Source organism: Microbacterium sp. ProA8, from assembly GCF_039905635.1.
In the GTDB taxonomy this organism is placed as follows: domain Bacteria; phylum Actinomycetota; class Actinomycetes; order Actinomycetales; family Microbacteriaceae; genus Microbacterium; species Microbacterium chionoecetis.
Window position 1 is genome coordinate 4,286,997 of record NZ_CP157000.1, and the last position, 86,780, is coordinate 4,373,776.

Here is an 86,780-nt window from a genome sequence, read left to right on the forward strand (position 1 = left end):
CGGCGGCGAGCGGCACCTGCACGGCGGTGGCGCCGGCCACGACCGCGAGCCACGGATAGGCCTCGAAGGAGCGCCAGGCGTAGATGACCTCATCGCCCGGGCCGGACGTCGCCAGCACGAGCTGGGCCAGGATCGAGACGCTTCCGGCACCGATATGGATGCCGTCGGCCCCGACTCCGAATCGCTCGGCCAGACGCTCCCGCAGGCGTGCGGCGCTGGCGTCGGGGTACCTGTTCAGCGCGGTCGCCGCCTGCACGCGCTCGAGGACGCCGGGCAGCGGGTCGAACGGGTTCTCGTTGCTCGACAGCTTGAACGCCTCTGCGCCGGCCTGCCGGCCCTGCTTGTACGGCGGCAGCGCGGCGACTTCAGGGCGCACGCGGACGGGGATCTCGGGAGCGTCGGTCACGGTCCCGAGTCTACGAGCGGGGGATCAGATGCGCTTCCCACGCCGCAGCGGACGCCTCGAGGCTGACGCGCCCTTCGGCCACACCCACGACCAGATCGAAGCCCTCATCGGCCGTCATGTCGTGCCGGAACCCGTTGATCCACGAGAACGTCACGGCCAGCGTCCATCCGCTGCGTTTGTTGCCGTCGACGAACGGATGATTCCGCACCACACTCTCGAGCAACGCTGCCGCCTTGAGAGACAGCGCCGGATAGGCGTCGTCACCGAGAAGAGTCGTCGCCGGCCGGGCGATGGCGGATGCGAGCAAGCCGGCATCGCGGATATGGAATCCGAGTCGTGTGGCGATGTGGAGTGCGTCGTCGAGGCCGAGGAATCGGGTCATGCGTCTTCGAGCCGCCGCAGCAGCTCGGCATCGTGGCTCAGTACGAAGTCGATGGCGTCGTCCACGTCGACGCGACGCGCTCGACGCGCCACGATGAGCTCGACCCCCTGCAGAACGAGCGCGTGCTTCGAAACGTGTTCGGCCTCAGCGATCGCGTCGAGGGCCCGATCGAGTTCTTCTGGAAGTCGAATCGTCATCGCCATCTCCAAAGGGTAAGTCGATACCATTTCGGTATCAAGGTTGGTCGGTGCGAACCGTTGGACGCTGCCCCCCGCCATGGAAGACTGGGCGGACTATGGGCTTCCTCATCCGCGTCGTCATCAACGCGTTCGCCATCTGGGTCGTCACCCTGATCCCGGTGCTCCAGGTCTTCGTCGTCCCCTTCCCTCCGGGGGAGACGCTCCAGATGGTGCTGACGCTGCTCATCGTGGCGGCGATCTTCGCACTGGTGAACACGATCATCGGCACCGTCATCAAGGTGCTGGCGTTCCCGCTCTACATCCTCACCCTGGGTCTCATCGGCCTGCTCATCAACGCGTTCCTGCTGTGGCTGACGGCCTGGCTCACGCACTGGTGGAACTGGGGCCTGCGCGTCGAGGACTTCTGGTGGGGCGTCGTGGCCGCGGTCATCATCACCGTCATCAACTGGGTCTTCGGCATCTTCCTGCGCCCTCGCAAGGACTGACTCAGCCGTCGCCGCGGGTCGCCGCGTACTCGGTGACCACGACGGACTCCGCTCCGGCCAGTTCGTCGAGGACGCCGCGGAGGCCGTCCACCCGCGGATCGGCCGACCCGTCGACGAGCGCCGCGGTCTCGGCGTACGCGGTCAGGCGGTGTGCCGGCAGCCTCGTGTCGTCGAGCGCGACCTGAGGGTCCGCCACCCGTTCCACGACGAAGCTGCCGGACGCGCCGACCGGCTCCGGGTGCCCGCCGCCGGCGAGCGCGACGACGGGATCGTCGGTGTGGCGCACCGACACGCTCAGCGTGCCGGGTCCCACGTCCGCGTCGACGGGTGAGCCGAGCGACACGAGCGTCTGCGTGTCGTACGGGCCTTCCAGCGCGAGGTGCGCTCCGATCATCGCGCCCTGGGAGAAGCCGAACACGTGGACCGCGTCACCCGGTCGCGCGCCGGCCGCGGCGAGCGCCGCCTCGGTCGCGGCGTAGGAGTCCGACATCCGTCCCGCGTACAGGTCGAGGTTCGAGGCGTTGTCCCACGGGTCGTCGCCGCCCATCGCGCCCGATTGCATGCCGGCGATGTACACGGCGTACCGCGGGGACCCGTCCGCCATCGCGTAGCGCTCGACCCGCACCCGTGCGTCGCCGTCGCTCGGAATGCGCGCGGTCGCCGCGGCCAGGCTCTGCGGAGCCACCGACGACGGCGCCCGTGACGGCAGCGTGACCGGCGTGCTGCCGGGTCCGGCGGGCGGCGGCGCGACGACCGGTCCGGCGCTGCCGGGTGCCGCCGGTGCGACGGGCGTCACTGTCACCGGACCCGCCGCACCCCAGAGCCGCGCCTCGCGCGAGAGCCTTCCCGTGCCGGAGAGACCGGCCGCGACGGCGCCGCCGAGCGTGAGCAGACCGGCACCGGCGCCCGCCGCGATGGCACCGGCGTCGTGGACCTCGCTGCCCACGCCGACGCCCCACTGCGTCGCCTGCCGCACGAGCTCCGAGGGCCACGCGACGGCGTACCCCGACTCCGCGCCGAGCGCCGTCCGCCAGGCGTCGGGATGCTGCTCGACCAAAGCGCTCAGCCGCGCGTCGAGGCGCTGCGCGCGAGCGCCGTCGCCGGCGAGCACGGCGGCCCGGTGCGCGGCCTGGATCTCGACCATCTCGTAGGCGTACGCCGCCTCGCGGAGCGCCCGCGCGATCTCCTCCGCCTCCGCCTGCACGGTCTCCAGCTGCGCCGCCAGCACGGATGCCGACGCCCGGGCATCGTCGGCGTGCACCGGCTGCATCCGCAGCTCGCACTGCAGCGCCCGCACGCTTCCGGCGACCTCGGCGAGCGCCTCTCGGGCGGCGTCGAAGCGCACGGCGGCCGCCGACAGCGTCGCCGTGTCGACGGCCACGGCACCACCGCTGCGGATCTGCACGCCGTCGTCGACGCGGGGCCAGTGATCGGCGAACAGGCCGATGATCCCCTCGTTCGGCCCGAGCCGGCCTGCTTGCTGGCTGAGGTCGGGAGCCAGGGGTCCGGGTGCGGGCGAGGTGCCGTCCCCGGCGAGCCCCGGTGAGAGCGGGTCGTCGCCCGCCCGCGTCTCGCTCATCGAGCGGCTCCCGGAAGCAGTCCGGTGAGGGACTCCGCGAACGCGGCGCGATCACGGGCGCGTGCGGCGTCGTACCGAGCCGTCTCGGCGAGGCACGACAGGCCCGACACGTCGCCCGCCCACGCCGCGGCGCGCTCGTGGAAGGCGCTCGCGGCCTTCGCCTGCCAGTCGACGGCGTCGGCGAGACCCCGGGCGACGTGCGCGGCATCCGTGATCCGCCAGAGGAGTCGTGAGAGCTCGCGCTCGATCTGGGACAGCTGGTGAGCCGCCGAGTCGGCGGGCGGGAAAGCGAACGTCACCCGTCGATCGTCGTCCTCGGCAGAGTGCGGTCGAGCGCGTCGGCGGGAGTCCGTGGAGAGTGCGCCCGCCCGGCCGGCTGTGGAGGAGGCGCTTGAAGGAGGTGGCGCTGCGACGGAGGAGCGCCGTTCCGCGTGTGGAACGACGCTCCTCGAGGCAGCCGGCTCGCGGTCGGCTACTTGCCGACGACCACCTCTGCGCTGTCCGTCGCGGTGTTGCCCGCGGCATCCGTCGCCGTCCAGGTGAAGCGATAGACCGCACCCTTCACGGCCAGCACCCGGAAGGTGTCGTCGTCGATCTGCTCCCAGCGCGCCTTCGACGAGCCCGCGACACCGACCCCGTCGAACTCCACCGTGACGTCGCCGCGGTCATCGGCGGCGTCGATCGTGAATTCCACCGTGCGGAGCTTGTTGTTCGGCGGGAACACGGTCGACGGGTCGGCGGTCACCTCGATGGTGGGGTCCGTCGTGTCCGGCGTGAGGTTCAGCCCCACGATCACCGGGTCGTGGTCGCTCGACCGGTAGGGATCGGGTGCCCACAGCGCGTCCTGCGCCGCCTGCTTGAACGACATGTCGTAGTCGATGAGGCTCGGCTCGTCGGCGTTGATATGCCACGCCGCCGCACCCGACACATCGGCGCGCAGCGCCGGCTGCGCGAGGGCGTAGTCGAGGTAGCCGATCTGCCCGTCGAACACGTACGAGTACGCGTGCTCGCCGTTGAACTTCTTCTCGAGGTCGGTGAAGCCGCCCGCCACGAAGGCGTCGATCGCGTCCTCGTGGTCGTACGCGTTCAGGTCGCCGATCACGATCGCGCGGCCGTCGGTCGCCACCTGGGTGTTCAGCCACGTGGTAAGCGCCTTCGCAGCGGCCGTGCGAGCCGCGCTGCAGTTGCCCTGACCGTCGCCGAGGTCGGGACTCTCAGAGCACGCCGAGCCCTTCGACTTCAGGTGGTTGACCGACACCACGAACTCGTCACCCGACTCGGTCGACACGAACCGCTGCGTGAGCCCGGGCCGGTGGCGTGCGTCCGACCAGGCCGGGTCGATCGCGCTCGTCATGAGCTGGAAGGCGCCGACCGGGGTGACGGTCGACGGCTTGTAGATGATCGCCGTGGTGATCGCATCGGTCCCGATCTTGCCGGTCATGACGGGAACGTACGTGCCAGGGCCGACGAGCGCGTTGAGCGCGTCGGCGAGCGCCTGCACCGCCGTGCCGTTGTTCTCGATCTCGAGGAGGCCGAACACGTCGGCGTCGATCTCGGCGAGCGCGGCGACGATCTTGTCCTGCTGGCGCTGGAACTCCAGGGCCGTGTCGGCACCCCGGTGGTAGTCGTCGTCGTCGTCATTCGTGGGGGTCGGGTCGAGCGACGTGAAGTAGTTCAGCACGTTGAAGCTCGAGATCTTCAGGTCGCCCCCGACGTCGGGCAGCTCCGGCCGCGCGTTCGCGACGGTGAAGTCGGCGCCGTCGGTGGGCTGCACGCCCCACGTCGAGAAGCGGTAGTCCAGGACGCCGATCGCGTTCTGCACCAGGTCGCCGCTTCGGAACGAGTGCGCGAGCGTGAACACCTCTCCGTCCGGGTGGATCGCCGGGTCGGGGTTCTGGGTGCCGCGCCCGTCGTCGAGCGTGATGCTGTTCTCGAGGTTCGCCGCGGCGAGGGCGTTCGCCGGTGCGCCCGGCTCGACGACCGCGGTCGGCGTGTCGAGGCGCCCGTTCGTCAGGGTGATCGTGCCGAAGCGGCCGTACTCGAACGTCTCGCCGATCGCGAGGTTCTGGGGAAGCGTGACGTACATGCCCTCCAGCGCCTCGCGCTGCGTCTCGGTCGCGGGCAGGGTCAGCGGCACGGCCGGCGGCAGCGGCTGCGCCGTCGCGCACACCTCGAGGTCGAGCGCCTTGAGCTCGGTCAGGCCGAAGAACTCGTCGACCTCGCCTGCCACGTTCACCACGTCGCCCACCGCGACGTCGGGCCCCGCCGGGTAGTGCACGAAGATGCCATCGGAGGTCGCCGCGACGCCGTCGCCGGCATCCTGGATGTAGAAGCCCTCGTATCCGCCGGTCTGGAAGTCGCCCACCACGGTGCCCTCGAGCCGCAGGAATTCGCCGTCGCGCGGAGATGCCGCACCCGACCCCTGCACCGAGCTGATGGAGGCGACATCGAGGTCGCAGCCCGCCTCGATCGGCGGGGGCGGCGGGACGGCGCCGTTGACGGCGCCCGGCGTGTTGAACGCCTCGCCGTAGGCCGGCGTACCGGCGGTGCCGTTGTAGCCGGCGAGGTCGAAGTCGTTGCGCACCCAGTCGGTCGCGGCGTTCGTGTCGGCGCCGTCCGGGATGCGGGAGGCGCCGCCCGGATCGAACGGGAGCCCGTCATACGACACGCCCAGGACGACGCCGCCGTAGGCGAGATCCGTCGCACCGCCGTCGCTGACGGCGACCGCATCCACCACGGTGAAGCCGAGACCGTCGTCGATGACGCCGTCGTCGTTCGTGTCGATGTCCGTGCCGAGGGAAGGCGCGGTGCCGGTCACCAGGAGGAGGCTGACGGTGCCGTTCTCGAGCGCGCCGTTGGCGAGCGTCGCGAGGCTGCGACCCGACGCGTCAGCCGCGCCGAACGAGATGACCTCGTCCACGGTGCCGGTGACGGTGCCGTTGAAATCGCCCTCGATCTCGAGCACGCGGTAGGCGGAGAGGTCGGTGGTGGCAGGGTTGGCGAGCAGCTCGACGTACTCGACGTCGGCCGTGCCGACCGTGTCGGCCGAGAACTCGTTGATGACGACGCGCGGCGCGGGCGGCTCGCCGCCGCAGTTGGCGGTGTGGGTGCCGAGGCCGTCGAAGGTGTTGGTGGCATAGCCGACCCAGCCGACCGTCGGGTCGAACGCGTCCGTGCCGTTCTCGTCGCCGACGCACGTGTCCGCGGCGCGGCGGAGCGTGTTGTCCTGCGTGGAGTTGATCCCGGTGCCCCACTCGGCGCCCGGGTCGTTGCCGATCTGCCCGAAGACGTCGACGATGACGCCGTTCTTCACCAGTGCGATCGTGTCGTCGCCGTTGAACAGCGACGCCGTGGTCGTCTGGTCTGCGACCGCTCCGATCGCGGGGTCGACCGGGTTCGAGGCGGTCGGGCCCTGCGCGAAGACGAAGACGTCGTTCGCCGCCACCGTCCCGGTCAGCGGAAACGACGTCGGCGTCGTGGACGGTGCGAAGTACACCTGCAGCGCGTACCCGGCGGCGGCCAGGTCGACGGTGGTCGCACTCGGGTTGTAGATCTCGATCGCCTTGTTGAACGAGCTGCCTTCGACGTACTCGCTGATGAGCAGATCTCCGGATGCCGCGGCGGCGGGTGCGGCGAACGCCGCCGCGCCGGTGGCGGCCAGCGCGGCGGCCGCCAGGGCGGCGATCAGTCTGCGGGGGGAATGGGACACGGAACCTCCACGTGGGATGCGCGGATGGTGTGCCGCGCATGCGAAGGGCAGGCCGGTCGCCTCCCCGTGAGAGCAAAGCTAGGCGAGCGGCATCCGTTCACGGAAGAGTCCAGGCGGAGAGATCCTTAACGTTCGGTGTCGGCTCAGGCCAGAATGGACCCCATGACCGCGAGCGACGTGGCGCCCTTCCGCGTCGTGTTCGTGTGCACGGGGAACATCTGCCGCTCTCCGATGGCGGAAGTGGTGTTCCGGGAGTTCGCGGATGCCTCGGGCCTGGGCGCCCGCGTGGCGTCGACGAGCGCCGGCACCGGCGACTGGCACGTGGGCGAGCAGGCGGATCTGCGCACCATCGCGGCGCTCGAGCGCGCCGGGTATGACGGAGCCCACCACCGGGCGCGCCAGTTCACGCACGCCGACTTCGCCCACAGCGACCTCGTGGTGGCGCTGGACCGCAGCCACGAGCGGATCCTGCGCGGGTGGGCGCGCACCGAGGGCGACGCCGACAAGATCGCCCTGCTGCTGTCGTTCGATCCATCGGCCCACACGCTCGACGTGCCCGACCCGTACTATGCCGGGCCCGGAATGTTCGACGAGGTGCTCGGTATGATCGAGAGCGCGAGCCGGGCGCTCTTCCGGCAGCTCGAACCCGCCATCCGCCCGGCGCCATGACCTCTGCCGTCATGCCGCCGACCGACGGTCGCCCCTGATCGCCGCCCCTCCGAGACCGACGGGAGTCACCGTGACCGCTCCTTCCCCTGCTGACCTGCCCTGGCAGCCCCTGAGCCCCCTCGACGGGCGCTATCGCGCCGCCGTGGGCGAGCTGGGCGCGTACCTCTCGGAGGCCGGCCTCAACCGGGCTCGCGTCGAGGTCGAGGTGGAGTGGCTCATCGCCCTCACCGACCGCTCGCTGTTCGGCACCGCGCCGCTGCAGGACGCCGACAAGGCCCGCCTGCGCGCGTTGTACCTCGAGTTCGGCCAGGCCGAGATCGACTGGCTCGCCGAGAAGGAGGCGGTCACCCGCCACGACGTCAAGGCCGTCGAGTACCTGGTGCGCGACCGGCTGTCGGCGCTCGGCCTCGACGCCATCGCCGAGCTGACCCACTTCGCCTGCACCAGCGAGGACATCAACTCGACGTCGTACGCCCTCACCGTGCAGCGCGCGGTGCAGCGCATCTGGCTGCCGAAGCTGCGCGCCGTCATCGCCGCGCTCACCGAGCTCGCCGTACAGCACCGCGACGCCGCGATGCTGTCGCGCACCCACGGCCAGCCCGCGACCCCGTCGACGATGGGCAAGGAGCTGGGGGTGTTCGCGTGGCGCCTCGCCCGCGTCGCCGACCAGATCGAGGGCGGGGAGTACCTGGCGAAGTTCTCGGGCGCGACCGGCACCTGGTCGGCGCACCTCGCCGCCGCTCCCGAGGTCGACTGGCCCGAGGTCTCCCGTGCGTTCATCGAGGGTCTCGGGCTGGACTTCAATATCCTCACCACCCAGATCGAGTCCCACGACTGGCAGGTCGAGCTGTACGACCGCGTGCGGCATGCCGGCGGCATCCTCCACAATCTGGCGACCGACATCTGGACGTACATCTCGATCGGCTACTTCACGCAGATCCCGGTCGCCGGGGCGACCGGCTCGTCGACGATGCCGCACAAGATCAACCCGATCCGGTTCGAGAACGCCGAGGCGAACCTCGAGATCGCGGGCGGACTGCTCGCGACGCTCTCGCAGACGCTCGTCACGAGCCGCATGCAGCGCGACCTGACCGACTCGACGACGCAGCGCAACATCGGCGTCGCCTTCGGGCACGCACTGCTCGCCCTCGACAACCTGCAGCGCGGGCTGCGCGAGATCTCGCTGGCCGAGGACGTGCTGCTGGCCGACCTCGACACCAACTGGGAGGTGCTCGCCGAGGCGATCCAGACGGTGGTCCGCGCCGAGATCGCCGCCGGCCGCTCGCAGATCAGCGACCCCTACGCGCTGCTCAAGGACCTCACCCGCGGCCGCCGCGTCGGCGCGCCCGAGCTCGCCGAGTTCGTGCGGGGGCTCGACATCGGCGACGACGCGAAGGAGCGCCTGCTCGCGCTCACCCCCGCGACCTACGACGGCCTGGCCTCGAAGCTCGTCGACGAGCTCGGTTAGTCGTTCCGCTCAACGACCGCGGCAAAGGATCCCGGTCGTTGAGCGAGGGAGCGCCAGCGACCGAGACGAAACGCGCCGAGCCGACTTTCTGCGCCGGGTGCGGGCGTTTCGTCTCTGCGTTTCGACTCGCAAGCTCGCTCAACGACCGCGTTCCTCGCTCGCTCAACGACCGAGCAAAGAGGCCCGGTGGCAGCTCAGCGACGGGGTCAGGCTTTCGGGTCAGCGGATGCCGCGGCATCCGGATCGTCGCCCGGCTCCGGCTTCTCGGACTCGTCGTCGAAGAGCACCGGCCGGTCGATCTGCTTCGCCACCTGGGCGGGGTCGACCGCGAGCAGCAGCAGCGAGACGATGAGCAGCACCGCGATGAAGCTGACGCCCGCGACGACCAGGGCGGTGATGATGGCGCGCTGAGCCTCGTCGGCGGTGCGCTGCTGGAAGAAGCCCATCGACACGAGCGTCACGATTCCCGCGAACAGCGCGGCGCCGAAGGCCATCCCGAGCAGCTGCACGGGCTTCATCAGGTCGCGGCGGGTGGGGCTGTCGTGGCTCACGCGGAGTCCTTCTGCGGGGTGGGTTCGGTGGATGCGGGTGCATTCGCCGTGAAGTCCTCGGCCGTGTCCGGCTCGACGGGGCGCGGCGAGAAGCCGGCGATGCCGAGGTACACCGCGACGATCGCCGCGTAGCCGCCGAACAGCCCGACGCCGATGGTGATGCCGGTGAGGGTGAACGTCGCGCTCGCCTCTTCGATCGTGTAGTCCAGCGCATACGCGGGCTGGACGAAGAGCAGCGCGATGCCGAGCAGCGCCGTGATCGCGCCGACCACGGCGGCATCGCGGCTCTCGGACCGCGGCCCGACGGGCGCGGCGGGGCGGGCGTCGGCGACCCCCGGTGCGATCTCTCGGCGCGTGCGGCCGCCGGCGAGGCCGCGCCACCCGGCGATGAGCTCGATGACGCCGCTGATGAGCGCCCACGTGATGACGATGGCGAAGTAGCCGGCCACGGTGCGCAGCGGATGGAGGCCGCTCGCCATTCCCGCGACGACCGTCACGCCGCCCAGTGCGGCGGCCGGCCAGCGGCGGCCTGCCGGGTACACCAGCCACACCGAGAGCAGCAGCACGAGGCCGGTGGCGATGGCGAAGCCGCTGAAGACCGCGCTGCCGACCAGTGCCGAATGGTCCGGCGAGAACGTGATCATGATCGCCGCGATCGCCGCGAAGGCGGCGCGCGCGAGCTGCACGTGGCGCACGGCGAACGTGCGGGAATCGGCTGAGGTCACGGTGATCCTGCGGAGAGGCGGGTTCTCGGGAACGAGAACGGATGCCTCCCAGTCTACGTGCGTCATAGGTGACAGCATCCTGAACCCCCTGCGCGACCTCCGTGTGCACACCCCCACGCCGACCCAGGACAGGTGTTTCGCGGTGCGCAGGACGACGCGCGCCGAATCGGCCTGTCCTCGCCGGAACACCTGTTCCGGGCGAACGCCGGGGGCGAGCGCGTGGCGAGGGCAACGGAGCGGGGACGGATGCCGGGGCCTCCGGCATCCGTCAGTTCAAGGTGTCGAGGATGCCGGTGAGCAGTTCGAACGTGGTGAGCGGCGAGATGATCGCGAACCGCAGCACCGGCTCGCCGGCGTGGGAGCTGGGCACGACGAACGCGTGCTGCTCTTCGAGGAGGCGGTCCGACCAGGCCTCGTAGTCGGCGAGCGTCCAGCCCTCGCGGCGGAACACCACCACCGACAGCTGCGGGTCGCGCACGAGCGACAGCCCGTCGCGCGCCTCGATCTCGTCGGCGATGCGGCGGGCGAGATCGATGCCGTACTCGATCGTCGCCCGGTACGAGTCGGTGCCGTGGGTGGCGAGTGAGAACCACAGCGGCAGACCACGCGCGCGGCGGGTCAGCTGGATGGCGAGATCCGACGGATTCCAGTCCGGCTTGCCGGTGAGCGTGTCGAGGTACTCGGCCTTCTGCGTGTGCGCCGACAGCGCCAGCGCGGGCTCGCGGTAGATGAGCGCGCACGCGTCGAACGGCGCGAACAGCCACTTGTGCGGATCGACGATGACCGAGTCGGCGAGTTCGACGCCCGCGAACACCGGGCGCATCCGCTCGACGAGCATCGCCGCCAGGCCGTACGCGCCGTCGACGTGGAACCACACGCCGCGCTCGCGCGCCACGGCGCCGACGCCGGCGATGTCGTCGACGATGCCGAAGTTCGTCGTGCCGCCGGTGGCCACCACGGCGAGCACCGCGTCGCCGTACTCGTCGAGCACCCGCGCGACGGCATCGCCGTGCAGGCGTCCGTCGGCGTCGACCTCGGCGGTCGCGACGTCCACGTCCATGACGGCCGCCGCCGAGGCGATCGACGAGTGCGCCTCGGCGCTGCAGACGACCACCCACCGCGCGGGAGCAGGCCGCCCCTCGTCCGACAGCCGCCGGCGCGCGGCATCCCGTGCCGTCACGAGGGCCGAGAGGTTGCCGATCGTGCCGCCCTGCACGAAGACGCCGCCCGCGCCGGGCGGCATGCCGAACTCCTTCGCCAGCCAGTGCAGCACCTCGTTCTCGGCGTACACCGCGCCGGAGCCCTCCATCCACGAGCCGCCGTAGATGGCGGATGCCGACACCACGACGTCGAATGCCAGCGAGGCCTTGGTGGGGGCCGAGGGGATGAACGAGAGGTAGCCGGGGTGGTCGGTCGACACGCAGGACGGCGCGAGCACGTTCTCGAACAGCGCGATGGCGCGCCGCGAGCCGATGCCGTCGGCGGTGATCGACCCCGACGCCAGCCGCTCGAGATCGCGCGGCGTCATGGGCTTGTCGAGGGGCACGTCCTCGTACAGGGCACGGCGCCGCGCGTATTCGAGCACGTCCTCGACCGTGTGACGCGTGTCGGGCGAGATGGCGTGCATCTCGTGCGGGGATGTCGCGGACATTGCGTCTCCTCCATGGTCAGGCTCGAGATCACGCTAGACCACCGCGATCGTTCGGAACGAGGGAGTTCGGGGCGCACCGCGTGCGCTCGGGGCGTGCGGCACGCGCCCCGAACGGACGCGGTGCGCCCCAATCCAGGCAGACGCTCGTGCGGATGATCCAGCAGGAATGGAGAAGCGCGCCCGACGGCGGCGTCATAGCGTGAAGATCACAAGCCGCGAGGCGGCCCCACGAACGCAAAGGAGAACGGACATGGCCGGCAAGACGACGTCGGACGGACTGAGCGATATCGAGCGCCAGGCCGTCAAGGACCGCGCAAAAGAGCTGCGCGCCCAGGCCAAGGCCGGGAAGAACCGCGAAGCGGGCACCAAGCAGGTGCTCGAGGCGATCGGCAAGCTCGAGGGCACCGACAAGGTGCTCGCCGAGGGCCTGCACAAGGTCGTCTCCGAGACCGCGCCCGACCTCGTGCCGAAGACCTTCTACGGCTTCCCCGCGTATGCGAACGGCGACGGCAAGGTGGTCGTGTTCCTCCAGCCGTCGTCGAAGTTCAAGACGCGCTACGCCACGATCAACTTCGACGAGCCTTCGCAGCTCGATGACGGCGACATGTGGCCCATCGGCTTCGCCGTGCTCGCCTGGACCCCCGCGGTCGAGAAGCGCATCACCCAGCTGGTGAAGACCGCCGTCGCATCGGCGTAGGGCCTAGCTCGTCGCCGCCGCGTCGCCGCCGTTCCCCGAGCGGGCGGCGGCGCGGTCGGCGTGACCGAGCTGACGCCCGGGGGCGATGCGGTCCCGCACCCGGCGCTTGAGCGCGACGATGTCGGGGAAGCCGCCGTCGGCGGCGCGCGACCACACCAGCTCGTCGTCGGCGTAGACCTCGAAGATCCCCCCGGTGCCGGGCTCGAGGGTGGCGCCGCCGCCCATGAGCTCGGCCTGGAAGGTGGTCAGCAGCTCCTGGGCAACCCATGCCGCTCGGAGCATCCATGCGCACTGCGTGCAGTAGATCACGCGCACGCGGTGCGTCATGCGACGCCCCCGGCGGGGGAGAGGTCCGGCGAGAGGAACTCCAGCGCCGCCTCGCGGAACGCACGCGAGCCCGGCGTGTTGAAGTGGTGGCGGCCGGGAATCTCGAGGAAAGTGCCGTGCGGTGCCGTACCGGCGAGAGTGCGCGAGCGTTCGAGGATCGCGTCCTCCGACCCGGTGGCGAACAGCACGGGCTGCCGGGGCGGACGCTCGGGATCGGGGTCGGCGTCGCCGAAGCGCATGCCCTCGGCGAGCGCGATCAGGGCACGCAGGTCGTTCTCCGGCACGCGCTCGGCCAGCCGCACGTAGTTCTGCGTCACGGCGTCGGTGACCGGTATGCCCTCTTCGGCATACGCCCGGGCCTGATCGATCCGCAGGCGGCCGAGGGGGCGGCCGTCAGGGATGCCGCCCAGCACGGCACGGCTGATGTGCTCGGGCGCGTCGACGGCGAGCTGCCAGCCCACGCGTGCTCCGAGCGAGTATCCGACGTACCGCACGGCCTCGACCAGGTAGGTGTCGAGCACCACGACGAGGTCGGCGACGAAGGCCGCCATGGAGTACGCGAGCGCGTCGTCGGGCTTGTCGCTGGCCCCGTGACCGCGCTGATCGACGCCGATGACGCGGTATCCGGCTGCTGTCAGCATCCGCACCCAGCCGGTGTCGACCCAGTTGTCGCGGCAGCTCGAGGCGAATCCGTGCACGCACAGGACGGTCTCGGCTTCCGGCTCGCCCCACGCGTACGTCGCGAGCTGGTACCCCTCTGCCGACATCACGTAACTGGGCGGCGGCATCTCGGTGCGCACGAGGGGGGCGACGGCATCCATGTCCGCCATTCTGCTCTTCCGCGCACCCGTACGGCTGCATCGCCTCGGGCCCGTGCGGCGCAGGCGGGAACCTCGAGTCGCAGCCGCGAGGCGCGGGCGAAGCGGGAGAGGTTACGCCCTTCGGCACCGATTCGCAACGGGGCTGAGTGTTCGCGGCTCTTCCGCCTAACGTCGCTGCATGAGCACGGACGACACCCGAGGTGCACGCCCGACGGAGCCGCTGGCCCCGCGGCGCACCGATACCGACCTCGATCACGACGGCGTGGCCGACCGCCGCGAAGTCGTGACCGACCGCAACGACGCGTCCCTCCGCGAGACCGTCGTCGCGCGTGAGCACGAGCGTTTCGGCGGCATCAAGTTCGGCGCCGCTTTCTTCGGCTGGCTCACCGCCTTGGGCGCCCTCGTGGCGCTGACCGCTGTCGTGGCCGCGATCGGCGCGGCGACGGGTCTTGCCTCGCCGGAGACCGTCGAGGACGCCGTCGACGCCGCCGACCAGAACATGACGGCGGCCACCATCATCGGCGCGATCGCCATCGCGGTCGTGCTGTTCGTCGCCTACTTCGCCGGCGGATATGTCGCGGGACGCATGGCCCGGCTGAGCGGGGCGAAGCAGGGTCTGGCGGTCTGGCTCTGGGCCATCGCGATCGCCATCCTCGTCGCCGTCGTGACGGCGATCGCGGGTTCCCAGTGGGACATCCTGGCGAACGTCGACATCTTCCCGCGCATCCCGGTGACCGCCGAGACCGCGACGTGGACCGGCATCCTCACCGCCATCGGCGCCGCTGTGATCACGCTCATCGCGGCGATCCTCGGTGGCGCGACCGGCATGCGCTACCACCGCCGCGTCGACCGGGCCGGCTTCGGCGACGACCGGGTCTGAAACTCAACCTCTATCCACCACAAGAAGGGAGATCCTCCATGGGTCTGGACGATGACATCAAGCACAACGCTGAAGACATGAAGGGCAAGGCGAAGGAGGCGGTCGGTGACGCGACCGACAACGAGCGCCTGCAGGCTGAGGGCGTAGGCGACCAGGCCAGCGCCAAGATGAAGAAAGCCGGCCAGGACGTGAAGGACGCGTTCACCGACGATCGGTGATCCGCCGCGACGGTGCCCCGGATCCCCGGCGGATCCGGGGCACCGCCGTGTCCGGGCGGCGAACCGCGGACGGACTCAGAAGACATCCCAGTCGCGCGCGCGTTCGACGAGCACATCGATCACCTGCGTGGTCGCGGGCGTCGGTGGGTCGCCTGCCCGGATCGCCAGGTGCAGCGTGTTGATGGGCGCCTCGTCCGCGCGGTGCAGCACCTCCACGGTGCCTGCGCCGATCGCCGGTTCGACGAGGTAGCGCGGCAGCGCCGAGATACCGGCCGCAGCCACCACCGCCGCGAGCACGGCCCGCAGATCGGGCACCGTGATCGCCACCGTGTTGGCCGGCCGGTGCCCGAACTGGCTGCGCCAGTAGCGCCGCACGATCGAGAGGTCGGCGTCGTACGCGACGAGCGGCAGGTGCTGCAGGGCGCTCGCGGGGTCGGCGGCGAGACGCGCGCGGTCGATGGTCCGCGCGAGCGACGGCGCCCCCACCAGCACGAACTCCTCGTCGACGAGGCCGCGATAGCGGATGCCGCGCAGCGGCGTCCGCACCGACGACACGACGAGGTCGAGGTCGCCGTCCGCGAGCCGGGCGAGCAGCTCGTGCGCGAGACCGAGGCCGAACTCGACGCGCACGCCCGAGCTGGTGAGCGGCGCCAGCGCAGGGACCACCCGGAGCGCGATGACGTCGCTCGCTCCTCCCACCCGCACCGTCTCGACCGGACCGGGCGCCGGCGCCGTCCACACCGCGCGCAGGCTGTCGACCGGTGCTGCCACGCGCATGGCGAGCGCGTCGCCGGCGGGCGTCGGGGTCACGCCACGCGCCGACCTCGTGAACAGCGGCGTGCCCAGCTCACCTTCGAGCCGGGCGATGCGCTCGCTGACTGACGGCTGACTGATTCCCAGGCGCGTCGCGGCTGCGGTGATCGAGCCGGCGCGGTGCACCTCGACGAACGTGTGCAGCAGATCGAGCTCTTGCATGCGGCATCCACCCATCAAGAAATCTATGACTGCTACACAGCATAGGAAATGGGAGCGATGGGTGCCTCGTTCCCTTCCTCAGCGGCTCGCCCGAGTCGACGAACAGGAGAGACAGACATGGCACACGTACTCATGGCGGTCACCGGCGCGGACGCCATCGTCCTCACGGACGGCACGGCGCACCCGACCGGGTTCTGGGCGGAGGAGCTCGTCGAGCTGCACCGGGGACTCGTCGCCGCCGGACACGACGTCGACATCGCGACTCCGGGCGGCGTTCGGCCGACGGTCGATCCCGGCAGCCTCTCCGGCGACAGCGCACCGCTGACCGACTACCTCGCCTCGATCGACGGACTGCTGGCGCACCCGCGCGATCTCGCCGACGTGGCGGACGGGGAGTACGACGCGATCGCCCTGCCGGGCGGCCACGGGCCGATGGTGGACCTCGCTTTCGATGCCGACCTCGGTCGGCTGCTCGTGGACGCGGTCGATCGGGACGCGGTCGTGGGCGTGCTGTGCCACGGCCCCGCCGGGCTGCTCAGCGCCGTGCGGGCGGACGGGTCGTTCGCCTTCGCCCGGCGCCGGCTCGCGGTCTTCACCGACGAGGAGGAGCGTCAGGGCGGACTCGGCGACGGCTCGCCCTACCTCGTGGAGTCGCGCCTGCGCGACCTCGGCGCCGTCGTCGAGCCGGGCGAGCCGTGGTCTGTCACGGTCGTCAGCGACGGCTCGTTCGTGAGCGGCCAGAACCCGCAGTCGAGCGTCGCGACCGCAGAACGTCTCGTCGAGGTGCTCGCCGGGCGCTGACGGAAGACGGATGCCGCGGGCCGCGGCATCCGTCTCCTTTCGCGCGTCTGCGCCTCCGCTGGTCAGGGCACGCGGTAACCCGCCGCGCGGAACAGCTCGTACCACTCGGCGCGCGTGAGACGCAGGTCGGAGCCGTCCGCGGCCGCACGGACGCGCTCGGGGGTCGTCGTGCCGAGCACCACCTGCATCAGCGCCGGGTGGCGGGTGATCCAGGCGACGGCGATCGCGATGGCGGGCACGTCGTACGCCGCCGCGAGGCGATCGATCACGGCGTTGAGCTCGGGGTAGTCGGGCGAGCCGAGGAAGACGCCGTTGAAGAAGCCGGCCTGGAACGGTGACCAGGCCTGGATGGCGATGTCGTGCAGGCGGCAGTAGTCCACGATCCCGCCGCCGTCGAGCGTGAGGGATTGACCCTCGCCCTGCATGTTGGCGGCGACGCCCTGCGCGATCGCCGGGGCGTGCGTGATCGAGAGCTGGATCTGGTTCGCCACGATCGGCTGACGCACCGACTTCCTGAGCAGATCGATCTGGCCCGGGGTGTGGTTCGAGACGCCGAACGCCCGCACCTTGCCGGCCGCCTCGAGCTCGTCGAACGCCCGCGCCACCTCGTCGGGCTCGACGAGGGCATCGGGCCGGTGCAGCAGCAGGATGTCGATGTAGTCGGTCTCGAGCGCACGCAGCGACCCCTCGACGGCCGTGACGATGTGCTCGTACGAGAAGTCGAAGTACGGCCCCTCGCCCACGATGCCGGCCTTCGTCTGGATCGTGATCTGGGCGCGCTCCGACGCCGTGAGCTGCATCGCCTCGGCGAAGCGGCGCTCGCAGCCGTGCAGGCCGCGGCCGTATACATCGGCGTGGTCGAAGAAGTCGATGCCGGCATCGCGGGCGGTGCCGACGAGGGTGCGCACGGCGTCGTCGTCGAGGTCCTGGATGCGCATCAGGCCGAGCACCACGTTCGGTGCCGGGCGCTCGACGCCGGTGAGTTCGATGGTCTTCATGGGTCTGCTCTCGCTTCGGGTGTGCGGGCCGACCGCGCGCGGTCGGCCCCGTTCTGCGGCTCCACGCTAAGCACCGGCGACAAAGAAGTCCAACAACTGTATGTTGTGTGATTGAGAATCACCGCGAATGGATGCCGCATCCCGCGCCGCAGGAGGTCTCATGGAGCACCGCCAGCTCGAGTACCTGGTCACCCTCGCCGACGAGAGGCACTTCACGCGCGCCGCCGAGCGCTGCCGCGTCTCGCAGTCGGGCCTGTCGGCCGCGATCCGCCGGCTCGAGCAGGAGCTCGGCGCGAAGCTCTTCGAGCGCACCACCCGCTCCGTCGAGCCCACACCGGCGGCGATCGCGCTGCTTCCCCACGCGCGCGAGATCCTGGCGCAGACCGCGGCCGCTCGCGATGCCGTGGTGCGCGCGTCGCAGCAGCTCGCCGGATCGCTGCGGGTGGGCGCGGAGCAGTGCCTCGGGGCGGTGGACGTCAACCTGCTGCTCGAGCGGTTCCATCGCCGTCACCCCGGTGTCGATATCCAATTCGTGCAAGCCGGATCGCACCAGCTCGTCGAACTCGTCGAGACCGGCGAGCTCGACGTCGCCTTCGTCGCCGGGGCCGATCCCGCCCCCGCGCTGGCCGTCGAGGAGCTGGCGCGCCTGCCCCTCGTGCTGCTGGTGCCGCCCGGTCACCGGCTCGCCGAGCGGCCGGCCGTGCGATGGAAAGACCTGCGCGACACCGACTTCGTGGACTTCCGGCCCGCCTGGGCGCTGCGCAGCATCAACGACGGCGCCTTCCTGCGCCACGGCATCGAGCGGCGCGTGGGGTGCAGCGTCGACGACGTCCACACGCTGCTCGACCTCGTCGCGCGCGGGCTCGGCGTCGCGATCGTGCCGCAGCACGTCGCGCTCAAGCCGCAGGCGCGCGGCCTCGTCCCCCTCGCCGTGCCGCACGATGCACCGGAGTGGATCGTCTCGACGATCGTCGGAACGTCCGCGCCGCTCGCCCCGCGCCTGCTCGAGATCCTCGACGAAGAGCGAGCGGAAGCCGCCGCCGCATGACCGTCGTGCTGGTGGAGGGCGAGAGCGATCGCATCGCCGTGCAGACGCTGGCGACACGGATGGGGATGCGGATGCCGGAGATCCGCGTGGTGGGCGGCTCGAAGGGTGCGCGCCGCGTGGCCGCCGAGCTCACCGGCACCCGGCTGATCGGGCTCGTCGACCAGGGTGAGCGAGCGGACTTCGAGCGCGTGCTCGACACGGTGTTCGTGTGCGATCCCGACCTCGAGGCCGAGTTCGTCCGGGCGCTCGGCGTCGAGGGGGTCGAGGCGGTCATCGCGGAACAGGGCGAGCTCGCCTCGTTCCGCAGCCTGCAGCGCCAGCCGTTCCAGCGCGGCCGCCCCGCCGAGGCGCAGCTCGCACGCTTCTTCGGCGGCCGCAGCGGCAACAAGGCCCGCTACGCCGGGCTGCTCGCGGCAGCGGTGCCGCTGGACCGCATACCGCCGCCGCTCGCGGCCCTCCTCGCCGCCGTGTGACCTGCGCGCGGCGAGGAACGTTCGGTCGTTGAGCGAGCGAGGAACGAGCGAGACGAAACGCCCCCGGACCCGCCGACGGCATCCGTCACCCGTCCAGAGGATGAGGGCGCTCTCACGCACCGCTCGCCGCCCGTTCACCGAGTCGTCGCACGCTCGTCGCCGCCCGGTCAGCGCGCGGTGCGGCGTCCGCGGTTGCGTCGGAGGCATGAGTCGAATCCCCACACGACGCGTCCTGCCGCGCCTTCTAGCCGCGGCAGCAGCGACGGTCACCGCCGTCGCGCTCCTTCCCGCCACCGCAGCCTCGGCGCAGCCCGCCACCGCTGCCGCGGCTGCGGCCTCGCAGTCGCCGTACGTGCAGACGCACGTGCCGACGCTCGTCGCCCGGGCGACATTGTCGGCCGACCACCTCGAGTCAGGCCCGGCCTCGGGCGCGCTCGCGAGCCCGGGCAACGGCCGCACCGGACCCTGGGACGGCCAGGTGATCCCCGGATTCTCGGCCGCGATCGACAACGGCGACGGCACGTTCTGGGCACAGCCCGACAACGGCTTCGGCACCAAGGGCAACTCCGCCGACTTCCTGCTGCGCAACTATCTCGTGCGTCCGGCCTGGCAGACAGCCGAAGGCGGCGCGGGCGAGATCCAGATCGAGCGGTTCATCTCGTACAACGACCGCAACGGCGTCCTCGACTTCCCGATCGTGAACGAGGGCACCGCCGAGCGCCTCCTTACCGGCGGCGACTTCGACATCGAGTCGGTCGTCAAGGCCAAGGACGGCACGTTCTGGGTCGGCGAGGAGTTCGGGCCGTTCCTGCTGCACTTCGCCGCCGACGGCACCCTGCTCGACAAGCCGTACGCCCTCGAGGGCGCCAAGTCGCCGGCGAACCCCTACCTGCAGCCGGGCGAGACCCCGCGCGTGCGCTCGAGCCGCGGGTTCGAGGCACTGGCCGCCTCCGTCAACGGACGCTACCTCTACCCCGTCGTCGAGGGCTCGTACGCCGACGACACGGACCTGCGCCGCCGCGAGATCCTCGAGTTCGACACGCGCGCCGGGCAGTACACCGGTCGCACCTGGAGCTACCAGACCGACCAGGAGCCGAACGTCATCGGCGACGCGTTCACCGTGCGCAATGACGTGCTCATCCTCATCGAGCGCGACGACTTCGAGGGCGAGCAGTCCGTCACCAAGCGCGTCTACGAGGTGGACCTCCGCCGCACCGACGCCGAGGGCTACCTCGAGAAGACGCTCGTGCTCGACGCGCTGCGCATCGCCAACCCCCACGCCATCGGTGCCGGTGACGGCTACGGCACGGGCGAGATCTACTCGCTCCCGGTGCAGTCGTTCGAGACCGTCGTGCAGCTGAAGGACGGCAGCCTCCTCATCGGCAACGACAACAACTACCCGGGCAACGACGCGCGTATCCCCGGCACGCCCGACGACACCGAGTTCGCGATCATCGACCTCGACAAGACCAAGCTCGAGCCGTCGACGGTCAGCCTCATCGGCCACCGCGGCGCGAGCGGGTCACGCCCCGAGCACACGCTCGCCGCGTACGAGACGGCCATCGTGCAGTGCGCCGACTACATCGAGCCCGACGTCGTGTCGACCAAGGACGGCGTGCTCGTCGCGCGCCACGAGAACGAGATCAGCGGGACGACGGATGTCGCGACCCGCCCCGAGTTCGCCGCACGCAAGGCGACGAAGCTCATCGACGGAACGTCGATCACCGGCTGGTTCACCGAGGACTTCACCTTCGCCGAGCTGCGCACGCTCCGCGCCAAGGAGCGCCTGCCGCAGACGCGTCCGGCCAACACGGCGTTCGACGGGCTGTACGTCATCCCGACGCTCGACGAGGTCATCGACCTCGCCCGCCACTCGGTCAGCTGCGACGGCCGCACGGTCGGCGTGTACCCCGAGACGAAGCATCCGTCGTACTTCGACTCGATCGGGCTCTCGCTCGAGGAGCCGCTGGTCGCGGCCCTGCAGGCGAACGGCGTGGACCGCGCGGACGCGCCCGTGATCGTGCAGAGCTTCGAGACCGCCAACCTGCGCGACCTCGCCGGCCTGACCGACGTCACCCTGGCGCAGCTGGTGAGCAACTCCGGTCGTCCGTACGACTTCACCCTCGCTGGCGACACCCGCACCTACAAGGACCTGGTGACCCCGGCCGGGCTCGCCGAGATCGCCACCTACGCCGACGGCGTGGGCCTCGAGAAGTCCGTGATGATCCCGCGCACGGCCGACGGCCGCCTCGGCACGCCCACCCCGGTCATCGCGGACGCGCACGCGGCGGGACTCTCGGTGCACGGCTGGACGTTCCGCGCCGAGAACCAGTTCCTGCCCGTCGACTTCCGCTCGAGCGCCGACCCGAACGCCTACGGCGACCTCGCCGGCGAGCTCCAGGCGTTCATCGGCGCCGGCATGGACGGCGTCTTCAGCGACCACCCCGGCATCGCCGCGGTGACCATCGACACGGTCACCCTCGCGGGCTGAACCCTCGGGGCGCCGAGGCGGGCGGGGGATGCTGCGGCATCCTCCGCCCGTCTCGTTCGTTGAGCGCGCGAGGAACGTGGTCCTTGAGCGAGCGTGCGAGTCGAAACGCAGAGACGAAACGCCCCGGACTCGACGCCGCCCGGCGGCTCGGCGCGTTTCGTCTCGGTCGCTGGCGCTCCCTCGCTCAACGACCGCGAATTCGGGGTGGGGTGACGAGGCCCCAACTCGCGCCGCACCGGTCCGCGGCATCCGTTCCCGCCCGTGTTAGCGCACGCGACGCCCGTGTGCGATGTCGATGAGGCGCGCGAGCACCTCGCCGCCCGACCGCAGGCCGTTGTGCTCGTGCTCGCTCGTGATCCAGGGCGTGACGCCGGGGAGCAGGCGCGCGGTCTCCATCGAGAACTCGAACGGCACGTAGAGGTCGTTGGCGTAGACGGCGGCGGCTCCGCGGGCTCCGGATGCCGCGATCGCGGCCGCGTCGTAGAGCCGCGGCCACGCGAACCCGGCGAGTTCGAGCGTCACGTCGCGCCAGGGCTGGAATCCGGGCACAGTGTCGGCCCACTCGCGGCGCACGTGCTCGCCGGTGAAGAGGGTCGGGTCGTCGCGGAAGTCGTCGGGCTCGGTGCGCTCCGCCGACCACTCGGTGGCGTAGCCGTCGGCATAGCTGGACTCGTGGAAGACGTAGTACAGCGGGTTGCGCGCGTCGAACGGCATCGCCGCGGCGAGGTCGTGGCGGAAGGCGTTGGTGTGGGGCTCCAGTTCGAGCAGGCTCCAGAGCTTCTGCCACCCCTCGTTGGTGCCGAGCGCCGAGCCCGCGGAGCGCACGCGGGAGACCGAGGCCACCTCACCGTCGGGCAGCACGAGCGCGCCCGCGTCGGCGAGGTCGACGATCCGCCGCATCGCGTCGCGGTGCGCGGGGAAGCGCCGGTAGTAGCGCTCGGACGCCTCGCGCATCTTGTCGTACGTGAGGGCGTAGACATCGTCGGGATGCCGCCCCACGGCGCTCAGTCCGCCGGTGATGTAGACGTGCTCGAGGGACGCGGCATCCGTCGACAGATAAGCCAGGGTCGTGAACCCGCCGAAGGACTGCCCCAGCACGCTCCACCGCTCGGCGCCCAGCTCAGCACGCACGGCCTCGCAGTCGCGCACGATCGCATCGGCGCGCAGGTGCGTGATGTACTCGGCGAGCTCGGTCGTGCCGCGCTCGAGGTCGCGGTCGCTGACGGGCGTCGACAGTCCGGTGCCGCGCTGATCGAGCAGCACGACCCGGTGGTGCTCGAGCGCCTCGTCCAGCCACGACGGCGCGGCCGGCGAATGGAACGCGCGCGGCGCCTCGTGCCCCGGCCCGCCCTGCAGGAACACCAGGTAGGGGAGGTCGCCGCCGCCCTCGCGCGTGACCACGGCGGCGTGGATGTCGATCGTCCGGCCATCCGCCGGATCGCCCCACACCAGTGGGACGGTGAGGGTGTGGTCGTCGATGGTCAGGTCCTGCATCCGGCGCGTCGTCACGGGCATGTGTCCGAGCCTAGGTGCTGCCGCCGACGCGGCGTGGGCTGCTCGGGGCACAGCCCACGGCAACGCGATGGCCGGTCGTTGACGCCGCTGCTCGGGGGCACGGCCCACGGCCACGCGATGTCCGGACGTTGGCGCCGCCGCTCGGGGGTCACGACGCGCCGTGACGTTGGGCGGGACACGGCGTTTCGCGACCGCCGAACCAGCGCCGCTATCCGGTTGTCGTGACACGCGGCAACGCCCCAGGCGTTGCGGCGTGTTGCGACCCCTGAACCAGCCGCGTGTGGAGCTAGGGCGAGGGCGCCGTGTCGCGCAGCGGACCTCCGGTGGACGGCGCCGCGGTGTGTGCGGTGACGACGAAGTCGTCGACGTTGCGGAGGTGCGCGCGCACGCTCCGCTCGGCGTCGAGGGCGATCGCCTCGGCGTCGGCGTCCGCGGTGACGGCGATGAGCGCGTCGCCCTGGAGGCGGTGTCCGACCCAGCGGAGGCGGACGCGGTCGATCCGCGCCACGCCGGCGACGTGTTCCAGCGCGTGCTCGGTGCGGTCCACGAGCTCGGGCTCGACGCCGTCGAGAAGGCGACGCCCGACGCTGCGCACGGTGCCGATGAGCAGCACGAAGATCGCCGCGGCGATGATCAGGCCCACGATCGGGTCGGCGAGGGGGAAGCCGAGGAGCACCCCGATGCCTCCCAGCACCACCGCGAGCGACGTGAAGCCGTCGGTGCGGGCGTGCACACCGTCCGCCACGAGCGCGGCCGACCCGATGCGCTTGCCCACGCGGATGCGATACACGGCGACGATCTCGTTGCCGGCGAACCCGATGACACCCGCGGCGATCACCCACCCGAGGTTGTGGAGCGGCTGCGGGTGCAGCATCCGATCGATCGCCTGCCAGGCTGCCACGATCGCCGAGAGCGCGACGACGAACACGATGAACAGCCCCGCCAGGTCTTCGGCGCGTCCGAGCCCGTAGGTGTAGCGACGGGATGCCGCGCGCCGGCCGAGCACGAACGCGATCCACAGCGGCACGGCCGTGAGGGCGTCGGAGAGGTTGTGGACCGTGTCGGCGAGGAGCGCGACCGACCCGCTGAACGCGACGACGATCGCCTGCAGCACGGTGGTGGCGAGCAGGATCACGAGGCTGATCTTCAGCGCGCGGACACCGGCCGAGCTGGCCTCCATCGCGTCGTCGATCGCCTCGGCCGCATCGTGCGAATGCGGAACGAACAGCTCGTGCAGGATGCCGCGCAGCCCCGTGGGATGGGAGTGTCCATGGTCGCCGTGGCCGTGGTCGTGGCCGTGGTCGCCGTGGGCATGGCCGTGGCCGTGGTCGGGATGCCCCGCGGCCTGCGCGCTCATTCGGCGACCTTGTCGGCGTGGTGATGGCGGGGCGTGCCGCCGAGCGAGTGCTCGGCCTGGTGGATCGCGTCGGCGACGAGGCGCGAGGCGTGCTCGTTCTCGAGCCGGTAGAACACCCGCTGCCCCTCCTGCCGCGTCGAGACGATGCGCGCGAGCCGGAGCTTCGCGAGATGCTGCGAGACCGCGGCCGGCGACTTGTCGACGATGTCGGCGAGGTGGTTCACGGACAGTTCGCCGGCGTCCTGCAAGGCAAGGACGATGCGCACGCGCGTGGCGTCTGCCAGCATCGCGAACACCTCCACCGCGAGTTCGACGAAGCTGCTGTCGACCGCGTATCCGCATCCCTGCTTATCTGCACTCATACGCAGATACTACGTCGATCGCGATAACAACGCACGCCCGCCTGCGCCTCGCGGGCAGGGCGCTCCGCGAGGATGAATTGAGCCGGGCGCTGAGGGAGGCCGGTCAGCGGGCGCGGGTGCGAAGCTAGGCAGCATGCCGATCCTTCCCACCGAGCGCGATCCGCGGTTCACCACGATCCGGCGAGGCGGCACCCTTACCGACGACGACCACCGTCTGCTCGCGGAGTGGGCGGCGCAGTGCGCCGAGCGCGTGCTGCCATTGTTCGAGAGGGAGCAGCCGGGCGACAGCCGCCCGCGCGATGCCATCGAGCTTGGCCGCGCCTGGATCCGCGGCGAGGTTCCGATGAAAGAGGCTCACCAGCGGGCGTTCGTCGCGAACGCCGCGGGCAAGGGTCTGCCCGATCCTGCGAAGTTCGCCGCCCTCGCGGCCGGGCAAGCCGTCGCCGTGGCGCACGTGGCAGCGCATGAGCTCGGTGCCGCGGCGTACGCGATCCGGGCGGTGGTGGCATCCGTCCCCGGCAGTGAGGCGGACGCGGCGCGCCTGGCGGAACGAGACTGGCAGCGCGCGCAGCTGCCGGAGGAGATCCGCGAGCTGGTGCTCGACGACCAGCGCCTCCGCAGCCCGATCTGCTGGAACGTCTTCGACGACTGACCGCACCGGCGCGCACCCCCGCACTGCACCAGTGCTCGCGCTCACGCCCGCACCGAGACAGGGGATCTGCGCCGAGACCGAGAGCACCGCCCCCTGGCTCGACGGAAATCCCCGGTCTCGACGAAACCATGGACGCCGGCCGCGAAACCCGGGTTCCACGCGGGCCGAAACCGGGGCCGGGCTCAGCCGCGGGCGCTGCGCCGTTCGCGCTCGGCCGCGCGCAGAGTCCTGCGCCGGCGGCGCGGGGGAGTCGGCGTCGCCGTCTGCGCCGCGGTCGGCAGCACGATCGGCTGCGTGACCACGGCGTCGACGACCATCGAGCCGTCGGTCGGACCGATGACCGCGATCGGCGTCGTCGGCGTCATCACCATCGGCGACACGGCGGCCGTCGCGAGCTGGCGGTGCGCCACGAGGTAGGCGGGCACGAGCACCACGACGGCGCCGAGCCACGCGAGCGGATTGCTCGCGGCCACGCCGATGAAGCCGAAGATCCCGCCCAGCACGACGGCCGCGCCGACGCGCATGACGAGCTCGATCACACCGGTGACGGTGGGGATGAGGGCGTGGCCGAGCCCCTGCAGCGCACCGCGGAGCACGAACAGGATGCCGAGGATCCAGTACGTCGCCCCGTTGATCGCGAGCATCTGCGCCGCCATCCCCACGACCTCGCCCGACCCCTCACCGACGAACAGCTGCACCAGCACCGCGCCGAACGCGATGAGGAGCGCCCCGAGCACGATCGCAGCGGCGACCGTCATCCACGTCGCCTGGGTGACGCCACGGCGGATGCGGTCGGGCCGCCCGCCGCCATGGTTCTGCGCGACGAACATCGACACCGCGAGTCCCAGCGACTGCAGCAGCGCGACGGCGAGGCCATCGACGCGGGACGCCGCGGTGTAGGCGGCGACCGCGTCCGCGCCGAGGCCGTTGAGGGCGACCTGCACCGACAGCGTCCCGATCGCGATGATCGAGGCCTGGAAGCCCATCGGAAGCCCGAGGCGCAGGTGCTCGGCGATCTCTGCGCGGCGGACACGCCAGTCGGTGCGTCGCACATGGAGCACCGGCATCCGTCGACGGACGAACTCGAGGCACAGCAGCACCGAGATGGCCTGTGAGACGACGGTGGCGAGCGCGGCGCCGCCGACGCCCCAGCCGAGCGGGCCGACCATGAGGATCACCAGGACGACGTTCAGGCCGCACGCCAGCGTGAGGAAGACGAGCGGCGTGCGGGAGTCGCCGATCGCGCGGATGATCGCCGAGAGGTAGTTGAAGAACATCATCGCGCCGGCGCCGAGGAAGCTGATCTGGGCGAAGACGACGGCGTCGTCCATGAGCTCGACGGGAGTCCGCAGCAGCACCAGCAGCGGGCCGGCGAGCAGCGGTGCACCGACGGTGAGCAGCAGCGTGCACACGCCGGTGAGGATGGTGCCCACCGCGACCGAGCGACGCACCGCCGCGTAGTCGCGTGCGCCGAACGCCTGCGCGGTGGGGATCGCGAAGCCGGAGGTGAGGCCCCACGCGAACCCCAGCAGCAGGAACAGCATGCTGCCCGTCGCGCCGACCGCGGCGAGCGCGTCGACGCCGAGATGGCGCCCGACGACGACGGCATCGACGAACTGATACAGCTGCTGCACGACGTTGCCGATGAGCAGGGGGACGGCGAACACGACGATGACGCGCCACGGGCGGCCCGTCGTCAGGGCGGTGGTCATGAAGGCGGCTCTCGAAGGAGAAGGCGAGGAGGGGGACGGATGCCGCGGCAGCGGGTGGTGCGCGAAGACGAGGGTGCGCGGGTGCGAAGCGACAGTCGCCTAGTGTATCGAATCGATTCGGCCTATACCTGACGTTGTCCGCTGAATGACACGCCGACCGGGCAGGCCCGTCACGAGCACCCCGCCCACAAGCAGGACGCCGCCGCCGATCTCTGCCGGCGTCGGGATCTGCCCGAGCAGGAGCGCGGCCGACGCCATCGCGACGACCGGCGCGAGCAGCACCCACGGCACGACGGCCGCCGACTGGTTGCGAGCCAGCAGGCCGTTCCAGATCGAGTAGCCGATGATCGTGCACAGCACCGCGGTGTAGAGCGTCGAGACCAGCGACTCCCAGCCGAAGGCGGTGATCCCCGCGGCGATCGCCTGCGGTCCCTCGACCACGAGCGACAGCGCGAGCGCGGGTACCGGCACGACGAGGGCCGACCACACCGTGAGCGAGAGCGAGCCGAGCCGTCCCGCTCCGCTCACCACGCCCGCCCGGCGTGAGATGACGTTGCCGATGCCCCACGAGAACGCCGCGGCGAGCGCCAGTGCCACGGCGAGCGCCGGAGCATCGCCGCCGCGTCCGGTCGCCACGATCGCGAGCCCGATGACCCCGATGGCGACCCCGACGGCCTGCGGGATGGTCGGGCGCTCGCGCAGCACCGACGCTGCGATGAGGATGGTGAACACCGCCTGCGCCTGCAGCACCAGCGCCGCCAGGCCCGGCTGCAGTCCCAGCGCCATCGACGTGTAGAGCAGGCCGAACTGCCCGAGGCTCATGAAGAGCCCCACGCCGATCACGGTGCGCCACGAGGTGCGGGGACGAGGGACCACCACGACCGCGAGCGCGACGACCAGGAAGCGGATCGCGACGAAGAGCAGCGGCGGCACCCCGGTCATGCCCCAGTCGATCACGACGAAGTTGAATCCCCAGAAGGATGCCACGGCCGCCGCCAGCACCATGTCGCGTCTGTTCACGCGTCTCAGCCCAGCGGACTGGTGGATGAAGTACAAGCGATGCTTTTCTCATGGAACCGTGTAGCGTTGCTTCATGATCGATCTGGAAGCCGTGCTGTCGCTGCGCGCGGTGGCCACGCAGGGCAGCGTCGTCGCTGCGGCGACGAGCCTCGGGTACACGCCGTCCGCGGTGTCTCAGCAGGTCAAGAGGCTCGAACGCGAGACGGGCATCACCCTCCTCGAGCGCGCGGGGCGCGGGGTCATCCTCACCGAGGCGGGTACGCGCCTGGTCGTGGCGTCCACGCCGATCCTCGCCGACCTCGAGCGCCTGCGGGCCGACCTCCAGCTCACCGCCGGCGCGGACGACCGGGTCGTGGGTGAGATCCGGCTCGCGGCCTTCTCCACCGTCGTACGGGGGCTCGTCATCCCGGTGCTGAGCGACCTGGCGGGGCGGCATCCCGACCTGTCACTGCCCCTCCGCGAGAGCGAGCCGTGGGAGTCGATCGCACTCGTCGCGTCGGGCCAGCGAGACCTCGGCATCGTGCATCGCTGGGGCGGCGTCGCGCTGGCGATGCCCGATCATCTCGTCTCGACACCGCTGTTCACCGATGTCGCCGACGTCATCCTGCCGCGTGACCACCCGCTCGCGGGTCGCTCAGCCCTGCGACCGGAAGAGCTCGCGGGCGAGAACTGGGTCGCGACGTTCGAGGCGACGATCTGCCGCCAGTGGCTGCGGCGGCTCTTCGACGGCGTCCCCAACGCCCCGCGCATCGTGCACGAGTCGATGGAGTTCCAGAATCACCTGGAACTCGCCCGCGCAGGACGCGCCGTCGCGCTGGTGCCGCGCCTGGGCCGCGGCGACATCGGCCCGGACCTGGTGGCGATCCCGACCGTCGCGCCGGCATCCACCCGCGACGTCCTCGCGGTGCACCGTCGTTCGCAGGAGGATTCGCCGGCCCTGCGCACCGCGCTCGACGCGTTCGTGGAGCACTCGCGCACGATGTGACGCACGAGTGCCGCGGCGATGACCCTGACTCAGTCCGAATCGGGGAGGGCTCGCATCTCCCGAAGCGGGGGCGAGAGCGCCGCCACGAGCGCAGCGACCGCGAAGACGACCATCACGACGACGAGCGTCCACTCATCTCCGATGATCGCGGCCGCCGCACCGCCCGCAAGGGCGCCGAGCGCTGCGGCCGTCCGGTTGGCCGAGCGGATGTTCGCGTTCACGCGTCCCAGCAGGGCATCGGGCGTGACCGCCTGCCGGAGGCCCATCTCGTTGGCGTTCTCGACACCGGCCGCAAGCCCGTGGATCGCGAGCGCTATATAGAGGAGTACGGGTCCCGCCGGCAGCCATGCCGTCGCCGCGACCAGCAGCCACGCGATCGGATAGGCCGCACGGGCGACGATGATCGCCGGCCCGGTGCCCAGCCACGACCCGAGTCTCGCCGCGAAGGTCGCACCGAGCAGAGCCGCCGATCCCGAGACCGCCAGCAGCAGCCCGAAGGTGAAGGCGGTGAAGCCGAGCGACCGCAGCGCCAGCAGCGAGAGCACGGTGAATGCGATGCCGTTCGCGAAGAACCAGATATGCGTCGACACCGCGAGGGGGCCGAGTGTCCGGTGCGCGTAGGCCCAGCGCAGCCCCTCGCGGATCTCGCGGAGCAGATGGCGCTCGGGGCGGCGCTCGCGCGGCTCATCCACGCGGATTCCCGCGTTCAGCAGGGCATCGACGAGGTAGCTGACGGCGTCGACCAGGAGTGCGAGGGGCGCGCCGAGCAGGCCGACGAGCCCGCCGCCCAAGGCCGGGCCGACCGTCTGGGCTGCGGCATCCGTCTGATCCAATCGCGCGTTCGCCACCACCAGGCGCGACCGCGGCACGAGCCGGGGGAGGAACGACTGCGTGGCCGCGAACCCGAACACCGAGAACGAGCCGAAGAGCAGCAGGAGCACCACCAGCATCCAGATCTCGAGCGTGCCGGTCAGCCACAGCACCGGGATCGCGCCGAGCGACACCGCCCTGCCGACGCTGGACCAGACCAGGATCGGCTTGCGGCGCCAGCGATCCGTGTACGCGCCGGCGATCAGCCCGAGCACGGCGTACGGCACGAACTGCGCCGCGTTGACGATGCCCACCTCGAACGGGCTCGCGTGCAGCAGCTGCACCACGAGCACCGGCAGCGCGACCGCGGTGACGGCCGTGCCGAACGAGCTGATCGCGGCCGCCGTCCAGTACCGCGCGAACGAGCCGCGGGGCGCGGCGGCGGCGTCAGCGGCGTGGGCGGTCACAACGGCGGCGGCTTACGCCATCCAGGACGTGCGACCGAAACGCTCCCAGCGCTCGACGACGCGCGGGGCTGCGGCATCCGGAACCGGCTCGTAGACCGCGCGGCCCTCGATGAACACGCGCTGCACGCGCGAATCGACGGCGAGCGGATCACCGGACCACACCACGACGTCACCGTCGCGCCCGGGCTCGAGTGCGCCGACCCGCTCGTTCAGGCGGAGGATGTCGGCCGGATTCGTGGTCAGCGCCGCGAGCGCCGTCCCGGCGGCCAGACCCTCGCGCACCGCGAGGATCGCCTGCAGCCGGAGCTGATCGATCGGCACCACGGGATGGTCGGTCGTGATGGCGATCTTGACGCCCGCCTCGGCGATGAGGGCGAGATTGCCGATCGCGCGGTCGCGCAGCTCCACCTTCGAGCGCGAGGTCAGCAGCGGCCCGAAGATCACCGGGACCTGCTTCTCGGCGAGCACGTCGGCGATCTTGTGCGCCTCGGTGCCGTGGTTCACGATCAGGCGGTAGCCGAACTCCTCCGACAGCCGGATCGCCGTCGCGATGTCGTCGTGACGATGGCAGTGCTGGTCCCACAGGAGCTCGCCGGCCAGCACCGCGGCGAGCGTCTCCTTGCCGAGGTCGCGCTCGAACGGCTCGTCCTTGTCGGCGGCCGAGGCGCGCTTGTCGGCGTAGGTCTGCGCGGCGACGAACGCGTCGCGGAGGACGGATGCCACGCCCAGGCGCGTCGACGGCGTCTGCTTCCGGTCGCCGTACACACGCTTCGGGTTCTCGCCGAGCGCAGACTTGACCGACACGTCGGTGGCGAGGATCTGCTCGTCGACCGTGCGCCCGCCCCAGGTCTTGATGGCGACCGTGCGGCCGCCGATGGGGTTGCCCGAGCCGGGCTTGATGACCGCCGTCGTCACGCCGCCGCGCAGCGCATCTCGGAAGCCGACCTCTTCGATGTCGATGCCGTCGAGTGCCCGGAATCGCGCGCCGTTCGGGTCGGTCATCTCGTTCGTGTCGTTGCCCGACCAGCCCTCGCCGTCCTCGTGCACGCCGAGGTGGCCGTGCGCCTCGACGAACCCCGGAACGACCCAGCTGCCTGAGGCGTCCACCACTTCCGCGCCCTCGGGCACCGCGGTGTCCGACCCGCCGACGGCGGTGATGACGCCATCCGTGACGATCACGGTGCCGTTCTCGATGGGGTCGGAGCTGACAGGGACGACGTAGCCACCGGTGACGGCGAGGATGCGAGCCATGCCCTCCAACCTACGCGGGCTGTCGGTTCACCCGAGCGGCGGGCCCTCCAGCACGGTCGGCACGTACTCGAGCAGCTGGCTGCGCTGATCGAAGGTGCGAGCCTCGACAAGGTCGAGCCGCACGTCGGGGTAGCCGTCGAAGATCCGGTCCGAGCCGGTCGCCCCCGTGATGACGGGGAACACGACGACGCGGTAGCGGTCGACCAGCCCCGCCAGCAACAGGTTGCGGCAGAGCGCGACACTGCCGAGGGTGCGCAGCGGCCGGTCGGACGCCTCCTTCAGCCGCCGCACGAAGTCGATCGCGTCCTCGCGCACCAGCACCGAGTTCGCCCAGCTGAGCGGCTCCTCGAGCGTCGACGAGAAGACGTACTTCTCCACGTCGTCGAGCACGTCGGTGCCCTCCTCGCCGCCGGCGGTGAGCTCCGACATGAGGCGATACGTCCTCGCGCCCATCAGGATCGGATGGTCCTGCTCCGGCAGCTGCTCCAACCAGCCGAGATACTCGGGACCCTCGAGCCCCCACCATCCCGGCCACCCTTCGGCGGCGCCGTAGCCGTCGAGCGACATGATGAAGTCGATCGTCAAGGTCTGCATGCGAGCCTCCTGCGCGTTCCGTCGCCCCGCGCGATCGCTCGGGGCGTCACTTCTCGGGTGGATGCCTCGGGCACGAGGGTAATCGCGGGCTCGACGTGAGGGAACCCCGGTGGTGAACGCTCAAAGGATCGCGGTGAGGGTTCCGCCGTCGGCCCGGAGCGCCGCGCCGTTCGTCGCCGAGGAGCGAGGACTCGCCAGGTAGGCCACGAGGTCCGCGATCTCGCGGGGCTCGAGGAAGCGCTCCAGCAGGGATGTCCGGTTCCCGGCCGCGATGGCGCTCTTGAGATCCTCGAGCGACATGTTCTGCGCGTCGGCGATCTGCGTCACGGCCTGCGCGACGCCGTCCGAGTAGGTGGGTCCCCCGAGAACGGTGTTGACGGTGACACCGGTGCCCCGCGTGAGCTTGGCGAGTCCGTTTCCCAGCGCGAGCATGGCCGCCTTGGTGACGCCGTAGTGGATCATGTCCCCCGGGACGTTCACACCCGACTCGCTGGCGACGAACACGACGCGCCCCCACCCGACCTCGAGCATGCGTCCGAGCAGCCGACGCGACAGCTGGACGCCGCTCATCACGTTGATGTCGAAGTAGCGGTGCCATTCGTCGTCGGTGATGTCTCCGAACTCCTTGACGTCGAACACGCCGACGTTGTTGACGAGGATGTCGACCTCACCGAGCGATCCCAGCAGCCGGTCCACCTGCGCCGGGTCTGCGAAGTCGGCGGCGATGCCGGTGACGCCGGCGCCCGCGACCGCCGTGCGCAGCCGCTCCACCGCCGCGTCGACGCGATTCTGGCTGCGCCCGTTGAGGATGACCGTCGCACCCTCCTGCAGGAGCGTCTCCGCGATCGCGTAGCCGATCCCCTGCGTCGATCCGCTCACCAAGGCGCGCTTGCCCGCCAGATCCAGTTCCATGATGACCTTTCCGTGCTCGCTGCGCGCGAGATTTCACTTGCTCAGTCAAGTGAATCTATCCACGATGAGTTTCCTAAGCAAGTCAAGCAGGGCTCAGCCCGTCTACAGTGGCAGTCATGACGCAGCCCCTTGTGCCGGCAGAGTTGACCCGAGAAGAGCTCGAGACCTGGGCGGCGCTGGCCACGGTGCTCGAGTGGCTGCCGTCCGCGCTCGATGCGCAGCTGCAGCGCGATGCGCAGCTGACGCACTTCGAGTACGGCGTGCTGTACGCCCTCGCCGACGCTCCCGACAGGACCCTGCGCATGAGCGTCCTGTCCGGCTACGCGAACAGCTCGCTCTCGCGCTTGTCGCGTGCGGCGACGAGATTGGAGTCCAAGGGGTGGATGCGACGGCGGCCGGATCCCGCGGACGGCCGCTTCACGTTGGCGATCCTCACCGACCTCGGTCAGCAGAAGGTCGACGAGGCGGCGCCGGGGCATGCCGAGTTGGTGCGCGGTCTGGTGTTCGATCGCCTGACGAGCGCACAACAGCGGCAGCTGCGCGAGATCTCGCGCCGGATCACCGGCGCGATCCGGTCTGAGGAGGGCTGGGCGCCTGCCGCGAACACGCCTGCTCGCTAGCAGCGCCTTCGCGATGCGCCACCCGCCACGTGGCTGAACCTCGTCCCCCGTCGGTCGAACGCCTAGCGGCGGCCGCCTCCGACTCCGGGTCACGCAATGTCCCCGGTTCATGGCAATGTCGACGGCATGGAGCGGCCTGCAGCATCTCCGGGTGAGCGCGCGGGCGCATCCTCAGCCTGGGGGGTCGTCGGTGTGCCGTCGAGCGCCGCGGCACACTGGGCAGGGATCGAAAAGGGACCAGCCGCGCTGCGAGCGGCTGGACTCGTGGAGGCCTTGGCCGACGGATCCGCCGCGGTGACGGACTTCGGTGACCAGCAGGTCGCCCATTGGGCAGCCCGCAGGACGGGGAACGGGGCGAACAACGTCGAGGCTGTACGCGCGGTGCTCGATGAGACACGTCAGCGCATCGTCGATGTGCTGCGGGACGGTCTTCGCCCGTTCGTCATCGGCGGAGAGTGCACGCTGGCGGTCGCGATGGTGAGTGCGTTCGCCGAGTGCGGCCGCGACGTAGGGGTCGTGTACGTCGACGGCGGGCAGGACCTGATGACCCCCGTCGACAACCGCGACGAACCCATCCTCGACGGCATGGGTGTCGCGCATATGCTCGACCTTCCCGGCACAGAGGGCGTCATCTCCGGCATCGGCCCGCGGCGGCCGCTCCTCCGCGACTCGGACATCGTCTTCCTCGGATACTCCGACGAGGAAGAGGACATTCACGACGTTGTGCACAGTGAGCGCATTCCTTCGTCGCTCCTCAGCGCCGATCCGGAAGCAGCCGCGTTCCGTGCGTTGACGGCGCTCCGCGCAGCCAGCATCGTCATCCACATCGATGTCGACGTGCTCGACTTTCTGCAGGTCCCAGCGGCCGACATCCCGACCTACGGACGCGGACTCTCCATCGAAGACCTCTCCGCCACTCTCCGAATCCTCTTCAGCGACCCGCGCTGCGCCGGTGCGCTTCTTGTGGAGTACAACCCCGATCACGACCGGCTGGGACGCGCTGCAGCACAACTTGTCGAGATGATACGGGCCACCGCAAGCGGGTGACGGGCAGTCAGCTGAGATCTCCGTCTTGCTGCAGCGCTGGACGGCAAGAGTGATGCGACGGGGCGGGTTCAGTCGAGCGCGGCGCCCGCAGATGGGACTACTCCTCGGCGGTGACCAGCCGGCGCCGGCGGTCGACGATCCCGCGAGCAAGCGCCGCCCCGCTCGCGACGAACAGGATCACGACAGTGACGATCGACCACCACACCGGTTCGACCTCTACGAGTCGCCACATTGCGATCGCGAAGAAGAAGGCGGCCGTCCCGAACCACGAGTTCATGAGGGCATGCTATCCCGGCCCCAGTAGCTGATCCATCGAGGGAGTGGAGCATTACCGGGTCAGCTGGCGGCGATGTGTCGCCCGCCGCGCCGAGCGGTGGAGGCCCTGCTCATCTCACTCGCGAAACGGAGATCCTCGCGGCCCGGTGGTCCTGGGCTAGGCGAACATCTGGCGCAGCACGTCGAGGTCGCCGACGTCGAGAGCCCGCGCGATCACCTCGGCCTCAGCGGGGTCGGGGAACAGGCCGGACAGCTCGTGCGCGAAGATGCTGCGCATCCGGTCCAGGTCACCCGCGTGGGCCGCGGCGCTCATCGCCTCGACGGCGAGCTGGTATGGAATCTGCTGGTATCCGTCGGGCGTGGTCACGGGGTTGTAGTACGGCACCCACGGGATCGAACTGTCCGGGTGAAGCAGCAGCACCTCGCCGGGCTGGATCGTGCGCGTGTGGTTGAGGGTCGCGAGCGTCAGCGCGTTGGCGATGCAGAACCGGTCCCCGATCGCGAACAGCGCGTCGCCCGGCGCGACGGTGTACGTCTTGATCCGACCCTCGTCGTCGAGGCCCACGGTGCCCGCCGCGAACTCGCGCTCCCCACGGTCGGTCAGGTCGCCGTTCAGGCGCGCGCTCGTCTGCCCCATGTGGAGCCAGATCGGGTTCTCGCAGCCCTCGGGCGTGTTCTTCGGGATTGCGGTGCCGTTGCCGACATACACGTAGCCGTCGCCCAGCTCATCGATCATCTTCTCGCCGATCGGGTCGTCCTCCGCGGACGCCGACTCCTCGGTTGGCCCCTCGGTCGCGTCCTCAGTCGGCTGGAAGATCGCCCAGGACGACATCTCGGAGTACGCGCCCGACACGGTCGGCACAGCGATGGCCACGAGACCGCCGACGAGGAGCACGGCGACGCCCGTGGTGATCTTGGCGGCGAGGTTCATGTGACAGAACCTAATGGGACTGGGCGTCCCGACGCCATGCTCGCCCCCTGATCAGACGGGCCTCCGGACGACGACGTAGCGTTCGTGCTCCTCGGCGGGTGCGAAGCCGCGCACATCGAACATCGAACGGGGACCACAGAACGCCCCGGAATCGTGGCCGGTTTCCACTCGGCGCGGGTATCCCTCGACGAACCGTGCGCCGCGCGCTTCACCGTCGGCGACGACGCGATCCAGGAGCGCCGATGAGACGCCGTGGCGCCGGTAGGGCGGGGCGATGACGAAGCAGGAGACGCCCACCACCGTGTCGGGGGCCGGCCCCTCGGGATCGACGCCGTCGTACTTCGCGTACGTCGATCGGCGCGACGCATTGACCCAGCCCGCCGGGCTGCCGTCGACGTACGCGAGGTACCCGAGCGTCGCTCCGGACCGCAGCCGCTCGACCATCTCGGCACGCACATCACGCCACGGCCGCTCGGGAACGTCGCCGGTGTGGGGATGCAGGCAGTAGCAGGATCCCCAGTCTGGATTGTCGGGAAAGGCGTCGCGGTCGAAGAACCGCAGCCAGTCGTCGATGCGCTCCTCCGTGACGGGATGCACCTCTATCGAGCCGATCGAGGGAAGTCGCTCGACCGGGCCGTCCTCGCGTGCCGAGGCATCCGCGAAGTTGCGCGCCCACAGTCGCACCTCTTCGTCGGGGTAGGGGACGTCGTGCGCCCCGCGTACGTGTGCGACGAACTGCTCGACGAGCGACTCGACGTCCTCGCCGTCGAATCGCGCGTCCTTCTCGAAGCACTCGATCCACATGTCAAACTCCTTCGTCGGGTCGGCGGGACGAAATCGAACTGCTGATCAGACGGGTTCGGTGAAAGAGACCGGCTTGCCGGCGGCGTGGGCATATGCGACCTCCGTTCGCGTGGACTCACCGATGTACCCGCCGGGGTTGACCACCAGAATCCGGTCGGCAAGGTCGATCTTGCGCAGGTGGAGCGCATCAAGCAAGGTCTTCTGCTCGTGCGAGATCAGCTCGCCCGCTTCGCCGGGCGCGAGGACGATGACGCCCGCGAAAGTCAGAGCACGGTTCGCCGCGCGCATCTCTTCAACGAACCGGGCGGAACCGCAGAGGCAGACGATCTCTGGCCGATCCATCGGACCGATCTCGATGCACGCCACGATCTCAGCTGTTTCCCCATCCAGCCTTGCGACCGCAACGTGTGACGCTGTGCGGATCTCTCCCTCGAAGGCAGCGATGCTCGGCCGAAGCGTCAGGTGCGCGCGGTAGCCCTCGCGCCAATGGGATGGCTCGTCGGCCTCGAATCCCCGTAGGCGACCAAGGTGATGCGCGAGATCCTGATGTGCGTCTTCGACATGCGGTGAGTCCACCAGCCGGACCGGAACAGTCCGCTGCGGGCCGAACTGCGCAAGCCTCCCGATTCGGAATGCCAGCGGCCGGTCGACGACCCTCGCGTCATGGACGGCCTCGACCACCTGCTCGACCGACTCTGCGACCAGGAAGTTGGAGGCGAGCGTGACATGCGCCGGCCACGCGCTGCGCGCGAACCGGTCGCCGACATCCATCGGCTCGAAGAGCGCCACCACGCAGTATCGGGGAGACTTCGGCGTCGACTGCACCTGAAGAGCTTCGCCCGCGCTGTCCGGACGCGCAACACATCCCGAGATGCCACTCCGGACATCGCGGGATACTTCACCCGCGAATGCCGGTGATCGGCGCCGCTTCCCGCCGCGCTGCTGGACGGCCGTCGCTCAGGCAGCGGACTGACGGATGCCGCGGCGCCAGACCTCGCGAATGTTCAGCGTGTCGCCGATCGTCGTCGTCGGGTCCCCGTCGACCAGCAACAGATCGGCGCGCTGACCCACCGCGATGGATCCCCGATCGGTGAGGCCGAACCGACGAGCGGTCACTGCCGTGGCAGCGCTCAGCGCCCTGGTCGGCGTCACGCCCGCATCGACGAAGTACTGCAGCTCCTGGTGCACGCTGGCGCCGTGCGCGAGACCGCCGAGGAAGGGCAGCGGCTGGGAGACATCGGTGCCGACGAGGAGGTCGACGCCGGCTGCCTCGAGGGCGCGCACGGTGGCCAGAACGTCATCGAGGCGACCCTGCGGATAGTGGTTGAAGCTGCTGCGCAGCGTCGAGTCCCATTCCGGTGAGAGCTTCGAAGCGACGCGTGGGTCGTCAGCGAGCCCAGATCCGGTGATGCCCATCATCGAGGCGTCGAGCACCACGCAGGCTACGACGAAGGCACCGGACTGCGCGATGGCGTCGATGATCTGGGACGTGTGCGGTCGGTCCATGAAGAGGTGGGCCAGGCCGTCGATGCCGGCGTCGATGCTCATCTGCGTGGCTTCGATGGTGAGCGCGTGCGCCACCGTCAGCATGCCGAGGCGCTGGGCTTCGGCGACACCCGCGTTCAGCGTCTCCTGGTCGAGCATGGGGAGGCCCGGGTGTCCCTCGACGGACCCATCGTCGACCATGAACTTGATGTAGTCCGAGCCGGCGTCAGCCAGCTGGCCGACCACGTCGACCGCTTCCTGCGGGGTGGTGACCTTGGCGCGCACGATCGGGTCGACACGCTCGGGGCCCGCGGGGCGGCCGCCGGGACCGCCGCGCTGGGGGTGGAAGTCCTTGGGGAACAGTTCCTCGGGGTGCCCTCCGGGAGGGGTGAGTCCGAATCCTGCGGAACGCACATCGGCGAGGTTGTCGTCCTGCGTGATGTGGTCACGGTCGCGAGCGGTGTTCGCCCCCTGCATCTCGAGCTCCGTCGTCACACCGAACTGCAACGCCATTCGCAGGCCCGCGGTATCGGTGTGCACGTGCGCGTCGATGAGACCGGGAAGCAGCGTCGCGCCGGGAGACTCGATGAGCAGCGCGTCCGCGGGAGCCTGATCACCGATGGACTCGATCACCCCGTCCGAGATCACCACGGTCTTGGGCCCGAGGTTCTTGGTGCCGTCGAAGACCCTCCCGGCCACAATTGCTGTGCGCATACGACTTTCCGTTCCATGCGGGAGCGCCACCAGTTGGACGCCCATTTACGTGTAAAATAACACATATGTGCACAATGCACGCATTTGAGGAGCCGTTATGAGTGATCGCGACGAGCCCCCATGGACCTCCCGAGCGACGACGATCTGCTGGAGAACATCGGGACAGCGTTCTCGAGACTGCGGCGCCGCGCGAGCAGCGTGCCTCTCGACATGCAGGTCGCGCGGCCCGACGTGCGCCGCGATCTTCTGCTCGCGATGGTGGAAGAGGCCGACGGACTGCTGAGCGTCAACGAGCTCGCTGCCGCACTCGGGATGGAGCGCACCTCGGTCAGTCGCCTTGCGGCATCCTGCGTGAGCGAGGGCCTCGTCGAACGCGTGGCCTCCCAGACCGACGGGCGCAGCATCACGCTCCGCCTGACATCGCAAGGACGCGAGGTGCTTGCCCGCGCGAGACACCAGCAACGCCGAGCCTTCGAATACATCACCCGCCAGTGGGACGACGACGAGCGGCTCGAGTTCGCCAGGCTTCTGCATAAGTACGTGTCCAGCGCGAGCCGCGAAGCATCCGAATAAGCCCTCGCTGCTCGCGAACGACCAGCCTCCCCGACCGACACCCGACGCGCGCGGGGCTGCTCCGAAGCTGAAGCGCGGTCGCTCAGCGCAGAAGCGGGGTCAGCAGTTCGGTGATCGCCAGCTCGGTCTGCGCCGAGGACAGGTCGCCGTCGAATCGCAGGATGCGCCAGGTGGTCGCATCGCAGATTGACACGATTTGCGCGAGCCGCCGCTGTCGAGACGCATCGTCGGGCTGCGGCGGAAGGTGCTCCGAGAAGGCGCGGCGGCACCAATCGAGGTGATACGCCCTCCCGCGCACGACGATCTCCGGCAGCCCCGGCACGAGTGAGGCCTCGGAGTAGGTCTTCAGGATCAGCAGTCCGTATTCGTCGTAGTGCTCCACCAGCGCTCGAATCGTCTCTGCGGAACTCGACCGCAGCGCCGCCTCGCGCTTCGCCGCGATGCGTCCCAGTTCCCGTTCGACGGTTGTCGTCATCAGCACCGGCTTGCTGCCGAAACGGCGGATCACCGTCTGCGAGGTCACGCCGGCGTCCGCGGCGACATCGTCGAGCCTGATCCGCTCGTACGGAGTGGTGCGCAGCCGATCCAGCATGCAGTCGATGATCCGCTGACCTGTCAGCTCAGCGGCGTCTGCTCGGGCCGACATCCGGTACTTGCGCTCTTTCATGTTAGTCATGCTAACGTGAAATTATGGAAACCTTCACCGAACGCGCCGCCCGGGTCGACACCCGCCTCGGTTCACTCGCCGTGCGTCGCGTCGGCGCGGGCGACATGACCGTGCTGTGGTCATCGATGTTCGTCGACAGCCACACCTGGGACACCGTCCTGCCGCTGTTGCTGGCCGGCGCACCAGAGCGCGAGCTCGTGCTCATCGACCCGCCGGGATTGGGTCTCAGCGATCCGCTTTCGCGGCGCAGCAGCATCGCCGAAGCAGCGGATGCTGCGCGAGACGCCCTGGCGCAGCTCGGCGCCACCGCCCCTGTGGACTGGGTGGGCAACGCGTTCGGCGGGCACGTCGGCTACCAGCTGGCGACCGACCCCTCCACCATCCGGAGTTTCGTTGCGATCAGCGCGCCCACCGAGCCGGTACCCGCTCACCTCCGGCGCCAGATCGCCTTGCTGCATCCGATCCTGCGCCTCATGGGAGCGGTCCGACCGGTCCGCGAGGCAGTGATCTCGGCGATGCTGACGGATGCCTCGGCCGCGACTCCCGGCATCCGTGACGTGGTCGTCGACAGCCTCAACCGACCCACGCGGGCAAGCATGAGCCATGCGCTGCGCTCGTTCATCATCGATCGAACCGACGTGACCGATCGCCTCCCGGGCATCGGCGTGCCCAGCCTGTTCATCGCATCCGATGACCGGGGAGACTGGAGCCCGGAGGATGCTCGACGCGCGGCGGCTTCCTCGCCGCACGCCACATCGGTCACGATCGCCGGGGCCCGCACACTCATTCCCCTCGAGCAGCCGCTCGCAGTCGCGCAGGCGATCCTCGCATTCTGGGCAGCCAACGAGGATGAGGGGCCCAGGCTCTCCGACATCGCGGAGTGAGGCGGCGTGCCGTCAGGAACCGCGTCGGTCCTCATCCTGCTCTCGCGGCTTGACCCATCGAGGAGATACTTCACCCGCGAGATGGACGGCTCAAGAAAACCCGTACAGTCGCCGCGCTCGGTCAGGCGGTCGGTGTGATGTCACCCAGCTTCCAGGTGCGGTCGAAGTAGGGCTCGAGGGGGCCGTAGAGCCGGAAGTAGCTGAACCAGTGTTTGCCGGGGATGGTCTGTACCCAGTTGGTCTCCCCGGACGCGGGAGCGGTCGGGCCGAAGTGGAGATCGACGGAGCCGTCCGCGTTGGCGACGAGTTCAGGGTCGCGGGATCCGCGGTCGCCGCGTTGCTGGTCGTTGTCGATGAGGCAGCGCGTGGCGACGTCGTAGACGGTCGCGGACCAGAAGAGCTTGGCCGGGACGTGGGCGGGAATGTGGAGGGTGTACTGGCGGGCTCCGTCCAGCCAGTCGCCGTTGCCGTCGGTGTAGGAACCCAAGTAGGCCTGCCCGACGCCGGGAGTGGTGCTCTTCATGGCCACGGAGAAGCTGACCGCTTCGTAGAACCACGACGCTCGTTCGAGCAGTTCGTCGTAGCCGTTACCGCGCTGAGCCGAGTTGTCCAGCACGATGGCCTGTTCCCAGGCGCGGTCGGCCCAGTACGGTCCTTGGTCGAATCGCTTCGCGAAGGTGTTGGCCTGAGCCATCAGCTCTCCCGCGGCCGCGCCTTGTTCGAGGATCCGGGTGAGCCGGTCGTCCGGCTCGAATGGCTTCCCCTTCTCGATACCGAGCTGCTTGAGCATCGCCAGGTAGAACCGATCGCGTTCCTCGATGACTTCGCTCTGGTAGATCTGGTGCAGACGCCGCCAGTACTCCAGGCCGCGAGGTTGATCTCCGCTCCATGCCTTCCCGTCCGGGGATACGATGCGGGTCGGTGCGGGGTCTGCCCGCCGTTCGTACGGGTAGATGCGCACGGCGTGGACGAGCTCATCCGATCGCGCGGGATCGGGATCCAGTGTGCGGAACCCGAACATGATGTTCACCCCGGAGGACGCCAGCACCCGGTATTCCTCGGTGAGATCGGCGGGCGCGTCGACGCCGGGCGCGAGCACGATGTACTTGCCGCCCTCACCGCGATCCGGGCCCATTTCTCCCATCGCACCGACCTCGCGCTGCCAGAAGTCCGACACCCCTCCCGCAGTCGGACCTGGCGGCAGCTCGATGACGAGCGGGCCGGTCTCCGACAGGTCGAAGAAGTTGAGGATGTACGGAGTCGTGGCGTTCGCGGTGATCAGACCCAGCCGGTCCTGGTAGGAGAGGTACCGCACGAGGTCGCTGCTCGTTGCACCGAACACGTTGTAGTGCTGCGTCTTCCACTGTGCGTAGGAGACGATCGGGAGCGCCCACAGGTATGCCTGACACGCGAACTGATAGTCGAGCTCATCGAAGATCACCGGGATCGCCGGGCGCGCCGGCAGATCCCCGTCCATCAAAAGACCGCCAAGCCCACCGGGCAACTCGTTCACCACGCCTGAGTCCTCTCCGTAGCCGTCGCTGCCGATCATTGCAGTGCCGCGACGCAACCCACACTTCCATGTCACACGTCAGCGGGCGATCAACGACGCCGATGTCGTGCAGTGCGCACTGGGTCGACAGCTTCGACCCCTCAGACGCCACGGTGGCCGTCTGACAACTATCCGAAGTCGCCTGGGGCCATATCCGTGAAGCGCGAGAAGTGGCCCTGGAAGGCGACGGTGATCGTGTCGGTCGGGCCGTTGCGGTGCTTGGCGACGATGAGGTCGGCCTCGCCGGCGCGCGGGGAGTCCTTCTCGTACGCCGCTTCGCGGTGCAGGAGCACGACCATGTCGGCGTCCTGCTCGATCGAGCCCGACTCGCGGAGGTCGGACAGGGCGGGCTTCTTGTCGGCGCGCTGCTCGGCACCACGGTTCAGCTGCGAGAGCGCGATGACCGGAACGCCGAGCTCCTTGGCGAGGAGCTTGAGCGCTCGCGAGAATTCCGAGACCTCCTGCTGGCGCGACTCGACGCGCTTGCCCGAGGTCATGAGCTGCAGGTAGTCGATGACGACGAGCTTCAGGCCCGCGCGCTGCTTGAGCCGCCGGCACTTCGCCCGGATCTCGACGAGGGTCATGTTCGGGCTGTCGTCGATGTAGAGCGGCGCGTCGTTGATGCGGCCGCGGGTCGCGGCGACGGTGGTCCAGTCGCGCGAGTCGAGCGTGCCCTTGCGCATCGACTGCAGCGGGATGGCACCCTCGGCGCTCAGCAGGCGCATCGCGATCTCGCTGCGCCCCATCTCGAGCGAGAAGAAGATCGTGGGCATGTCGTGCTTGATCGCGGCCGAACGGGCGAAGTCGAGGGCGAGCGTCGACTTACCCATGGCGGGTCGCGCCGCGATGATGATCATCTGACCGGGGTGCAGGCCGTTGGTGAGGGAGTCCAGACCGGAGAAACCGGTCGGGATGCCGGTCATCTGACCGTCGCGACCGCGCGCGGCCTCGATCTCTTCCACCGCGGCATCCACCGCGATGGTGAGCGGGACATAGTCCTCGGCGGCTTCGGCACCGGTCACCGAATAGATCTCGGCCTGGGCGTTGTTCACGAGGTCGAGCGCCTCGCCCTGACCCGAGTACCCCATCTGCACGATGCGGGTACCGGCATCGACGAGGCGGCGCAGCAGCGCACGCTCCGACACGATCGAGGCGTAGTAGCCGGCGTTGGCCGCGGTCGGCACGATCGAGGTGAGCGTGTGCAGGTAGTCGGCACCGCCGGCGCGCTGCAGCTCGCCGGTCTTGATGAGCTCGTCGGTGACCGCGACGACGTCGGTGGGCTCGCCGTGAGAGTAGAGGGTGAGGATCGCCTCGAAGATCAGCTCGTGCTTGGGCACGTAGAAGTCGGCACCCCGGAGCGTCTCGATGACGTCGGCGACGGCATCCTTCGAGAGCAGCATGCCGCCGAGCGCACTCTGTTCGGCGAGCTGGTCGTGTGGGGGAGTGCGCTCGAAGTCACGGGGACCCCCCATGCGCTCTTCGGAGATGTCGGCGATCGACATAGGCTGCGAGTCCTCCCTATCGTTCGTTCACATCGTCCGAGTTGTCATGGCACGTGCGGGCTCGGCTCGCCGGTCACGCAAGTCTGCGTGCACGACGTGCTTGCGGGATGCCGCAGCACTCCCGCTCCCCGCCCTACCCCCGTGTGCCTGCCCCTGCCGTCATCACGCCGTCGTGTCCAGCACGGAGTCACGCGCACGAGTGAGCCGCACCCCACGCTAAGGACGGCCTCCGACACCCGCAACACGGCCTGTGGATAACTCTGTGGAGAGCCTGCGTGAAACGCCGACACGCCTGTGAACAACCGCTGTGGAGAACTTGCTGCTTTTGAAGCACGATCTCGTCGAAAATCGCTGCTGACCGGGCATTGCGTATTGCACAGCCTGTGGAGGGGGATGTGATTGAAGTCAGGGTTGAAGGTTGGGCTGCGCTTCGGGCCCTGTGCACAATTCCGGGGACAACGCCACCACCGTGCGCGCGCACCTCATGGGGCCGACTCCGCGCGAAAGGGGTCTGGACAGACCGCTGACGGACCCGGTATCGTCGCAGGTCCAGGCACCCTCACGCACGATCCGTTCGGAACGTGCGGCTCTTTCGTCGTGGGAGGTGAACGTGGAGATCGCAACCTCGCAGCTGCCGAGGATCGTGCGGCTGGCCCTCATCGGGGTCGGGACCGCGTTCGCCTGGATCGTCGTCTCGCTGACCCTCGGCCTCGGCCTCGGGCAGGCGCACGCCGACGAGCCCGAAGGCGGAGGACTGCTCGGGGGTGCCCTCGGTGCCGTGACCTCGCTGGTCGACACGACCGCGACGAGCGTCACCACCACCGTCTCGACCGTGACGACAGGCGTCACCGGCGTCGTCAACGACGTGGTCGCCGTCGCTCCCGCACCCGTTCAGCAGCCCGTGAGCCAGGTCGTCCAGACCGTCGGCACCGTCGTCACCAGCGTGACGCAGCCGGTCTCGAACGTCGTCTCGGGCGGGGTCGTGGGCAGTGTCACGCAGCCCGTGGTCGACCTCGTGACCGACGTTCCGATCGTCGGCGGCATCGTCACGGGCATCGGCCTCGACGATGCCGTGACCGACCTCGGCGGCACGGTCGACGAGACGCTGGGCGGCATCGTCGACGCCGTCGACGAGACCGGCGCGACGGTCGGATCGCCGCCCACCGGCGCCGTCGAGGTACCGGTTCTTCCCGGAGATCCCGCGATTCCCGGCCTCCCCGCACTCCCCGGCCTGGCAGCCGAAGCGGACGCCTCGACGGTTGCCGCGGCGGGCTCGATCGCCGGGCAGATGGATGCGCAGACGGATGCCGCAGCCACCCTCTTCTCGACGACCGCCGGCTCGATCGGCGCGTGGGCCGCGGCATCCGTGTCGCGCGCCGGCGCCGTCATCACCGTCGTCGCCTCGTCCGCCGCGCTGGCCGTGAGCGGACCCCTGAACTCCGCAGGCGGACTCTGCCTGCCGACGTCTTCCGCGGGACCCGGTGGTGCGGGTCCCGGCGCCTGGGCGCTTGCCGCCTTCCTCCCGCTTGTCGCGCACCGTGCCTGGGTGCGGCGAGCAGGCCCGGAAGACGAGCACGCGCCGCCGGCGCCCGTCGGCTCCACCGACGTCTCCCCCGACTGATCGGCTCCCCGCCGCCTTCGCTCATCCGAGTCCAGGCGGCAGAGCAGCAGCGCGCCCTCACGCGCTGTGCAGCGCTCCTTGCGTTCTCTGAGACGCCTGCGCTGCGAACCGATCAATCCACAAAGGGGAACACCATGCGTACTTTCTACAAGCGCGCCCTCTGGGGCACGCTCCTCGCCGGCGGCATCACGCTGCTCGGCGCGACGGTCGCCAACGCGGCCGAGACGAACGGTGACGACGGGCTGCTCTCGGGCACCCAGGCGATCATCGACGTCAACCTTCCGATCAACATCAGCGGCACCTCGCTTTCGGTACTGGGCGACTCGTCCAGCACCGGTGCCACCACGGCGGCACCCGCGCCCGCTCCGGCTCCGGCTCCGGCTCCGGTCGTGGCGACGACGAGCGGCTCCGACGGCATCGGCTCGGGCACGCAGGGCCTCGTGTCGGTGAACGTGCCGATCACGGTGTCGGGCAACGCGGTCTCGGTCGTCGGCGACAGTTCGTCGACGGATGCCGCGACCACCGCTCCCGCGCCGGCGACCGCGCCGGCGGCTGCCGAGACGTCGGGCGAGGACGGCCTGCTCTCGGGGCTCCAGGGGATCGTCTCGATCGCCGCTCCGGTGACCGTCTCGGGCAACGCGATCTCGGTCGTCGGCGACAGCACGAGCGAGGGCGCCACGACGGCTCCCGCCGGCGCGGGCGGCGCTGCCGGCGCCGCTGCCTGGACGACCGGCGAGGACTCGATCCTCGGGGGCACCCAGATCGTCGCACCCGTCACCGCCCCGGTCACCGTCAGCGGCAACGCGATCTCCGTCATCGGGGACAGCGCGTCGACCGATGCCACCACCGCCACCGCCGGCACGGGTACGCCGTCGGCCGGTGCGATCGGCACCACGGACGGCGAGGACTCGATCCTCGGCGGCACCCAGGTGCTCGCACCGATCACCGCCCCGATCACCGCGGTCGGCAACGCGATCTCGGTCATCGGCGACAGCACGAGCGAGGACGCCGCCACGGCGCCCGCAAGCTCGGGCGGAGCCGCCGGATCCGACGCCTGGACGAACGGCGAGGACTCGATCCTCGGCGGCACCCAGGTGCTCGCACCGATCACCGCGCCCATCACCGCGGTGGGCAACGCGATCTCCGTGATCGGCGACAGCGAGTCGACGGATGCCGCCACCACGGCACCCGCGACGGGAAACACCGGCGGTGCCACCAGCGGCACCACCGACGGCACGGACTCGATCCTCGGCGGCACCCAGGTGCTCGCACCGATCGCGGTTCCGGTCACGGTCGTCGGCAACGCCATCTCAGGGATCGGCGACAGCACCTCCACGGGCGCGGTCGCAGCTCCGGGCACCGGCACCGGCGGCACCACCGCCACCACCGGCGGCCTGGGCTCGATCCTCGGCGGCACGCAGATCCTGGCGCCGATCGCGCTTCCCATCACCATCGGCGGCAACGCCATCTCGGTGATCGGCGACAGCGTGACCACCGGCCCGGTCGTGCCGACCGATCCCACGGACCCGACCGATCCGACCGATCCCACGGACCCGACGGACCCGACCGATCCGACGGACCCGACCGATCCCACGGACCCGACCGATCCCACGGACCCGACCGATCCCACGGACCCGACCGACCCGACCGACCCGACGAACCCCGCCAACCCGGGGACCGGCGGGACGTCCGGTGACGGCTCGGCCACGGTCACGGGCGCGTCGGCCTCGGCCGGCGCGGCCACCCAGCTCGCCACGACAGGAGGAGCGGGCGCGATGCCGTTCCTGCTGCTCGGGCTCTCGCTGCTCGCAGCGGGCGCCATCGCGCGCGTGTCGCGGCGACGCTCGGCGTGAGTCGACGGGGCAAGTCGACGTTCCCCAGGCGCCCCTCGCCCCGACTCGCGTGAGAGCACCGCGGGAGGGCCGTCCCCAGCGGCCCTCCCGCCCTTGAACCGCCCCCGATCGTGAACGCCGGATCTTGCCTGGACCGGTGCCCGCGATCGGGGGTGCCACACCCATCTCCTCCCGCAGCGTCCGGCCATGCCTGGACCCGTGCGGTGCGGGGGGAGATGCAACGAGCGGATGCCGCGACCCGGGGGGCTCGCGGCATCCGCTTCGTCATGCCCGCCGCGCGCAGCCACGTGGGCGCCGGCCGCGTTGCGCATCCCCCGGCCGCTCGCCAGAGTAGGGGGGTGCCCGTACCCGAGCCCTACGTCCTCACCCCCGTCGGCCATGACCGCCTCGACGACGTTCTCCGTCTGGACGTCTGGGCTTTCCCCACCGAGCGCTCGGTGGAGGCACTGCGCGAGCTGCCCAGCCCCCTCAGCTGGCACCGCACGTACGGCGTCGCGCATGTCGACGACGACGACATGCTCGCCGGGTTCCACGGCGCGTATCCGCTGCGCGCGTACCCGGTACCAGGGGCCGAGGTGTCGTGCGGCTGGCTGACGTGGGTGGGCGTGCACCCCGGCCACCGTCGCCGCGGCATCCTGCGCGGCATGATCGAGCACCACTTCGCCGACTGCCTCGCGCACGGCGAGGCGATCTCGGGCCTGATGGCGGCCGAGACGCCCATCTACGGCCGCTTCGGCTACGGCATGGCGTCGACGCAGCTGAGCCTGACGATCCCCCGCGGCGCCGCGCTTCGCCCGGTGCCCGGTGCGGCCGAGCTCGAGGTCGCCCTGGAGGAGTGGGATGCCGAGGCCCACGGCGACCTCGTCGCCGCGATCCATCGCGACTACGCGCGGCTCCCCGAAGGTCTGGGGCGCCCGGGCTGGGCGACCCGCGAGACCGCCGAGCAGCGCGCGGCGCGTGAGGCCGACCCCGCGGCGCTGCGCGGCGGCAAGGAGGCGCTGCGCCTGCTGCTGGTGCGCGACGACACCGACGCGGTGCTCGCGTACGCGACGTTCCGCCGCACCATGTCGTGGGTGCGCGCCGGCTCCGAGGGCACCGTGCACGTGCGGGACGCCGTCGCGCTGACGGCCGCAGCCGCGCACCGCATGTGGTCGGTGCTGCTCGATCTCGACCTGACCACCCGCGTCCAGGTCCCGCACCTGCCCGTGGACGACCCCATCGTGTCGCTCCTCGTCGACGTCCGGGGCGCCGCCCCGGATTATCAGGACAACTCATGGATCCGCATCGTCGACCTGCCCGCCGCGCTCGCGCAGCGCCGGTACGCCGGCGACGTCGACGTCGTGCTCGAGGTGACCGACGCGATGCTGCCCGCCAACGCCGGTCGCTGGCGCGTGCGCGCCGAGGCGTGGGGCCACGCCGATGTCACCCGCAGCGACGACGAAGCGGACCTCACCCTCGACATCCGCGAGCTCGGCGCGGCGCACCTCGGCTCGATCACGCTCAGCTCACTCGCTCAGGCGGGCCTCATCGAGGTGCGCTCGCCCCAGGCGCTGCGCACGGCCTCCGCCGCCTGGTCGTGGCCGGTCGCCGCCGGCGCGAACTGGGTCTTCTGACCCACAACACCGGCAGGCGGCATCCACGCCGCGACGGACGCTCGAAACGACGGATGCCGCGGGCCCGTGCTCGTGAAGAGCACCGGCCCGCGGCATCCATCCGCGCCAGAGTTACTTGGCGGCGACCACCTGCAGGGTGATCACGGCGGTGAGGTCGTCACGCAGGCGGATCGTCGCCTCGTGCTCGCCCACCGACTTGATCGGGGAGGTGATGTGGATCTTGCGCTTGTCCAGGTCGCCGAGGCCGGCGGCCTTCACGGCGTTCGCGACGTCGACCGTCTTGACCGCGCCGAACAGGCGACCCTCGGCGCCGGCCTTGACCGACAGCTTGACCTTGTTGGTCTCGAGGGCGTTCTTGAGCGCCACGGCCTCTTCGTGGTCGTGGATCGCACGGGACTCGCGAGCGGCGCGGATCGACGCCACCTGCTTCTCGCCACCGCGGGTCCAGGCCACAGCGAAGCCCTGGGGGATGAGGTAGTTGCGGGCGAACCCGTTCTTGACCTCGACAACGTCTCCGGCGCTTCCGAGCCCGGCGACCTCATTCGTGAGAATCAGCTTTGCCATTGGGTGCTCCTTAGCGGCCAGCGCCGGCGTAAGGCAGGAGCGCCATTTCGCGCGCGTTCTTGATCGCCTTGGCGATCAGACGCTGCTCCTGCACCGAGACACCGGTGATACGACGGGCGCGGATCTTGCCACGCTCCGAGATGAACTTGCGAAGAGTCGCGACGTCCTTGTAGTCGATGAGACCGACACGGATCGCCTTCGCGGGGGCCGCGTTCTTCGCGCCCTTCCGCGGCTTCCGGCGGTCGCCGGTTGCCTTTCCAGCCATGGTGGTTCCTTACGTTTCCTTGATCGGATGCCTCGTGCCGAGGCATCCGGAATCTGCTTCTGAGATCGACCCTTAGAAGGGGGTGTCGTCGCCGTAGGCGCCGGGAGCCGCCCAGGCGTCGCCGCTCGCGGCGCCGCCGTTCGCCGAACCGGGCGTCGACCACGGCTCGTCGGCGACCTGGGCCGGGCGAGCCTGACCGCCACCGCCACCGCCGCCGAAGCTGCCGCCGCCGCCCGAGCCGCCCGCAGCGCGGGTGACCTGTGCGGTCGCGTAACGCAGCGACGGGCCGATCTCGTCGACCTCGAGCTCGATCGCGGTGCGGTTGTTGCCTTCGCGGTCCTGGTAGCTGCGCTGCTTGAGGCGGCCGGTCGCGATGACCCGCATGCCCTTGGTCAGCGAGCCGGCCACGTGCTCGGCGAACTCGCGCCACACGCTCGCGCGGAGGAACAGCGCTTCGCCGTCCTTCCACTCGTTCGCCTGACGGTCGAAGTTGCGCGGCGTCGACGCGATCGTGAAGTTCGCGACGGGGAGGCCGTTCTGCGTGTACCGCAGCTCGGGATCAGCCGTGAGGTTTCCCACGACGGTGATGATCGTCTCGCCGGCCATCAGCCTTACGCCTTCGCTGCCTTGGCAGACTTGCGGGCGGCACGCTCGTCGGCGCGCTGCTTCTCAGAGGCGATCATCGCGATGGCCTCTTCGGCACGCAGCACCTTGGTGCGCATGATCTGCTCGTTGAGGTTGAGCTGACGGTCGAGTTCCTGCGTCGTCGCGGCGGTCGCCGTGAAGTTGACGACGGCGTAGATGCCCTCGTTCTTCTTCTGGATCTCGTATGCGAGACGGCGCTTGCCCCAGATGTCGATGTTCTCGATGGTGCCGCCGTCGGTCGTGATGACCTTCAGGAACTTGTCGAGGTTGGCGCCGACCTGGCGCTCGTCGATCTCGGGGTTCAGGATGACCATGAGTTCGTACTGGTGCGTCACTAACCCACCTCCTTCGGACTAGAACGGCTGCCGGGCATTTCCCGACAGCAGGAGGGTGTGTGTGCACGTCATCCGGAAGGCACGCAGGTGCGCACGTACACGGACAACCCTCCTATGGTACCGGATCGCCGCCCAGACGCCGAACCTGCCCCGATCCGCGGTCGTGGAGCCGTCAGCGGAACGCGTCGAGGCCGGTGAGGTGCTGGCCGAGGATCAGGGTGTGCACCTCGTCGGTGCCCTCGTACGTGCGCACGGACTCGAGGTTCGCGGCGTGGCGGATGGGGGAGTTCTCCAGCAGCACGCCGTCGCCGCCCAGGATCGTGCGGGCCTCGCGCGCGATCGCGATCGCCTCGCGCACGTTGTTGAGCTTGCCGAGCGAGATCTGCGTCGGAGTGAGGGTGCCGGCATCCTTCGCTCGTCCGATGTGCAGCGCGAGCAACGCGCCCTTCTGCAGCTCGACCACCATGTCGACGAGCTTGCGCTGAGTGAGCTGGAACCCGGCGATGGGGCGCCCGAACTGCTCACGCCGGAGTGCATGGCGCAGCGCCGCCTCGTAGCTGTCGCGCGCCGCGCCGAGCGCGCCCCATACGATCCCGTAGCGCGCCTCGTTGAGCGCCGAGAACGGTCCACGCAGGCCCCGCGCCTCGGGCAGGAGAGCGGATGCCGGCAGCCGCACGCCGTCGAAGTGCAGCTCGGTCTGCACCGAGGCCCGCATCGACCCCTTCGGCTCGAGCACGCTCACCTCGAACCCCGGTGTGCCGGTCGTGACGAGGAAGCCGCGGACGCCGTCGTCGGTCTGCGCCCAGACGACCACGAGCTGTGCGACCGAGGCGAGGCCGATCCAGCGCTTCGCGCCGTCGAGGATCCAGTCCGATCCGTCGCGGCGCGCGTGCGTCTTCATGCTCGAGGGGTCGGACCCGGCGGTCGGCTCGGTGAGCGCGAAGCCGGCGATCGCCTCGCCCGCAGCCAGGCGCGGCAGCCACTCCGACTTCTGCTCGTCGCTGCCCCAGCGGTGGATCGAGCCCATCGCGAGCGAGCCCTGCACCGAGACGAACGTGCGGATGCCCGAGTCCCCGGCCTCGAGCTCGAGCGCGGCCAGGCCGTACTCGACGGCGGTGCGGCCGGGGCATCCGTAGCCGTCCAGGGTCATGCCGAGCACGCCCAGGCGTCCGAGGGAGGGCGCGAGCTCGACGGGGAAGTGGCCCCGGTCGAACCAGTCGGCGATGTGCGGGCGGATCTCTGCGTCGACGAGGGCCCGCACGCGGTCGCGGACGCCGCGCTCGTCCGCGGTGAGGAGCGCGTCGATGCCGAGGATGTCGCTCGCGGCGCGCAGCGCGTCGAGATCGTCGGGGTTCCGGCCGGCATCGGTCATGGCGCCTCCTCGCGCAGAGCGGTGGCGCCCGCGTTCTCGCCCGGCGCTCTCCTGATTCTGCCCGCTCTGCGCGCTCCTGCGCTGACCCGGCTCGGAGCCCCCGGCCAGCGCCGCGAGCGTATGCTGTCGGGCGTGCATTCGACGTTCACGACGCCCGGCGGGCGTGAGGGGGTCCTCGGCGCTGCGTGCGCCGAGCGGAGGTAGCCGCGCGCGTCGCCCGGTCTGAGCCGAGCGCGACGCCGTCGACTCTCCGCAGGCCGCCGGCCTGCGGCATCCGCTCTTCGTCGTACCGCGACGACCCTCCGTGAAACAAGGAACCATGCACGCTTACACCCAGAAGGACATTCGCGCCTCCTTCATCAACGCCTCTCTGCGCGAACGCAACGCCCTCGTCGTCCCCGACCTTGCCGAGGTCGACTGGCAGGAACTCGACTACTTCGGCTGGCGCGACCCGAAGCAGCCGCTCGCCGGCTTCATCGTCGTGCCGGTCGACGACGAGCCGGTCGGCATCCTGCTGCGCCAGACCGAGCAGCGCACCCGCACCCGTCCGCAGTGCTCGTGGTGCGAGGACGTCACGCTCCCGAACGACGTGGTGCTGTTCGGGGCGAAGCGCGCGGGCAAGGCCGGCCGCAACGGCGACACCGTCGGCACCCTGCTGTGCGAGAGCTTCGAGTGCTCGGTCAACGCGCGCCGGCCGATGCCGCCCGCGTACCTCGGGTTCGACGTGATGGCCGCACGCCAGCGGCGCATCGAGGCGCTCCGCGCGCACGCCGAGGGCTTCGCCCGCGACATCCGCGACAGCCTCTGACCGGACGGGGCCGCACGTCACCCTGCGGCGACGTGCGGCCCCATTCCGAAGTGGTCGAGCTCGGCATCCGTCAGCATGCGCGAGCGGATGATGAAGCGGCTGCCGGTCGGCGCCTCGACGCTGAATCCCGCGCCGCGGCCGGGCACGACGTCGATGGTGAGGTGCGTGTACTTCCAGTACTCGAACTGGGCCTCCGAGATGAAGACCTCGATCGGCTCCGCCAGGCCGACATCCAGCTCGCCGAGCCGCACGTCCGACGGCCCGGTCTGGAACATGCCGACAGGGAAGCACATCGGCGCGCTGCCGTCGCAGCACCCGCCCGACTGGTGGAACATCAGCGGGCCGTGCTCGGCGGTGAGCCGTCGCAGGAGGGATGCCGCGGCATCCGTCACCGCCACGCGCGAGTGGGTGCGGGCCTGGGCCATTGCGTTCGCCTCGCCTCTCTATATATGCGTGTCCCGATTTCGGCCGCTCCGAAGGGTGCTGCCGACCGATTTCGGGACATCAGGAGCGGGAAGTGGGACATGGGTGACCCGGGCGGAGCGGCCGGCGACTCGCTCCACCCGGGTCGGGGACGCCGTCGCGCCGGCCCCCCCCCGGGACGCGACGGCTGGGGAGGCCGGCCTAGAAGAAGCCCATGGCGCCGTCGGCGTACGACACGAGCAGGTTCTTCGTCTGCTGGTAGTGGTCGAGCATCTTGAGGTGGTTCTCGCGGCCGATGCCGGACTGCTTGTAGCCGCCGAACGCCGCGTGCGCGGGGTACTGGTGGTAGGTGTTCGTCCAGACGCGACCGGCCTCGATGGCACGCCCGGCGCGGTACGCGGTGTCGCCCGAGCGGCTCCAGACACCGGCGCCGAGGCCGTACAGCGTGTCGTTGGCGATCGAGATGGCGTCGTCGAAGTCGTCGAACGAGGTCACCGAGACGACGGGACCGAAGATCTCCTCCTGGAAGATGCGCATGTCGTTCGAGCCCTCGAACACCGTCGGCGCGACGTAGTAGCCGCCCGACAGGTCGCCGCCGAGGTCGACGCGCTCACCGCCGGCGAGCAGCTTGGCGCCGCCGGCCTTGCCGATCTCGATGTACGACAGGATCTTCTCGAGCTGGTCGTTCGAGGCCTGCGCGCCGATCATGGTCGCCGGGTCGAGCGGGTTGCCCTGCACGATCTTGGCGACGCGGTCGAGCCCGTCGCCGAGGAACCGGTCGTAGATCGAGCGCTGGATGAGCGCGCGCGACGGGCAGGTGCACACCTCGCCCTGGTTGAGCGCGAAAAGCGTGAAGCCTTCGAGGGCCTTGTCGTAGTACGCGTCGCCGGGGTCGCGGGCGACGTCCTCGAAGAACACGTTCGCGCTCTTGCCCCCGAGCTCGAGGGTCACTGGGATGAGGTTCTGCGACGCGTACTGCATGATGAGCCGGCCCGTGGTCGTCTCGCCGGTGAACGCCACCTTGCGGATGCGCTTGTGCTGCGCCAGCGGCGCGCCCGCCTCGATGCCGAACCCGTTGACGATGTTCACGACACCGGCCGGCAGCAGGTCGCCGATGAGCTCGAAGAGGAACAGGATCGAGGCCGGCGTCTGCTCGGCCGGCTTCAGCACGACGCAGTTGCCGGCGGCGAGCGCCGGGGCGAGCTTCCACGTGGCCATGAGGATCGGGAAGTTCCACGGGATGATCTGCCCGACCACCCCGAGCGGCTCGTGGAAGTGGTACGCCACGGTGTCCTCGTCGATCTGGCTGAGCGAGCCCTCCTGACCGCGCAGCACGCCGGCGAAGTACCGGAAGTGGTCGACGGCGAGCGGGATGTCGGCGGCCAGGGTCTCGCGGACGGGCTTGCCGTTCTCCCACGTCTCGGCGACGGCGATCTTCTCGAGGTTCTCCTCGATGCGATCGGCGATCCTGTTGAGGATGACCGAGCGCTCGGACGGCGTGGTGCGCTTCCAGGACGCGAACGCCTTCCACGCGACATCCACCGCGCGGTCGATGTCTTCCGCCGTGCCGCGGCCCACCTCGGTGAAGGGCTTGCCGGTGACGGGGCTGATGTTCTCGAAGTACTGGCCCTTGATCGGCTCGACGAACTCGCCGCCGATGTAGTGGCCGTAGCGGGGGCGGTAATCGGCGATCGAGCCGCGCTGCCCGGGGGCGGCGTAGATGCTCGAGACACCCTCTTCGACGATGGTCATGCTGGTCTCCTTCGACGCGTTCCGCGACGGTCGTCGTCGCGATGGGTCGAAAGTAGACCGCAGGAGGTTGCAGAACGTTGCGGCCGCGTGAGACGGGGCCGGGCTACTCGGCCGTTGGCGCGCGGCGAGCGCGGTCCCGCTCGACGATCTCGAGGTAATGCGGGTTCTCCATGATGCCGAGGATGTTGCCGAATGGGTCGACCACGGCCGCGGTGTTGAAGCCGTGGCCTCGCTCGATCACCGGCTGATATTCGGTCGCCCCGAGCTCGAGCAGGCGCGCCAGGCCGGCGTGCACGTCGTCGACCGCCCACTGCATGACCGCGCCGGCCGGCCCGTCGGGCATCGGCGGACGGTACTGCGCATCGATGATGCCGAGCTCGTGCTCGTAGTCCCCGACGCGGAACTCGATGTAGGCGGGAGTGACGAAGTAGGGCTCGATGCCGAGCACCTCGGCGTACCAGCGCGAGGCCGCGTCGAGGTCGGCGGCGTAGTAGCTGATGGTGGCGAATCCGCGGAGCATGTGAGGTTCCTCTCTCTCTGTCGTGGAACCACCTTCCCGCAGGATGCGGACACATACGGTCCGCGATCAGGGTGCGGCTTCGCACTTCTCGATCCGCGCCACGAGGCCGGCTCGGCGCGGCGAGCGAGCGGGCAGCATCGAGAGGCAGAGCCGCAGCAGCTCGACGTCGTGGGCGCCGGCATCCGTCTCGGCGAACGCGAGCAGGACGTCGACGGATGCCTCGGCCAGGAGCGCCTCGCGGAGCGCCACGCGGACGGTGTCACGGAACTCCTCCACCCCGGGGGCGACGGAGTCCGGCAGCACATCGCCGCGGTAAGCGGCGAGGGCGACACGATGAGCGCCGCGGTCGAGGAGCGACAGCACCTGGTGCGCATCGGTCTCGATCTCGACGCCGAGCCGGTAGGGCCGCGACTCGGGCACGAGCGCGGGGGCGGAGGCCGCGAGCGCCCGGCGCAGACGCACCATCTCGGCGCGAAGCGTGACGGACGTCGCACCGGCCGCCGCGCGGGCAGGCTCGACGGGCTCGCCGTATACGAGATCCCCCAGCCGCTCGGCCGACAGGCCCTGGCGATGCACGGCGAGCATGAGCAGCAGCTCCGCGTGGCGCGGACCGAGCTCGCACACCGTCTCGACGCCGTCGCCGGCGACTTCCAGCAGCGCACGGTCACGCCCGAGCACCCGGAGCGTCGCCCGGGTGGGTTCGGCGCGCCGCGTGGGTGGACGACGGCGGCGGGTCTCCGCTGGCCCCGCGGCGTTCCCGTGGGCGGCGCGGGCGCGAAGCCGCGCGACCAGCAGCTCTCCCTCGATCGCCCGGGCGGTGGCATCCACCAGCAGCTGCGCCTGCGGCGTCACGGCCTCGAGGCCGCCGGTCACATCGATGACGCCGAGGATGCGGCGGGTCTCGGGATCGTGCACCGGTGCGGCGCTGCACGACCACGGCTGAACGAGACGGTTGAAGTGCTCCGCGCCGGCGATCTGCACCGATCGATCGAGCGCGAGCGCCGTGCCCGGGGCGGCGGTGCCGACGGCGTCTTCCGACCAGTTCGCGCCCTCGACGAACCCCATGTCGCCCGTGAGGCGGCGCACGTTGCGGTCGCCCTCGACCCACAGCAGCCGGCCGGCCGCATCGCCGACCGCGACGACGACGCCGGATTCGGAGGCCTCGCCCGGCAGCAGCAGCCCGCGCACCATGTCGATCACGCCCGCGAGCGGGTGCGCGCGGCGATACGCCTCGAGCTCCTCAGCGGTGAGGTCGAGGGGTGGCAGCGCTTCGGCGCCGACGAGGCTGTCGAGCGAACGCCGCCAGGACTCTCGGACGAGGCTCCGGACGTCGCCGAGACGGTGGTCGGCGGCGTTGCCCGCCACCAGCTCTTCGTGCGCGCGCTCGATCAGCAGACGGGATGTCTCGGGCGACACCTCGCGGCGCTGCGACCAGGGTGATGACACGGCGGCTCCGATCGACGTCGGTGGAGCGTGCGTCCAGTGTAGGACGGCGCCGGGTCGCCCCGACGGCGGCGGCGATCGAGCCGGGCTCCCTCAGCCCGCCGTGGTGACCTCGGTGCGCAGCGGCATCAGGGCGCCCGCGACCTGACCGATCGTGGCTTCGTCGACACCGGCGTCGGCGAGCGCCGTGGCCGCGTGGCCGATGACGCGATCGAAGTCGGCGTCGGTGATGCCGCGGCCGGCGTGGGCCGCCTTCATGTCGAGGCCCTTGTAGCCGTCGGGGCCGCCGGCGGCGGCAGCGAGGAAGAGCGCCATGTGGCGCTTCTGGTCGACCATGCGGGTGCCGGCGAAGTACGGGGCGAGGGTCTCGTCGCCCAGGATCAGCCGGTACATGTTGTCGACGACGGCGGCGATGCCGTCGCCTTCGCCGAGCCGCTGGTAGAGGGTCGCTTCGGTGGTGTCGGTCATGCGGATGCTCCGATCGTGAGGGTGCGGATGGCTGGTGTCGGCGGGGAGATGTCAGCGCCCGGCGCTGCTCCGGCGCCACGAGCGCTCGTTCGAGGGCTGCTCCTCGGCGGCGAGCTGCTCCTGCGACGCCTGTGCGGCGGATGCCGGCGGGGCGGGGATCGGCGGAGTGGGCGGCAGCGCGGGGGCCTGCGCCGGCGCGGCGGGAGGCTGTGCGGGGGCCTGCGGCGATGTCTGCGCGGGGGTCGCGCCGAGTCGGCCGAGCTCGCGTTCGATCGACTCGAGGAGCGAGTGCACCTGGGCGGTGGCCATCCGGGCGAACTGGCGGGCGCGCACGACGTCGGCCGGCGATGCCGGCCCGGCGGCCGCGAGATCGTCGGTCGCGAACGCGAACGAGGGAGACGTGTCGGCCCAGTGCTCCGCCGGCCGGACGCCGGCGGCGCGTGTCGATACCGGTTCGGGCTGCACGACGGCGGCCTCGGGCTGCGCAGCGGCGACCTCGGCAACCTGCCCGGGCTGCGCGGCGGCGGCCTCGGCGGCCGCACCGGGGTGGGCCGCTGCCTGCTTCTCGATCGAGTGGGCGACGTGCTGTGCCCGCTCGATGATCTCGCGGTACTGCTTGCGAGCGGTCTCGATGAGGTCTTTGGCGTACGACTCGGCCTCGGCGACGGCGTCGTCGGCGATGCGCTGGGCACTGCTGAGGAGCAGCACCGCGCGGCTCGAGATCTCGCCCTCTTCGGTGGTCACGCCGCTGGCGGTCAGCGCCTCGTTGTCGCGCCAGGCGACTTCGAGGGCGTCGGCGGCGGCGGCCAGCAGCGTCTGAACCTCGGCGCGGGCGTAGCCGTGGCGCTCCTCCGCGAAGGACACTCCGCGGAGCAGCTCCGGTGTGATGGATACGGATTCGGTCGCGGTCATTTCGCTTCTGCCCTCTACTGGATTCCCCGTGCGATGCCCGGCTGAACGAGTTCGGGGGAGGCTGCCGGATCGCCGATCGTGCGGGGTTGCTGGGTGAACGGGTCTTCGTACTTCTCGCTGCGGATGCTGTGCTCGTCGAACCCTGCCTGGCGCAGGACGGCCGTGGTGTGATCCACCATGCGCGGTGAGCCGCAGACCATCGCCAGGCGGTCGTCCCATGGACCGTCTGCGGCCGCGATGTCGCCGATCAGTCCCTGGCGTCCCGGGAACGACGGGTCGTCCGACACCGCGTAGGTGACGGTCAGCCACGAGGCGTCGGCGTAGCGCTCGAGTTCCGGCTTCGCATAGAACCCCCACGGATGCCGCGCGCCGTGGTACAGCGCGACACGGGGCCCGTTCCCTCGTGCGGCGTGGCGCCCGGCGACCTGGTCGAGCACCGCGAGCAGCGGGGCCAGGCCCGTCCCACCCGCGATCAGCAGCAAGTCGGGCCATTCGCTGTCGAAGCGCAGGGTCAGCAGCTCGCCGATGGGCGGACCGAGCCGCACCCGGTCGCCTGGCTTCACGTCGCGCAGCAGCGCTCCGCTCACCTGACCGCCGGCGACGAGCTGGACGTGGAAGGTCATCGTGCCGTCGGCCCGCGGTGCGTGCGTCGGCGAGAGATAGCGCCACTGCCGCGGACGCTGCGGAATCTCCACCGCGAGCGACTGACCGGCCTGGAACCGGTACCTGTTGTCGGGCCGGATCGTGACGGTCCCGACATCCATCCCCCGCCGCTCCGTCGCGACCACCTCGCCCGACCAGGTGGCGGGCTCGGACTCGACCGCCTCGGCCGCCGTGATCATGGTGGTCGCGATCAGGCCGTAGGCCTCGGCCCAGTCGGCGGCGAGCTCGGGGGTCCAGGCAGCGCCGAGGAAGTGCTTGAGCGTCGCGAGCAGCGAAGCTCCGACGGCCGGATAGTGACCGGCGATGGTGCCGAACTTGCGGTGGTCACGGCCGAGGTCCTCTATATAGGCGACGACGTCGCCGACGCGGTCGACGTTGCTGACCATGTGGCCGAGCGCCTTGACGAGCCGGTCGCGCTGGGCCGCCATCGCGACCGGGAACAGATCGCGCGTCTCAGGGTGGGCGAGGAAGAGGTGCGCATAGAAGTATCCGGGTACCGCGTCCCCGTGAGCCGCGACCTGAGCCCAGGTCCGCTTGAGCGCTACCGCATCCACCAGTGTCGTGTCCCATCCATCGGTCCGTCGATATCGGCCGACGCTAGCGCGTTCCACATATATCTGCAAAGCACGCACCTGCAAGTGCAACCGGATATCATGGCGGCGAACAGCGCCCGATCTGACGGCGCGTCACGGGTCGGGGGGCCTTATGACCGTGGTGTTGACGAACGGGACAGTTTTCGTCGAGGAGGAGCTGCGCGAGCAGGCCGCCGAACTGGTGCGGCGTGCGCAGGACCGCGGCGCCCGCGCGTTCAGTCTCGCCGGCGACGACGGCGAGCCGGTGTCGGTGCCGCCCGACGTGAGCTCCTTCCTGATCCAGGTGCTCCGCGGACTGGCTCGCGGGCACTTCGCCGTCACCGCGCTGCCGGAGGAGCTGACCACCACCGTCGCGGCAGAGCTCGTCGGCGTCTCACGGCCCACGCTGATGAAGCTGGTGCGCAGCGGCGAGCTGCCCTCCCGCCAGGTCGGAACCCACACGCGCCTGCGCACCGGCGACGTGCTCGCGCTGAGAAAGAGGCGTGCACAGGATCGACGCGCGGCCCTCGAGGCGCTGAGCGCGCTCGATGACGAATTCGGAGCGGATCGATAACCGGCGCCGGGTAGCCTGACCTGGTGCCGCACCGTGTGTTCGTCGACGCCGACGTCCTCGCCTCGCGCACCCCGTACGAGTGGCTGGGGCTGCTGCGCGACGAGACCGACGCGTTCCAGTTGCATTCGTCGCGGGCCGTCATGGCCGATGCCGTGCGTCTGTGGCGGAGCGGGGACCCGGCCGTGCGGGAGGCGGCGGCCCCGCGGCGTCTGGCTCTTCTCACCGCCAGTCTCGACGAGGTCGTGGACGGCGCCGGCACGGATGCCGAGCCCGGCGTCGGCGGCCGGGCCGGTGACTCCGCCGTCATGGATGCCCTCGCCAGCGGCGCGCACGTGCTGCTCTCGGTGAGCGCCCGCACAGGCGAGGACGAGGACCGGCTGCCGTTCGAGATCTGCACGCCCGACGAGTTCCTCTGCCTCACGGACGACGCCGCCCCCGCCGCCGTGCGCGAGGTAGCGCGCCAGCGCGCCGCCGTGCGCGAGGTAGCGCGCCAGCGCGCCAACGAGCCCGAGGGAGCGCGCCAGCGCGCCAACGAGCCGCTTGCCGATGCGCTCTTCGCCGCCGGGTGCCCGGCCTTCGCCGAGCGCGTGGCCTCTCACCTGCGAGCGACCGCCCGCTGACCCTCGCTCCCGTCCCGGAATCGCGAAAGGGTATATTTCCGCGCGCAGAAATATACCCTTTCGCGATTCCCGCGGTGCGGCTCAGGCCCGCGTGGCCCACCATTCCCGCAGGCGCTGCTCCGCGGCATCCGGCCCGATCACTCCTTCGTCCAGGCGCAGGTCGAGCAGGAAGCGGTACGCCTCGCCGACCTCGCGGCCCGGCGGGATGCCGAGCACCTGCTGGATGCGGTTGCCGTCGAGCTCGGGACGCATGGCCTCGAGCTCTTCCTGCGCGGCGAGCTCGGTGATGCGGCGTTCGATGTCGTCGTAGGCGCGGGCGAGGCGCGTGGCCTTCTTGACGTTGCGGGTCGTCACGTCGGCGCGGGTGAGGATGTGGAGGCGATCGAGCTCCGCATCGGCATCCCGCACGTAGCGGCGCACCGCCGAGTCGGTCCACGCCCCCTCGGAGTACCCGAAGAAGCGCAGGTGCAGCTCGATCAGCCGGGTCACGGTCGCGATGGTGGCGGAGTCGAAGCGCAGCTCCTGCAGGCGCTTGCGGGCGAGGCGTGCGCCCTTGATGTCGTGGTGGTAGAACGTCACGCCGCCGCCCGGCTCGAGCCGCCGCGTCGCTGGTTTGCCGATGTCGTGCAGCAGCGCCGCGAGCCGCAGCGGCACGTCGGGGGCGGCATCCGGATTGCGCGTCTTCTCGAGATCGATCGCCTGGCGCAGCACGGTGAGCGAGTGCTCGTAGACGTCCTTGTGGTGGTGGTGCTCGTCGACCTCGAGCTGCAGCGCCGGGATCTCGGGGAGGAACTCGCCGATCAGCCCGGTCTCGACGAGCAGACGGATGCCGCGCACCGGGTCGTCGGTGGCCAGCAGCTTCACGAGCTCGGCCTGGATGCGCTCGGGGCTCACGATCTCGAGGGTCTGGCGCAGCTCCGCCATCGCGGCCTCGGTGGCAGGGTCGACGGCGAAGCCGAGCTGCGACGCGAAGCGCGCGGCCCGCAGCATGCGCAGCGGGTCGTCGCCGAAGCTGACCGCGGGGTCGGCAGGAGTGCGGAGGATGCCGTGCACCAGGTCTTCGAGGCCGCCGGTCGGGTCGACCAGGGTCTGCCCCGGCACCCGCAGCGCCATGGCGTTCACGGTGAAGTCGCGGCGCGCGAGGTCGCCCTCGATGGTGTCGCCGAACTCGACCGTCGGCTTGCGGGTCACGCCGTCGTAGCTGTCGGCGCGGTACGTCGTGATCTCGACCTGCTCGCCGCGGACGCGGGCGCCGATGGTACCGAACGCCCGGCCGATGTCCCACTGCGCCGAGGAGATGGGCTTCACGATCTTCAGGATGTCGTCGGGGCGGGCATCGGTCGTGAAGTCGAGGTCGTTCGTGCGGCGGCCGAGCAGCGCGTCGCGGACGGGCCCGCCCACGATCGCGAGGTCGAAGCCGGCGTCGGAGAAGGTCCGCGCGAGCGTGGCGACGACGGGGGACTCGGCGAGCGCGCCGAGGCGCGCGACGCCCTCGGCCATGTTGAGCATGGGCTCCAGCCTAAGGCCCGGTCGTTGAGCGAGCGAAGCGAGACGAAACGCCTCGAGCCAGCTCACCGCGCCCGGATGCGCGTTTCGTCTCGCTCGTTCCTCGCTCGCTCAACGACCGGTGGGAGCGGGCGCACGTCACCCCGCGAGCCGCAGGAATCCGGTGAAAGCCAGCTCGCGGACGCGGGGGAGAAGATCGGCGCGCAGCGCCGCGGGGTCGACCTCCAGCAGCTCGGCGATCGCATCGACGAGCGCACCGATCGACAGATCGCCGTCGCATGCGCCGACGAGCGCCGCGAGGCCCGGATCGACGCTCAGCGCACGCCCGAACCCGCCGCCCTGTCGCAGCTCGATCACGGTCGGGTCCTCTGCCCCGGGCAGGTGGTGCCGAGCTTCGGTGACGTCGGGGGCGACATGGAAGACGGATGCCGCGAGCCCCGCGTCATCGAGCCTCGCCAGGCGGTCGTGGGCGTCGAGGGCCGCCGCCAGATGGGCGCCGATGCTGTCGCCGGCGAGCGCCGTGTGCAGTGTCTCGTACCGCGAGAGGGTCGGAGCACCGGATGCGGGGCGCCGAAGCAGCAGGTAGCCGAATCCGACCTCGGTCACCCCGCGCGCGCCGAAGTCGTCGAGCCACGCGTCGACCAGCCGCGCGAAGCCGGGCCCGCCCGCCAGCGTGCCGCCGTCGCGCACCCAGAGCTCGGCGTACGACAGCGGGTCGAGGCTCTCGCGCTCCACCACCCAGGCGTCCAGCGGCACCGGAGACGACGCGACCCAGTCCCGCACGCGGTCCAACCCGGGGACGCCGTCGCGGGTCTCCCAGTTGCCGAGCAGCTGGGCGGTTCCGCCGGGGGCCAGGTGCGCGCCGACGCCCATGACGAACGCCGCCACGACGTCGTCGCCGACCATGCCGCCGTCGCGGTACTCGTAGGCCGGCACATCCGCGACGCGCGGCGTGATCACGAACGGCGGGTTCGACACGATCCGGTCGAATTGCTCGCCGGCGACCGGTTCGAAGAGGCTTCCGAGCCGCACCTCGATGCCGTCGATGCCGTTGAGCAGCGCGTTCAGCCGGGTGAAGGCGAGGGCGCGCGACGAGATGTCGGTCGCGACGACGTGGTCCACCTGCGCGCGGGCACGGAGCGCCTGGATGCCGCACCCGGCGCCGATGTCCAGCCCGCGACGCGCGGGGGTCGGTAACTGCAGTCCGGCGAGTGTCAGCGACGCGCCGCCGACGCCGAGCACGTGGTCCTCGGGCAGCGGTCCGCCGAGCGCGGCCTCGTCGAGGTCGCTCGCAATCCACCATTGTCCGGTTCCGAACGCATCCGCGTACGACTGCGGGCGCACCACCGCGAGCGGCCGCACGGTCGCCCCGGCACCCGCCCTGCTGCCGTCTGCGGCGCTGCCGTCGCCGGCCGCGGCACGGTCCTCGGCGACGGTCGCCAGGCCGAGGCGCGCGAGCCCCTCCGCGCCGGCGCGGACGAGCGCGTCATCAACGGATGCCGCGGCCTGCGGCATCCCGAGCACGAGAAGCCTGCCCAGCACGGCGAGGGCGTCGCCGCGGTCGCCGAGGGCGCGGGCGGCCGGCGTTCGCAGCCCGCGCGCGATGGCGTCGTCGGCAGCCGGACCCCACGCGTCGCGCAGCGCCTCGGCGGTGAAGCCGGCGTCGCGGAGGTCGTCGGCGAGGTCGCGGCACAGGGCGGAATCCGGTTCAGGGAGCACGGGACCATTCAACCGCGCCGCGCCGGCGCGCGTCGTCGACGGGGGTCTCGGAGGACGCGCACGGGGCGGCGTCGGGCGGGCTCGGAGGCGCGGACCGTAGAATCGCACTCGATCGTGCGGTCAGGCCATCGCACAGGAGCGAACCCCCCGACAGGATGATCGTGACCCCACCGCGAGCCCTGCAGCGTCCCGCGCGCCGCGCCCCGCGTTTCGTGACCGCCGCCGTCGCGGCCGTCGCGGTGCTTGCGGGACTCCTCGTGCCCGGCGCCGGTTTCGCGGCGAGCCCCGAGCCCTCGCCGAGCCCGACGTCGACGATTCCCGCCGGCACCACCGTGTTCACGCTGTCGCCGCTCGCCAACGGCGTCGTGCGCCCGGGCGAGCCGCTGAGCGTCACCCTCTCGCTGCAGAACGGCACGGACGCCGCCACCGCCCCCTCGACCGTGACGCTGTCACTCGGCCGCACCCCGCTCGCCGACCGCGACGCGCTCGGCGACTGGCTCGACCAGGCGGAGGCGCCGCCGGAGCTCGAGCAGATCGCCACCGAGACCCTGGCCGGAGTCGAGCCGGGTGCGGTGGAACGACAGGGCATGACGATCGCGTCCGCGGATCCGGTCCTCGCAGGTCGCGCGCCCGGCGTGTACCCGCTCGCTGCGTCGTACGAGGGCGACGGCGGCACGGTGACCGCCACGAGCGCGATGATCGTGCCTCCCGACGACGCCACGGACGTCGGCATCGGGGTCATCGTGCCGATCACCGCAGGCCCGCTGAGCGAGGGGCTGCTCACCTCGGAGCAGCTCGCCGAGCTGACGGCACCCGAGGGCGACCTGACCGTCCAGCTCGACGCGGTCACCGACACCGGGGCGATCCTCGCGGTGGACCCTGCCGTGCCGGCGGCGATCCGGGTGCTCGGCACCTCGGCGCCGACATCGGCGCTCGAGTGGCTCACGCGCCTCGAGAGCATGCAGAACTCGAGGTTCGCGCTGCAGTTCGGCGACGCCGACGTCACCGCGCAGCTGCAGGCCGGCGCCCCTCAGCCGCTCGCGCCGACGTCGTTCATCACCTACATGTCGCCGTCGGACTTCACCGCTCCCACGCCCACGCCGACCGCCACACCTGATCCCACCGCCTCCGGCACGCCGACACCGACGCCGACGCCGACACCGCAGCCGTCCGACTCGCTGCCGAGCACAGAGACGCTCCTCGCGATCGGCCCGGCCACGCGGCCGGGGGTCTTCTGGCCGGCCGACGGCACCGCCGACGCCGACATCGTCTCGCGCCTCGGCGCGCTCGGCACCGCGGCGGCACCCGCGACGACGATCGTCCCGTCGTCGACGACGCGGGCCGGAGCCGCCGGCCGCTCGGTGGCAGCCCGCGGTCTCGTCGGCGACGCCGAGGTGCTCGTGTACGACAGCGATGTCTCGTCGGCCCTCGACGAAGCGTCGCAGAGCGACGAGCCCTGGCTCCGCGGTGCGCCCCTCACGGCCGCCACCGCGTACCTCGCCTTCGCCGCAGCCGACGCCGACGGCCCACTGCTCGTGACGGTCGGGCGCGGCGACGGACGCCCGGGCTTCGGACTGGCGGCCGCCATCTCGGCCGCCGCGTCGGCGCCCGGCGTCACCCCCCGCACCCTCCCTGCAATCGCGGCGGCCGAGGCGCGGGAGGTCGAACTCGCCGACACCGAAGCCCCCCTGGAGCGGGCGGCTGCGGCATCCGCTCTCCTCGGCGAGGAGGGCGAGCTCGCGCGGTTCGCGACGATCCTCGACCAGCCGCCCCTGCTCACCGGCCCCGAGCGTGCCGAGATCCTGCAGGTGCTCGGCGCCGCGTGGATCGGCGACGACACCTGGCCCGCCACGATCGCCGACCACCGTGCGCAGACCGCGGACGCACTCAACTCCGTGGCGCTGCTGCCGACCAGCCCGAGCGACCTGTACGGGTCGAGTGCCGCCCTGCGGTTCTGGGTGCGCAACGATCTGCCCTACCCCGTCAACCTCGTGCTGTACACGACCCGCGACAACCTCCGCCTCGACGTCCAGGGCGAGACCCCCGTCGTCGCGACGCCGTCGAGCAACACGCGCGTCGAGGTGCCGGTGCAGGCGCGGGTGGGCCGAGGCGACGTCACCCTCAGCCTCCAGCTGCGCAGCCCCGCCTTCGTGGCGATCGGCGACCCGGAATCGGTCGAGATCAACGTGTACGCCGACTGGGAGACCGCCGGCATCGCGGCCCTCGCCGTGCTTGTCGGCATCCTCCTCGTGATCGGCATCGTGCGCACCGTGCTGCGCATGCGCCGGCGACGACGGGGAACGGATGCCGTGGGCCCGGGCGCGGCTCGTGGGTCGGGCGAGGGTGCGGGCCCAGGGTCGGGCGCCGCAGTCGATCGCGCTGCGGCGGGCGACCACGCCGTGGCGGACGGTGACGCCCCTGCCGGCGGCGCCCCGCTGGACAGTGAGTCGCCGGCCAACGGCGACGCCGCGGCACCCGGCCGAGCTGTCGCCGACCCCGCCTCGAGCGACGAGCCCCAGCGATGAGCGGCATCGGGCGGGCGAGCGTCCTCATCGGCGCGGGCACGATCGTCTCGCGCTTGACCGGCTTCCTGCGCGCGGTCGTGCTGGTGTCGGCGGTGGGTGCGACCACCGCGGGGGGCAACGCGTTCGCGATCGCGAACCAGCTTCCCAACAACATCTACGCCATCATCTCCACCGGCCTGCTGAGCGCAGTCGTCGTCCCCCAGATCGTGAAGGCCGCCGCACACGATGATGGCGGGCGGGCGTTCGTATCCAAGCTGTTCACGCTCGGCACCGTGGTGCTGCTCGCAACCGCGGTCGTCGCCACGGTGGCCGCACCTTGGCTGGTCACGCTCTATGCGCCGGGCTTCTCGCCGGAGCAGCAAGCACTGGCGACGGCGTTCGCCTATTGGTGCCTGCCGCAGATCCTGTTCTACGGGCTCTTCGCCCTCGTCGGCGAGTCGCTCAATGCCCGCCGCGTCTACGGCCCGTACACGTGGGCACCGATCGTCAACAACATCGTGTCGATCGCCGGTTTCGTGGCATTCATCTGGCTCTTCGGTCCGGCCGGAACGTCCACGGAGTGGACACCCACGATGGTCGCCGTGCTCGCCGGAACCGCCACGCTCGGCATCGTCGTGCAGACGGCCATCCTCTTCGCCTTCTGGCGGCGGACCGGGCTGCACATCCGACCCGACTTCCGGTGGAAGGGCGTGGGCCTCGGCCAGATCGGAAAGCTGGCGGGCTGGACCTTCCTGATGGTCGTGGCCGGACAACTCGCCGGGATCGTGCAATCCCAGGTGATGTCACAGGTCCCCGCGGGAGATCCTGGCGTCTTCGTCGCAGGCAACGCGTGGCTGCTCTTCATGCTGCCGTACTCGATCATCGTGCTGTCGATCGGAACGCCGTACTTCACGCAGTTGAGCGAGCATGCCACGGCCGGACGCGACGAGGAGGTGCGCAGCGACATCAGTCGCAGCATCCGCATACTGGGCCTCTTCGTCGTCGCCGCGACCGCCGCACTGGCGGTGGCGGCGATCCCGGCGTCTCGCATCTTCACCGGAAGCCCCGCTGAGGCCACGGGCGCAGCCGGCGTCCTGCTCTGCTATCTCATCAGTCTCATTCCGCTTGCGGTGCTGTTCGTGGTGCAGCGAAGCTTCTACGCCTACGACGACACACGGACGCCGTTCATCTTCACCATCGTGCAGTGCGCGCTCGTCGTACTCACGGCCTGGGGCGCCCTCTGGGCCTTCGAAGCCGGCGTTCTGCCAGCCGCCCAGCTGACCGCGGCGGTCGCTCTCGGCCAGTCCTTTTCCAGCGTCGTCCAGGTGATCATCGCGACCTGGCTGCTCAACCGGCGCCTCGGGGGCATCGGCGTCGGCTCGTGGCTGCTGTCGCTGGGGCGCTTCGTGCTCGCGGCGGTGCCCGCCGGTGCCGTGGGCTGGCTGGCCTTCCAGCTGATGGGCGGCGTCGATGGATGGACGGTGTCCGACAAGGTGCTCGGAGCGGTCGGTGCGGCGATCATCGGAGTGGTCGTGCTCGCGGTGTACGGCGCGATCCTCGCGCTCCTGCGCGCGCCCGAACTCTCGGTGGCGATGGGCCTCGTCCGGCGCTTCCTGCCGGGTCGCCGCTGACGCTCAGTCCTGCCGCGGGGTGTGCAGGGTCGGCGCCCGGGAGGGCACCGCCCTACGTGCCGCTCGCCGCGCCCGCAAGGGGACGGGGGACGGAATGCCGCGCGGTTACCATGTGTTGAGGCATCCGAAGCCTTCGCGTCCGTCGCGACGCGCTTCGCGAGCTTCACGAGGAGCGCCGCGAGCCTCCCAGGAAAGGAATGGTGCGCACGTGCGTCAGGTCATCATCATCGGATCGGGTCCCGCGGGTTACACGGCGGCGATCTATGCCGCGCGCGCGAACCTGAACCCGCTCGTCGTGGCGAGTTCGGTCGAGGCCGGCGGCGAGCTGATGAACACCACCGAGGTGGAGAACTTCCCCGGGTTCCCCGAGGCGATCATGGGTCCTGACCTGATGGCCAAGATGCAGGAGCAGGCGGAGCGGTTCGGCGCCGAGGTGCTGTACGACGACGTCGTCGAGCTCGACATCGACGGCCCCGTGAAGAAGGTCACCCTCGGCAGCGGCGGCAGCCACGAGGCCGACGCGGTCATCTTCGCGACCGGTTCCGCGCCCCGCAAGATCGGCATCGAGGGCGAGTCCCGACTGTCGGGTCGCGGCGTCTCGTACTGCGCGACCTGCGACGGGTTCTTCTTCCGCGAGCGCGTGATCGCCGTCGTCGGCGGCGGCGACTCGGCGATGGAGGAGGCCACGTTCCTCACCAAGTTCGCGTCGAAGGTGTACGTCATCCACCGCCGCGACGAGCTGCGCGCGTCCAAGATCATGCAGGAGCGGGCGTTCAAGAACGAGAAGATCGAGTTCGTCTGGAACAGCGAGGTCGTCGACATCCTCGGTGAGGACGCCGTTTCGGGCATCGTCCTCAAGGACACCGTCGACGGCTTGACGCGCGAACTGCCGCTGGACGGCGTGTTCGTCGCGATCGGCTACGACCCGCGCACGCACCTGGTGCACCACAAGCTCGACCTCACGCCCGAGGGCACCATCTGGGTCGACGGCCGCTCCTCGCGCACTTCGGTGCCGGGCGTCTTCGCCGCGGGTGACGTGATCGACCCGACCTACCGCCAGGCGGTCACCGCCGCCGGCAGCGGCACCGTCGCGGCGCTCGACCTCGAGCACTACCTGGCCGGACTCGGCGAGGCGGGGGAGCCGGATGCCGCCGGTGACCAGATCGCCGGCCTTCCCGAGGTCAGCACGGTCTGAGCCACGGGCGTGGCGACACGCCCGGGAACAATCGCGCGACCGGCGCTGTTCACACAATCGACAGACTTCCATCGAAGGAGAAAACAGATGACCGCCAAGGCGACGACCTCCGCCACGTTCGAGCAGGACGTGCTCCAGGCCGAGGGTCCGGTGCTCGTGGACTTCTGGGCGGAGTGGTGCGGCCCGTGTCGCATGGTCTCGCCCGTCCTCGACCAGATCCAGTCGGAGCACCCCGACAAGATCACCATCCTGAAGCTCAACGTCGACGAGAACCCCGATCTCGCGATGAAGTACCAGATCACCTCCATCCCCGCGATGAAGGTGTTCAACAAGGGTGCGGTCGAGACGACCATCATCGGCGCGAAGCCGAAGTTCGCCCTCGAGAAGGACCTCGCCGCGTACATCGGCTGAGCGCTTCCCGTTCTTCACGAAAACCCCGTCGGTCCACCGGCGGGGTTTTCGCATTCTCATCGGGACTTCTCGGCGTATGCCGGCCGGGGCATCAATGATCTTTCGAACTCTCTTGCCGCCGCGTGTCGATCTGGGCGAGGCTTGTTCGACGCACAGAGTGAAGGGGCCACTCGGGCCCCGCAACCGGGCGCAGCCCCGACGGAAGGGAAACCTCATGCGTTACATGCTCATCATGCAGGTCGGTGCCGAAGAGGCCGCCGCGTTCGACCCCGAGACCTACGACATGGCCGAGGCGTACGCCGCAATGGGGGCCTACAACGAGGAACTGCAGAAGGCCGGGGTGTTCCTCAGCGCCGAGGGACTGTCAGACGCCGCAGAAGGATTCCGCGTCGACTTCGACTCCGTGCCCCCCGCCGTGACAGACGGACCGTTCGCAGAAGCGCGGGAGGTGTTCACCGGTTTCTGGATCCTCGAGGTCGCCTCGCGCGAGGAGGCTGAGCACTGGGCCCGCAAGTGCCCGCTCGGACCCGGCACGGCGCTCGAGGTGCGGCGGGTGAACGACCTCAGCGACTTCGACCAGAGCGACGAGTGGGTCGCCAAGGAGCAGGAGTGGCGCGCCGCCAACGCCTGAACCCGCGTCTCAGCTCGCCTCGGCACGCACCGTCGGATCCCACCGGCGGTGCGTGTTGGCGTCGCCGAGCAGCGACCACACGGCGCGCGTGAGCGGGGGATACTCCAGGGCGATCTGGCGCAGGACGCGATAGTGACGGCTCGCGTTGGGCCGCGACCCGCCATCCTCGGCGATGTTCTCGGCGCGCAGCAGGTACACGACCAGTTCGTCGACGGTCGGCAGGTCGTCCATGAACTCCCACGGGTCTTCGCCCGCGCGCAGCCGCTCGTGCACGAGCACCGAGAGTTCATCGGCGGCCTCTGCGCGCAGCAGTTCCAGGCTCGCTCTCCGTCGCAGGGTGTGCTCGTCGTTCGCCACCAATCCAGGGTACGACGCGATTCCGACAACGCGGGTCAGCCCGTTTACGCTGAGAGCATGACCTCCGACGGGCACGCTCAGCGCGCCGTGGAGGCGGTGTGGCGCGACGAGTCCGCACGCATCGTCTCGGCCCTCACCCGCCATACCGGAGATTTCTCGTGGGCCGAGGACCTTGCGCAGGAAGCGCTGGTCGAAGCCCTGGCGACGTGGCCGAGCGGCGGCATCCCTGACAATCCGGGGGCCTGGCTCATGTCGGTCGCCAAGCGGCGGGCGATCGACGGATGGCGGCGGCGCGAGCGGATGGCTCAGCGCGAGCCGCTGTTCGTGTCGGAAGCGCTCCACGCCGAGTCGGTCGACACCGTTCCCGACGAGGCGGACCCCGACCACATCGACGACGACGTGCTGCGGCTCGTGTTCGTCGCGTGCCACCCTGTGCTTCCCGCACAGGCTCGGCTCGCGCTCACGCTGCGCACCGTCGCCGGCCTCACCACCGAGCAGATCGCGCGTGCGCTGCTCATGACGGTGCCGACGGTGCAGCAGCGGATCGTCCGCGCCAAGCGCGCGCTCGCGACCGAAGGCGTGGCGTTCGAAGTGCCGGATCGGGCCGAGCGGCCGGCCCGGCTCGCGAGCGTCCTGCAGGTGATCTACCTGCTCTTCACCGAGGGGTACTCCGCCACGGAGGGGGAGGGGCTCGTGCGCCCCGACGTCGCGCGCGAAGCGGTGCGCCTCGGCCGGCAGCTCGCCGCGCTGATGCCCCGCGAACCCGAGATCTGGTCGCTGATCGCACTGATGGAGTTCCAGTCGTCGCGGTTCGGCGCGCGCATCGACGCCGAGGGACTGCCGCTGACCCTCGAGCAGCAGGACCGTCGCCGATGGGATCGTTCGGCGATCGCGCGCGGCAACGAGGCGATCGGGCGGGCGGCGCCTCCCGCCGGTCTCCCGGGCTCCGGCGCCGCGGGGGCCCTTGTCGAACGAGGCATCGGCTACTACGGACTGCAGGCGGCCATCGCACAGTGCCATGCGGTCGCCCCCACCTTCGCCGACACCGACTGGCAGCGGGTCCTCGGCCTCTACGACGCGCTCGACGCGCTCGCTCCTTCCGCCGTGGTCCGACTGAACCGCGCCGTCGCACTGTCGATGGCGGAAGGCCCCGAACAGGCCCTCCTCGAGGTGAATTCGCTCGAGTCGGAGCTGGCGGGCTTCCGCCCGCTGCCCGCCGTCCGGGCCGAGTTGCTCGAACGCCTCGGAGACACGGATGCCGCAGCCGCCGCGTTCCTCGAAGCCGCCGCTCTTCCCGGCAACGACGCCGAGACGGCGCTCCTCCGCCGTCGTGCGGCGCAGGCCGCGTCCTCCGCGCCGGGGCGCACCCGGACCCACCGCTGACGCGGGCCACGGTGTCCCACGCCTCATCCGTTAGACGTCAGTGCCCACGGCAGAGGGCGCTGAGATGCTTCCAACCAAAGACCCGGCAGGCAGGGCCGTGGTGCCCCGCCATCAAGCCGGGCCGTACTCGGTCTCTCCCAGCTCACCCAGGATGCGATTGAGGTCCTCGATGCTCGCGAAATCGATCGCGATCTGGCCTTTTCTTGCGGTCAGTGAGATCTTCACGCGGGTGTTGAGGCGGTCGCCGAGCCTTTCGGCAACCTCGTCGAGGTGAGCGCGGCGTGAGCCGGCCTGGGGTTTCACGGCGCGGTTGGGCGAGGCATCCGGAAGCTTCGCCGCAGCCTCCGCTGCACGCACCGACAGATCCTCGTTCACGATCTTGTCGGCGAGGCGCTGCATCGCCGTGGCGTCCTCGAGGGAGAGGATCGCGCGGGCGTGACCGGCCGTCAGCACACCGGCGGCCACACGCTGCTGCACAGGCATCGGCAGCTTCAGCAGCCGGATCGTGTTGCTGATCTGCGGCCGCGAACGGCCGATGCGGGTCGCGAGCTCTTCCTGCGTGATGCCGAAGTCCTCGAGCAGCTGCTGGTACGCCGACGCCTCTTCGAGCGGGTTGAGCTCGGAGCGGTGAAGGTTCTCGAGGAGGGCGTCGCGGAGGAGGTGCTCGTCGGCGGTGTCGCGCACGATGGCCGGGATCGACGTGAGGCCGGCCTCTCGGGCGGCGCGCGTACGGCGCTCACCCATGATGAGCTCGTACTCGCCCTTCTCGTTGGTGCGCACCACGACCGGCTGCAGCACGCCGAATTCGCGCACGCTGTGCACGAGCTCCGCGAAGTGCTCGTGGTCGAAGTTCGTGCGCGGCTGGCGCGGGTTGGGAACGATGTCGTGCGGGTCGATGTGGGCGAGCCGCGCACCGGGAACCTCGACCAGGTTCTCCTGGGAGTCGGCGGTGACCGCTTCGACCGATGGTGCTTCATCGACCGCGACAGCACGCGGGAAGAAGACATCGGATGGGCGGTCGTCAGCCTGCTCGTTCGTCGGGATCAATGCGCCGATTCCGCGGCCGAGCCCTGTGCGCTTCGCAGCCATCAGACGCCCCTTTCATTCGAGGCGCTATCGCGCCGGATCATCTCGACAGCCGCTTCGCGGTAGGCGATGGCGCCGGCCGACTGTCCATCGTAGGCGAGAACCGACTGGCCGAAGCTCGGCGCCTCGGAGACGCGGACCGATCGGGGAATGATGGTGTCGAGCACCTCCTTGGGGAAGTGCTCGCGCACCTCGTCGGCGACCTGCTGGGCAAGGCGCGTGCGACCGTCGTACATCGTCAGCATGATGGTCGACAGCTGCAGCCGCGGATTCAGGTGCTTCTGGATCATGCGCACGGTGCCGAGCAGCTGGCTCAGTCCTTCGAGCGCGTAGTACTCGCACTGGATGGGGATCAGCAGTTCGGTGGCCGCGGTGAAGGCGTTGATCGTGAGCAGACCGAGCGAGGGCGGGCAGTCGATCAGGATGAAGTCGAGCTCTCCCTCGTGCTTCGCGAGGTAATCGTCGACGGCGACGCGCAGCCGGTGCTCTCGCGCGACCTGCGACACCAGCTCGATCTCCGCGCCGGCGAGGTGGATCGTACTCGGAGCGCAGAGGAGGTTGGGCGACTCCGGGCTGACCTGGATGATGTCGGAGAGGGGGAATTCGTCGATGAGCACGTCGTACACGCTGGGAATGTCAGCGGTGTGCGGAACCCCGAGCGCCGTAGAGGCGTTGCCCTGCGGATCCAGGTCGATCACGAGGACCCGGGCGCCGCGCTCGGCGAGGGCCGCCGCCAGGTTCACCGTCGTGGTCGTCTTTCCGACGCCGCCCTTCTGGTTCGAGACCGTCAGCACGCGGGTGCGGCCGGTGAGCTGAACCTCGGCCTCCTCGAGCGCCTTGCGGCGTGCCGTCAGGTCCGCGAGCTCGCGGGCGATCGGCGAGTCGTCTTCTTCCTGCCCGATGGTGACGCCGTGGTGCTGCGCGATGGGGGAGTCCTCTTCCTGCGTGGCGGTCGTGCTCTCGTCCGAGGCGTCGGCGGGAGTGACGTCGGGTGCCGGCTCGGGTGCCGGACCAGCGTAATCGTCGGCCGCGACATCGGCGTCGGTGCCCGTGGCGCCCGGCGGCAGTTCGTCCGGCGTGACGTCGTCGGTCGGCGCGCTGTCCTCGCCCGGCGTTGCGTGCTGGGCCGGCGTGACGTCTTCGTCCGGTGTGACCTCTTCGTCCGGCGTGACCTCTTGGTCCCGCGTGACGTCTTCGTCCGGTGCGGCGTTCTCGTTGTGCACGACATCTTCGTTCAGCGCAACGTTGTCGTCCGAGACATCCTGCATCGGCGCGAGTCGCTCGTCGGACGCGACATCGTCGTGCGGCGCGACGTCTTCGTTCAGCGCGACGTCTTCGTTCAGCGTGACGTCTTCGTTCAGCGTGACGTCTTCGTTCAGCGTGACGTCTTCGTTCAGCGTGACGTCTGCGTTCGGCGCGGCCCCCTCGTCAGGCGCGAAACCGTCAACCGCAGCCGCCTCAGCTTCGGCGAAGTCTTCACCCGCAGACGTGGACGAGACCTCTTCGCTGATGCTCGTCGCGGACGCCTGGATGCTGTCGGAGACCTCGTCATCGGTGCGAGGTTCGGCTGCGCTCTGCGACGCGGTGTCCGCCTCCGGGGCGGGCGACTCTGCGGCGCCGGAGGACTCAGCAGAACCTCGGACACTGTCGTCCGAGGAAGCTGCCGGGGACTCGGTCGCCAGCGCGGTGAGCGGGCGATCGGACGAGAAGGATGCCTGAGCGTCGGTCTCGTCGGGTTGTTTCACGTGAAACTCTCCCCTTTGCGCGAGCCGCTCAACATCGCCTTCCACCTTATCCCGCCTTCCCCCCATCCCCAGCCGTCGGAGCCAGTTGTTCATGCGTTCCTTACCGTTGCGAGCGGGCCTGCCATCGCTCTAGTCAACATCGCAAGACCCCGTCGGCGGCGCTAACCCGCCGCTTCCGGGGAAGCCCGAGTGCCGATTGAGGCGGATGCAGCGCAGGACCGACGTGAGGGATCGCGCGGAGCCCGTCACGGCCTCGAAAATCGCTCGGTTTGCCACTTCGCCGGGGACTCCGCTTCGGAGGATCGGGCTCGCGGCGGGAGGATGATGCCTTCCTCGGACCGAAGGGATCGAAGCCGCGGCACAAGCTCCAGCGCGTGTGCACGCGGTCACAACGGGGTCCTCAGTCGATGTGTTTCACGTGAAACATCATGGGATCGGCTGGCTGCGCTTCACGCTGTCCAAGCGAGACTCCCGGTGCGTTTGCGCCGGCGTGGGCTCCCTCCTTCGACGCCCTGGGGCGGCCTGTCCGAGCGCATCGCGATGCCGCACCATTGCTTGAGCCGGTTGAACCAGCATTCGCGGACGACGCCGCGGCCCGTTGTAGCGGTCCTGCTGGTCACCGAACTCGATCGGCCGGCCCGGCTTCTTGCGGCGATGCGCGCTCTGATCGCCGCGCTCCGGGTTCTGCGGCTGCCGTCACCGCGCGAATCCGCGCACCGTAGCACCGCTCCGTCGGTGAATGAATCGGGGCGCGCGTCGAGCCCAGCGGACAACTGCAAGGGTCGTTTCGTCCACCGCCTACGGGCTCCCGAACGCGCCGCGATCCATAGCGGCAGCGCGCTCACTCCCCTGTGGACCTGTGAAGTCACACTGTCGAGAGCCGCGCACATGATGGCGCCGCACCTGGGGCAGCGGATGGGCGCTCTCGGTCGGCGTCGTTTTCCCACACTTTGACGCCGGCGCTTCATCTCCTACGGACAGCCGCCGAGGTGGCGTGCCCGCCCTCGTGCCAACGACGCTTCCAACGCCCGCTCGGAAACGGCTTGGGCGCATCGCGTCCGCTCGAAGCAGCGCTGCGCTGCGCTGCGCTGCGGCGAGTGTTTCACGTGAAACGCCCGAGCCTCACCACCGGCGCCTGCTGGCCATCGGAGCTGGTGTTACCCAGGCGCCGCCCGTTAGAACTGCGGCGTCAGACATCAGGCAGTGCCTTGTCGGCTTCAGTGAGCCTTGATTCTTCGGAGATCCGGCACGGGACCACCGTCCAGTGCGCTCAGCCGGCCGCTGCAGTGTCACGACGCCGACGCGGCGAACCGCGCCAACCGTCTTCCTCTATGTGCCAGCACTGTCCACGACTCGAATGGTGGCGGACACCAGCCGAGCCCCCGCGACCGCTTCACTCAAGCATCCGGCAGGCAGCGACGTCGACGACGCCGCACGGCATCGTCGCGATACTCAAGAAGGTCGTTGACCCGCATGTCCGCTCGACAGCCATCTCCCACTGACACCACTGCCATACGTTCGCACGCTCACCCGATTCCCTGCTTGGCACCCACTTCGGCTCGTCTGATGGCTCCGCGGTCAGACATAGGTGCACACGCGACGCCGTCGCGTCGTGGCGCTCACCCACGCAGCGGCTGCCACTGTCGGTCGACGCGGCTCAGAGGAACAATCAGATGGAGGCTGCGCCAGCACCCACTCGAGCACGGATCGTGAGAGAGCCGCGATCAATGGGCTAGCGCTGCCTACACCGATCCGCTCCGCCGTCAGAGCCGAAACCGACCGCTCGCAGCGAGCCATCAGCGCACGAACACCACGCACCGGGGTTTTTCGCACTCGAGTGGCTGGATCCCTGACTCGGCACCCACGTCACGCCTCCGCCCGCAGGTCCGGCCACCGCGATCACAGGACGCCCTTTGTCAGACATCCAGGTAGAGCCCAGTGTTTCACGTGAAACGTCGGGCTCTGCGCTCGTGCAGGAGGCACGCGCCGCTTGGCGATCTCTCTCCAAGCCGCCGGTACGCATGCCTACGCCAATGTCGCCAACTCCTTGCCGTCGCGAGACTCAAGCAGCCTTCAGTAACTCTGCCCTCCGCAGAATCGATCATGGTTCGGAGCGACGTACTCCAGTCGGCTGAAGACGACCACACCGGGCGCCTCCCGTGGCGCTGTTTCACGTGAAACATGCGCGTGACGACCGCAGGCCGAGACGTCTAGGAAGGAATCGGTGTGCCCTCGGCGACAGCCACGACAAGAACTTCGTCAATCGTCAGCAGGCGTGGACCCTCGCGCGCCCGATTCGCCTAAAGCTTCCGCGCGATCGGAGGCCAATGGTGAGCAGTCTGCGGTTCGTCGCCCGCCAGGTGGGAACCTGCCCAGCCAGCCCCACGACATGAACGGGTGGACTTTCGCACCCGTTGTCACGCCACAGTGGTGCCCGCGGACGGGCCTGCCGATGCGAGTGGCCAGCGATCTGGTCCCGGCCGCCGATCGATACTCCATTCGCGCGTGCCCTTCACGCGGCTGGTCCGGCCCACAGAAAGGGGCGCGACTGCGGCCCAGCCCTCGGAGCCACCGGATGTGTCCATGGGCGCAATCGCAAGCCCGTACCAAATCCAGCGCCTACAGCGCGGCGAGCGGTAGGAACGGGAGGCGCCAGTCGCGCCCGCCAACCGCGCGCAGCTTGGCCGTCGTCCCGGCCGGCTCGACCACAAGTGGAGGACACCAGCCATCAACCGCAAATGCTCCCAAGCAAGGCCAGGACCGGGCGTGCAGCGGTTCATCTAGGTGCTTCTGCTCGCATTCTCGGACGTTTCACGTGGAACGTCTGGCCATAGGCGGCATCGGTTGCGCCGAGCCAGGGGATTTGACCGCCGGCACACTCCAACCGTTCTACAACCGTCGGAACAGCCGTCAACGCTAGATCGCTCGCCGGAGTTCGATTTAGTGCCCAGCCGCCGCCTCTCACCCCTCTGCCACCTTCGGGTCGGCCGCAGCGCCGCGCACCCGCCGAGTGCCTCATGCGCGGAACAGGCGGCCACTGAATACGGAGGGAGCTCATCACCTCAAGACGGACCTGCGCGCCTCGCGCCAGCAGGAAACGAGCGGTGGGAGCCCCCGCGCCGGTGTCAAGCGACCCACAAGGAGGCGTGTGCCAACGACCGCTCGCGCGCGGAGCAGCGGCCGCGCTAATCGCGGGGGATCTCACACCTCAAGACCGGCCTGCACGCCTCGCGCCAGCAGGCAACGAGCGGTGAGCCCCTCATCCCGCGGTCAAGCGACCCGCGAGGTGGTGTCCGCCAACGACCGCTCGCGCGCGGAACTGGCGGCCGCGCTAACCGCGGGACGATCTCACCACTTCAACGCCGGCCTGCACGCCTCGCGCCAGCAGGCAACGAGCGGTGAGTCCCTCATCCCGCGGTCAAGCGACCCGCGAGGTGGTGTCCGCCAACGACCGCTCGCGCGCGGAACTGGCGGCCGCGCTAACCGCGGGACGATCTCACCACTTCAACGCCGACCTGCACGCCTCGCGCCAGCAGGCAACGAGCGGTGAGCCCCTCATCCCACGGTCCGCGACCCACGAGGAGACGTCCGCCAACGACCGCTCGCGCGCGGAGCAGGCGACCGCGCTAACCGCGGGACGATCTCACCACCTCAACACGGACCTGCACGCCTCGCGCCGGCAGGCCACGAGCGGTGGAAGACCTCATCCGCGGTCAAGCGACCCGCGAGGAGGTGTCCGCCAACGACCGCTCGCATGCGCCAGCAGGCGGCCGCGCAATACGGGGGAGGACCTCACCTCAACACCGACCTGCACGCCTCGCGCCAGCAGGCAGCGAGCCGTGGAGCCCTCGTCCCGCGGTCAGGCGACCCGCGAGGCGGTGTCCGCCAATGACGCTCGCGCGCGGAGCAGGCGCCCGCGCAGTACGGGGGAGGATCTCATCAGCTCGACGCGGGCCGTCCGACGCGCGCCAACAGGCAGCGACCGGTCGGAGCCGTCGCGCCGCGGTGTGCGGCGATGCGCCCCACCTGCTGCCGATCCAGCCTGTCCCACACACGCGAGGCGGGCGTCACGCGAGTACGTCGAGCCGCGGCACTGGGTCAACGGACCTCGGGTGCGCCGGCACTCTCAAGGCCGTACCGACCTATGCGCGCACCTCCTGCCCCATCGTCCACCGCCCCCTGTCGCAGCGAGTGTGGTCAACCGATAACCGCGGGCGACAGAGTGACCCAAACGCCACGGCCGCCAATCATCCCGCTCACTCGCCGTGGGACGCCACCCCGCCGAGTGAGAACGGCCGCGATCGTGCTCGTCCTACGCGGGAGTTGTCAGCCAGCGAGCCGCTCTGGCATCCCACGTAGCCGCCGAGGGAGCGGTTCCTCCCTGCCCACATGAGGTGGCGGTGCTACATGGCGCTCTCGGGGATCTCGGTGACCTCGATGCCCTACTGGCGGGCGATCCCAGCCGCGCGCAGCGGCGAAACCGCCGGCGCACGCCGACGCTCAGCCCCTGGAATCCCCACGCCCCGCGCACCGTCAGCGGCCGCGGTCCGGATCAATGTTTCACGTGAAACACTGAGCGCGATACCGGCACCTTCAGCGGCAAACTCCCGGCCCCGCGAGCCACACCAACCAAGCGCAGGCCGCAGCCCAACCACCAGCGCCCAAACGTGTGAGCCGGGGGCGCCCGACCATGAGTCGTTCCCGACTCGACGAGCTCCGGCAACAGGCCGCACAGCTGTACGGCGCCGGCAAACGCAAACCGCGCTGGTCGGCACCCGGGGAGCCCTCGTCCAGCGCTCACAGGCGAGGTGCGTCCTCGCCTGCCGGCGCATCGCTCCGCTGCCGGGGCGCCTCGAGTCGCGTGGACCACCAGCTCTGGCACGAGCACACACGGCTACCGGCAACTCACTCCTACCCGGCCGCGGATTACGTAGCCGACGTTACCCCGACCCTCGCACTGGCGGCACGGCCCCTGAAAGCACGGCGATTGACGCGTCCGGCGGTCGCGACAGCGAGTTCGGCCGCGACCAAGGCGGATGCAGTGGCGGCGTCTCACGTGAAACATTGGTAAGCGGGGTGCGTCATCCGTCGCATCCGCCGTGGCAGTACATAGAGCCTGGTGTGACCGCGGTCCGTTGGCCCGCGCGGCGAATCCCGGCTCGACAGGCCCCGGCCAGCACGGCACGCGAGCACTGTGGCTCCCCGGACGGAGCACCTAAGCGGCCGGCGCATCCATCAGCCTGCGACACGCCATGCTCCGCGGCGGCTCCCCGACGGTGGAATCTGCAGAGACCGGCGACGACGTTCGGAAGCCGACGCAGCGGCGCCAGCCCCGGCACGCAGCAAACCACGTCTCGTCACTGCAGCCCGTGCCGGCCAACCAGAGCCGAGAGCGGGTGGGTATAGCCGCCTGTCCTCCGGCGCGTTCGGCGCCCTGATCCTGACGTTCCCTCGCTTCCCGGCAATCGACGTCGACGAGCGCCAGCGTTGAACGAAGAACCAGGGCAGCCGGTGCGGCGGTCCTGTTCTGTTCCTCGGTGCTCACCATCCACCCAAGCCCCGTGGCGGGCTACAGCGCACGGCATCCTGATGTTTCACGTGAAACCACCTCGCCGCCTGCCTTCCCTTCGCCTTGACGGCACGTCGGGACAGCGCCATGGCTGGCAAGGACGAGTCGGGCTTCATAGCGCTGAGCCAGGGTGGAAATACGCGGCACCGGCACCGACGGCACAACGCCCCCGGAACAATCGCTTGCGGGGCCGGACGTTTCACGTGAAACACCGGTGTTTCGCGCTGCTTGCCTCTGAGGCCGGCAAAGTCTCGCCGTCTATGTTCTCCACTGCGCTTCGCCCGGCGAAGCGCCCAAAGTTGGCGGCCTGCAGAACCGAGCTCGCACGCCATGCAACGCAGGGGGAGCGAACAGCGGAACACCGCTGCCCTCAGACAGGCGCTCACTTCTGCGGCGGGATCCGGGAGCCGCCCACGCAGGTCCCTGGTGGAAGCAATGGCACCTTCGTGGTTGCGGGTGTACCGTGCGCACATGGGGAGCTCGCCGCCCTCGGGCGGCGCAAAACAAGTTGACGCGCGCCGTGGGAGGTTGGACTCGGCGTCCGCTCGGCGTGCGATCATCGCGCTTGGCATCGGCTTGCTCGTCGGCGTGGTGGTCGCCACCGCGGCGTTCATCGTAGAGCCGTCCACGGATGCCGACCCCACCGCGCCGGGCATCGTGGAGCCATCCGGAGATGCCGACGCGACGCTAGAACCCACCGGAATCCCGGCAGACGAGCTGACCCTTCGACTGCTCGAGCCTCCCGAGGCAGCCCATCTGGAGATAGACCTCACCACGCTGCGCGGCTTCGGCGACCACGATGGTGTCGACATGTGGTCCGCGTCCAACGCCTTCGGGTCGCCGTGCCTCATCGCCATTCACAGGGAGACCGCCGACGTTCTCGGCACCTCCTGCGTCCCCACCGGCGGGACGACCTTCGTCGATACGCGGTGGCATGGGCTCCCTCCCGGCGCGGCCTACCGCTTCACACTCCGCGGGGACGCAGTCGACGTCCACCACCTTCTTCCCATGGGAGCGCCGTGACCATGGACACGTCCGACGACCCGACCGACACCCAACGCGAGCTCCGCGAACTGCGGGCGCGCGCCTACGGTCCCGCGGCAGACATCGACGGCGACCCGGTGGCTCTCGCACGCCTCGCCCATCTCGAGAGACTCCAGCGGCGGGCACGCTCGTCTACCGAAGTGCCTCAAGAAGCGCTCCAGGAAACGGGAGTCGCCGCGCCGGCTGAGAACCTTCCGGCGCCGATCGACGCTATCGACAACAGCACGATGCGCGCTGAGGCCACGCGATCTTCCGCGACCCCCGGCGATGCCGATCGACGTCGCTCACGGTGGCACCGCGCTCTGACGACTCGAGGCGAACTGGTACTGCTCGCCGTGTCCGCGGCCATGACGATCATCGCCCTCGTCTACTGCGTGGATTGGCTGATGACGCCTCGCCCCGCCGCGTCTCTGCAGCCGACGGCGCCCCCCGGCGAGGGGGGAGCGGCCGGGCCCGATCGCTGGATCGTGGTGAGCAGCGAAGATGACCTGTTCGCAGAGCTGATCATCGATCAGCGGACACTCACCCCTTACGGTTCCTTTCATGGCGTCGAGGTATGGGCAGCCGACGATGACCTCGGCACCGCCTGCCTCATCCTCATCGAGGAAACAAGCCAGCAGACGCTCCAGGCAGTATGTACACCACGCTCCGGCGCATTGATCGCAGACGTCGGGGCATGGCCGTACTTTGACGACGACTTCGCCGAAGACCTCACGGCGGGGACTGTGCTGCGTTTCCAGCATCGCGGATCAACAGTCGACGCCTTCATCATCGAGGCGACCGACGCTCCCTAGACCCCCAGGCCAAGTGTGGTGGTACGGGCAAGCGATGAAGCAGCCCGCAGCGGTGAAGCGCCGCCAGGCGGTGCAAGCCTGGCGTACAACAACCGCGCAGACGAGCGTCAGCCATGACACCGCTGTTTCACGTGAAACAGCGGCCAACAAGAAGCGGCGGCTCCGCTACGTCGGAGGACGGCAGCTCAACCTCGGCACATTGAAACCGAGGACCCAACGCCGATGCGAGGGGAGAAAAGCCCACGGCGGCATCACGAAGTCCCGAAGTTTCACGTGAAACAACAGGAATCTCACTCGTGTCCACCGGCACACCACCGACGGATCCGGCTCACGCGGTGCAAGAGCACCCGAAACGACCATCGCTCCAGCAGCCCGCGTGGGCCCAGATCGGCGTCAGCGAACGGTGCCGCGAATCACCCGAGAGGGCTCCTCGAGCAGGTCCTCACCGACGACCTCGACACGCGCGTTCGTGACCTTGAACTTGCGGAGCTGCTTCTCGGCAGCCTCGATCTCGTTCGTGGCGCTCGTACCCTTGAGCAGGATGAGCTCGCCGCCGGAGCGGACCAGGGGAGCGGTGATCGGTACGAGGGTGCGCAACGCGCTCACGGCGCGGGCCGTGACGGCGTCGAGCACCGGACCGCGCTTCCAGTCCTCGGCTCGCGCACGTACCACTTCGACGTTGGCGAGCTCGAGGGCGTCGACCTGCTCCGACAGCCATGCGACGCGTCGCTCCATCGGCTCGATCAGAACCCACTCCACGTCAGGCCGCGCGATGGCGAGCACGAGTCCCGGAAGACCGGCTCCCGAGCCCACGTCACCGACGCGACCGGAGAACAGTGGTGCGATCACGGCACTGTTCAGAATGTGGCGCGACCACAGGCGCGGCGGCTCGAGGGGGCCGATCAGGCCGCGCTCCTCGCCGTGCCGCCCGAGTGCGTCTGCGAACGCACGCGCGACCTCGATCCGATCGCCGAAGATCTCGGCCGCGGCCGCGGGCTCCTGCTCGATCTCGATCATCGACGCTTCCGAGCTCAGATGTTCCACGTGAAACGCGCGGCTCAGCCGCGGCGGATCACGGTGTGGCGGTCGGCGCCTTCGCCGTACGACTCCGACACGAAGCCGCGGTCGGCGACGATGTCGTGCACGACCTTGCGCTCGTAGCTCGACATCGAAGGCAGCGAGGCCTGCGAGGCCTGCGAGGCACCGTCATCCAGCCGCGCGATCGCGCGGTCAACGAGGGCTTCGAGCTCGTGCTGGCGGGCGTCACGCGAACCCCCGACATCCAGGATGAGGCGGGAGAACCGGCCGGTGCGGTTCTGCACGGCGATGCGCGTCAGCTCCTGCAGCGCCTGCACGGTGTCGGGTGCCGCAATGAGGGCCACCGATCCGCCCGACGGCGCGGCGACCGAGACATACGCGCGGCCCGCGCGCACGTCGAGGTCGAGGTCGCCGTCGATGTCGGCGATGTCGAGCAGGCCTTCGATGAAGTCGGCGGCGATGTCGCCTTCTTCTTCGAGCTGCGCCACGGTGGCGGGAACCCGCTCCTCGCGCGTTTCGACGGGTGCGTACTCAGGGGACGTGGTCATGTCGTGATCCTCGTAAGACGGCGGGTCAGGAAGCGGAGCCGGCGGAGCCGGGCGATCCAGGGGAGTCGGTCTCACCGGCGGCACCGGCGCCACCGGCTGCCGGGCCGGCGGCCTTCTGCCCGGACTGCTTCTGCTGCGCCTGCTTCTTGGCGCGCTGCTTGCTCACCGGCTGCTGGCGCTTGGGGGTTGCGGCCTTGGCCTTCTCGGCCTCTTCGTACAGACGGCGCTGCTCGGCGAGGTACTTCTCCATCGGCACGACCTTGCCCGATGCGTCGAGCGCCTTGCCCTTGCGCGCCAGGCGCTCTTCGCGCGCCTTGGCCGCGTCGGAACCGGGGGTCGGCATCTCACGGATGACCAGGAACTGCTGGCCCATCGTCCACAGGTTCGACACGAACCAGTAGATGACGACGCCGAGCGGGAAGAAGACGCCGGAGAAGATGAAGCCCAGCGGGAGGATGTAGAGCATGATGCGCTGCATCTGGTACGCCTGGCCGGTCTTGGCCTCGGGGGAGAGGTTCTTCGAGATGATCTGCAGCTGCGTGAAGAACTGCGACGCGATCATCAGCACGACCAGCGTCAGCAGGATCGCGATGGCCGCGGTGTTGCCGGTGTTGAACGCATCGATCAGCGTCTCGTGGAGCGACGCCACACCGAACAGCTTGGCGTTGTAGAACTCGGCCGTGAGCTCGGCGTTGAGCAGGCCGACGCCGCCGATGCCGGCGGCGTAGTGCTTGGTGACGTCGCTCAGCACGCTGTACAGCGCGAAGAAGACGGGCATCTGCACCAGGAGCGGCAGACAGCTCGACACCGGGGTCGTGCCGTGCTTCTTGTACAGCGCCATCGTCTCGCGGCTCATGGCCTCGCGCGAGAGCTGATCCTTCTTGCCCTTGTACTTCTCCTGAACTTTCCGCAGTTCAGGAGCAATTTCCATCATCTTGCGCTGGCTCTTGATCTGGCGCACGAAGAGGGGGATGAGGGCGGAGCGCACCACGATCACCAGGCCGACGATCGACAGCACCCAGGTGATGCCGTCCGCGGCCGGCAGGCCGATGGCCGTGAAGAACCAGTGCCAGAAGACGAGTACCGCCTCGACGGCCCACTTCAGCGGCCAGAGGATGATCCCGAAGAGATCGAAGCCTCCGCTCGGCGCTGCGGGGGTTGGCGAGGGCGTCGAGGCCAGGGCTGACAAGAGATCCATGTGGAGGATCAGTCCTTTCCGGTGGGGGCAGGCACGACGTACCCGTGACGGGTCAGCTCGTGCCGGAAGTTCTGGTGAGGCGGCACGTCATCGACGCCGCCGACGGCCCACGGGTGGCAGCGGGCGAGGCGCGCTGCTGTGAGCGCCGCACCCTTCACGGCACCGTGCTGCTGCACAGCGCCGACGGCATACGCCGAGCACGAGGGGTAGTACTTGCAGACGTCGCCATAGGTGTGAGAGATCGTGGCGCGGTAGCCGTGCAGCAGTGCGAGGACCGCGTTGCGGGGGAGAAGCGGGATGCTGCGGAGAGAATCGGATGCCGAGAACTCGGCGTCGCCGAGGGCGTAGGCGGGAAGGACGCTCATCGGGTCCTCCGTGCGAGGCACTTCTCGACGTCGCTGCGCAGATCGGCGAAGGACGCGGATGCTGCGCTGGGCAGCGCGCGGATCACGATGTCATCGCCGGGCGGGACGGAGGCGAGGGACTCGAGGCAGAGGGCCTTGAGGCGACGGCGGACGGTGTTGCGCACGACCGCGCCACCCACCTGCCGGCTCACGATGAAACCGAACCGCGCCGGACCATCGGTCACGGCGCGGTTCACGTATGTCACGGTGTGCGCTCCGGCACACCGACGGCCCCGACGGACGACGGCCTTGTACTCCGCTCCGCGGGTGAGTCGGTTCCGCCTCCCGAGCACCGCTCGGCTCAGGCCGAGAGCTCGGTGCGCCCCTTGGCGCGACGAGCCGAAAGGATGCCGCGGCCCGCGCGCGTACGCATGCGGGCACGGAAGCCGTGCTTCTTGGCACGACGGCGGTTGTTGGGCTGGAAGGTGCGCTTGCTCATGGGAACTACTTCCGATCAGGTGTCACCGGGACGCTCGAGACCGGGGACGTGTGTACAGGGGCGACTGCCGCGAGGGCATAAGTCAACCGATTAAGGCTACGTCGTGTTGCCTGAGAACTCAAACCGAGCGCAGAACGTGTCATTATGCACCGCGGATGCATTGCACCCTGGCACCGACACGCAGGGCGGATCTACAGTGGAGTTTGCTCACGCGACGCCTCCTGACTAGCGTGGCTCCGGCAGTTATCCACAGGCCTGGACGGACGTTTCAGCGGCTTCCGGTGGAATCATCGACAACCCGGGGGGGCC

General features: G+C 70.1%; 84 protein-coding genes (1 of these 84 only partly in view). 31 read left to right on the forward strand and 53 right to left on the reverse strand.

Annotated elements, in window-relative coordinates; all coding sequences use genetic code 11:
• The 3 genes in view from ABG085_RS19150 to ABG085_RS19160 are tightly spaced (at most 10 nt apart) and all read right to left on the reverse strand, a layout consistent with a single transcriptional unit that may run on beyond the window.
• Positions 1-406 carry the start of a histidinol-phosphate transaminase gene (locus tag ABG085_RS19150; protein WP_347977335.1) on the reverse strand. 716 nt of this gene lie to the left of the window's left edge, so 406 of the gene's 1,122 nt are visible here — the first part of the coding sequence; the start codon lies at positions 404-406; the stop codon falls past the left edge of the window.
• A gap of 10 nt (positions 407-416) precedes the next feature.
• A complete protein-coding gene (locus tag ABG085_RS19155; RefSeq protein ID WP_347977336.1) occupies positions 417-788 on the reverse strand; it encodes a type II toxin-antitoxin system death-on-curing family toxin in 372 nt (123 codons plus the stop codon).
• Positions 785-991, reverse strand: coding sequence for a ribbon-helix-helix protein, CopG family (locus ABG085_RS19160; RefSeq protein WP_347977337.1), 207 nt, complete (start codon positions 989-991; stop codon positions 785-787). Before ABG085_RS19160 ends, ABG085_RS19155 begins: the two co-directional genes overlap by 4 nt.
• 92 nt (positions 992-1,083) lie before the next feature.
• Here ABG085_RS19160 and ABG085_RS19165 point away from each other — a divergent pair, with 92 nt between their 5' ends.
• Positions 1,084-1,473: a phage holin family protein gene (locus ABG085_RS19165; RefSeq protein WP_347977338.1), complete on the forward strand. Its 390-nt coding sequence runs from the start codon at positions 1,084-1,086 to the stop codon at positions 1,471-1,473.
• Between the two features lies 1 nt (position 1,474).
• Here ABG085_RS19165 and ABG085_RS19170 read toward each other — a convergent pair whose 3' ends face one another.
• From ABG085_RS19170 to ABG085_RS19180, 3 genes are all read right to left on the reverse strand, one after another.
• Positions 1,475-3,052, reverse strand: coding sequence for a hypothetical protein (locus ABG085_RS19170; RefSeq protein WP_347977339.1), 1,578 nt, complete (start codon positions 3,050-3,052; stop codon positions 1,475-1,477).
• Entirely contained in the window at positions 3,049-3,351 is a 303-nt protein-coding gene (locus ABG085_RS19175; RefSeq protein WP_347977340.1) for a hypothetical protein, read from the reverse strand. Before ABG085_RS19175 ends, ABG085_RS19170 begins: the two co-directional genes overlap by 4 nt.
• 173 nt (positions 3,352-3,524) lie before the next feature.
• Positions 3,525-6,761, reverse strand: a complete 3,237-nt coding sequence (locus tag ABG085_RS19180; RefSeq protein ID WP_347977341.1) for an ExeM/NucH family extracellular endonuclease — start codon at positions 6,759-6,761, stop codon at positions 3,525-3,527.
• Positions 6,762-6,923: 162 nt separating this feature from the next.
• Between ABG085_RS19180 and ABG085_RS19185 the strand changes: the two genes are divergently transcribed.
• Positions 6,924-7,430: a low molecular weight protein-tyrosine-phosphatase gene (locus tag ABG085_RS19185; protein WP_347977342.1), complete on the forward strand. Its 507-nt coding sequence runs from the start codon at positions 6,924-6,926 to the stop codon at positions 7,428-7,430.
• A gap of 70 nt (positions 7,431-7,500) precedes the next feature.
• On the forward strand, positions 7,501-8,898 hold the full coding sequence (gene purB / locus ABG085_RS19190) for an adenylosuccinate lyase (protein WP_347977343.1): 1,398 nt from the start codon (positions 7,501-7,503) through the stop codon (positions 8,896-8,898).
• A gap of 206 nt (positions 8,899-9,104) precedes the next feature.
• Here purB and ABG085_RS19195 read toward each other — a convergent pair whose 3' ends face one another.
• The 3 genes from ABG085_RS19195 to ABG085_RS19205 all read right to left on the reverse strand — a co-directional run bounded on the left by ABG085_RS19195 (position 9,105) and on the right by ABG085_RS19205 (position 11,825).
• Complete coding sequence (locus ABG085_RS19195; protein WP_347977344.1) at positions 9,105-9,449, reverse strand: amino acid transporter; 345 nt, start codon at positions 9,447-9,449, stop codon at positions 9,105-9,107.
• On the reverse strand, positions 9,446-10,174 hold the full coding sequence (locus ABG085_RS19200; protein ID WP_347979245.1) for an acyl-CoA synthetase: 729 nt from the start codon (positions 10,172-10,174) through the stop codon (positions 9,446-9,448). Before ABG085_RS19200 ends, ABG085_RS19195 begins: the two co-directional genes overlap by 4 nt.
• 268 nt (positions 10,175-10,442) lie before the next feature.
• On the reverse strand, positions 10,443-11,825 hold the full coding sequence (locus ABG085_RS19205) for an aminotransferase class V-fold PLP-dependent enzyme (protein ID WP_347977345.1): 1,383 nt from the start codon (positions 11,823-11,825) through the stop codon (positions 10,443-10,445).
• A 250-nt stretch (positions 11,826-12,075) separates the two neighbouring features.
• On the opposite strand from ABG085_RS19205, the gene ABG085_RS19210 reads away from it, so the two are divergent.
• Positions 12,076-12,522 (forward strand): hypothetical protein, encoded by a 447-nt coding sequence (locus ABG085_RS19210; RefSeq protein ID WP_347977346.1) that lies wholly within the window; start codon positions 12,076-12,078, stop codon positions 12,520-12,522.
• Positions 12,523-12,525: 3 nt separating this feature from the next.
• Here ABG085_RS19210 and ABG085_RS19215 read toward each other — a convergent pair whose 3' ends face one another.
• Together ABG085_RS19215 and ABG085_RS19220 are read right to left on the reverse strand one after the other, a co-directional pair.
• Positions 12,526-12,849, reverse strand: coding sequence for a SelT/SelW/SelH family protein (locus ABG085_RS19215; RefSeq protein WP_347977347.1), 324 nt, complete (start codon positions 12,847-12,849; stop codon positions 12,526-12,528).
• On the reverse strand, positions 12,846-13,670 hold the full coding sequence (locus tag ABG085_RS19220; protein WP_347977348.1) for an alpha/beta fold hydrolase: 825 nt from the start codon (positions 13,668-13,670) through the stop codon (positions 12,846-12,848). Before ABG085_RS19220 ends, ABG085_RS19215 begins: the two co-directional genes overlap by 4 nt.
• Positions 13,671-13,848: 178 nt before the next feature.
• On the opposite strand from ABG085_RS19220, the gene ABG085_RS19225 reads away from it, so the two are divergent.
• Positions 13,849-14,550, forward strand: coding sequence for a hypothetical protein (locus ABG085_RS19225; RefSeq protein ID WP_347977349.1), 702 nt, complete (start codon positions 13,849-13,851; stop codon positions 14,548-14,550).
• 38 nt (positions 14,551-14,588) lie between these two features.
• Positions 14,589-14,768, forward strand: a complete 180-nt coding sequence (locus ABG085_RS19230) for a CsbD family protein (RefSeq protein ID WP_347977350.1) — start codon at positions 14,589-14,591, stop codon at positions 14,766-14,768.
• 75 nt (positions 14,769-14,843) lie between these two features.
• Here the strand turns inward: ABG085_RS19230 and ABG085_RS19235 are convergent, their stop codons facing one another.
• A complete protein-coding gene (locus ABG085_RS19235) occupies positions 14,844-15,743 on the reverse strand; it encodes a LysR family transcriptional regulator (protein ID WP_347977351.1) in 900 nt (299 codons plus the stop codon).
• 117 nt (positions 15,744-15,860) lie between these two features.
• On the opposite strand from ABG085_RS19235, the gene ABG085_RS19240 reads away from it, so the two are divergent.
• Positions 15,861-16,544 carry a type 1 glutamine amidotransferase domain-containing protein gene (locus ABG085_RS19240; protein WP_347977352.1) on the forward strand — a complete coding sequence of 228 codons (684 nt, stop codon included), beginning with the start codon at positions 15,861-15,863 and terminating at the stop codon, positions 16,542-16,544.
• A gap of 62 nt (positions 16,545-16,606) precedes the next feature.
• Here the strand turns inward: ABG085_RS19240 and ABG085_RS19245 are convergent, their stop codons facing one another.
• A complete protein-coding gene (locus ABG085_RS19245) occupies positions 16,607-17,542 on the reverse strand; it encodes an aldo/keto reductase (protein WP_347977353.1) in 936 nt (311 codons plus the stop codon).
• Between the two features lie 127 nt (positions 17,543-17,669).
• Here ABG085_RS19245 and ABG085_RS19250 point away from each other — a divergent pair, with 127 nt between their 5' ends.
• From ABG085_RS19250 to ABG085_RS19260, 3 genes are all read left to right on the forward strand, one after another.
• Positions 17,670-18,590, forward strand: coding sequence for a LysR family transcriptional regulator (locus ABG085_RS19250; RefSeq protein WP_347977354.1), 921 nt, complete (start codon positions 17,670-17,672; stop codon positions 18,588-18,590).
• Positions 18,587-19,063, forward strand: a complete 477-nt coding sequence (locus ABG085_RS19255; protein WP_347977355.1) for an ATP-dependent endonuclease — start codon at positions 18,587-18,589, stop codon at positions 19,061-19,063. The genes ABG085_RS19250 and ABG085_RS19255 overlap by 4 nt, the downstream gene beginning before the upstream one ends.
• Positions 19,064-19,268: 205 nt before the next feature.
• Positions 19,269-21,554 (forward strand): esterase-like activity of phytase family protein, encoded by a 2,286-nt coding sequence (locus ABG085_RS19260; protein ID WP_347977356.1) that lies wholly within the window; start codon positions 19,269-19,271, stop codon positions 21,552-21,554.
• Between the two features lie 264 nt (positions 21,555-21,818).
• Here the strand turns inward: ABG085_RS19260 and ABG085_RS19265 are convergent, their stop codons facing one another.
• The 3 genes from ABG085_RS19265 to ABG085_RS19275 all read right to left on the reverse strand — a co-directional run bounded on the left by ABG085_RS19265 (position 21,819) and on the right by ABG085_RS19275 (position 24,788).
• Positions 21,819-23,069, reverse strand: a complete 1,251-nt coding sequence (locus ABG085_RS19265; RefSeq protein ID WP_347977357.1) for an alpha/beta fold hydrolase — start codon at positions 23,067-23,069, stop codon at positions 21,819-21,821.
• A 286-nt stretch (positions 23,070-23,355) separates the two neighbouring features.
• Positions 23,356-24,426, reverse strand: a complete 1,071-nt coding sequence (locus tag ABG085_RS19270; RefSeq protein ID WP_347977358.1) for a cation diffusion facilitator family transporter — start codon at positions 24,424-24,426, stop codon at positions 23,356-23,358.
• Positions 24,423-24,788, reverse strand: a complete 366-nt coding sequence (locus ABG085_RS19275; RefSeq protein WP_347977359.1) for a metalloregulator ArsR/SmtB family transcription factor — start codon at positions 24,786-24,788, stop codon at positions 24,423-24,425. The genes ABG085_RS19270 and ABG085_RS19275 overlap by 4 nt, the downstream gene beginning before the upstream one ends.
• 133 nt (positions 24,789-24,921) lie before the next feature.
• Here ABG085_RS19275 and ABG085_RS19280 point away from each other — a divergent pair, with 133 nt between their 5' ends.
• Positions 24,922-25,440: a putative immunity protein gene (locus tag ABG085_RS19280; RefSeq protein ID WP_347977360.1), complete on the forward strand. Its 519-nt coding sequence runs from the start codon at positions 24,922-24,924 to the stop codon at positions 25,438-25,440.
• Positions 25,441-25,622: 182 nt separating this feature from the next.
• Here ABG085_RS19280 and ABG085_RS19285 read toward each other — a convergent pair whose 3' ends face one another.
• Positions 25,623-27,152: an MATE family efflux transporter gene (locus ABG085_RS19285; protein ID WP_347977361.1), complete on the reverse strand. Its 1,530-nt coding sequence runs from the start codon at positions 27,150-27,152 to the stop codon at positions 25,623-25,625.
• Between the two features lie 99 nt (positions 27,153-27,251).
• Complete coding sequence (locus tag ABG085_RS19290) at positions 27,252-28,172, reverse strand: EamA family transporter (RefSeq protein WP_347977362.1); 921 nt, start codon at positions 28,170-28,172, stop codon at positions 27,252-27,254.
• A 73-nt stretch (positions 28,173-28,245) separates the two neighbouring features.
• Here ABG085_RS19290 and ABG085_RS19295 point away from each other — a divergent pair, with 73 nt between their 5' ends.
• Entirely contained in the window at positions 28,246-29,157 is a 912-nt protein-coding gene (locus ABG085_RS19295) for a LysR family transcriptional regulator (protein ID WP_347977363.1), read from the forward strand.
• A 29-nt stretch (positions 29,158-29,186) separates the two neighbouring features.
• Here ABG085_RS19295 and ABG085_RS19300 read toward each other — a convergent pair whose 3' ends face one another.
• The 4 genes from ABG085_RS19300 to ABG085_RS19315 all read right to left on the reverse strand — a co-directional run bounded on the left by ABG085_RS19300 (position 29,187) and on the right by ABG085_RS19315 (position 33,191).
• Positions 29,187-30,434: an MFS transporter gene (locus ABG085_RS19300; RefSeq protein WP_347977364.1), complete on the reverse strand. Its 1,248-nt coding sequence runs from the start codon at positions 30,432-30,434 to the stop codon at positions 29,187-29,189.
• A gap of 12 nt (positions 30,435-30,446) precedes the next feature.
• Positions 30,447-31,685 (reverse strand): amidohydrolase, encoded by a 1,239-nt coding sequence (locus ABG085_RS19305; protein ID WP_347977365.1) that lies wholly within the window; start codon positions 31,683-31,685, stop codon positions 30,447-30,449.
• A 27-nt stretch (positions 31,686-31,712) separates the two neighbouring features.
• Positions 31,713-32,279 carry a dihydrofolate reductase family protein gene (locus ABG085_RS19310; RefSeq protein ID WP_347977366.1) on the reverse strand — a complete coding sequence of 189 codons (567 nt, stop codon included), beginning with the start codon at positions 32,277-32,279 and terminating at the stop codon, positions 31,713-31,715.
• 120 nt (positions 32,280-32,399) lie between these two features.
• Positions 32,400-33,191 carry an SDR family oxidoreductase gene (locus tag ABG085_RS19315; RefSeq protein WP_347977367.1) on the reverse strand — a complete coding sequence of 264 codons (792 nt, stop codon included), beginning with the start codon at positions 33,189-33,191 and terminating at the stop codon, positions 32,400-32,402.
• 116 nt (positions 33,192-33,307) lie between these two features.
• Here ABG085_RS19315 and ABG085_RS19320 point away from each other — a divergent pair, with 116 nt between their 5' ends.
• Together ABG085_RS19320 and ABG085_RS19325 are read left to right on the forward strand one after the other, a co-directional pair.
• Positions 33,308-33,811 (forward strand): MarR family transcriptional regulator, encoded by a 504-nt coding sequence (locus ABG085_RS19320; protein ID WP_347977368.1) that lies wholly within the window; start codon positions 33,308-33,310, stop codon positions 33,809-33,811.
• Positions 33,812-33,937: 126 nt separating this feature from the next.
• Positions 33,938-34,858: an arginase family protein gene (locus tag ABG085_RS19325; RefSeq protein ID WP_347977369.1), complete on the forward strand. Its 921-nt coding sequence runs from the start codon at positions 33,938-33,940 to the stop codon at positions 34,856-34,858.
• 97 nt (positions 34,859-34,955) lie between these two features.
• Here ABG085_RS19325 and ABG085_RS19330 read toward each other — a convergent pair whose 3' ends face one another.
• The 5 genes from ABG085_RS19330 to ABG085_RS19350 form a co-directional block, all read right to left on the reverse strand.
• Entirely contained in the window at positions 34,956-35,135 is a 180-nt protein-coding gene (locus ABG085_RS19330; RefSeq protein ID WP_347977370.1) for a hypothetical protein, read from the reverse strand.
• Positions 35,136-35,291: 156 nt separating this feature from the next.
• Positions 35,292-36,065, reverse strand: coding sequence for a hypothetical protein (locus tag ABG085_RS19335; RefSeq protein WP_347977371.1), 774 nt, complete (start codon positions 36,063-36,065; stop codon positions 35,292-35,294).
• 51 nt (positions 36,066-36,116) lie between these two features.
• Complete coding sequence (locus tag ABG085_RS19340; RefSeq protein ID WP_347977372.1) at positions 36,117-36,869, reverse strand: GNAT family N-acetyltransferase; 753 nt, start codon at positions 36,867-36,869, stop codon at positions 36,117-36,119.
• 45 nt (positions 36,870-36,914) lie between these two features.
• Entirely contained in the window at positions 36,915-37,658 is a 744-nt protein-coding gene (locus ABG085_RS19345) for a 2'-5' RNA ligase family protein (protein ID WP_347977373.1), read from the reverse strand.
• Positions 37,659-37,826: 168 nt separating this feature from the next.
• Complete coding sequence (locus ABG085_RS19350; RefSeq protein ID WP_347977374.1) at positions 37,827-39,113, reverse strand: amidohydrolase family protein; 1,287 nt, start codon at positions 39,111-39,113, stop codon at positions 37,827-37,829.
• A 75-nt stretch (positions 39,114-39,188) separates the two neighbouring features.
• On the opposite strand from ABG085_RS19350, the gene ABG085_RS19355 reads away from it, so the two are divergent.
• Positions 39,189-39,641: a MarR family transcriptional regulator gene (locus ABG085_RS19355; RefSeq protein WP_347977375.1), complete on the forward strand. Its 453-nt coding sequence runs from the start codon at positions 39,189-39,191 to the stop codon at positions 39,639-39,641.
• Between the two features lie 82 nt (positions 39,642-39,723).
• Here ABG085_RS19355 and ABG085_RS19360 read toward each other — a convergent pair whose 3' ends face one another.
• Positions 39,724-40,308 (reverse strand): TetR/AcrR family transcriptional regulator, encoded by a 585-nt coding sequence (locus ABG085_RS19360; RefSeq protein ID WP_347977376.1) that lies wholly within the window; start codon positions 40,306-40,308, stop codon positions 39,724-39,726.
• A 23-nt stretch (positions 40,309-40,331) separates the two neighbouring features.
• On the opposite strand from ABG085_RS19360, the gene ABG085_RS19365 reads away from it, so the two are divergent.
• Positions 40,332-41,192, forward strand: coding sequence for an alpha/beta hydrolase (locus ABG085_RS19365; protein WP_347977377.1), 861 nt, complete (start codon positions 40,332-40,334; stop codon positions 41,190-41,192).
• Positions 41,193-41,313: 121 nt separating this feature from the next.
• Here the strand turns inward: ABG085_RS19365 and ABG085_RS19370 are convergent, their stop codons facing one another.
• Together ABG085_RS19370 and dnaB are read right to left on the reverse strand one after the other, a co-directional pair.
• On the reverse strand, positions 41,314-42,708 hold the full coding sequence (locus ABG085_RS19370) for a DUF1254 domain-containing protein (protein WP_347977378.1): 1,395 nt from the start codon (positions 42,706-42,708) through the stop codon (positions 41,314-41,316).
• Positions 42,709-42,872: 164 nt separating this feature from the next.
• Positions 42,873-44,246: a replicative DNA helicase gene (dnaB, locus tag ABG085_RS19375; RefSeq protein ID WP_347977379.1), complete on the reverse strand. Its 1,374-nt coding sequence runs from the start codon at positions 44,244-44,246 to the stop codon at positions 42,873-42,875.
• Positions 44,247-44,856: 610 nt separating this feature from the next.
• Here dnaB and ABG085_RS19380 point away from each other — a divergent pair.
• The 3 genes from ABG085_RS19380 (at position 44,857) to ABG085_RS19390 (ending at position 49,333) form a co-directional block, all read left to right on the forward strand.
• Complete coding sequence (locus ABG085_RS19380; protein ID WP_347977380.1) at positions 44,857-45,867, forward strand: hypothetical protein; 1,011 nt, start codon at positions 44,857-44,859, stop codon at positions 45,865-45,867.
• A 134-nt stretch (positions 45,868-46,001) separates the two neighbouring features.
• Complete coding sequence (locus tag ABG085_RS19385; RefSeq protein ID WP_347977381.1) at positions 46,002-47,720, forward strand: LPXTG cell wall anchor domain-containing protein; 1,719 nt, start codon at positions 46,002-46,004, stop codon at positions 47,718-47,720.
• A 338-nt stretch (positions 47,721-48,058) separates the two neighbouring features.
• Positions 48,059-49,333, forward strand: a complete 1,275-nt coding sequence (locus ABG085_RS19390; RefSeq protein WP_347977382.1) for a GNAT family N-acetyltransferase — start codon at positions 48,059-48,061, stop codon at positions 49,331-49,333.
• A gap of 111 nt (positions 49,334-49,444) precedes the next feature.
• Here ABG085_RS19390 and rplI read toward each other — a convergent pair whose 3' ends face one another.
• From rplI to ABG085_RS19415, 5 genes are all read right to left on the reverse strand, one after another.
• Positions 49,445-49,897 carry a 50S ribosomal protein L9 gene (gene rplI / locus ABG085_RS19395; RefSeq protein WP_347977383.1) on the reverse strand — a complete coding sequence of 151 codons (453 nt, stop codon included), beginning with the start codon at positions 49,895-49,897 and terminating at the stop codon, positions 49,445-49,447.
• Positions 49,898-49,907: 10 nt separating this feature from the next.
• Positions 49,908-50,162: a 30S ribosomal protein S18 gene (gene rpsR, locus ABG085_RS19400; RefSeq protein ID WP_045301896.1), complete on the reverse strand. Its 255-nt coding sequence runs from the start codon at positions 50,160-50,162 to the stop codon at positions 49,908-49,910.
• A gap of 72 nt (positions 50,163-50,234) precedes the next feature.
• Positions 50,235-50,768 (reverse strand): single-stranded DNA-binding protein, encoded by a 534-nt coding sequence (locus ABG085_RS19405; RefSeq protein WP_347977384.1) that lies wholly within the window; start codon positions 50,766-50,768, stop codon positions 50,235-50,237.
• Positions 50,769-50,773: 5 nt separating this feature from the next.
• The gene (gene rpsF / locus ABG085_RS19410) at positions 50,774-51,142 is read right to left on the reverse strand and encodes a 30S ribosomal protein S6 (protein WP_163616223.1); all 369 of its coding nucleotides are present in this window, start codon (positions 51,140-51,142) and stop codon (positions 50,774-50,776) included.
• A gap of 172 nt (positions 51,143-51,314) precedes the next feature.
• On the reverse strand, positions 51,315-52,514 hold the full coding sequence (locus ABG085_RS19415) for an acyl-CoA dehydrogenase family protein (protein WP_347977385.1): 1,200 nt from the start codon (positions 52,512-52,514) through the stop codon (positions 51,315-51,317).
• Between the two features lie 319 nt (positions 52,515-52,833).
• Between ABG085_RS19415 and ABG085_RS19420 the strand changes: the two genes are divergently transcribed.
• A complete protein-coding gene (locus ABG085_RS19420) occupies positions 52,834-53,322 on the forward strand; it encodes an FBP domain-containing protein (protein WP_347977386.1) in 489 nt (162 codons plus the stop codon).
• Between the two features lie 17 nt (positions 53,323-53,339).
• On the opposite strand, the gene ABG085_RS19425 is transcribed toward ABG085_RS19420, so the two are convergent.
• The 7 genes from ABG085_RS19425 to ABG085_RS19455 form a co-directional block, all read right to left on the reverse strand.
• Positions 53,340-53,747 (reverse strand): DUF779 domain-containing protein, encoded by a 408-nt coding sequence (locus tag ABG085_RS19425; protein WP_347977387.1) that lies wholly within the window; start codon positions 53,745-53,747, stop codon positions 53,340-53,342.
• A gap of 199 nt (positions 53,748-53,946) precedes the next feature.
• On the reverse strand, positions 53,947-55,497 hold the full coding sequence (locus ABG085_RS19430; RefSeq protein ID WP_347977388.1) for an aldehyde dehydrogenase family protein: 1,551 nt from the start codon (positions 55,495-55,497) through the stop codon (positions 53,947-53,949).
• Between the two features lie 103 nt (positions 55,498-55,600).
• Positions 55,601-56,017 (reverse strand): VOC family protein, encoded by a 417-nt coding sequence (locus ABG085_RS19435; RefSeq protein WP_347977389.1) that lies wholly within the window; start codon positions 56,015-56,017, stop codon positions 55,601-55,603.
• Positions 56,018-56,083: 66 nt separating this feature from the next.
• On the reverse strand, positions 56,084-57,463 hold the full coding sequence (locus tag ABG085_RS19440) for a transcriptional regulator (protein WP_347977390.1): 1,380 nt from the start codon (positions 57,461-57,463) through the stop codon (positions 56,084-56,086).
• 90 nt (positions 57,464-57,553) lie between these two features.
• Positions 57,554-57,928, reverse strand: coding sequence for a group 1 truncated hemoglobin (locus tag ABG085_RS19445; protein ID WP_347977391.1), 375 nt, complete (start codon positions 57,926-57,928; stop codon positions 57,554-57,556).
• 51 nt (positions 57,929-57,979) lie between these two features.
• The gene (locus ABG085_RS19450; protein ID WP_347977392.1) at positions 57,980-58,840 is read right to left on the reverse strand and encodes a hypothetical protein; all 861 of its coding nucleotides are present in this window, start codon (positions 58,838-58,840) and stop codon (positions 57,980-57,982) included.
• 14 nt (positions 58,841-58,854) lie between these two features.
• The gene (locus tag ABG085_RS19455) at positions 58,855-60,057 is read right to left on the reverse strand and encodes a globin domain-containing protein (RefSeq protein ID WP_347977393.1); all 1,203 of its coding nucleotides are present in this window, start codon (positions 60,055-60,057) and stop codon (positions 58,855-58,857) included.
• 151 nt (positions 60,058-60,208) lie between these two features.
• On the opposite strand from ABG085_RS19455, the gene ABG085_RS19460 reads away from it, so the two are divergent.
• On the forward strand, positions 60,209-60,649 hold the full coding sequence (locus ABG085_RS19460) for a helix-turn-helix domain-containing protein (RefSeq protein WP_347977394.1): 441 nt from the start codon (positions 60,209-60,211) through the stop codon (positions 60,647-60,649).
• Between the two features lie 23 nt (positions 60,650-60,672).
• Positions 60,673-61,269, forward strand: coding sequence for a hypothetical protein (locus tag ABG085_RS19465; RefSeq protein ID WP_347977395.1), 597 nt, complete (start codon positions 60,673-60,675; stop codon positions 61,267-61,269).
• An 81-nt stretch (positions 61,270-61,350) separates the two neighbouring features.
• Here ABG085_RS19465 and ABG085_RS19470 read toward each other — a convergent pair whose 3' ends face one another.
• Positions 61,351-62,778: a CCA tRNA nucleotidyltransferase gene (locus ABG085_RS19470; protein ID WP_347977396.1), complete on the reverse strand. Its 1,428-nt coding sequence runs from the start codon at positions 62,776-62,778 to the stop codon at positions 61,351-61,353.
• 135 nt (positions 62,779-62,913) lie between these two features.
• Positions 62,914-64,494: a methyltransferase gene (locus ABG085_RS19475; RefSeq protein ID WP_347977397.1), complete on the reverse strand. Its 1,581-nt coding sequence runs from the start codon at positions 64,492-64,494 to the stop codon at positions 62,914-62,916.
• A 161-nt stretch (positions 64,495-64,655) separates the two neighbouring features.
• Between ABG085_RS19475 and ABG085_RS19480 the strand changes: the two genes are divergently transcribed.
• The 5 genes from ABG085_RS19480 to ABG085_RS19500 all read left to right on the forward strand — a co-directional run bounded on the left by ABG085_RS19480 (position 64,656) and on the right by ABG085_RS19500 (position 70,866).
• Positions 64,656-67,019 (forward strand): DUF6049 family protein, encoded by a 2,364-nt coding sequence (locus ABG085_RS19480; protein ID WP_347977398.1) that lies wholly within the window; start codon positions 64,656-64,658, stop codon positions 67,017-67,019.
• Positions 67,016-68,629 carry a murein biosynthesis integral membrane protein MurJ gene (gene murJ, locus ABG085_RS19485; RefSeq protein ID WP_347977399.1) on the forward strand — a complete coding sequence of 538 codons (1,614 nt, stop codon included), beginning with the start codon at positions 67,016-67,018 and terminating at the stop codon, positions 68,627-68,629. The genes ABG085_RS19480 and murJ overlap by 4 nt, the downstream gene beginning before the upstream one ends.
• Positions 68,630-68,837: 208 nt before the next feature.
• Positions 68,838-69,824, forward strand: coding sequence for a thioredoxin-disulfide reductase (gene trxB, locus ABG085_RS19490; RefSeq protein ID WP_347977400.1), 987 nt, complete (start codon positions 68,838-68,840; stop codon positions 69,822-69,824).
• 45 nt (positions 69,825-69,869) lie between these two features.
• Complete coding sequence (trxA, locus tag ABG085_RS19495; RefSeq protein WP_347979246.1) at positions 69,870-70,235, forward strand: thioredoxin; 366 nt, start codon at positions 69,870-69,872, stop codon at positions 70,233-70,235.
• Between the two features lie 214 nt (positions 70,236-70,449).
• Complete coding sequence (locus ABG085_RS19500) at positions 70,450-70,866, forward strand: YciI family protein (RefSeq protein ID WP_347977401.1); 417 nt, start codon at positions 70,450-70,452, stop codon at positions 70,864-70,866.
• A 9-nt stretch (positions 70,867-70,875) separates the two neighbouring features.
• Here ABG085_RS19500 and ABG085_RS19505 read toward each other — a convergent pair whose 3' ends face one another.
• Positions 70,876-71,226 (reverse strand): tryptophan synthase subunit alpha, encoded by a 351-nt coding sequence (locus tag ABG085_RS19505; protein WP_347977402.1) that lies wholly within the window; start codon positions 71,224-71,226, stop codon positions 70,876-70,878.
• Between the two features lie 54 nt (positions 71,227-71,280).
• Here ABG085_RS19505 and ABG085_RS19510 point away from each other — a divergent pair, with 54 nt between their 5' ends.
• Complete coding sequence (locus tag ABG085_RS19510) at positions 71,281-72,606, forward strand: sigma-70 family RNA polymerase sigma factor (RefSeq protein WP_347977403.1); 1,326 nt, start codon at positions 71,281-71,283, stop codon at positions 72,604-72,606.
• A gap of 111 nt (positions 72,607-72,717) precedes the next feature.
• On the opposite strand, the gene ABG085_RS19515 is transcribed toward ABG085_RS19510, so the two are convergent.
• Both ABG085_RS19515 and ABG085_RS19520 read right to left on the reverse strand, forming a co-directional pair.
• Positions 72,718-73,695, reverse strand: a complete 978-nt coding sequence (locus ABG085_RS19515) for a ParB/RepB/Spo0J family partition protein (protein ID WP_347977404.1) — start codon at positions 73,693-73,695, stop codon at positions 72,718-72,720.
• Positions 73,695-75,530: an AAA family ATPase gene (locus ABG085_RS19520; protein ID WP_347979302.1), complete on the reverse strand. Its 1,836-nt coding sequence runs from the start codon at positions 75,528-75,530 to the stop codon at positions 73,695-73,697. The genes ABG085_RS19515 and ABG085_RS19520 overlap by 1 nt, the downstream gene beginning before the upstream one ends.
• 5,947 nt (positions 75,531-81,477) lie before the next feature.
• Here ABG085_RS19520 and ABG085_RS19525 point away from each other — a divergent pair.
• The 3 genes from ABG085_RS19525 to ABG085_RS19535 are packed head-to-tail and all read left to right on the forward strand — an operon-like array spanning position 81,478 to position 83,121.
• Entirely contained in the window at positions 81,478-82,029 is a 552-nt protein-coding gene (locus ABG085_RS19525; protein WP_347977405.1) for a hypothetical protein, read from the forward strand.
• Positions 82,026-82,844, forward strand: a complete 819-nt coding sequence (locus ABG085_RS19530) for a hypothetical protein (RefSeq protein ID WP_347977406.1) — start codon at positions 82,026-82,028, stop codon at positions 82,842-82,844. Before ABG085_RS19525 ends, ABG085_RS19530 begins: the two co-directional genes overlap by 4 nt.
• Positions 82,845-82,878: 34 nt before the next feature.
• On the forward strand, positions 82,879-83,121 hold the full coding sequence (locus tag ABG085_RS19535) for a hypothetical protein (protein ID WP_347977407.1): 243 nt from the start codon (positions 82,879-82,881) through the stop codon (positions 83,119-83,121).
• A gap of 116 nt (positions 83,122-83,237) precedes the next feature.
• On the opposite strand, the gene rsmG is transcribed toward ABG085_RS19535, so the two are convergent.
• The 6 genes from rsmG to rpmH are packed head-to-tail and all read right to left on the reverse strand — an operon-like array spanning position 83,238 to position 86,471.
• Positions 83,238-83,861: a 16S rRNA (guanine(527)-N(7))-methyltransferase RsmG gene (gene rsmG, locus ABG085_RS19540; RefSeq protein WP_347977408.1), complete on the reverse strand. Its 624-nt coding sequence runs from the start codon at positions 83,859-83,861 to the stop codon at positions 83,238-83,240.
• A 41-nt stretch (positions 83,862-83,902) separates the two neighbouring features.
• Positions 83,903-84,430: a R3H domain-containing nucleic acid-binding protein gene (locus tag ABG085_RS19545; RefSeq protein WP_347977409.1), complete on the reverse strand. Its 528-nt coding sequence runs from the start codon at positions 84,428-84,430 to the stop codon at positions 83,903-83,905.
• 25 nt (positions 84,431-84,455) lie between these two features.
• The gene (yidC, locus tag ABG085_RS19550; protein ID WP_347977410.1) at positions 84,456-85,628 is read right to left on the reverse strand and encodes a membrane protein insertase YidC; all 1,173 of its coding nucleotides are present in this window, start codon (positions 85,626-85,628) and stop codon (positions 84,456-84,458) included.
• An 8-nt stretch (positions 85,629-85,636) separates the two neighbouring features.
• Entirely contained in the window at positions 85,637-85,993 is a 357-nt protein-coding gene (gene yidD / locus ABG085_RS19555) for a membrane protein insertion efficiency factor YidD (RefSeq protein ID WP_347977411.1), read from the reverse strand.
• Positions 85,990-86,325 (reverse strand): ribonuclease P protein component, encoded by a 336-nt coding sequence (rnpA, locus tag ABG085_RS19560; RefSeq protein ID WP_347977412.1) that lies wholly within the window; start codon positions 86,323-86,325, stop codon positions 85,990-85,992. Before rnpA ends, yidD begins: the two co-directional genes overlap by 4 nt.
• An 8-nt stretch (positions 86,326-86,333) precedes the next feature.
• The gene (gene rpmH / locus ABG085_RS19565; protein ID WP_055952712.1) at positions 86,334-86,471 is read right to left on the reverse strand and encodes a 50S ribosomal protein L34; all 138 of its coding nucleotides are present in this window, start codon (positions 86,469-86,471) and stop codon (positions 86,334-86,336) included.
• Positions 86,472-86,780: the final 309 nt, after the last annotated feature.

What these genes read in the sequence shown, in the direction of transcription:
- ABG085_RS19230 (WP_347977350.1), top strand. Translation starts at nt 14,589, where the DNA reads ATGGGTCTGGACGATGACATCAAGCACAACGCTGAAGACATGAAGGGC.
- ABG085_RS19265 (WP_347977357.1), bottom strand. Translation starts at nt 23,069, where the DNA reads ATGCCCGTGACGACGCGCCGGATGCAGGACCTGACCATCGACGACCAC.
- ABG085_RS19450 (WP_347977392.1), bottom strand. Translation starts at nt 58,840, where the DNA reads ATGACCGCGACCGAATCCGTATCCATCACACCGGAGCTGCTCCGCGGA.
- ABG085_RS19160 (WP_347977337.1), bottom strand. Translation starts at nt 991, where the DNA reads ATGGCGATGACGATTCGACTTCCAGAAGAACTCGATCGGGCCCTCGAC.
- ABG085_RS19445 (WP_347977391.1), bottom strand. Translation starts at nt 57,928, where the DNA reads ATGACCGACACCACCGAAGCGACCCTCTACCAGCGGCTCGGCGAAGGC.
- ABG085_RS19170 (WP_347977339.1), bottom strand. Translation starts at nt 3,052, where the DNA reads ATGAGCGAGACGCGGGCGGGCGACGACCCGCTCTCACCGGGGCTCGCC.
- ABG085_RS19250 (WP_347977354.1), top strand. Translation starts at nt 17,670, where the DNA reads ATGGATGCCGCATCCCGCGCCGCAGGAGGTCTCATGGAGCACCGCCAG.
- ABG085_RS19545 (WP_347977409.1), bottom strand. Translation starts at nt 84,430, where the DNA reads ATGACCACGTCCCCTGAGTACGCACCCGTCGAAACGCGCGAGGAGCGG.
- ABG085_RS19315 (WP_347977367.1), bottom strand. Translation starts at nt 33,191, where the DNA reads ATGGAACTGGATCTGGCGGGCAAGCGCGCCTTGGTGAGCGGATCGACG.
- ABG085_RS19470 (WP_347977396.1), bottom strand. Translation starts at nt 62,778, where the DNA reads ATGCTCAACATGGCCGAGGGCGTCGCGCGCCTCGGCGCGCTCGCCGAG.
- ABG085_RS19535 (WP_347977407.1), top strand. Translation starts at nt 82,879, where the DNA reads ATGAAGCAGCCCGCAGCGGTGAAGCGCCGCCAGGCGGTGCAAGCCTGG.
- ABG085_RS19335 (WP_347977371.1), bottom strand. Translation starts at nt 36,065, where the DNA reads ATGAACCTCGCCGCCAAGATCACCACGGGCGTCGCCGTGCTCCTCGTC.
- ABG085_RS19280 (WP_347977360.1), top strand. Translation starts at nt 24,922, where the DNA reads ATGCCGATCCTTCCCACCGAGCGCGATCCGCGGTTCACCACGATCCGG.
- ABG085_RS19320 (WP_347977368.1), top strand. Translation starts at nt 33,308, where the DNA reads ATGACGCAGCCCCTTGTGCCGGCAGAGTTGACCCGAGAAGAGCTCGAG.
- ABG085_RS19425 (WP_347977387.1), bottom strand. Translation starts at nt 53,747, where the DNA reads ATGGCCCAGGCCCGCACCCACTCGCGCGTGGCGGTGACGGATGCCGCG.
- ABG085_RS19355 (WP_347977375.1), top strand. Translation starts at nt 39,189, where the DNA reads ATGGACCTCCCGAGCGACGACGATCTGCTGGAGAACATCGGGACAGCG.
- ABG085_RS19185 (WP_347977342.1), top strand. Translation starts at nt 6,924, where the DNA reads ATGACCGCGAGCGACGTGGCGCCCTTCCGCGTCGTGTTCGTGTGCACG.
- ABG085_RS19310 (WP_347977366.1), bottom strand. Translation starts at nt 32,279, where the DNA reads ATGCAGACCTTGACGATCGACTTCATCATGTCGCTCGACGGCTACGGC.
- ABG085_RS19275 (WP_347977359.1), bottom strand. Translation starts at nt 24,788, where the DNA reads ATGAGTGCAGATAAGCAGGGATGCGGATACGCGGTCGACAGCAGCTTC.
- yidC (WP_347977410.1), bottom strand. Translation starts at nt 85,628, where the DNA reads ATGGATCTCTTGTCAGCCCTGGCCTCGACGCCCTCGCCAACCCCCGCA.
- ABG085_RS19520 (WP_347979302.1), bottom strand. Translation starts at nt 75,530, where the DNA reads ATGAACAACTGGCTCCGACGGCTGGGGATGGGGGGAAGGCGGGATAAG.
- ABG085_RS19305 (WP_347977365.1), bottom strand. Translation starts at nt 31,685, where the DNA reads ATGGCTCGCATCCTCGCCGTCACCGGTGGCTACGTCGTCCCTGTCAGC.
- ABG085_RS19210 (WP_347977346.1), top strand. Translation starts at nt 12,076, where the DNA reads ATGGCCGGCAAGACGACGTCGGACGGACTGAGCGATATCGAGCGCCAG.
- ABG085_RS19165 (WP_347977338.1), top strand. Translation starts at nt 1,084, where the DNA reads ATGGGCTTCCTCATCCGCGTCGTCATCAACGCGTTCGCCATCTGGGTC.
- ABG085_RS19235 (WP_347977351.1), bottom strand. Translation starts at nt 15,743, where the DNA reads ATGCAAGAGCTCGATCTGCTGCACACGTTCGTCGAGGTGCACCGCGCC.
- ABG085_RS19155 (WP_347977336.1), bottom strand. Translation starts at nt 788, where the DNA reads ATGACCCGATTCCTCGGCCTCGACGACGCACTCCACATCGCCACACGA.
- ABG085_RS19205 (WP_347977345.1), bottom strand. Translation starts at nt 11,825, where the DNA reads ATGTCCGCGACATCCCCGCACGAGATGCACGCCATCTCGCCCGACACG.
- ABG085_RS19360 (WP_347977376.1), bottom strand. Translation starts at nt 40,308, where the DNA reads ATGAAAGAGCGCAAGTACCGGATGTCGGCCCGAGCAGACGCCGCTGAG.
- ABG085_RS19435 (WP_347977389.1), bottom strand. Translation starts at nt 56,017, where the DNA reads ATGCTCCGCGGATTCGCCACCATCAGCTACTACGCCGCCGACCTCGAC.
- ABG085_RS19220 (WP_347977348.1), bottom strand. Translation starts at nt 13,670, where the DNA reads ATGGATGCCGTCGCCCCCCTCGTGCGCACCGAGATGCCGCCGCCCAGT.
- ABG085_RS19270 (WP_347977358.1), bottom strand. Translation starts at nt 24,426, where the DNA reads ATGAGCGCGCAGGCCGCGGGGCATCCCGACCACGGCCACGGCCATGCC.
- ABG085_RS19240 (WP_347977352.1), top strand. Translation starts at nt 15,861, where the DNA reads ATGGCACACGTACTCATGGCGGTCACCGGCGCGGACGCCATCGTCCTC.
- ABG085_RS19460 (WP_347977394.1), top strand. Translation starts at nt 60,209, where the DNA reads ATGACCGTGGTGTTGACGAACGGGACAGTTTTCGTCGAGGAGGAGCTG.
- ABG085_RS19405 (WP_347977384.1), bottom strand. Translation starts at nt 50,768, where the DNA reads ATGGCCGGCGAGACGATCATCACCGTCGTGGGAAACCTCACGGCTGAT.
- ABG085_RS19385 (WP_347977381.1), top strand. Translation starts at nt 46,002, where the DNA reads ATGCGTACTTTCTACAAGCGCGCCCTCTGGGGCACGCTCCTCGCCGGC.
- rpmH (WP_055952712.1), bottom strand. Translation starts at nt 86,471, where the DNA reads ATGAGCAAGCGCACCTTCCAGCCCAACAACCGCCGTCGTGCCAAGAAG.
- ABG085_RS19245 (WP_347977353.1), bottom strand. Translation starts at nt 17,542, where the DNA reads ATGAAGACCATCGAACTCACCGGCGTCGAGCGCCCGGCACCGAACGTG.
- ABG085_RS19430 (WP_347977388.1), bottom strand. Translation starts at nt 55,497, where the DNA reads ATGACCATCGTCGAAGAGGGTGTCTCGAGCATCTACGCCGCCCCCGGG.
- ABG085_RS19295 (WP_347977363.1), top strand. Translation starts at nt 28,246, where the DNA reads ATGATCGATCTGGAAGCCGTGCTGTCGCTGCGCGCGGTGGCCACGCAG.
- ABG085_RS19420 (WP_347977386.1), top strand. Translation starts at nt 52,834, where the DNA reads ATGCACGCTTACACCCAGAAGGACATTCGCGCCTCCTTCATCAACGCC.
- ABG085_RS19330 (WP_347977370.1), bottom strand. Translation starts at nt 35,135, where the DNA reads ATGAACTCGTGGTTCGGGACGGCCGCCTTCTTCTTCGCGATCGCAATG.
- ABG085_RS19285 (WP_347977361.1), bottom strand. Translation starts at nt 27,152, where the DNA reads ATGACCACCGCCCTGACGACGGGCCGCCCGTGGCGCGTCATCGTCGTG.
- ABG085_RS19365 (WP_347977377.1), top strand. Translation starts at nt 40,332, where the DNA reads ATGGAAACCTTCACCGAACGCGCCGCCCGGGTCGACACCCGCCTCGGT.
- ABG085_RS19510 (WP_347977403.1), top strand. Translation starts at nt 71,281, where the DNA reads ATGACCTCCGACGGGCACGCTCAGCGCGCCGTGGAGGCGGTGTGGCGC.
- ABG085_RS19255 (WP_347977355.1), top strand. Translation starts at nt 18,587, where the DNA reads ATGACCGTCGTGCTGGTGGAGGGCGAGAGCGATCGCATCGCCGTGCAG.
- ABG085_RS19215 (WP_347977347.1), bottom strand. Translation starts at nt 12,849, where the DNA reads ATGACGCACCGCGTGCGCGTGATCTACTGCACGCAGTGCGCATGGATG.
- rsmG (WP_347977408.1), bottom strand. Translation starts at nt 83,861, where the DNA reads ATGATCGAGATCGAGCAGGAGCCCGCGGCCGCGGCCGAGATCTTCGGC.
- yidD (WP_347977411.1), bottom strand. Translation starts at nt 85,993, where the DNA reads ATGAGCGTCCTTCCCGCCTACGCCCTCGGCGACGCCGAGTTCTCGGCA.
- dnaB (WP_347977379.1), bottom strand. Translation starts at nt 44,246, where the DNA reads ATGTCGATCGCCGACATCTCCGAAGAGCGCATGGGGGGTCCCCGTGAC.
- ABG085_RS19260 (WP_347977356.1), top strand. Translation starts at nt 19,269, where the DNA reads ATGAGTCGAATCCCCACACGACGCGTCCTGCCGCGCCTTCTAGCCGCG.
- rpsR (WP_045301896.1), bottom strand. Translation starts at nt 50,162, where the DNA reads ATGGCTGGAAAGGCAACCGGCGACCGCCGGAAGCCGCGGAAGGGCGCG.
- ABG085_RS19340 (WP_347977372.1), bottom strand. Translation starts at nt 36,869, where the DNA reads ATGTGGATCGAGTGCTTCGAGAAGGACGCGCGATTCGACGGCGAGGAC.
- ABG085_RS19350 (WP_347977374.1), bottom strand. Translation starts at nt 39,113, where the DNA reads ATGGGCGTCCAACTGGTGGCGCTCCCGCATGGAACGGAAAGTCGTATG.
- ABG085_RS19525 (WP_347977405.1), top strand. Translation starts at nt 81,478, where the DNA reads ATGGGGAGCTCGCCGCCCTCGGGCGGCGCAAAACAAGTTGACGCGCGC.
- murJ (WP_347977399.1), top strand. Translation starts at nt 67,016, where the DNA reads ATGAGCGGCATCGGGCGGGCGAGCGTCCTCATCGGCGCGGGCACGATC.
- ABG085_RS19515 (WP_347977404.1), bottom strand. Translation starts at nt 73,695, where the DNA reads ATGGCTGCGAAGCGCACAGGGCTCGGCCGCGGAATCGGCGCATTGATC.
- ABG085_RS19225 (WP_347977349.1), top strand. Translation starts at nt 13,849, where the DNA reads ATGAGCACGGACGACACCCGAGGTGCACGCCCGACGGAGCCGCTGGCC.
- ABG085_RS19415 (WP_347977385.1), bottom strand. Translation starts at nt 52,514, where the DNA reads ATGACCGATGCCGGCCGGAACCCCGACGATCTCGACGCGCTGCGCGCC.
- rplI (WP_347977383.1), bottom strand. Translation starts at nt 49,897, where the DNA reads ATGGCAAAGCTGATTCTCACGAATGAGGTCGCCGGGCTCGGAAGCGCC.
- ABG085_RS19500 (WP_347977401.1), top strand. Translation starts at nt 70,450, where the DNA reads ATGCGTTACATGCTCATCATGCAGGTCGGTGCCGAAGAGGCCGCCGCG.
- ABG085_RS19325 (WP_347977369.1), top strand. Translation starts at nt 33,938, where the DNA reads ATGGAGCGGCCTGCAGCATCTCCGGGTGAGCGCGCGGGCGCATCCTCA.